Origin of the sequence: Roseateles albus (assembly GCF_028595345.1) — a bacterium.
Lineage (GTDB): Bacteria > Pseudomonadota > Gammaproteobacteria > Burkholderiales > Burkholderiaceae_C > Paucibacter_A > Paucibacter_A albus.
The window spans coordinates 461,122-574,909 of record NZ_JAQQXT010000001.1 but is presented as its reverse complement, the minus strand read 5'-3'; the positions used below and the strand labels follow the sequence as shown (position 1 = coordinate 574,909).

At 63.5% G+C, this 113,788-nt stretch carries 98 protein-coding genes (2 of these 98 running past the window's edge); 61 read left to right on the top strand and 37 right to left on the bottom strand.

Annotation, left to right across the window (positions count from 1 at the left end):
• Positions 1 to 115, top strand: partial view of a hypothetical protein gene (locus PRZ03_RS02375; protein WP_273598848.1) — the end only. 1,874 nt of this gene lie to the left of the window's left edge; 115 of the gene's 1,989 nt are visible here — the last part of the coding sequence; its start codon lies off the left edge, out of view; the stop codon is at positions 113 to 115.
• A 3-nt stretch (positions 116 to 118) separates the two neighbouring features.
• On the opposite strand, the gene PRZ03_RS02370 is transcribed toward PRZ03_RS02375, so the two are convergent.
• Positions 119 to 1,522 (bottom strand): acyl-CoA thioester hydrolase/BAAT C-terminal domain-containing protein, encoded by a 1,404-nt coding sequence (locus PRZ03_RS02370; RefSeq protein WP_273598847.1) that lies wholly within the window; start codon positions 1,520 to 1,522, stop codon positions 119 to 121.
• Positions 1,523 to 1,637: 115 nt separating this feature from the next.
• A complete protein-coding gene (locus tag PRZ03_RS02365) occupies positions 1,638 to 2,537 on the bottom strand; it encodes a LysR family transcriptional regulator (protein ID WP_273598846.1) in 900 nt (299 codons plus the stop codon).
• A 90-nt stretch (positions 2,538 to 2,627) separates the two neighbouring features.
• On the opposite strand from PRZ03_RS02365, the gene PRZ03_RS02360 reads away from it, so the two are divergent.
• Together PRZ03_RS02360 and PRZ03_RS02355 are read left to right on the top strand one after the other, a co-directional pair.
• On the top strand, positions 2,628 to 2,804 hold the full coding sequence (locus PRZ03_RS02360; RefSeq protein ID WP_273598845.1) for a DUF1127 domain-containing protein: 177 nt from the start codon (positions 2,628 to 2,630) through the stop codon (positions 2,802 to 2,804).
• Positions 2,805 to 2,861: 57 nt separating this feature from the next.
• Positions 2,862 to 4,382, top strand: coding sequence for an AMP nucleosidase (locus PRZ03_RS02355; RefSeq protein WP_273598844.1), 1,521 nt, complete (start codon positions 2,862 to 2,864; stop codon positions 4,380 to 4,382).
• A 198-nt stretch (positions 4,383 to 4,580) separates the two neighbouring features.
• Here PRZ03_RS02355 and PRZ03_RS02350 read toward each other — a convergent pair whose 3' ends face one another.
• Complete coding sequence (locus PRZ03_RS02350; RefSeq protein ID WP_273598843.1) at positions 4,581 to 5,264, bottom strand: PEP-CTERM sorting domain-containing protein; 684 nt, start codon at positions 5,262 to 5,264, stop codon at positions 4,581 to 4,583.
• Between the two features lie 232 nt (positions 5,265 to 5,496).
• Here PRZ03_RS02350 and PRZ03_RS02345 point away from each other — a divergent pair, with 232 nt between their 5' ends.
• The 3 genes from PRZ03_RS02345 (at position 5,497) to PRZ03_RS02335 (ending at position 8,798) form a co-directional block, all read left to right on the top strand.
• Positions 5,497 to 6,168: an NBR1-Ig-like domain-containing protein gene (locus tag PRZ03_RS02345; RefSeq protein ID WP_273598842.1), complete on the top strand. Its 672-nt coding sequence runs from the start codon at positions 5,497 to 5,499 to the stop codon at positions 6,166 to 6,168.
• A gap of 691 nt (positions 6,169 to 6,859) precedes the next feature.
• Positions 6,860 to 8,062 (top strand): GGDEF domain-containing protein, encoded by a 1,203-nt coding sequence (locus PRZ03_RS02340; RefSeq protein ID WP_273598841.1) that lies wholly within the window; start codon positions 6,860 to 6,862, stop codon positions 8,060 to 8,062.
• Between the two features lie 94 nt (positions 8,063 to 8,156).
• Positions 8,157 to 8,798 carry a GNAT family N-acetyltransferase gene (locus PRZ03_RS02335; protein WP_263534137.1) on the top strand — a complete coding sequence of 214 codons (642 nt, stop codon included), beginning with the start codon at positions 8,157 to 8,159 and terminating at the stop codon, positions 8,796 to 8,798.
• A 9-nt stretch (positions 8,799 to 8,807) separates the two neighbouring features.
• Here PRZ03_RS02335 and PRZ03_RS02330 read toward each other — a convergent pair whose 3' ends face one another.
• Positions 8,808 to 9,770, bottom strand: a complete 963-nt coding sequence (locus tag PRZ03_RS02330; RefSeq protein WP_273598840.1) for a diguanylate cyclase — start codon at positions 9,768 to 9,770, stop codon at positions 8,808 to 8,810.
• Entirely contained in the window at positions 9,767 to 15,829 is a 6,063-nt protein-coding gene (locus PRZ03_RS02325) for a PAS-domain containing protein (protein WP_273598839.1), read from the bottom strand. Before PRZ03_RS02325 ends, PRZ03_RS02330 begins: the two co-directional genes overlap by 4 nt.
• A 189-nt stretch (positions 15,830 to 16,018) precedes the next feature.
• Here PRZ03_RS02325 and PRZ03_RS02320 point away from each other — a divergent pair, with 189 nt between their 5' ends.
• On the top strand, positions 16,019 to 16,537 hold the full coding sequence (locus PRZ03_RS02320) for an endonuclease V (protein WP_273598838.1): 519 nt from the start codon (positions 16,019 to 16,021) through the stop codon (positions 16,535 to 16,537).
• 8 nt (positions 16,538 to 16,545) lie between these two features.
• On the opposite strand, the gene PRZ03_RS02315 is transcribed toward PRZ03_RS02320, so the two are convergent.
• Together PRZ03_RS02315 and PRZ03_RS02310 are read right to left on the bottom strand one after the other, a co-directional pair.
• A complete protein-coding gene (locus PRZ03_RS02315; protein WP_273598837.1) occupies positions 16,546 to 17,733 on the bottom strand; it encodes a sensor histidine kinase in 1,188 nt (395 codons plus the stop codon).
• Complete coding sequence (locus tag PRZ03_RS02310; RefSeq protein WP_273598836.1) at positions 17,723 to 18,313, bottom strand: response regulator; 591 nt, start codon at positions 18,311 to 18,313, stop codon at positions 17,723 to 17,725. Before PRZ03_RS02310 ends, PRZ03_RS02315 begins: the two co-directional genes overlap by 11 nt.
• 128 nt (positions 18,314 to 18,441) lie before the next feature.
• Here PRZ03_RS02310 and PRZ03_RS02305 point away from each other — a divergent pair, with 128 nt between their 5' ends.
• The 6 genes from PRZ03_RS02305 (at position 18,442) to eutC (ending at position 25,541) form a co-directional block, all read left to right on the top strand.
• A complete protein-coding gene (locus PRZ03_RS02305) occupies positions 18,442 to 19,128 on the top strand; it encodes an ABC transporter ATP-binding protein (RefSeq protein WP_273598835.1) in 687 nt (228 codons plus the stop codon).
• Positions 19,125 to 21,578 carry an FtsX-like permease family protein gene (locus tag PRZ03_RS02300; RefSeq protein ID WP_273598834.1) on the top strand — a complete coding sequence of 818 codons (2,454 nt, stop codon included), beginning with the start codon at positions 19,125 to 19,127 and terminating at the stop codon, positions 21,576 to 21,578. Before PRZ03_RS02305 ends, PRZ03_RS02300 begins: the two co-directional genes overlap by 4 nt.
• A gap of 75 nt (positions 21,579 to 21,653) precedes the next feature.
• Positions 21,654 to 22,907, top strand: coding sequence for an acyltransferase family protein (locus tag PRZ03_RS02295; RefSeq protein WP_273598833.1), 1,254 nt, complete (start codon positions 21,654 to 21,656; stop codon positions 22,905 to 22,907).
• Complete coding sequence (locus PRZ03_RS02290; protein ID WP_273598832.1) at positions 22,889 to 23,350, top strand: VOC family protein; 462 nt, start codon at positions 22,889 to 22,891, stop codon at positions 23,348 to 23,350. Before PRZ03_RS02295 ends, PRZ03_RS02290 begins: the two co-directional genes overlap by 19 nt.
• A 14-nt stretch (positions 23,351 to 23,364) precedes the next feature.
• The gene (locus PRZ03_RS02285; protein WP_273598831.1) at positions 23,365 to 24,756 is read left to right on the top strand and encodes an ethanolamine ammonia-lyase subunit EutB; all 1,392 of its coding nucleotides are present in this window, start codon (positions 23,365 to 23,367) and stop codon (positions 24,754 to 24,756) included.
• A complete protein-coding gene (gene eutC / locus PRZ03_RS02280; RefSeq protein WP_273598830.1) occupies positions 24,753 to 25,541 on the top strand; it encodes an ethanolamine ammonia-lyase subunit EutC in 789 nt (262 codons plus the stop codon). Before PRZ03_RS02285 ends, eutC begins: the two co-directional genes overlap by 4 nt.
• On the opposite strand, the gene PRZ03_RS02275 is transcribed toward eutC, so the two are convergent.
• The 6 genes from PRZ03_RS02275 to PRZ03_RS02250 are packed head-to-tail and all read right to left on the bottom strand — an operon-like array spanning position 25,538 to position 28,586.
• Positions 25,538 to 25,888 (bottom strand): hypothetical protein, encoded by a 351-nt coding sequence (locus PRZ03_RS02275; RefSeq protein WP_273598829.1) that lies wholly within the window; start codon positions 25,886 to 25,888, stop codon positions 25,538 to 25,540. The genes eutC and PRZ03_RS02275 overlap by 4 nt on opposite strands.
• Positions 25,885 to 26,055 carry a DUF1513 domain-containing protein gene (locus PRZ03_RS02270; RefSeq protein WP_263534130.1) on the bottom strand — a complete coding sequence of 57 codons (171 nt, stop codon included), beginning with the start codon at positions 26,053 to 26,055 and terminating at the stop codon, positions 25,885 to 25,887. Before PRZ03_RS02270 ends, PRZ03_RS02275 begins: the two co-directional genes overlap by 4 nt.
• A gap of 3 nt (positions 26,056 to 26,058) precedes the next feature.
• Entirely contained in the window at positions 26,059 to 26,484 is a 426-nt protein-coding gene (locus PRZ03_RS02265) for a thiol-disulfide oxidoreductase DCC family protein (protein WP_273598828.1), read from the bottom strand.
• 39 nt (positions 26,485 to 26,523) lie between these two features.
• Positions 26,524 to 28,089, bottom strand: a complete 1,566-nt coding sequence (locus PRZ03_RS02260; protein ID WP_273598827.1) for a cryptochrome/photolyase family protein — start codon at positions 28,087 to 28,089, stop codon at positions 26,524 to 26,526.
• The gene (locus PRZ03_RS02255; protein WP_273598826.1) at positions 28,082 to 28,276 is read right to left on the bottom strand and encodes a DUF2256 domain-containing protein; all 195 of its coding nucleotides are present in this window, start codon (positions 28,274 to 28,276) and stop codon (positions 28,082 to 28,084) included. Before PRZ03_RS02255 ends, PRZ03_RS02260 begins: the two co-directional genes overlap by 8 nt.
• 31 nt (positions 28,277 to 28,307) lie before the next feature.
• Positions 28,308 to 28,586, bottom strand: a complete 279-nt coding sequence (locus tag PRZ03_RS02250) for a high-potential iron-sulfur protein (RefSeq protein WP_273598974.1) — start codon at positions 28,584 to 28,586, stop codon at positions 28,308 to 28,310.
• Positions 28,587 to 28,778: 192 nt separating this feature from the next.
• On the opposite strand from PRZ03_RS02250, the gene PRZ03_RS02245 reads away from it, so the two are divergent.
• The gene (locus PRZ03_RS02245; protein WP_273598825.1) at positions 28,779 to 29,837 is read left to right on the top strand and encodes a MerR family transcriptional regulator; all 1,059 of its coding nucleotides are present in this window, start codon (positions 28,779 to 28,781) and stop codon (positions 29,835 to 29,837) included.
• Positions 29,838 to 29,851: 14 nt separating this feature from the next.
• On the opposite strand, the gene PRZ03_RS02240 is transcribed toward PRZ03_RS02245, so the two are convergent.
• Genes PRZ03_RS02240 through PRZ03_RS02230 form a run of 3 tightly spaced genes read right to left on the bottom strand, consistent with a single transcriptional unit; the run spans position 29,852 to position 35,454 of the window.
• A complete protein-coding gene (locus tag PRZ03_RS02240) occupies positions 29,852 to 30,835 on the bottom strand; it encodes an AEC family transporter (protein WP_273598824.1) in 984 nt (327 codons plus the stop codon).
• 23 nt (positions 30,836 to 30,858) lie between these two features.
• Positions 30,859 to 32,715 (bottom strand): ATP-binding protein, encoded by a 1,857-nt coding sequence (locus PRZ03_RS02235; protein ID WP_273598823.1) that lies wholly within the window; start codon positions 32,713 to 32,715, stop codon positions 30,859 to 30,861.
• A gap of 51 nt (positions 32,716 to 32,766) precedes the next feature.
• Positions 32,767 to 35,454, bottom strand: a complete 2,688-nt coding sequence (locus tag PRZ03_RS02230) for a DNA topoisomerase III (RefSeq protein WP_273598822.1) — start codon at positions 35,452 to 35,454, stop codon at positions 32,767 to 32,769.
• Positions 35,455 to 35,599: 145 nt separating this feature from the next.
• Here PRZ03_RS02230 and PRZ03_RS02225 point away from each other — a divergent pair, with 145 nt between their 5' ends.
• Genes PRZ03_RS02225 through PRZ03_RS02215 form a run of 3 tightly spaced genes read left to right on the top strand, consistent with a single transcriptional unit; the run spans position 35,600 to position 37,748 of the window.
• The gene (locus PRZ03_RS02225) at positions 35,600 to 36,118 is read left to right on the top strand and encodes an SET domain-containing protein (protein ID WP_263534122.1); all 519 of its coding nucleotides are present in this window, start codon (positions 35,600 to 35,602) and stop codon (positions 36,116 to 36,118) included.
• On the top strand, positions 36,115 to 37,020 hold the full coding sequence (locus PRZ03_RS02220; RefSeq protein WP_273598821.1) for a biotin--[acetyl-CoA-carboxylase] ligase: 906 nt from the start codon (positions 36,115 to 36,117) through the stop codon (positions 37,018 to 37,020). Before PRZ03_RS02225 ends, PRZ03_RS02220 begins: the two co-directional genes overlap by 4 nt.
• Before the next feature lie 5 nt (positions 37,021 to 37,025).
• Complete coding sequence (locus PRZ03_RS02215; protein ID WP_273598820.1) at positions 37,026 to 37,748, top strand: hypothetical protein; 723 nt, start codon at positions 37,026 to 37,028, stop codon at positions 37,746 to 37,748.
• Here PRZ03_RS02215 and PRZ03_RS02210 read toward each other — a convergent pair.
• The 4 genes from PRZ03_RS02210 to tkt form a co-directional block, all read right to left on the bottom strand.
• Positions 37,725 to 39,758, bottom strand: coding sequence for a S8 family peptidase (locus PRZ03_RS02210; RefSeq protein ID WP_273598819.1), 2,034 nt, complete (start codon positions 39,756 to 39,758; stop codon positions 37,725 to 37,727). The two genes, PRZ03_RS02215 and PRZ03_RS02210, sit on opposite strands and share 24 nt — an antisense overlap.
• A gap of 198 nt (positions 39,759 to 39,956) precedes the next feature.
• Complete coding sequence (gap, locus tag PRZ03_RS02205) at positions 39,957 to 40,955, bottom strand: type I glyceraldehyde-3-phosphate dehydrogenase (protein WP_263556007.1); 999 nt, start codon at positions 40,953 to 40,955, stop codon at positions 39,957 to 39,959.
• A 15-nt stretch (positions 40,956 to 40,970) separates the two neighbouring features.
• A complete protein-coding gene (locus PRZ03_RS02200; protein WP_273598818.1) occupies positions 40,971 to 42,023 on the bottom strand; it encodes a hypothetical protein in 1,053 nt (350 codons plus the stop codon).
• 32 nt (positions 42,024 to 42,055) lie between these two features.
• Positions 42,056 to 44,089, bottom strand: coding sequence for a transketolase (tkt, locus tag PRZ03_RS02195; RefSeq protein WP_273598817.1), 2,034 nt, complete (start codon positions 44,087 to 44,089; stop codon positions 42,056 to 42,058).
• A 218-nt stretch (positions 44,090 to 44,307) separates the two neighbouring features.
• Between tkt and PRZ03_RS02190 the strand changes: the two genes are divergently transcribed.
• Positions 44,308 to 44,943, top strand: coding sequence for a hemerythrin domain-containing protein (locus tag PRZ03_RS02190; RefSeq protein WP_273598816.1), 636 nt, complete (start codon positions 44,308 to 44,310; stop codon positions 44,941 to 44,943).
• 28 nt (positions 44,944 to 44,971) lie between these two features.
• Here the strand turns inward: PRZ03_RS02190 and PRZ03_RS02185 are convergent, their stop codons facing one another.
• Positions 44,972 to 45,595: a PEP-CTERM sorting domain-containing protein gene (locus PRZ03_RS02185; protein WP_273598815.1), complete on the bottom strand. Its 624-nt coding sequence runs from the start codon at positions 45,593 to 45,595 to the stop codon at positions 44,972 to 44,974.
• A 242-nt stretch (positions 45,596 to 45,837) separates the two neighbouring features.
• Here PRZ03_RS02185 and PRZ03_RS02180 point away from each other — a divergent pair, with 242 nt between their 5' ends.
• From PRZ03_RS02180 to murU, 11 genes are all read left to right on the top strand, one after another.
• Positions 45,838 to 46,287, top strand: a complete 450-nt coding sequence (locus PRZ03_RS02180) for a copper chaperone PCu(A)C (protein WP_273598814.1) — start codon at positions 45,838 to 45,840, stop codon at positions 46,285 to 46,287.
• 172 nt (positions 46,288 to 46,459) lie between these two features.
• Positions 46,460 to 48,661, top strand: coding sequence for a CehA/McbA family metallohydrolase domain-containing protein (locus PRZ03_RS02175; RefSeq protein WP_273598813.1), 2,202 nt, complete (start codon positions 46,460 to 46,462; stop codon positions 48,659 to 48,661).
• 187 nt (positions 48,662 to 48,848) lie between these two features.
• On the top strand, positions 48,849 to 49,727 hold the full coding sequence (locus PRZ03_RS02170; RefSeq protein WP_273598812.1) for a peptidylprolyl isomerase: 879 nt from the start codon (positions 48,849 to 48,851) through the stop codon (positions 49,725 to 49,727).
• Positions 49,724 to 50,683, top strand: coding sequence for a HupE/UreJ family protein (locus tag PRZ03_RS02165; protein ID WP_273598811.1), 960 nt, complete (start codon positions 49,724 to 49,726; stop codon positions 50,681 to 50,683). The genes PRZ03_RS02170 and PRZ03_RS02165 overlap by 4 nt, the downstream gene beginning before the upstream one ends.
• An 18-nt stretch (positions 50,684 to 50,701) precedes the next feature.
• Positions 50,702 to 51,331 (top strand): TIGR02466 family protein, encoded by a 630-nt coding sequence (locus PRZ03_RS02160; protein ID WP_273598810.1) that lies wholly within the window; start codon positions 50,702 to 50,704, stop codon positions 51,329 to 51,331.
• A gap of 4 nt (positions 51,332 to 51,335) precedes the next feature.
• Complete coding sequence (locus tag PRZ03_RS02155) at positions 51,336 to 53,996, top strand: fused MFS/spermidine synthase (protein WP_273598809.1); 2,661 nt, start codon at positions 51,336 to 51,338, stop codon at positions 53,994 to 53,996.
• Between the two features lie 195 nt (positions 53,997 to 54,191).
• Positions 54,192 to 55,760 (top strand): HD domain-containing phosphohydrolase, encoded by a 1,569-nt coding sequence (locus tag PRZ03_RS02150; RefSeq protein ID WP_273598808.1) that lies wholly within the window; start codon positions 54,192 to 54,194, stop codon positions 55,758 to 55,760.
• A gap of 23 nt (positions 55,761 to 55,783) precedes the next feature.
• The gene (locus tag PRZ03_RS02145; RefSeq protein WP_273598807.1) at positions 55,784 to 57,937 is read left to right on the top strand and encodes a PAS domain-containing sensor histidine kinase; all 2,154 of its coding nucleotides are present in this window, start codon (positions 55,784 to 55,786) and stop codon (positions 57,935 to 57,937) included.
• Between the two features lie 106 nt (positions 57,938 to 58,043).
• Positions 58,044 to 59,207, top strand: coding sequence for a porin (locus tag PRZ03_RS02140; RefSeq protein WP_273598806.1), 1,164 nt, complete (start codon positions 58,044 to 58,046; stop codon positions 59,205 to 59,207).
• A 16-nt stretch (positions 59,208 to 59,223) separates the two neighbouring features.
• On the top strand, positions 59,224 to 59,640 hold the full coding sequence (locus PRZ03_RS02135) for a type 2 periplasmic-binding domain-containing protein (RefSeq protein WP_273598805.1): 417 nt from the start codon (positions 59,224 to 59,226) through the stop codon (positions 59,638 to 59,640).
• A 66-nt stretch (positions 59,641 to 59,706) separates the two neighbouring features.
• A complete protein-coding gene (gene murU, locus PRZ03_RS02130; RefSeq protein ID WP_273598804.1) occupies positions 59,707 to 60,399 on the top strand; it encodes an N-acetylmuramate alpha-1-phosphate uridylyltransferase MurU in 693 nt (230 codons plus the stop codon).
• On the opposite strand, the gene PRZ03_RS02125 is transcribed toward murU, so the two are convergent.
• Positions 60,337 to 63,600 carry a ligand-binding sensor domain-containing diguanylate cyclase gene (locus PRZ03_RS02125; RefSeq protein ID WP_273598803.1) on the bottom strand — a complete coding sequence of 1,088 codons (3,264 nt, stop codon included), beginning with the start codon at positions 63,598 to 63,600 and terminating at the stop codon, positions 60,337 to 60,339. The genes murU and PRZ03_RS02125 overlap by 63 nt on opposite strands.
• A gap of 70 nt (positions 63,601 to 63,670) precedes the next feature.
• Positions 63,671 to 64,651 (bottom strand): potassium channel beta subunit family protein, encoded by a 981-nt coding sequence (locus tag PRZ03_RS02120; RefSeq protein WP_273598802.1) that lies wholly within the window; start codon positions 64,649 to 64,651, stop codon positions 63,671 to 63,673.
• Positions 64,652 to 64,762: 111 nt separating this feature from the next.
• Between PRZ03_RS02120 and PRZ03_RS02115 the strand changes: the two genes are divergently transcribed.
• Complete coding sequence (locus tag PRZ03_RS02115) at positions 64,763 to 66,001, top strand: FAD-dependent monooxygenase (RefSeq protein ID WP_273598801.1); 1,239 nt, start codon at positions 64,763 to 64,765, stop codon at positions 65,999 to 66,001.
• A 4-nt stretch (positions 66,002 to 66,005) separates the two neighbouring features.
• On the opposite strand, the gene PRZ03_RS02110 is transcribed toward PRZ03_RS02115, so the two are convergent.
• From PRZ03_RS02110 to PRZ03_RS02100, 3 genes are read right to left on the bottom strand one after another with little or no spacing between them, the layout of a single operon-like run.
• Entirely contained in the window at positions 66,006 to 66,554 is a 549-nt protein-coding gene (locus PRZ03_RS02110) for a hypothetical protein (RefSeq protein WP_273598800.1), read from the bottom strand.
• A gap of 32 nt (positions 66,555 to 66,586) precedes the next feature.
• Positions 66,587 to 67,387 (bottom strand): carbon-nitrogen hydrolase family protein, encoded by an 801-nt coding sequence (locus PRZ03_RS02105; RefSeq protein ID WP_273598799.1) that lies wholly within the window; start codon positions 67,385 to 67,387, stop codon positions 66,587 to 66,589.
• 12 nt (positions 67,388 to 67,399) lie between these two features.
• Positions 67,400 to 71,527, bottom strand: coding sequence for a YhdP family protein (locus PRZ03_RS02100; protein WP_273598798.1), 4,128 nt, complete (start codon positions 71,525 to 71,527; stop codon positions 67,400 to 67,402).
• A gap of 86 nt (positions 71,528 to 71,613) precedes the next feature.
• On the opposite strand from PRZ03_RS02100, the gene glnE reads away from it, so the two are divergent.
• The 8 genes from glnE to PRZ03_RS02060 all read left to right on the top strand — a co-directional run bounded on the left by glnE (position 71,614) and on the right by PRZ03_RS02060 (position 79,887).
• The gene (gene glnE, locus PRZ03_RS02095) at positions 71,614 to 74,424 is read left to right on the top strand and encodes a bifunctional [glutamate--ammonia ligase]-adenylyl-L-tyrosine phosphorylase/[glutamate--ammonia-ligase] adenylyltransferase (RefSeq protein ID WP_273598797.1); all 2,811 of its coding nucleotides are present in this window, start codon (positions 71,614 to 71,616) and stop codon (positions 74,422 to 74,424) included.
• A gap of 2 nt (positions 74,425 to 74,426) precedes the next feature.
• Complete coding sequence (gene rrtA, locus PRZ03_RS02090) at positions 74,427 to 74,996, top strand: rhombosortase (protein WP_273598796.1); 570 nt, start codon at positions 74,427 to 74,429, stop codon at positions 74,994 to 74,996.
• Positions 74,997 to 75,014: 18 nt separating this feature from the next.
• Complete coding sequence (locus PRZ03_RS02085; RefSeq protein WP_273598795.1) at positions 75,015 to 75,929, top strand: DMT family transporter; 915 nt, start codon at positions 75,015 to 75,017, stop codon at positions 75,927 to 75,929.
• A 4-nt stretch (positions 75,930 to 75,933) separates the two neighbouring features.
• Positions 75,934 to 76,854 (top strand): type 2 periplasmic-binding domain-containing protein, encoded by a 921-nt coding sequence (locus PRZ03_RS02080; protein ID WP_273598794.1) that lies wholly within the window; start codon positions 75,934 to 75,936, stop codon positions 76,852 to 76,854.
• Between the two features lie 94 nt (positions 76,855 to 76,948).
• Positions 76,949 to 77,614, top strand: a complete 666-nt coding sequence (locus tag PRZ03_RS02075) for a glutathione S-transferase family protein (RefSeq protein ID WP_273598793.1) — start codon at positions 76,949 to 76,951, stop codon at positions 77,612 to 77,614.
• A 125-nt stretch (positions 77,615 to 77,739) separates the two neighbouring features.
• The gene (locus PRZ03_RS02070) at positions 77,740 to 78,090 is read left to right on the top strand and encodes a GntR family transcriptional regulator (protein WP_263534867.1); all 351 of its coding nucleotides are present in this window, start codon (positions 77,740 to 77,742) and stop codon (positions 78,088 to 78,090) included.
• Complete coding sequence (locus tag PRZ03_RS02065; RefSeq protein WP_263534868.1) at positions 78,087 to 78,974, top strand: ABC transporter ATP-binding protein; 888 nt, start codon at positions 78,087 to 78,089, stop codon at positions 78,972 to 78,974. Before PRZ03_RS02070 ends, PRZ03_RS02065 begins: the two co-directional genes overlap by 4 nt.
• Positions 78,975 to 78,993: 19 nt before the next feature.
• On the top strand, positions 78,994 to 79,887 hold the full coding sequence (locus PRZ03_RS02060; protein ID WP_273598792.1) for a hypothetical protein: 894 nt from the start codon (positions 78,994 to 78,996) through the stop codon (positions 79,885 to 79,887).
• A 9-nt stretch (positions 79,888 to 79,896) separates the two neighbouring features.
• Here PRZ03_RS02060 and PRZ03_RS02055 read toward each other — a convergent pair whose 3' ends face one another.
• Positions 79,897 to 80,898, bottom strand: coding sequence for a MerR family transcriptional regulator (locus tag PRZ03_RS02055; protein WP_273598791.1), 1,002 nt, complete (start codon positions 80,896 to 80,898; stop codon positions 79,897 to 79,899).
• A gap of 258 nt (positions 80,899 to 81,156) precedes the next feature.
• Here PRZ03_RS02055 and PRZ03_RS02050 point away from each other — a divergent pair, with 258 nt between their 5' ends.
• The 9 genes from PRZ03_RS02050 to PRZ03_RS02010 all read left to right on the top strand — a co-directional run bounded on the left by PRZ03_RS02050 (position 81,157) and on the right by PRZ03_RS02010 (position 89,206).
• A complete protein-coding gene (locus PRZ03_RS02050) occupies positions 81,157 to 81,768 on the top strand; it encodes a glutathione peroxidase (protein WP_273598790.1) in 612 nt (203 codons plus the stop codon).
• Positions 81,769 to 82,199: 431 nt separating this feature from the next.
• A complete protein-coding gene (locus tag PRZ03_RS02045; protein WP_273598973.1) occupies positions 82,200 to 83,549 on the top strand; it encodes an NAD(P)/FAD-dependent oxidoreductase in 1,350 nt (449 codons plus the stop codon).
• On the top strand, positions 83,546 to 84,364 hold the full coding sequence (locus PRZ03_RS02040; protein WP_273598789.1) for a DUF1365 domain-containing protein: 819 nt from the start codon (positions 83,546 to 83,548) through the stop codon (positions 84,362 to 84,364). Before PRZ03_RS02045 ends, PRZ03_RS02040 begins: the two co-directional genes overlap by 4 nt.
• Before the next feature lie 16 nt (positions 84,365 to 84,380).
• Entirely contained in the window at positions 84,381 to 85,601 is a 1,221-nt protein-coding gene (locus tag PRZ03_RS02035; RefSeq protein ID WP_273598788.1) for an SAM-dependent methyltransferase, read from the top strand.
• A 125-nt stretch (positions 85,602 to 85,726) separates the two neighbouring features.
• On the top strand, positions 85,727 to 86,173 hold the full coding sequence (locus PRZ03_RS02030; RefSeq protein ID WP_273598787.1) for a chalcone isomerase family protein: 447 nt from the start codon (positions 85,727 to 85,729) through the stop codon (positions 86,171 to 86,173).
• Positions 86,166 to 87,428 (top strand): MFS transporter, encoded by a 1,263-nt coding sequence (locus tag PRZ03_RS02025; protein WP_273598786.1) that lies wholly within the window; start codon positions 86,166 to 86,168, stop codon positions 87,426 to 87,428. The genes PRZ03_RS02030 and PRZ03_RS02025 overlap by 8 nt, the downstream gene beginning before the upstream one ends.
• A complete protein-coding gene (locus tag PRZ03_RS02020; protein ID WP_273598785.1) occupies positions 87,425 to 87,970 on the top strand; it encodes a DUF3833 domain-containing protein in 546 nt (181 codons plus the stop codon). The genes PRZ03_RS02025 and PRZ03_RS02020 overlap by 4 nt, the downstream gene beginning before the upstream one ends.
• A 7-nt stretch (positions 87,971 to 87,977) precedes the next feature.
• Positions 87,978 to 88,763 (top strand): SDR family NAD(P)-dependent oxidoreductase, encoded by a 786-nt coding sequence (locus PRZ03_RS02015; RefSeq protein ID WP_273598784.1) that lies wholly within the window; start codon positions 87,978 to 87,980, stop codon positions 88,761 to 88,763.
• Positions 88,760 to 89,206, top strand: a complete 447-nt coding sequence (locus PRZ03_RS02010) for a nuclear transport factor 2 family protein (RefSeq protein ID WP_273598783.1) — start codon at positions 88,760 to 88,762, stop codon at positions 89,204 to 89,206. The genes PRZ03_RS02015 and PRZ03_RS02010 overlap by 4 nt, the downstream gene beginning before the upstream one ends.
• Before the next feature lie 18 nt (positions 89,207 to 89,224).
• Here the strand turns inward: PRZ03_RS02010 and corA are convergent, their stop codons facing one another.
• On the bottom strand, positions 89,225 to 90,199 hold the full coding sequence (gene corA, locus PRZ03_RS02005; RefSeq protein WP_273598782.1) for a magnesium/cobalt transporter CorA: 975 nt from the start codon (positions 90,197 to 90,199) through the stop codon (positions 89,225 to 89,227).
• A gap of 474 nt (positions 90,200 to 90,673) precedes the next feature.
• Between corA and hpf the strand changes: the two genes are divergently transcribed.
• From hpf to hprK, 3 genes are all read left to right on the top strand, one after another.
• A complete protein-coding gene (hpf, locus tag PRZ03_RS02000) occupies positions 90,674 to 91,027 on the top strand; it encodes a ribosome hibernation-promoting factor, HPF/YfiA family (RefSeq protein WP_263534880.1) in 354 nt (117 codons plus the stop codon).
• 267 nt (positions 91,028 to 91,294) lie between these two features.
• Positions 91,295 to 91,765 (top strand): PTS sugar transporter subunit IIA, encoded by a 471-nt coding sequence (locus PRZ03_RS01995; RefSeq protein WP_263534881.1) that lies wholly within the window; start codon positions 91,295 to 91,297, stop codon positions 91,763 to 91,765.
• 28 nt (positions 91,766 to 91,793) lie between these two features.
• On the top strand, positions 91,794 to 92,756 hold the full coding sequence (gene hprK, locus PRZ03_RS01990; RefSeq protein WP_263534882.1) for an HPr(Ser) kinase/phosphatase: 963 nt from the start codon (positions 91,794 to 91,796) through the stop codon (positions 92,754 to 92,756).
• Between the two features lie 99 nt (positions 92,757 to 92,855).
• On the opposite strand, the gene fur is transcribed toward hprK, so the two are convergent.
• A complete protein-coding gene (gene fur / locus PRZ03_RS01985) occupies positions 92,856 to 93,284 on the bottom strand; it encodes a ferric iron uptake transcriptional regulator (RefSeq protein ID WP_263534883.1) in 429 nt (142 codons plus the stop codon).
• 104 nt (positions 93,285 to 93,388) lie between these two features.
• Between fur and PRZ03_RS01980 the strand changes: the two genes are divergently transcribed.
• From PRZ03_RS01980 to holA, 7 genes are read left to right on the top strand one after another with little or no spacing between them, the layout of a single operon-like run.
• Positions 93,389 to 93,952 carry an outer membrane protein assembly factor BamE gene (locus tag PRZ03_RS01980; RefSeq protein WP_273598781.1) on the top strand — a complete coding sequence of 188 codons (564 nt, stop codon included), beginning with the start codon at positions 93,389 to 93,391 and terminating at the stop codon, positions 93,950 to 93,952.
• On the top strand, positions 93,949 to 94,755 hold the full coding sequence (dapB, locus tag PRZ03_RS01975; RefSeq protein WP_273598780.1) for a 4-hydroxy-tetrahydrodipicolinate reductase: 807 nt from the start codon (positions 93,949 to 93,951) through the stop codon (positions 94,753 to 94,755). The genes PRZ03_RS01980 and dapB overlap by 4 nt, the downstream gene beginning before the upstream one ends.
• 5 nt (positions 94,756 to 94,760) lie before the next feature.
• Positions 94,761 to 95,417, top strand: a complete 657-nt coding sequence (locus PRZ03_RS01970) for a MotA/TolQ/ExbB proton channel family protein (protein WP_263534886.1) — start codon at positions 94,761 to 94,763, stop codon at positions 95,415 to 95,417.
• 5 nt (positions 95,418 to 95,422) lie between these two features.
• Positions 95,423 to 95,839, top strand: a complete 417-nt coding sequence (locus tag PRZ03_RS01965) for an ExbD/TolR family protein (RefSeq protein ID WP_273598779.1) — start codon at positions 95,423 to 95,425, stop codon at positions 95,837 to 95,839.
• 55 nt (positions 95,840 to 95,894) lie between these two features.
• Entirely contained in the window at positions 95,895 to 98,552 is a 2,658-nt protein-coding gene (leuS, locus tag PRZ03_RS01960) for a leucine--tRNA ligase (RefSeq protein WP_273598778.1), read from the top strand.
• Positions 98,553 to 98,560: 8 nt separating this feature from the next.
• Positions 98,561 to 99,049 carry an LPS-assembly lipoprotein LptE gene (locus tag PRZ03_RS01955; protein WP_273598777.1) on the top strand — a complete coding sequence of 163 codons (489 nt, stop codon included), beginning with the start codon at positions 98,561 to 98,563 and terminating at the stop codon, positions 99,047 to 99,049.
• 12 nt (positions 99,050 to 99,061) lie between these two features.
• Positions 99,062 to 100,132 (top strand): DNA polymerase III subunit delta, encoded by a 1,071-nt coding sequence (gene holA, locus PRZ03_RS01950; RefSeq protein WP_273598776.1) that lies wholly within the window; start codon positions 99,062 to 99,064, stop codon positions 100,130 to 100,132.
• 6 nt (positions 100,133 to 100,138) lie between these two features.
• Here holA and PRZ03_RS01945 read toward each other — a convergent pair whose 3' ends face one another.
• From PRZ03_RS01945 to thiL, 4 genes are read right to left on the bottom strand one after another with little or no spacing between them, the layout of a single operon-like run.
• Positions 100,139 to 101,080, bottom strand: a complete 942-nt coding sequence (locus PRZ03_RS01945; protein ID WP_273598775.1) for a 2-hydroxyacid dehydrogenase — start codon at positions 101,078 to 101,080, stop codon at positions 100,139 to 100,141.
• Positions 101,077 to 101,583: a CinA family protein gene (locus PRZ03_RS01940; protein ID WP_409993909.1), complete on the bottom strand. Its 507-nt coding sequence runs from the start codon at positions 101,581 to 101,583 to the stop codon at positions 101,077 to 101,079. The genes PRZ03_RS01945 and PRZ03_RS01940 overlap by 4 nt, the downstream gene beginning before the upstream one ends.
• Positions 101,583 to 102,128, bottom strand: a complete 546-nt coding sequence (locus PRZ03_RS01935) for a phosphatidylglycerophosphatase A family protein (RefSeq protein WP_273598774.1) — start codon at positions 102,126 to 102,128, stop codon at positions 101,583 to 101,585. Before PRZ03_RS01935 ends, PRZ03_RS01940 begins: the two co-directional genes overlap by 1 nt.
• Positions 102,125 to 103,084: a thiamine-phosphate kinase gene (thiL, locus tag PRZ03_RS01930; protein ID WP_273598773.1), complete on the bottom strand. Its 960-nt coding sequence runs from the start codon at positions 103,082 to 103,084 to the stop codon at positions 102,125 to 102,127. The genes PRZ03_RS01935 and thiL overlap by 4 nt, the downstream gene beginning before the upstream one ends.
• A 197-nt stretch (positions 103,085 to 103,281) precedes the next feature.
• On the opposite strand from thiL, the gene PRZ03_RS01925 reads away from it, so the two are divergent.
• The 3 genes from PRZ03_RS01925 (at position 103,282) to PRZ03_RS01915 (ending at position 106,680) form a co-directional block, all read left to right on the top strand.
• A complete protein-coding gene (locus PRZ03_RS01925) occupies positions 103,282 to 105,576 on the top strand; it encodes an NADP-dependent malic enzyme (RefSeq protein WP_273598772.1) in 2,295 nt (764 codons plus the stop codon).
• A gap of 331 nt (positions 105,577 to 105,907) precedes the next feature.
• The gene (locus tag PRZ03_RS01920; RefSeq protein ID WP_409993915.1) at positions 105,908 to 106,237 is read left to right on the top strand and encodes a guanyl-specific ribonuclease; all 330 of its coding nucleotides are present in this window, start codon (positions 105,908 to 105,910) and stop codon (positions 106,235 to 106,237) included.
• Positions 106,238 to 106,284: 47 nt separating this feature from the next.
• On the top strand, positions 106,285 to 106,680 hold the full coding sequence (locus PRZ03_RS01915; protein WP_263534897.1) for a barstar family protein: 396 nt from the start codon (positions 106,285 to 106,287) through the stop codon (positions 106,678 to 106,680).
• Between the two features lie 242 nt (positions 106,681 to 106,922).
• Here the strand turns inward: PRZ03_RS01915 and rsmA are convergent, their stop codons facing one another.
• From rsmA to PRZ03_RS23905, 3 genes are read right to left on the bottom strand one after another with little or no spacing between them, the layout of a single operon-like run.
• Complete coding sequence (gene rsmA, locus PRZ03_RS01910; RefSeq protein WP_273598770.1) at positions 106,923 to 107,693, bottom strand: 16S rRNA (adenine(1518)-N(6)/adenine(1519)-N(6))-dimethyltransferase RsmA; 771 nt, start codon at positions 107,691 to 107,693, stop codon at positions 106,923 to 106,925.
• Positions 107,694 to 107,695: 2 nt separating this feature from the next.
• Positions 107,696 to 109,018, bottom strand: a complete 1,323-nt coding sequence (locus PRZ03_RS01905; protein ID WP_263534899.1) for a peptidylprolyl isomerase — start codon at positions 109,016 to 109,018, stop codon at positions 107,696 to 107,698.
• A 1-nt stretch (position 109,019) separates the two neighbouring features.
• Positions 109,020 to 111,344 carry an LPS-assembly protein LptD gene (locus PRZ03_RS23905; protein WP_273598769.1) on the bottom strand — a complete coding sequence of 775 codons (2,325 nt, stop codon included), beginning with the start codon at positions 111,342 to 111,344 and terminating at the stop codon, positions 109,020 to 109,022.
• A gap of 310 nt (positions 111,345 to 111,654) precedes the next feature.
• Here PRZ03_RS23905 and PRZ03_RS01895 point away from each other — a divergent pair, with 310 nt between their 5' ends.
• The gene (locus PRZ03_RS01895) at positions 111,655 to 112,713 is read left to right on the top strand and encodes an aminoglycoside phosphotransferase family protein (RefSeq protein ID WP_263534901.1); all 1,059 of its coding nucleotides are present in this window, start codon (positions 111,655 to 111,657) and stop codon (positions 112,711 to 112,713) included.
• Positions 112,714 to 112,725: 12 nt separating this feature from the next.
• Here PRZ03_RS01895 and PRZ03_RS01890 read toward each other — a convergent pair whose 3' ends face one another.
• Positions 112,726 to 113,788, bottom strand: partial view of a M20 family metallopeptidase gene (locus tag PRZ03_RS01890; protein ID WP_273598768.1) — the 3' portion only. 413 nt of this gene lie beyond the right edge of the window; only the last 1,063 of its 1,476 coding nucleotides appear in the window; its start codon lies off the right edge, out of view — the gene reads right to left on this strand; its stop codon occupies positions 112,726 to 112,728.

Here is a 113,788-nt window from a genome sequence, read left to right as displayed (position 1 = left end):
CTGGGGTGCCAACTTGGATCAGGCCGCCCTGGCCGCCGGCAAGGCACGGCCGCTGTCGGCCCAGCAGCGCCTGAATGAGAAGGAACAAACGACCCGCGAGCTGCGTTCGCGCTGAGTCTTAGCGTGACAGCTCGCTGGTGAGCGTGGGCTTGGCCAGATATTGGTGCAAAAAGGCCAGCATCTGCGGCCATGCATCGGCCTGCGCTCGCGCATCAAGGGCCGGGCTGCCGCCCAGCTTCATAGGGCCGAGGTTGTGGCCGGTGGTCGGCGCCCAGCCGCTGGCCGACAGCGCATGGCCGGCGCCGGGGTAGATCAAGTTGATGGTGGGCAGGCCCAGCGCTTTTCGGCTGGCCTCGATATTGCGAGCCATGCCGGCCGAATCCCACATCTGGTCATCGCCGCCGGCAATCATCAACAAGGGGCCAGCATAGTTCTCGACCGGGATGCGCGCCGCCGCCAGCCGCTCGGGGTGGGCCACCCGGCCCTGGTCCATGGGCCGGCGGATATGCACACCTGTGCCGCTGGCGAAGCCGGCCATCTCCTCAGCCATGCCCTTGTAGGGCTGCCAGGCCAGCGGCTTGCCCTTCCAGGCAAAGGACGAGTGCGTATCCGCCTGCGGCACGCCCATGCCCCAACCTTCCCAGACCACATCGCTGGGCACATAGGCAACGACGGCGCGTATCCAGCTCATCCGCGCGGCGGCCGCCAGCGCGAACTCCGCCCCCTTGGACACGCCGTAAACGGCGATGCGCTCGGCGTCGACCTCGGGCTGGCGGGCCAGCCATTCGCGCGCCTGGTTCAGGCGCTCCAACTCGATGTCGGCGAAGGAGCTGGGCAGCGTCGGCAGCTCGGCCGGCTCCATGCCCTGTGCGCCCCAAGTCGGCGGCGAATAGTAGGGCAAGCCCAGCACCGCATAGCCCTGCGAGGCCAGCAGCGGCGCGGTCGTGCGGGCGGCGATGGAGCCGCCTTCCGAGCCGCCCAGCACGATGATGGCGCCGCGCTTGTGTGCGCCCGGCCCTAGGCAAAAGCGGGCACCGGGAAAGTCGGCCACCGGCCGGCTCTGCACCTCGGGCGCGAACGGCCGCAGCACGAGCTTCTTCTCCACCAGCAAGCGCTCACCGGCAAAGGCCTGCAGCCAGACCTCGCCTTGCTGCTTGGGGTCCAGCGGCGGCAAGGCGGCCGACGGCGCGGTCAGCTGCATGGACCAGAACAGCCCGCGCACATCGGCGCCGCTGTAGCTTCCCCTGTCGGGCGCTCGGGCGGCCAAGTCCAGCTCGCCAGCGGCATTGCTGGTGAACCAGGCTTGAGCCTGATGGGGCTGCTGCGGGCCCATACCGCGCGCCAGCCGGCTGCTGACAATGCGTATCGAAGTCAGCGGCGGCAGCTCACTCAGGCGCAGGCTCAAGGCCGTGCCCTCCACGACCTCGGCGGCCGGGCTGACGTGAATCTGCTGGGCCAAGGCCGGCAGACTGAGGGACAAAGCGACCGCGGTCACGGTGCATGTGATTTTGAAGTTAGCCATGGGGAACACCTGCTGAGTGAATCGAGTCTTCACTGTAGGAAGGCGCACCGCAATTGGCCGGCGCCAATCGACGAATCAACCGAGCGAGCGACGAATCGCCAGCCCGACACCCAACTCAAGCTTGCGCAAACTCGCGCAACATCTCCAGCACCGGCCGCGCCGCCGGCGCCATCAGCGCTGGCTCCGGGTAGACCAGCACCAGCTCGCGCGTCATCGCAGGCAGCAGCGGGCGCAGCTGCATGCGCTCGTGCAGCGACAGCACCTGCGGCGCATCAAACGTGTCCTGCGGCATCACCGAAGCGCCATAGCCGGCCACCACCATGCTCTTGATGGCCTCGGTGTAATTGAGCTCGATGCGGGTCACCGGATTGAAGCCGGCCTGGCCGAACCAGGCCATGGTGTGGCGGTACATCTGGGTCGAACTTTCGTTCAGGATCAAGGGCTTGTCGGCCAACCACGCGGGCGTGACTTCGTCCGGCACATCCCAGTCCGGCGGCAGATAGGCCAGCACAGGGTCGCTGCGCCAGGGCTCGCTTTGTTGGCCATGGTCGGGCGGCAGCGGCAAGGTCACCAGGCCCAGATCCTGGCGGCCCTCGCGCAGCGCCGCCAAGGTGTGATGGGTGCCCAGCACTGCCACCTCGACCTCGATCTCCGGGTGAACTTCTTTCAAGCGCGCCAAGACCTGGGGCAGCAGATAGACCAGCACGCCGGTCTGCGTGGCCAACCTCACCTTGCCGGCCCGCCCGCGCGCATGGCGAGCGACCAGCTCGATGGCGGCATCCGCATCGCGCAGCAAGGCCCTGCCGCGCTGCACCAAGACCTGGCCTGCCGAGGTCAGCTGCGCGCCTCGCTTGCCGCGCAGCAGCAGCGTGGCATCCAGCCGTGACTCCAACTCGCTGATGTGCAGGCTGACGGTAGGCGCCGCCAGGTGCAAGGCCTGCGCGGCGGCCGCAAAAGTGCCCAGATCGGCAATCGCCACCAAGGTTCGCAGCTGGTCCAAGTTCAATGCACGCATCAGTTTTTCTGAATTCGACATTCAGATGATTCAACTTTTCAAACCATACCTCAAATCGGAAGATGCACAGCAAGACAACGGAGCAAGACCATGCAAAACCTCAAAAACACCTTCCCCCTTCTGCAAAGTCTGTACGCAGCTTGGCTGCAGCGGCGTCGCGATGCACGCATGCGGGCCGAGCTGCTGGGTCTTGAGGGCCGCGAATTGGCGGATCTCGGCGTGGGGCGGGGCGAGCTGGAATTTCTTCTTCTGCACAAAGGCGACTGAAGTCGCCAAATCGTCGCGGGCGGCACTCACAATCGGCTCAAGACAAGGAGCCAAATGATGAGTTTCAGCCCGCCGTTTTTTGCCCCCATGCAGTACCACGACGCCGCCGCCGCGCTGGCGCAAGCCCAGCAAATCTATGCCACCAGCGTCCAGCATTTGCGCGCCGCCCTGCAGCGCTTTGTGGCCGGCGAAGAATTGCCCAAGGTGCGGGCCTGCTATCCCTTTGTGCGCCTGCGCCTGCGATCCAACAACCATGCCGCGCCGCCCGATTCGCGCTTGGCCTTCGGCTTTGTTGACGGCATTGGCAGCTATGAAACCACGCTGACCCGGCCCGATCTTTTCGCCGATTACAACCTGCGGCAATTCCAATTGCTGCTGGACAACCATGGCGAAGCGCTGGAGGTGGGCAGCAGCAACCAACCGATTCCACTGCACTTTGCGCTGGGCGAGCAAGAGCATTTCGAAGGTAGCTTGACGCCAGAGCGCCGCCGACTGCTGCGCGATCTGTTCGACCTGCCCGACCTGGCTGCGATGGACGACGGCATCGCCAATGGCACGCAGGAACTCAGCGCCGGCGCCGCTCAGCCCTTGTCGCTCTTCACCGCGCCCAGGGTCGACTATTCGCTGCACCGACTGCGCCACTACACCGGCACAAGGGCCGAGTATTTTCAGAACTTCGTGCTGTTCACCAACTACGCTTTTTACATCGACGAGTTCGTGCGCATGGGGCGGGAGCTGATGCAGCGCGCCCCCGACCCTACCCAGCCGCATGAGCTGGACGACTGCATCGCCTTTGTTGAACCAGGTAATTTGTTAACTCGGCGCACCGGCTTGAGCGCCGAGGCCGAGGATGCGCTCGGCGCGGCTTTGCCGCGTCTGCCGCAGATGCCCGCCTACCACCTGATCCGACGCGACCACAGCGGCATCACCATGGTCAATATCGGTGTCGGCCCGGCCAATGCCAAGACCATGAGCGACCATGTGGCGGTCTTGCGCCCGCATGCCTGGTTGATGCTGGGCCACTGCGCCGGCCTGCGAACCAGCCAGCAGCTGGGCGACTATGTACTAGCGCATGCCTATGTGCGCGAGGATCATGTGCTGGACGAAGAGCTGCCGCTGTGGGTGCCTATCCCGCCGCTGGCCGAGATTCAAGTCGCTCTGGAGCAGGCCGTGGCCGACGTGACCCAGCTCAGCGGCTTCGAGCTCAAGCGCGTCTTGCGCACCGGCACCGTTGCCTCGACCGACAACCGCAACTGGGAGCTACTCCCCAACGACCGCCACGGCGGCCCAGAGCGCCGCTTCAGCCAGACGCGTGCGATCGCGCTGGACATGGAAAGCGCCACCATCGCCGCCAACGGTTTTCGCTTCCGCGTGCCCTATGGCACTTTGCTGTGCGTCAGCGACAAGCCGCTGCATGGCGAGATCAAGCTGCCCGGCATGGCCGACCAGTTTTACCGCGCCCGCGTTGACCAGCATCTGCGCATCGGCCTGCGCACGGTCGAGTTGCTGCGCGCCGGGCCCTTGAGCCAGTTACACAGCCGCAAATTGAGAAGTTTTGCGGAGGTGGCGTTTCAGTAGAGCGAATTGCACGGATAAAGCCCTGCTGTGCATTGCGCTCCGCTGGCCCAATCGTCCAATGGAATTTTGGTCAGTTTCGTGCCCGTCGCAGTCAAACAGAATTGACGCTGTGGCCAAGCAACCCGGACTCTTCCTTCGCACCCGCCCATAGAAAACCGGCCACATGAGCCGGTTCTGTGGGTAGGCCAAAGCCTGCGTCTACTGCTGCTTGTTGCGGCGGCGAGCAATACCAGCGACAAGACCAAGACCGGCGAGCAGCAAGGCGGTGGAAGCGGGCTCGGGCACGGCCGAGGCGGTCAGACGAAAGGCCATGTCCATGCCGCCGGGCCAACCACGGTCAGCAATGTCGTAGCTGCCCATGAAGCCGTAGAGGTAGAAGGCGCCGCCGCTATAGGGATTGGGCTGGGCAGGCGTGGTGGCCATTTGCACGCCCAAGCCTGCATTCGACCCGACATCTGGCAGCTCGCCCTGCTTGGTGATGAACAGCGCGGTGTAGCGCGCTCCCGGCACCAGTGGCGCAGCACCGAGATCAAAGTCCAGCAGGCCACGACGATTGGCCGCGCCCGCCTCGATCCAGGCCGTGGCCGCCACGAGAGGGCTCAGATTGCCGGGCTCACCAGCGTGCAGCAGCAGATCAACAGCGATTCGCCCCGTGCTGGGTGCCACATAGAACAGGCTGAACACCGTGCGCTCATCAAGCGCCGTAAACGATTGGGCGACACCGCGCCACACATTGCCGTACTCAGGCTGATTGTTAGCCATGTGGTAGTAGCCGTAAGCGTTGCCTGGCGGCAGCTCAAAGGTCGCCGCCTGGGCAGCAGGGGCGGTGAAGGTGAAGGCGAAGGCGGCGGCGGCCAGGGCTGATGCGGTAAAGCGCTGCATGGGATTCCTCCTTGAAGTTCATGGGGCGTGGGGGGCGCTTGACTCTAGCGGTCCAACTGTCCAGTTGACCGGACGGTTTCTGTGACCCAAGGGAAACCCCGGATGAGCTCTGGCCGGAAGCCTTGCCGCTTTGAGCCAAGATGCGCTGCTGAAGCTTCCCCGCCGGCGGTTAGCGCCAAGTTGACCGACAGGTGACCTTAAGACGAGGAGATGAAGGGATGGGGGATACGTGATGGCATTGAACGCACTGGGCTGCTACCTGCGCAAAAGAGCGCATGAAATCGAGATTTCACTGGCGGAGCTGGCGCGGCGCGCGGGCGTGAGCCGCCAGACGCTGCACACCGTCAGCAACAGCATGGCGCGCCTGCCTGAGATGGAGACCCTGGTAAAGCTGGGCGTGGCCCTGCGCGTGCACCCCCTGCACCTGATCCATCTCGCCTTCGCGGACTATCGGCTGCCACCCGCGATGGAAGCCGGGTCGATGTCGCGCAAGGACGCGAGCATCTTCGTGGCCGATGTGACCATTCCCGACGGCACCTTGGTGCATGCCGGCAGCCGCTTCACCAAGACCTGGGCCGTGCAGAACATCGGCACCGTGGCCTGGCAAGGCCGCCGGTTGGCCTGCATGGACCACGACATCAGCGTCAGCATCCCCACGGGCCCTGTCCAGCCCATGGGCCACCGAATCAAGCCTGCAACTCCCTGGATCGAGGTGCCTCACACCGCGCCCGGTTCGATCGTGGAGTTGAGTATCGACTTCGAGGCGCCTCAGGTGCCGGGCACCTATGTCTCGTACTGGAAATCCCATTTTGCAGATGGCGAACTGTGCTTCCCCGAGTCCGCCGGCCTGTCCTGTGTGGTGCGCGTGATTGCGATGGGCAAAGGTGATCTGACGGCCTACTGATAGGGCCGCAGGAGTGGCACCGAGCCGCGCTCACTTAAGTGTCGGCCGTCCGCGCCAGGGTAATCGCGTGTATCTGTTTCAGCTCACAGCCCACTGGAACCACAACCACCCACGTACCGTTGCGACAGAAGCCGATCTGCTGGTCTTCCCAGCGGCAGCCCCGAGCGTCCCAGTACGCCCGTGCGATGCCCTCGTCGCATGCAAGAGTGTGTTCTGGTATGCAGCACCTCGAATTCCAGATCGACCGCTAGCTCGGCGCGCTTCGAGGCGTTGGCGGCACAGGCCGTGACACAGCTGCCACGTGCTGGCCCTCGACAAACCTGCCTGGGTTTTCGCCACAGTCCCAAGATGAACTTGAATGAGCAAGGTTTGGTGCTCTTATTCCCCTCGTTCGCTGCGCATGTGCGGCGCTTTGACGTGGACTTGTTGGCCGAGGTCTTGAGTATGAAAGCCTGCACCAGCTTTCGAGGTTTCTGTTGGCCGCCGGTTGACTTCAGTTGCGGCCCCTTTGCTGCCGAAACCCCAGGACGACGAGCAAGGAGGCTCTGCGAGACTCTTTGAATTTGACGTCTAGCCCGCCCTACGCCGCTGAATCACTGTGTCTCTTTATTGGATTCAGATTCTTGACGCAAGCCCAGCTCGGGCTGCCAATCCGGATAGAGAATGGCATGTCTCCCCCGAGTGAGCCGCCATGCAATTCGACAACCCGACTCTGTTCAATCTGGCGCTGCTGCAGGCGCTGTCTTCGACCGCCCTGCTCTTGCTGCTGATGGGCTGGCGGCCTAGCCCTGCGGCCGAGCGAGGACATGCATTCATGGGCTTGCAAGCCTTGGGCTGGCTGCTGCTGGCCGGCGCTAACTTGGGCCATGAGCGGCTTTGGCTGAGCTTGGCGATGGCGGCCTTCAGCGCCAGCTTGAGTGCTTTGTGGTGGGCGCTGCAGCGTTGGTTGAAGCCCCACCCGGGTCGGGCCCTGGCCCTACTGGCGCCGCTGCTGATGCCTTTGATCTACGGCCTGCAGTTTGAGGACCTGGGGTTTAGGGCCGCCTGGGCGCTGTATTGGCTGTCGCTGCAACTCGGCCTGCTGGTCTTGTGTCTGGTGTTGCCGAACAAAAGCGCAGAGCTGCACGACATCCTGTCCAAAGCGCCGCCCGAGACCGGGCCCAGCTCGGATACGCGCCGCTGGCGCTCGGTCTTGCTGGCCGGCGTCTTGCCGCTGCTGATGGTGTGCCTGTGGCGGGCCAGCAGCGCCGCTTTCGGGGCCGTGCCGAGCAGCTTGATGGCGCCGGGCGCGGCCAATAGCGCTTTGGCCTTGGCAGTGCTCTGGGGCTTGGGGATGGCGGCACTGGCCATCGTGCTGGCGTGGCGCGGTGAGGCCGAAGCCGAATTGGCGCATTTGGCACAGACCGATAGGCTGACGGGCCTCAGTGACAACCGCGCCTTTGCGGCGCGCTCGGTGGACATGATCTCGGCTGCGCGCCGCCACCAAGAAGAACTCGCCCTGATGCTGCTGGAGATCGACAACTTCAAAGCCATAGAGGCGGAACATGGCGCGGCCGGCGCCGAGCGCGCCTTGGCGCTGTTCAGCAGCTGCGTGCAAGCGCAGATGCGCCTGGGCGACTTGGCCGGCCGCATCGGTGCGGAGAATTTTGGCCTGCTGATGGACCGCTGCGAGTTGCAAGGCCCGCAGGCGATGGACCAGCGCCTGCGCAATGCGCTGAACGCCCGCGCGCAAGCGGAGCTGGGCTACACGCTGAACTTCAGCGCGGGGTGGGCCAAGCTGCGCCATGGTGACCGCAATATCGATGACTTGATGCGGCGCGCCGAGACCGCCTTGTACGAGGCCAAGCGCGGCGGCCATGGCCAGTTGCAGGCCGAGCCTGGTTTAGAAACTTAGAACTTGTCCGGCTGGCACGCGGCTTGCATTAGGGTTAACAGCAGCATCGTCCACGAGACGGCGCTGGGTTTCCTCATGCAAAGGTCTCGAAACAATGCTCACGTCCGCCAACCAATCGGTTTTCTCTACGCTGGCACCCAGCCGGCGCAATTTTGAGGCCCATGCCGCCGCAGGCCAACACGCTCAAACCCAAGCACCGACAGGCATTCGCAAGCTGAGCAGCCACGATCTGCAATGGTTGCCGGCCTTGGCCGATTTGCTGATCGACGGCGTGCACAGAGGCGCAAGTCTGGGGTTTTTGGCCCCCTTGTCGCGCTACGCGGCGATGGAGTATTGGCAGGGCGTATTTGCCCGCCTGGGGCCTCATCACAATCTGTGGATCGCTTGCGCAGCGTCTGAGTCCCATGTCGGAGAGCAACTCTTGGGCGCGGTGCAACTGTCTTTGTGCCCGCGCCTGAACGCGCACCACCGTGGTGAAGTGCAGGGCTTGATGGTGCATAGCCGCGCGCGTGGCCGGGGCGTGGCCAGCCAGTTGATGGCCCGCTTGGAATGCGTGGCGGCATCGCAGGCCCGCACGCTCTTGGTCTTGAAGGCGCCGTCGGCCTCGCAGGCCGAAGCGGTCTGTGTGCATCTGGATTGGCAGCGCGCCGGTGAAATCCCCGACTACAACGCCAGCGCCGACGGCAATTTGCAGGACGCGACGCTTTACTTTAAGCGCCTCAAGGCGCTGCGCTGAACCTGCTGCTCAGATGACGGCCCCGCAAGCGCGCCCACGGCCTTGCGATTTGGCCAGATAGAGCTGCTGATCGGCCGCCACAATCAGCTCCTCGGCCAGGCGAGTGGCGTCGGGCCTGAAGCTCGCCACTCCCAGACTGACGGTCATGACGTCGCAGACATCGGACTCGGCGTGAATGATGTGGGCCGCCCGGATCGCGGCATTCATCTCGCCGGCCAAGCTCAGCGCACCGGCCGCATCGGTGTCGGGCAAGATGCAGGCGAACTCCTCCCCGCCGTAGCGGCTGACCATATCGCCGGGGCGCTTGAGCTGTTTGGCCAAGGTGGTGGCCACCGTGCGCAAGGCCTCGTCACCGGCCAGATGGCCGTAACGGTCATTGAAGCGCTTGAAGTAATCCACATCGGCCACCATCAGCGACAGCATCGTGCCGCTGCGCTTGGCACGTTGAAACTCAAGCGCCAGGCGCTCATCAAAAAAGCGCCGGTTGTAGACGCCGGTCAGGCCGTCGATGAAGACCATCTGGCGCAACAGGTCGCCTTGCAACTTGATCGTCAGATGGGTCTTGACGCGCGCCCGCACCACCGCCGGGTTGAAGGGCTTGGAGATGAAGTCCACCGCCCCGACCTCCAGCCCGAAAGTTTCGGCCTGCGGCTCGCTGTGTGCCGTCACGAACACGACCGGCAGGTCTTGCAACTCGGCGTCGGCCTTGATTTGGCGGCACACCTCATAGCCGTCCATGCCCGGCATCTGTACATCCAGCAAGACCAGATCGGGATGCTTGTCGCGGCATATCGCCAGCGCCTGCGGCCCGGAAGTGGCCATAAACACCTGGTAGTCGGCGGCAAAAACTTGGTAAAGCGCTTGGATATTGACCGGCTGATCGTCGACGATCAAGAGCCGCAGCTTGCGCCCGAGTTGCAGCATCGGGTTGAGCGCGCGGTCCTGCGGGTCAAGGTACTTCGACTGCATCATGCAGGGGTCTCCGCCAGCAAGGCCTCGCACAATTCCTGTGCGCGGCCAAAGTCCAGCGCCGCCATGGCCGCTTCCAGTGCGTCCTGCCCGGCGCCCAGCAAAGCCGGGTAGCGCTCACGTAACTGTGCATGTGCTTCGGTCGCACCCATATCAAAGTCTCTCAATAACTGTATCAATCGGCTCAGCCCGAGCTTGAAGGCCTGAGCGTCGGCGGGCTGCGCCTGTGCCGGCATGGCCGGCTTGGGACCCAAGGCCGACAAATCGTCGGCCAAGCGCAGCATATCTCGGCAAGCGGTCTGGATGTTTCTGTCCAGCTCGCTCAACCAGATGGCACCGAGGCTGTCGCCGCGTTTCAAGACCGTCTCGCCCTCGCCGCCCAGCTCGGCCAACTGGAAGCCGCCCAGCGTGGCCGCCAAGCCCTTGAAGGAATGCAGGGCCATGGCGGCCTCATCGACACGAGCTTCGGCCAACATCGTGCTCAGCTCCGCCGGCAAGGTCTGAGCCGAGCTGGTGAAGGAATGCACCATGCGCCGGAACAAGGCCGTCTTGCCCATGAAACGGTCCATCGCCGCTTGCAAATCAAAGCCCTGCGCGGTGGCGCGGTCGCGCAGCTCCGGCGGCACCGCCAGGCTGGCCAGCTTGGGCACAGCCTTGCCGCCTGCTTCGGCGCCCGCAGCCTCTCCCGCAACATCAGGCGGCCGCGTCAAGCGCAAGAGCAGCGCCACCAGCCGCTCCAGGTCAAAGGGCTTGCCCACATGCTCATTCATGCCCGCCGCCAGGCAGGCCTCGCGGTCGGAGGCCATCGCATTGGCCGTCATCGCCACAATCGGCAGACCGCTCAAGCCCAGCTCTTTGCGGATGATGCCCGTAGCGGTGTAGCCGTCCATCACCGGCATCTGCATATCCATCAGCACGATGTCAAAAGCGCCCGAGTCGGCGCGCAGCAGGTCGACGCCGATCTGGCCGTTATCGGCCAAATGCACGCGTGCGCCCGCGTCCTCCAGCAGCTCCTTTGCGACCTGCTGATTATTGAGGTTATCTTCAACCACCAGGATGCGCATCCCTTGCAGGGGCTTGGGGCCTGCGAAGCTTGCCGCTTTCGGCGCCACGGCCGCTGCGGCCTCACCCGCGCGGGCAGCCTGCACCGCCTCTTGCAGCATCAAGGCCGTCACCGGCTTGACCAAAAAACCGTCCAGCAAGCTTTGCTCGGATTCGCTGCGCTGCGACAGCATCTCGCGCCCATGCGCCGTCACCATCACCAGCAGCGGCATCATGTGCTCGCCGCCCAACTCTCGGATGCGCTGCGCCGTCTCGAAGCCATCCATGCCCGGCATTTGCCAGTCGATCAGCACCACCTCATAGGGCTGCTTCGAATCCACCTGACGCTGCAGCAAGCTCAGTGCAGCGGCTCCAGACGAGGCCAGGTCCACCTGCCAGCCCAGGGCCTCGCTCATATGGCCCAGCACATCGAGCGCAATCGCGTTGTCATCGACGATCAAAGCGCGCAGCGGCGGCTGACTCAAGCCCGACTTGGCATCCATCGGCAAGGCCTCGGCCGCCACCCGCAGGCGGAAGGAGAAGCAGCTGCCCTTGCCCGGTGCGCTTTCCAGCGCCAGCTCGCCGCCCATCAGCTGCACCAGGCGCTGGCTGATGGCCAGCCCTAGGCCGGTGCCGCCGAAGCGCCGCGTGGTCGAGGCCTCGGCCTGCGTGAAGCCTGAAAAAATCTTCGCCTGATGCTCGGGTGCGATGCCAATGCCGGAGTCGCGCACCGCAAATTCGATTTCGACCTCGCTGCCCACCCGACCCAAGAGCCGCGCACTCAGCACCACTTCGCCGCGCTGCGTGAACTTGATCGCGTTGCCGCCCAGATTGATCAAGACCTGCTGCAAACGCATCGCATCGGCATTCAGTACCGGCGGCAAAGCGGGGTCGATATCGAACAAAACCTCCAGCGGTTTGGGTCCGACGTTGGCCGACAAAATCACCGACAGATCGCGGAACAGCTGCTCCAGCGCAAAGGGCTGGGCGTCCAGCGTCATCTTGCCGGCCTCGACCTTGGAGAAGTCCAGAATGTCGTTGAGCAAGCCCAGGAGCGAGCGCGCCGCACCTTCGGTCTTGCTGGCGTAATCATGCTGGCGGGTATCAAGCTCGGTCTTCTGCAGCAGCTTGAGCATGCCGAGAATGGCATTCATCGGCGTGCGGATCTCGTGGCTCATATTGGCCAGGAACTGGCTCTTGGAGCGCGAAGCATCTTCGGCCGCCTCGGTGGCAAGCATCAGATCGGTGATGTCGATACGGAAGCCCACCGTGTGGCCGTCCGCCATCTGGCGCTCGATCACGCGCACCCAGCGGCCGTTCTCGAGCTTTTGCACCAGCATCGAGTCGCCGCTGCGATGGATCGCCAAACGCTCGGCCACCCATTCGTCTATGCGGCCTAGCGCCTCTTTGTATTGCCCACGTTCGGCGCCACCGCGAATGATGTCCTCAAAGCTGGCGCCGGGCACGATCAGATCGGCCGAGGCGGCATACATCTGCCGGTATTTTTCATTGCAAAACACCAGCCGGTCGTCCGGCCCGTAAAGCACAAAGGCCTCGTTGACTGCGTCAATGGCGCCGCGCAGCAAAGCCTCGGCGCGACGTACCTCGGCCTCGGCGCGGTCACGCTCGCCGACGTCCATATAAGTCGTGACGAAGCCGCCGCTGGGCACCGGGTTGCTGCGCATCTCCAGGCTCAGGCCATTGGGCCTGCGTCTTGCCCATTGATGTGGTGCCGCCATCGCAGCCATCGCTCGTCCATTCGCCTGCTCGATTGCTGCCTCAGTGCTGATGGGCCCATACTCACCCCGCTCGGACATCAGACGAGCTATCCGCTCCACGGTCAGCGGCGCGGCCTTCAAAAAGTCTTCTTCGAGACCGTACAGGTCGGCATAACGGTGGTTATAGATCGCCAGATTCAACTCGGCATCGATCATGGTCAGCCCGCAAGGCAGGCTCTCCAGCACGATACTAAGCAGCTCATTGCTGCGGCGCTGCGCATCCTCCATGCGCTTGCGGTCACTGACGTCGAAATAAGTCGTTACGAAACCGCCGTCCGGCATCGGGGCGCCGCGCACCTCCAGCGTGATGCCATTGGGGCGCTGACGCTCAAACTGATGCACGCTAGGGTGTCGGGCGCGCTCGATGATCTGCAAAACGGTGGACTCGACATCCAGGCCGCGGCCATATTCGCCGCGCTCGGCGTTGTAGCGGATGATGCTCTCGAACGAGGTCGTGGGGCCGGAGAACAAGGCGGCCGGGAAGTCCAGCATCTCAACAAACTGCTGGTTGTGGGCGAGCATATTCAAGTCGGCATCGAACACACTCAAGGCGCAAGGAAGGTTATCGAGCACGCTGCGCAGCACCGCATGGCTGCGCTTGGTTTCGGCTTCCAGCTGGCGCTGCTGCGTCACGTCTTGGTAGGTGCCGACCAGGCGCACCGCGCCGCCGTCATCAAACACCGCCTCGCCGACCGAGCGCACCGATAAAAAGCGCCCCAGCGCTGTTTGCAGGCGCAGATTCAAGTCCCATGACTCGCTGGCCTCGACGGCGCGCCGCATCGCCTCTTGCAAGAGGGCGCGATCCGCCGCCGGGAAGTAGGACAGCGCATGCTCTTGTGTGATCGGCTCCTGGTGCGTGTGGGGGTCCAGGTCATGCAAGCAGTAGGTCTGTGTGGACCAACTCAGCGCCTGGGTCGTGAGATCAAGCTCCCAAGCGCCGAGGCCGGCCAGGCGCTCGGCACGGTCTAGCACCAACTGCTTGTGCTGCAGCAAGTCGGCCGCCACCTTGGCCGCACTGATGTCCATATGCGTGCCGGCAATCCAGAGCGGCTGCCCCTCGGGCGTGCGGGCGTACAGCTTGCCATGCGCCAGCACCCAGACCCAATGGCCGTCGCGGTGGCGCATGCGCAACTCGCAGTCATAAAAACTGGTCTCGCCAAAGAAGTGCCGCATCAACAAATTGCGCGCCTTGGGCATGTCGTCGGGGTGGCAATGGTCCACCCAGGTATCGACATTGATGGGAGCCAGGTCGGCCAAGACATAACCCAGCATCTCGGCCCAGCGCTCGTTGAGGCGCAGCTCGCCGGTGACGATATTCCAGTCCCAGGTACCGGCGTTGGTGCCTTCGATGATGCGGTTGAGGCTCTCTTGCTGCTCGGCCAGCGCCTTAGTCGCCTGCTTGGCGGCGGTGATGTCGGTGCGGATGGAGAAGTATTTTTGAACCTTGCCCTCGGCATCCAGCATGGGCGCAATGATGCTATCGACCCAGTACAAGCGCCCATCTTTGGCACGGTTGCAAATCTCGCCGTGCCAGGATTGGCCGGATGAAATCCTGAACCACAACGCATCCCAGAACTCGGGCTCATGCTGGCCGGAATTGACGATGTTGTGCGGGCTGCCCAAAAGCTCTTCGCGCGAATAGCCGCTGATGCGGCTGAAGGCCGCATTGGCATCGATGATGACGCCGCTCACATCGGTGACCGACACGATCGCATGCTGGTGAATGGTCTCCAGCAAGGCCTTGTTCTCGGCCAGGGCCAGGGCCAGCACCTGCTGGTTGCGCTTGCGCTCGGTGATGTCCAGGCTGATCTCGATAAAGCCGGAATGCTGGCCTTGGGCATCAAATACCGGCTGCACATCGGCCTCGACCCAGTACAGTTCACCGTCGGGGCGGCGGCGCTGGAACTCGCTGCGGCGGCCCGTGCGGTTCATCGCCATGGCGGCCAGATCGGCCGGGCTGAGCGAATCCCGCTCCCCGCTGGCCAGCAGCTCGGCCGGCCTTCGCCCCAGGGCCTGCGCCTCGGTGTAGCCGCTGATACGGGCGAAACCTTCATTCACCCAAGTGATGCAACCCTGCACGTCGCTGGCGATCACGACATTGCTGGTGCCCCGCGCCACGCGGGCCAGGCGTTCAAGATCGGCGGTCATGGCCAGGGCCTTGGCTTCGGCCCGCTCGCGCCCGGAAATCAGCAACCAAGCCGCAAAGGCCAAAGCCAAGCTCAGGGCGGCACCTGTGGCGCCAAGCCAGGCAGCCGAACTTGCGCCCGCCGTGCGGTCAAACTCGGCATTGCTGCCCGTAGCAATCGTCAAGCTGCGCCCGGCAAAGCTCAGCACCCGTGTCGCTTGGAATCGGCGGCTCAGGTCCGAGGGCGACTGAGCGCCGCTGGACTGAAAGGCCAGCGTGGGCGATTCGTCGGGCGGGCTGTCCAGCAATTCAAAGTCAAGCAGGTGGTCGGCCACCTCGGTCACACTCGCAAACAATTCCGCAGCGACGATGGGTGCGTAGACAAAGCCCAGCAAGTCGCGTTCGCGCTCCTCCACTGTTTGCGGATTGCTGCCGCGTTCGTAAATCGGCACCAGCAGCAGAAATCCCGGCCGGCTTTTGGCATCTTGCACCAGCGAGATTTTCCCGCTCAAGGTGTCGGCTCCGCTGCGCAAGGCCCGCTCAGCGGCTTCGCGACGAGTAGCCTCCTGGCCGATATCGAAACCCTGCGCTTGGCGATTTTGAGCAAGCGGCTCGATGTATTTGATGACAAAAAGATCGGCCTCTTGGCCATTGCTGTGCACCGCAAAGTCGGGCGCGCCATCGCGCCGAGCCGCCACCACGAATTGATCGAGTTGCGGGCGCATCACCCGTTCAATAAAGCCGAAACCGCGCACCCCGGGGAACTCGGTCGCCATTTGGCGCGACTCGACATAGGCCCTGAACTCAGTGCGCTCAACCCTGTCGCTGGCCGCAAAAACACCCCGGGCGCCCTTCAGGCCATAGAGCGGCTGGCGCAAGCGACGCTCGACCTCTTGCTGGATACGCTCTGACAGACGCTCAAATCGCGCCTCGGCGCCTCGCTCTGCCTGGGCTTGCTGGGATGCAGCCAACCAATAGGAGAGACCGAAGCCGAGCGACAAGATGAGCGCAATCAAGCCCGGCTTGACCCACCCCACGCCATTGCCCGCCGCCACCCTCCCGGTGCCTGCTTGCGCTGGCAGCGCTTGTGATTCACCGCGTCCTGGGGATTGCTTCAAAGGATTCGCACCTATCGAAAAGGAGATGGCAGGGTCGGGTTTAGTTTAGGGCTTTATTTCAGGCTGCCCCCAGCATTGAATGCTCCCTCAGCTTGCGGATGCGCATAGCTTGAATAAAGGCTTGCCTTCGGGGCTAAAAAAGCTGAAGCCTGGCCGGACAATGCGCCAGATCATCCAGCCGGCCCGACCATGAAACTCGCACTCGACGTACATTTTGAAGCCCAAGAAGCATGGGCCGCGGCCGTCGCCTTTGACGACTGGGTCGCGCCGGAGCCGACCCGCACTTTCAGCAGCCGCATCGATCATGTAGAGAAAGCGGTGCGCGGCGAGCCCGACCTGCGCGCCTTGCCCTGCATCTTGCAACTGCTGCGCGAGCATGGCTTGGCCCCCGCGCAGATCGAACTGATCATCATCAATGGCCCTGTACATCTGGATGCGCAGGAAACCCCCGGTCTGGGCCGCCACCTGTATCACGCGCTCGGCGGGGTCTGCCCCATCATCGGCGTCGCCAAGACGGCGCCGGCGGGCATGCCCGAGCAATTTGAAGTGCACCGGGAAGAAGAGACCCGCCCGCTGATCATCACTTGCGTCGGCATTGATCTGGGTGCTGCGAAAGCGCGCTTACGGGCCATGCATGGCCGCAAGCGCGTGCCCACGCTGCTCAAGCTGGTGACGCGGCTGGCCAAGGGCGCGGCAGCGGAGCGTTGAGCCGGCGGTCAAAAGCTCAAGACAAAAGCCGCCCCGCCCTCCAGCGGCCGCACCAGGCGCACGCGCCCACCCATGCCGTGCAGCAGCTGGCGCACCACGGTCAGGCCTATGCCTTGGCCGCCTTCGCGGGCGCTGAAAAAGGGTAAAAAAATCTTGCGCTCGAGGCCGGCCGGCACGCCGGGGCCGTTGTCGCGCACGCTGATCTGCAGGCGCCCGCCTCGGCCCTGGCGCGCTTGCAGCCACAGGCGCGGCGAGGCGAGCTCGGCCGTCGCTTGTTCGGCATTGCTGATCAGCGCCAGCAAGACCTGCTCGAGCTGCCCTTCATCGGCAAGCAAGCGCAGGCCCGGCTCGCCAACCTCGACGCTGAGCTCGCCGCCGCGCGCGAGCCAGGCAGGTGCGGCGGCCAGGCGCAAGCGCTGCAGCAAGCTCGTGAGGTCGACCGGCGCCAGCACCGGCGCCGGCCATTGGCTGACGCGCCGGTAGGTGGCCACAAAGCTGGACAGCCCCTCGGCTCTTTGAGCGATGCCGGCGAGCGCCAGCCGCAACTCGCGCTCGACCAAGGGCGGCTCGTCTAGCAACATCTGCGCGGTCTGGCTGAGGCTTTTGATCGGCGTCAGCGAGTTCATGATCTCGTGCGTCAGGATCTGCACCAGTTGCTGCCAGGCCAGCAGCGACTCGGTCTCCAGCTGATTCTCCAGCGGCAGCAGCACCAACAGCGTCTGCGCCTGCCCGTCCAGCGACAGCGTTTGGCGCTGCAAGACCCAGCGCTCGCTGCCGCGCTCGGTCTCCAGCGTTTGTGGGCCGCTGTGATCGGCCAGGTGCAAGAGCCGCTGCAGCGCGGCGGGGTCGCGCACCGCACCGGGCGCGGCCAAGCGGCGGGCGCGGGCACTCAAGGCTTGCAAGCGGCCATCGCACCCAAGTGACCAAGCGGCTACCGGCAGGTGTTCGATTTGGGCCAGCAGCAGATTCAGGCGATGGGTGTCCGGTGGCAGCGCCGGCTCGGGCGGCAACAGTTGCGGCCGCAGCCGCTTGTCGCGATGGGCTTTGGCCATCGGCCAGGCCAAAGCCAAGCCCGCCACAAAGAGCAGGGCCACGCCGACCCAGTCCCGCGCGGCCGGGCCTGCATTGCGGGCCAAGGCACCGGCGGCCAACCAGCAGGCGGCCAGCGCCAACAAGCGCAAGTGCTCAAAGCCCATGTTTGTCCAGGCGCCGGTAGAGGGCCGCACGCGATAGGCCCAGCGTACGCGCCGCTGCGCTGAGATTGCCCTCGGCCGCCGCCATCGCGGCGAGCAAGGCGGCGCGCTCCTGGGCGGCCAGCGAACGGGCGGGTTCGGTCGACTCGCTGCTAACTTCGAGAACTGACGCAGGCTGCTGGCCGAAACGCTCCAAGGCCTCGCGGCAGGTGGCGATCAGCCGGACGTTGTCCCAGGGCTTGGTGATGAAATCAAAAGCACCCCGGCGCAGCGCCTGCACGGCCAGCTCGATGTCGGCATAGGCGGTCATCACGATGACCACCGGCGGAGCGCTCAGCTTTTGCACCTCTGCCAGCAGCTGCAAACCTTGCTCGCCTTCGGTACGGCCGGGGCCGAAGTTGAGGTCCAGGAGCAAAACACTGGGCCGCAGCTTGGCGATGGCCGCCATCAGCTCGGCGGGCCGGCGCAGGCAGGTGATAGGCGCCACGCGGCGTTGCAGCAGCAGCTGTGCGGCCAGGCCGACGCCGGGGTCGTCGTCGAGCAGCAAGATGCTGTGGTCTGGGAGGGTGTCAGGTTCTTTCACGGCTCGCAGTTTCGCAGCATCGCGCGTGCGCACGCCAGACCGGTGTTCGGAAATGGACAGGGGACTTGGCCGCTCGGCGGCAAGCCCCGATGCTGCAAAGCTTGAATCTTTCAACTGCAAAAATCACCATGATCGAATTGAGCCAACTCAGCAAACGCCACCGCGCCGGTGATGTGGAAACTACCGCCTTGAACGCCATCGACCTGCGCATCGAGGCCGGCGAATATGTGGCCATCACCGGCCCTTCCGGCTGCGGCAAATCCACCTTGCTGGGCCTCTTGGGCCTGCTGGACAAGCCCAGCGCCGGCGTTTACCGCCTGGACGGTGAAGACGTGACCCGCAAGACAGCGCGCGAGTTGGCGGCGCTGCGGCGCGGGCGCATCGGCTTTGTGTTCCAGAGCTTCAACCTGGTCGATGAGCTGAGCGTGTTTGACAACGTGCAGTTGGCGCTGCGTTATGGCGACATGCCCGAGAAAGCCCAGCGCGAGCGCGTGGCCGAGGTGCTGGAGCGCCTGGGCCTGAGTCACCGCGCCGCGCACCGCCCCAGCCAGCTCAGCGGCGGCCAGCAGCAGCGGGTGGCGATCGCCCGCGCGATCGCCGCGAGGCCGGCCTTGCTGCTGGCGGATGAGCCGACCGGCAACCTCGACAGCGCGCATGGCCAGGAGGTGATGCACTTGCTGCGTCAGTTGAACGAAGAAGGGGCTACGCTGGTGATGGTGACCCACAGCCCCGAGCATGCGGCACTGGCCTCGCGCACCGTGCGCCTGCTCGACGGCCGGGTCTTGGTCGACGCCCACGCGGAGCAGTTCGCATGAAAAAAACCGCGACTTTGTTGAAAGAAGCCTGGGCCGGCCTGTGCCAGCGCGGCTCGGCCACGCTGGTGGCAATGGGCGGGCTGAGCGTGGCGATGGCGGTGTGCTTGTTGGTGGCCGTGTTGGCGCTGTCGCAATCCGAGCTTGACCCGGGCGTGCCCGAGCCGGAGCGGGTGGTGATGCTGGACTTCAAACCCAATCAAGCGGGCGATGAAGCGCGCTGGCAACTGGCCACACCGGTCGGCCTCGTGCCGCTGCTCAAAGACCGTGGCCTGCCGCTGGAGCTGATCAGCCGCAGCAGCAGCGAAGGCTTCACCCTGCACATGAATGCCGACGGACAGGACAGCCTGCAAGTCGTGCGGGTGCTGGCCGCCGACCCCGATCTGCCGGCGCTGATGGGCCTCAAAGCCTTGCATGGTGACTTGGAAGCCACGCTGCGCCGCAAGGACGCGATCGCGCTAACGCCTAAACTGGTGCGCAAGCTCTGGGGCGACTTGCCGCTGGCGCAGGCCGTGGGCCGCAGCGTCGAATGCCGGGGCCGCAGCTATTTGGTGACGGCGGTGATGCCGGCCATCGACGCGCGCAGCCCGCTGAACCAGGCACATGAGGCGATGGCCAGCTTTTTGATGGTCGGCGATGACTTCCGTGGCGGCATCATTGACAGCCCCGAGGCGATAGACACGATCCACCAGGGCAATGGTCAGGTCTATGCCCGCCTGCGCCCGGGTGCGAGCGCCACCGAGCTGGCGCCGCTGCTGGAGCAAGCCTACCGGGCCCATCCGCTGTATGCAAAGCTGCCGGCAGAATGGAAGACCGGACCCATTAAAGCCGCTGCCGAGTTCCGTGCCTTGACGCTGGCTCAGCTGCCGCTGGAAGGCCAGCCCATGGTCTGGACGCTGCTGGGCGCGCTGGCCGCTGCGAGCGCCTTGCTATTCCTGCTGGCCGCCATCAACTGCATGAATCTGCAAGCGGCTCAAATGCTGCAGCGCCGGCGCGAAACCGCCTTGCGCCGCAGCCTGGGCGCGACCGACGGCGACCTGCTGCGGCTCTGGGGCCTGGAGACGCTGCTAACGCTCATAATCAGCGCCGCCGGCGCGGCCTTGCTGGCCTGGTGGTTGGCACCGGCCGTTGCCGATTGGCTGGGCCTGAGCGCCGAGCGACCGGTGGCCGACGCGCTGCCGCTGCGCGCCTTGCTGGGCCTGGGGCTGACGGTGCTGGCGCTGCTGCCGCTGACGCTGGCGCTGCCGGCGGCCATGGCCCTGCGGCAAGTGCCCGCACCGGCCTTGCAGGGCCGCACAGCGAGCGAGGGCCCATGGGGCCGACGCATCCGCCAAGGTCTGCTGACGCTGCAACTGAGCGGCGCACTGCTCTTGCTGGCGCTGACCGGCGTGCTGAGCTTGCAGCATCGCTATCTGCTGAACGCCGACCGGGGCATAGACACCCATAACCGCCTTATCCTGAGCGCCATCGTCGAGCGCGACTTCGTGCCCAAGATGGACGCCTTTGTCGAGGGCCTGCGCCAGCATCCGGCGATTCAAAACTTCGCCTTCAGCTCGGCCCGCCCGGCCATGGACACCGGCGGGCCGAGCGAGTTCCATGTCGGCCCCAAGGGCGACAAGCGGATGCTGCGCATGACGGTCGCGTCGCCGAGCTTCTTCGACACCTATGGCATCAAGGTGCTGGCCGGCAATCCGCTCCAGGGCAGCGGCGAGGGGCGCCTGGTCATCGATGCCAAGGCCGCGCGCATGCTGGGTTTTGCCACGCCGCAGGATGCCGTCGGTGCGCTGCTGCGCGGCGGTGGGGACATGGTCAAAGAGGGCCAGGACCAACGCCGCATCGTGGCGGTGGTCGGCGACATCAAGCAAGAGTCGGCTCGCGATGCGGCGCTGCCGCAAGGCTTCATGCTCAGCGACGAGCCGCAATGGGACCTGACCGTTCACGGCCCCGACGTCGTGGCGCTGCGCCAGGCCTTGGAACAAGTCTGGAAAAGCCACGGCCCGCCGCTGGTGCATCTGGTCTGGACGGCCGATGAGCAGCGCAATATGGTCTATCGCCAGGAGCAGGTGATGAGCTGGGTGCTGGCCGCCGTGTCCTTGCTGGCGGTGGCGGTGGCGATGTTGGGTGCCTATGCGCTGGTGGCCGACACCTTGCGGCGGCGCCGTACCGAGCTGGTGCTGCGGCGTCTGCATGGCGCCAGCCATCTGGCCATCGCCCGCGAGGTGGCGGCCGAATTCGCAACGCCGCTGGCGCTGGCCGGCCTGCTGGGCCTGCCCTTGGCCGCCTTGCTGGGCCACGGCTATCTGGCTGACTTTGTCGACCATATCGATCTACTCAACGGGCTGGCCCTGCCCTTGTTCGCCGCCGCGCTCTTGACCCTGACCGTCACCGGCCTGGCGGCGCTGCGGCATCTGCGCTTGGCGCTGGCGCTGCAGCCGATCGAGGCTTTACGCTAAACCCACTCGCCCCATGCCTGATCCGGCTCGCCCCATTCGGCTTGCCGGCAGCGGGGCCGGCGGCGATGCTGAGGCATGCACTCACAGACCACCTCATCTACACCACCATCGCGGCTTTTCTTCCTCGACTGGTTGCGCATCCTGGCCTTCAGCTTGCTGGTGTTCTATCACGTCGGCATGTATTACGTCAGCTGGAGCTGGCATGTCAAAAGCGCCACGCTGGTGACTGCGCTTGAGCCGCTGATGATGCTCAGCTCGCCCTGGCGCATGGCGCTGCTGTTCTTCATCTCGGGGGCGGCCACGCAAGCGTTGCTGCGCAAGACCCAAGGCGTGGGCCTGCTCAAGCAGCGCAGCGCCCGACTCTTGTGGCCGCTCTTGTTCGGCATGTTCATCATCGTGCCGCCGCAGTCCTATTTCGAGGTCGTCTACAAGCTCGCTTACGAGGGCCGCTATCTGGACTTCATGCAGCGCTATCTGGCGGCCGACCCGAACTTTTGCCGGATCGAAGCAGGCGCACGCCGCTGCCTGACCGTGCCGACCTGGAATCATCTGTGGTTCTTACCCTATCTGTGGATTTACACGGTCTTGGCCTGGGCGCTCGTGAAGGCCTCGGGACCGCTGCTTGATCGCTTGAGCGCATCAGTCGCCCGCAGCGCCCCCGCTACCCTCATGCTCGGCCTGGCCCTGCCCTTGATGTTCTCCCGCCTGACGCTGGTGCAGTTCGAGGGCACCAACAATCCGGTGTGGGACTGGTACAGCCACGCCCAATATCTGAGCGTATTCCTGCTCGGCCTCTTGTGCATGCGCGGCACGGCTGACGATGCCGGCCTATGGGGCCGGATCGCCCGCCTGCGTTGGCCGGCCCTGCTGATGGCCTTGGCGGCCTGGGGCCTGCTGCAAGGCTATTTCAGCTACTACGCGGAAATAGAGCCGCCTTATCTGCTGCGCATGGCGACCAGGCTGCTGTGGGGTGCGATGCAATGGTGGGCGATCATGGCGGCCTGCGGCTTCGCCAAGCAATGGCTGAACTTCGACAGCGTCTGGCGCCGGCGTCTGAGCGCAGCGGTGTTCTGCGTCTACATCCTGCACCAGACCGTCATCATCTTGCTGAGCCAGGCCTTGCGTCCGCTGGGCTTGGCGCCGGGGATAGAGGCACCGATGCTGATCGCGTTGACGTTTGCGATCTGCGCGCTCGGCTATTTGCTGGCGCGGCGGCTGCCGCCCGCGCTCGGCCTGCTGCTGGGTATTCACGAGAAGGCGGACACGCAAAAGACCAGAGAAACCGCTACATTCGGAGCCAATTCCACTGCATGCAAAACGCTCCAATGAAATACCTGCACACGATGGTCCGCGTCACCGATCTCGACGCCTCGATGAAGTTCTACCGCGACGCGCTCGGCATGGTCGAGGTGCGCCGCAGCGAATACGAGGCCGGCCGCTTCACCTTGGTCTATCTGGCGGCACCCGGTGATGAAGCCGGCAAATACCAGCCTCAAGTCGAGCTGACCTATAACTGGCCGGATGCCGACGGCAAGAGCGAGGCCTACACCGGCGGGCGCAATTTCGGTCACCTGGCCTTTGCCGTGCCCGACATCTATGCCGCCTGCCAGCGCCTGCTCGACCATGGCGTCGTCGTCGTGCGCCCGCCGCGTGACGGCCGCATGGCTTTTGTACGCTCGCCCGACCTGATCTCGGTCGAGCTGCTGCAAGACGGCCCGGCGCTGGCTGCGGCCGAGCCCTGGATCTCGATGCCGAATATCGGCGGCTGGTAATTCAAAGCCCGGCGATGGGTTTCCAAGCCACGGTCGGCGCGCTCAGCTACGGCTTCGCCGATCTGCGCGAGCTGATGGCCAAAGCCTCGCCGGCCCGCTCGGGCGACAGCCTGGCAGGCTTGGCGGCAGCGAGCGCGCAAGAGCGCGTGGCCGCTTGCCGAGCGCTGTCCGAAGTGCCGCTGCGCCTGTTCTTGCATCAGCTGGTGATCCCTTACGAGACGGATCAAATCAGCCGCCTGATCATTGACAGCCATGACGCGAGCGCGTTTGCGCCGGTTGCCCATCTCAGCGTGGGGGCTTTGCGCGACTGGCTGCTGTCGGACGCGGCCACGCCGGCCGCGCTGAGCGCCTTGGCGCCGGGGCTAACGCCCGAGATGGTCGCAGCTACAGCCAAGCTGATGCGCAATCAGGACCTGATTCTGGTGGCCAGCCGCTGCCGCGTGCTGACCCGCTTTCGCTCGACCTTGGGCCTGCCGGGCCACTTGGCCGTGCGCTTGCAACCGAATCACCCGACCGACAGCCCGGCCGGCATCGTCGCCAGCATGCTGGATGGTCTGATGTACGGCGCCGGCGACGCCGTCATCGGCATCAACCCGGCGGGCGACAGCGTGGCGGCGACAACACGCCTCTTGCAACTGTTGGATGAGCTGATTCAGCGCCACCAGATTCCCACACAAAGCTGCGTGCTTACGCATGTGAGCAACACCTTGCAAGCGATTGAGCAGGGCGCGCCGGTCGATCTGGTGTTCCAGTCCATCGCCGGCAGTGAGGCGGCGAATCGCAGCTTCGGCATCGACTTGGCGCTGCTGGACGAGGCCCATGCGGCGGCGCTGTCGCTGCGGCGCGGCCATGAAAACGTGATGTATTTCGAGACCGGCCAGGGCAGCGCGCTGTCGGCCAACGCGCATCACGGCGTTGACCAGCAAACGCTTGAAGCGCGGGCCTACGCCGTCGCACGGCGCTATCAACCACTCTTGGTCAATAGCGTGGTCGGCTTCATAGGGCCGGAGTATTTGTTCGACGGCAAGCAGATCATCCGTGCCGGCCTGGAAGATCATTTCTGCGGCAAGTTGTTAGGCCTGCCCATGGGCTGCGACATCTGCTACACCAACCATGCCGAGGCCGATCAGGACGATATGGACAATCTGCTGGTGCTCTTGGCCAGCGCGGGCTTGACCTTCATGATGGGCGTGCCGGGCGCCGACGACGTGATGCTGAACTACCAAAGCACCTCCTTCCACGACGCCTTGTTTGTGCGCAAGCTATTGGGGCTCAAGCGCGCACCCGAGTTCGAGGCCTGGCTGCAGCGCATGGGCATCACCGATGCCAGCGGCGCCTTGCTGCCGGCCGGTGGGCAGCCGCTCTTGGCCGATGCGCTAACTGCAAAGATTGGCGGCCTGGGATGAGCACTGAAGTCCAACAAGACCCGTGGGAGCCGCTGCGCCGCCACACCCCGGCCCGTATCGGCATAGGCCGTGCCGGCACCAGCTTGCCGACGCGCGAGCTGCTGGACTTCAACGCCGCCCATGCGCAGGCGCGCGACGCCGTCTTAACGCCGCTGGATGTGGCCGCGCTAGGCGCGGATTTGAGCGGCGCCGGCTGGGCCTGGCTGAGCGTGCAAAGCCGGGCCGCTGGGCGAGACATCTACCTGCGCCGGCCCGACCTGGGGCGCCGGCTTGACGAGGCCAGCCTGGAGCACCTGCGCTCGCTGCCGCCTGAGCCTTCGCCTGAGTCTGAACCTGCGCCTGCGCCACTTGATCTCGTCATTGTGCTGGGCGACGGTTTGTCGGCCGTCGCCACTCAAAGGCATGCGCTGCCGCTGTTGAGCCCGCTCAAGCAGGCGCTCGGCGGCCACATGCGGATAGGCCCGCTGCTCATCGCCACGCAGGCGCGCGTGGCCTTGGGTGATGAAATCGGCGCTGTCTTGGGCGCCCGGGCGGTCTTGGTACTGCTGGGCGAGCGGCCTGGTCTGAGCTCACCCGACAGCCTGGGCGCCTATCTGACCTTTGGCCCGGCCCTCGGGCGCAGTGACGCTGAACGCAACTGTGTCAGCAATATCCGGCCGGCCGGCTTGGTGCCCGAGTTGGCGGCTCAGCGTCTGGCCTGGTTGCTGCGCGAAGCCTTGCGGCGGGGCTTGAGCGGCGTGGGGCTGAAGGACGATAGCGAGCGTGAGCTGCTGGGAGGCCCCTAAGCCTCGCGTCCCGGCTCGTCGTCCATGCTCTCGCGCTCCGGCGGCGGGTAGGCGTCGGCCACATAGGCCGGGCCCTTCATCACCATCACCAGCACGCAGCCGATGCCAACCGTCAGCACCAGCGTCCAGTGCAGCATCACCAAACCCATCAAGCGGTAGCTGGTCAGCAACAAATCGCGGTCTGCGGCCGATGTCAGCTGATCGGGCACCGCCCACCAGCAGGCCAGCGCCAGCAGACCCGGGATCACGGTGCCGACCCAGAGAATGCGGGGCAGGTGCTGCCAAAGCGTCCATTCAAGGCCGGGCGGGCTGCGCTGGAAGCCGGGGAGCTTGTTCAGCCAGTTCATGGGGCTTGTTCCTTAGCTGAGGCTAGCGCCATGGGCTCGGCCCGGTCTGGCTGAACGGCCGGCACAGCGCTCATTTTCTGCCCATCCCATTGCTGGCCGCACCAGCAGCGGCCCGCCGGATCGATGATGCAAGTGCCACTGCCGCAGCAGCGAGGGTCTTCGTTCATGGCTCAATCCTCCTTGAAGTTTGCCCTTGCTGAGGCGACGTCAAAACGTCTGACGACACGCTGCAGAGCCGGCCGCAGATACAGGAAACCACGATACGCCCGCTCCATCACCCAGGCAAGACCTGGCACCTGACCCAGCTTGGCCAGCCAGCGCCAGCCCGGCAGCGTGGCCCACAAGGCCAGAAACGCCTGCGCGCCGCTGAGCAAGCGGCCATCGGCGGCCTGCACATGAAAGCGCGCCATCAGTTGCTCACGCGTGCTGCCCGGCGGCAATATGGTGGCCGCATCGCTGACATCGGCAAAGCAAACAGGCTCACTCGCTTGTAAGCCCTGATAGACCCCAATCTCACGTCGGCACAGCGGGCAAGCTCCGTCATAGAGCACGGTCAATGGCCTATCAGTGGGGCTTGTGGGTATGGGGCTCACCATGCGGACACCTCACCAGCGAGGACCAGGTCGGTTTCAATCCTAGGCATTGGGGAGCGCTCCAACTTCGCCGCGCCGGATCGCGTCGGCCCGAGACCGCACAGCCTGGCGCTCTTCGATGCTCAGGCGCGCAAGGTTCTTGACCTGCAGCGCCATGCGCGGGTTATTGGCCATGGCCGTCTCGTGGTGCATCAAAAAATCCCAGTAAAGCGTGGTGTAAGGGCATGCCTTGTCGCCGGTGCGCTGGACCGGGTCGTAGCGACAGCCTTTGCAATGCGGGCTCATGCGGTCTATGTATTTGCCGGTGGCGATATAGGGCTTGCTGCCCATCAGACCGCCGTCGGCGTATTGGCTCATGCCCAGGGTGTTGGGCAGTTCCACCCATTCCACCGCATCCACATACATGGCCAAGTACCAAGCGTGGACGGTCTGCGGCCTGACGCCCAGCATCAGCGCATAGCCGCCAGTCACCATCAGCCGCTGGATATGGTTGGCATAACCCTGCGTCAAGGTCTGCATGATGGCGTCGCGCAAGCAGGCCATATCGGTGGCGCCAGTCCAGTACCAGGCCGGCAGTTCTTGCTCGGCACCCAGCGCATTGAGCTCCAGATAGCCGGGCATCTGCGTCCAGTAAACACCGCGCACATATTCGCGCCAGCCCAAAATCTGCCGCACAAAGCCCTCGACACTCGCCAAGGGCGCCTGACCGGCCTCGTAAGCGGCGACCGCCGCCGCCACAACCTCGCGTGGGTTCAAGAGCTTGAGGTTGAGCGCGGCCGACAGGTGTGCGTGATACAGCCAGGGGTCGCCGGGCCAGATCGCGTCCTGATAGCGACCAAACAGCGGCAGGCGCTCGCTGATGAAGGCCTGCAAGGCTTGCAGCGCGTGCGCACGCGTCAGCGGCCAGGCAAAACCTGTCAAGCTGCCCGGGTGATGGGCAAAGCGGCGCTCCACCAGCGCGATCACTTCACGCGTTATCTCATCGGGCTCGAAGCGGCTGCGTGTCGGCAACAGCCCCGGCCCCTCGGCGCCGAAGGCGGCGCGATTCTCGGCGTCAAAATTCCATTGCCCACCCAGCGGCGCGCCGGCCTGCGCGGGGTCCATCAGGATCTGGTGCTTTTTGCGCTGCTCGCGGTAGAAAAACTCCATGCGCAGCGATTTGCGCCCGCGCGCATGCTCGGCAAACTCGCGCACGCTACTGAAAAAATGCCGGTCTTCGCGGATCTCCAGCGCCAAGCCGCAGCTTTGCGCGGCGGCCTTGAGCGCCTGCAACACGCGCCAATCACCGGGCGCCGTCATCAGCAAGCGGCTGGGCCTCAAGCGAGCCACATCGGCCAGCAGTTGCGCAGCCAAACTACCGGCGTTGCCGGGATCCTCCAAGCGCATGTAATGCAGCGGGCGACCCTGCTCCTGCAGAGCTTGGGCGAAATGCCGCATCGCTGCCAGAAACATCGTGATGCGCGGCTTGCCCGATGCGATGTGCGTGGACTCGTCCGCCACCTCGGCCATCCAAACCCCGTCTTGCGCGGCATCGAAGCCGTCGAAGGCGGCGGCGTCCAGATCCAGCTGGTCACCCAAGACCAGCACCAGCGTGCGCAGCTCAGCCATGCAGGGCCTTGCTGCCCTGCTTGCCCTTTGGAACCTTGCCCCGGCGGCAGGCGTCGGAGCAATACTTGACCTCGGCCCAGTTCTTGGCCCAACACTTGCGCCAAGTCATGGGGCGCGCGCAGGCCAGGCAGGGCTTGGACGGCAGCGCCGCCTTGTTGCCACGAAACGATTGAGAGTCAGCGTTCACGGCAACAAGGGCGCTAGCGTCGCGGCGCTGATCAGGCCTTCTTGGCCCAGGCGCTGCACCAACCGGCTGCGGCCACTTGCTTGCCTGCAAACAGCGGGCAGCCTCCGGCCTTGTCACCGGCCTTGCCTTGATAGAGCGCGCAGTTGCCGCAGCTTTGCCCGGCGGCGAACTTGGGGAACTTCTTCGCGTCGACGCGCTTGGCGTCGGCCACATAGCCCAGCGCTGCGGCTTGAGCGTCTTTTTCGTCCACCATCGCCTGCGCGAAAGCGGCGCTGGTACCGAGGGCTGCAGTGGATGCAGCAACAGTCATCAGAAAAACACGGCGTGGGATCAATTGAGTCATGGGGTTACTCCTTGCGATGGCTAATGAGGGTGATTCAGAGGACCCTTGCCTCTGCTTCGCAGGATAGGCGCTTTCGAGTCAAACTATCGTCAAATTATTCAATCCCGACTAATCGCCTCCGCTAATTGGCGTCAAACACTCTTCACGCACAATGCAAGCATGAGACCAAGCAAGTCACCGGAGGCAGCGGTCAGGTATCGCAGCGGCGCGGTCGCCCGCATGCTGCGCATGCCGGTGGCTACGCTGCGGGTGTGGGAGCGTCGCTACCGGCTCACGCAAGTGGAGCTGAGTGCCAGCGGGCAGCGCCTGTACACGGCCGCCGATGTACAACACCTGTCTTTGTTGAAGCGCTTGAGCGATCTGGGCCACGCCATCGGCAGCTTGGCGGCGCTGAGTCAGCAGCAGTTGCAAGACGTCGCCGCCACGCATGCCGGCGCCCTGGCCGACAAGCAGCCGGCTCGCGCCAGGCTTGATGGCCGCGCATCAGCAGCAAAGCGGCCCAGCTTGCGGGTCGCGGTCATTGGCAAGGCGCTGGCCGCGCGCCTGCAGTCCCCCGCCTTGCTGCGCGGCCTGGGCCGGCCGGTGCAATGGCTGGGTCCGTTTGAAGACGCCGCGCAGGCACAGGCCGCCTTGGCGGGCCAGCCGGTTGATCTCTTGCTGCTGCAGCAGGCCAGGCTACATGAGACTTGGCCCAGCGAGCTGCAAGCGGCGGCGCCGAGCTTGGCGAGCTTGCCCATGGCGCTGCTCTACCGATTTGCCAGCAGCAGTCACTGCGAAGGCTTGGCCGGGGCCGGCAAGGCGCTGCTGCGCGAGCCGCAAAATGACAGCACGCTGGGCCAATGGCTGGGCGGCGTAATGAATGTCATGACGGGCAGCTTGAGCGGCCTTGCAGCTGCTGGCCCCGACGGAACGCGCGAGCCGCTGCCAGAGGCCGGCAGCCAGATTCCGACGCGGCGCTGGGATGATGCGGCGCTGAACGATTTCGCCAGCCTGTCCTCCACCGTCGCCTGCGAATGCCCACGCCATGTGGCCGAGTTGCTGCTGCAACTCTCTCACTTCGAGGCCTACAGCGCCGAGTGCGAGGACCGCAGCCCGGCTGACGCACAACTACACCGTTATTTGCGCTGCGTGGCCGCCGAGGCTCGCGCCAGCTTTGAAGCCGCTCTGGCCCATATAGCCGTGCACGAGGGACTCATCCTGCCTCCTACTCGGGCTTGATCACTCAGGCTTGATCAGATGGCGCTCAAAACCGCCAGCCACAGTGGCGCCGTCAAGACGAAGAGCAGCGTCGAGGCGACGATGGCCGCCGTCGTTTCGCCCTCCTGGCAGCGGTAGCGCTGGGCGAAGATCAGCGCATTGGAGCCGGTCGGCAGCGCAGCCGCCATCACGATCACCGACAAGGGGATGCCGCTCAAACCAAAGCCCCAATGCGCCACCAGCAAAACCAAGGCCGGCAAGAGCAGCAGCTTCAGCGCCGCCAGACCCAGCACGCCGCGCCAGGCCTTGGGCCAGCCGTAATAGGCCAGCGACATGCCGATCAGCGTCAAGCACAGCGGCACCACCGCCGTGCCCAGCATCTGCAAGACCTCATCCAGCACGGCCGGCAAGGCAATGCCGCTTGCATTCAGGGCCAGGCCTGCCAACACCGGCAGCACCACCGGATGAATCACGGTATTGCGCACCGTCAGCGCCAGCGTGCCGGCCAGGCCGCCCTTTTCGGGTCGGGCACGCGCCAAGTCCAGCTCGACCAACAGCGTCAACACGGTCAGCAGCGTCAACGCATGCATGCTGATCACGGTGATGTGAATCGCCAAGCCCGCCTCGCCGAAGATGCCGGCAGCCAGCGGCACGCCGATTTGCAAGGTGTTGCCGAAGGTCACGGTGATGGCCTGCACGCTGGGGCTGGCAGGCGCCTCATTCACTTTGGATCGCCAACGCTGCACGCCGTAGACCAAGAGCAAAAGCAGCAGGACCGGCATGAAGAAAGCCGCCAGCGTCAGCCAAGGCAGGCTCGCCAGATCGAGCCGCGCAGTGGTACGAAACAGCAGCGCCGGCACAAAAATGTAGAAGGCCACATTGGACAGCACGCGGGCCGGGTCACTGGCCTCGGCGCCGCTGCCAGTGGGGCCGCCCAGCCAGCGCATACGGCCGACAAACCAACCAATCGCCACCGCGATAAAGATCGCCAGCAGCTTGTAAAACACCAGGCTGCTCATGCCTGAGCGCGCTCGTCACTCATTCACGAGACCGTGTGCAGGCTGAGCTCGAAAGAAAAGCGGCTGCCCGCGCCAAACTCGCTGTGCACATGGATTTCGCTGCCCATCTCGCGCATCAGCTGCTGGCTGATCGACAGGCCCAGCCCGGTGCCGCCCAGGCAGCGTGCGTCGTCCACCACCTGCTCGAAAGGCTGGAACAAGCGCCCGAGCTGATGCTCAGCAATGCCGATGCCGGTATCACGGACCTCGAAGTTCAAGCGCGCTACACCCTCTTGCAGGCTGAGCAGGCGCACGCTGAGGCCGACCGAGCCGGAGTCGGTGAACTTCAGCGCATTCGAGAGCAGATTCAGCAAGACCTGGCGCAGGCGCTGGCCGTCCACCATCACTCTGGAGGGCAGTTGCAGGCCCAGGTCAATATTGAACAGCAGATGCTTTTGCTCGATGCGCAGGCGCACGTTGTCACACACCATGTCCAAGAGCGCGCGCAGGTCAACCGAGCTGGGCTGCAGCCGCACCTTGCCGGCTTCGATGCTGGCCGTGTCGAGCACGTCCGTGATCAGATTGAGCAAATGCTCGCCCGACTCGCGCACCTGTGCGATCTTGCTCTGCTGCGCAGCGCTCAGGCTGTCGTCCATCTGCAGCAATTGGGTAAAGCCCAGGATCGCGTTCAAGGGCGTGCGGAACTCATGGCTCATGGTGGCCAAAAAGCGGCTCTTGGCCTGGCTGGCGGCCTCGGCGCGATGCTTGGCCTGGCTCAGCTCAAGCGTGCGCTCGGTCACCAGCTCTTCCAGATGGTCACGGTGGTGAGTCAGCTCTTGCTCGGCCAGGCGGCGCTGACTGATGTCGCTGACCATGCCCTCGATGCGGGTGCCGCTGCCGTCGGCCGAGGCCACCACATGCGCGCTGAGCTCAACCCAGAGCTGCATGCCCTCACGGTTGGCGATCAACAAGGGCACCTGCTGAAGCAAGCGGTAACGGGTCAGCGCTCGGGCAATGCGCTTGTACTCCAGGGCCTCCACCCGCACCAAGGCACGCAGGCGGCGGCCCGACTTGAGCGCATCTTGTGGCGAGGCATAGCCCAGCATCTTGGCCAGCGCCCGGTTCAGGCTCAGCAAACGGCCTTTCGAGTCGGCCTGGAAGATGCCCTCGGTGGCGTTCTCGAACAAGCTGCGGTAGCGCTCCTCGCTTTGGCGCAAGCCCACCGATGAACTCAGCAGGCGCTCGCTCATCGAGTTGAACTGCTGGGTCAGCACGCCGATCTCGTCGCTGTGCTCAACCTCGGTGCTGGCCCCCAACTCGCCCGCCGCCACCCGCTGCGCCATCGCGCCTAAGCGCTTGACCGGGCGCGTCACCAGGCGATTGATCAGCAAATAGCTGGTCGCAATCACCGCTGCCAAGGTGGCAGCGAGCAGCCCAGCGACAAAACGCCGCGTATGCATGACCTGGGCCTGTACCAACTCACTCGTGGAGATCAGCACCGCCTGGGCCACCAGCGTGGGCTCGGCATGCGGGCTGCTTTGATACATCACCGGGAACTCGCGGCGCAGCGGCAGCACGGCCGGTCGATTGCGTTCGCGCCGCAGCGGCGCGGCGTTGACGCCCAAGCTGATCATCTCGACCGCATGCACCTCCGGGTCGGCCATCACCGCATCGAGCAGGTTCTCGATCGCAGTGCCGTCCAGATTCCAGATCGGCGCGGCAAAACTGCGCGCCACCAGATCGGCCATGCGCTGCTCGCGCTGCACCAGCGCCAGCGACAACTCACGCTCTTCGGCCACCGTCCAGTACCAACCCAGCGCCAGCACCAGAATGCTCGCCACCAGGCCGATGCCGGCAATCAAGCGGGTCTGAATTCCAATGCTTACCGGGCTACGTCCCATGCTCCAGCTCCTCAGCGTTCAGCTTGTCTGTCGGCCTGCCTGTCTGCCTATCTAAGCAGCTTTCTTGACGGCTACTTTCTTCGCGGCGGCCTTCTTTGCCGGCGCCTTCTTGGCCGCAACCTTCTTGGCTGCCACCGTCTTGGCTGGCGCGGCGGTCTTGGCGGCAGGTTTGGCCGAGGGCTTGGCGCCCGGCTTGAGCGCACGCGGCTCAAACTCGAACATCACCTTGCCTTCCTTCTTGTCATAGGCCAGGAAAGCCTTGAACTTGCGCCGCGTCTTGTTGGAGACAAAGTTCTCCAGCAAAGCGGTCTTGCCCTCACTCAAGAGCTTTTGCATCTGCGCCACTTCAATCGGCTGCTGCAAGATGATCTTGCCGCTCTTGAAGTCACAGGTCACCGCCGCACCGACCGCGTGCTCGCAGACATAGTTGGACCCATGCTCGAAGACATGGCCCTGGCACTTGGGGCAGGCGCCCAGCGAAGTCTGCGCGCTGAAGTCGACCGGCTCGCCGTCACCCTCGGCCTTCTTGGCGTCTTCGCCGAAGTCGAATTCAAGCTTCCAGTTGTGGATCTCGTCGTCATAGACCAGCGCCAGCTCGGCGGTGAAAGGCCAACCAGCCTTGGAGCGGAAGCCCTCCAGCGGGCCGATCTTCTTGTCAGTCAAGAACTTCTCGACCTCATGCAACTCGAAGCTGCGCCCGCCGGGGATCTTGCCGATCGAGAAGCCGCAGCCTTCGGCAGCACCTTCAGCACCGATGCAGGTGTAGCGACGGTAGTTTTCTTTAACGATGCCGCCGCATTTCGGACAAGGGGCCTTCAGCGTTGCGTAATCGCCGGGGATGGTGTCGCGGTCATATTCCTTGGCTTTTTGCACCACGCGCTCGGTCATCGCGGCGATCTCGGCCATGAAGGTGTCGCGGTTCAAGCGGCCTTTTTCCATCTCGGCCAGCTGGAATTCCCAGTTGCCGGTCAGCTCGGGCTTGGTCAACTCTTGCACATCAAGGCCGCGCAGCAAGGTCATCAGCTGGAAGGACTTGGCGGTGGGCACCAGCTCGCGGCCATCGCGCAGCATGTACTTCTCCATGATCAAGCCTTCGATGGTCGCGGCGCGGGTGGCTGGCGTGCCCAGGCCCTTCTCGGTCATCGCGGCGCGCAGCTCCTCGTCGTCGATCAGCTTGCCCGCACCTTCCATCGCCGACAACAGCGTCGCTTCCGTGTAGCGCGCCGGCGGTTTGGTCTGCAAACTCTTCACATCGACGGACTCGGTGCGCACCACTTCGCCGGGCGCCACCGCGACCAAGTTGGCGTCATCCTCTTGCACCTCTTTGCCGTAGACAGCCAGCCAACCTGGCTTGACCAGCACCTTGCCATTGGTCTGGAAGTTCAGCTCCTTACCCGCTGCCTTGACGGTAGAAATCCGCGTCGTGACCAGAAACTCGGCCGGCGGGAAAAAGACGCCCAGGAAACGCTTGACCACCATGTCGTAGAGCTTGGCCTCGATATCGCTGAGGCTTTTGGGCGCTTGCAGCGTCGGGATGATGGCGAAGTGATCCGAGACCTTGGCGTTGTCGAAGACCTTCTTGGTCGGCTTGATATAGCCTTCCTTCAGTGCCTTGCGGGCATGCACAGACAACTCGCGCAGCGGGCCCGGCATGTCCTCGTTGGCGATCATCTCGGCGGTCTGCTTGGCCACGGCCAAATAGTCCTCGGGCAGATAGCGCGAATCGGTCCGTGGGTAGGTCAGGACCTTGTGCTTTTCGTACAAGGCCTGGGCCAGGCTCAACGTTGTCTTGGCCGAGAAGCCAAAGCGCGAATTGGCCTCGCGCTGCAAGGTCGTCAAGTCATAGAGGCCGCCGCAACTGCTGGTCGTGGGCTTGCTTTCCTCGCGTACGCTGGCCGGCTGGCCGAGTGCGGCCATGGCGATGGCGTCCGCATCGGCGCGGTTCCAGACGCGGTCGGCGCGGCGCTCGAGGTCCTCGTCCTTCTTCCAGGCCGGGTCAAACCACTTGCCCTCGTACTGACCGGCAACGGCGTCGAAATTGGCGCGCACTTCCCAGTAATCACGCGAGACATGCTTGCGGATTTTTTCTTCGCGCTCGACCACGATGGACAGCGTCGGCGTCTGAACCCGGCCCACGGTGGTCAGGAAGAAGCCGCCATCACGTGAGTTGAAGGCCGTCATCGCCCGCGTGCCGTTGATGCCGACCAGCCAGTCGGCCTCGGAGCGGCAGCGCGCGGCATCGGCCAGCGGCAGCATCTGCACGTCGCTCTTGAGCTTCTCGAACCCATCGCGAATCGCTTGCGGCGTCATCGATTGCAACCACAGGCGCTCAATCGGCTTGGCAATGGCCGCCTTGGCGGTGCCGGCATATTGAACGATCAGACGGAAGATCAGCTCGCCCTCGCGGCCCGCGTCACAGGCGTTGATCAAGTGCGTGACATCCTTGCGGCGGATCAGCTTGACCAGGGCGTTCAGGCGGCCCTTGACCTTGTCGATCGGGTTCAGATCGAAGTGCGGCGGTATCACCGGCAGATTGGCAAAACTCCATTTGCCGCGCTTAACGTCGAATTCCTCCGGCGCCTTGATTTCGACCAAATGGCCGACGGCGGAGCTGACCACATATTGGTCACTCTCGAAATATTCATCAAACTTTTCGAACTTGCCGGCGCTGGGAGTCAGCGCGCGGACGATGTCTTGAGCCACGGAGGGCTTCTCGGCAATGATCAGGGTCTTGCTCATGATGATGATGTTTTCTTTTCGTCAATGATCGGGGTCACAGCAAACCAAGCCAGACCCTGCCTACAATCCGGCCTCGCGCACATACACACGCACGCACGCACCCACACGCGCGCACACCCATGAATTCAATGTACCTAAAAAGCCGATGAGCTCGTCAACAGCGAAAAAAACTGTCAAGCCGGCGCCAGCGGCCAAAACCGACAAAGCGGCCAAACCAGCAGGCCGACGCATTCAGGTACGAAATTCCGGCGTCCATGGGCGCGGAGTCTATGCGCTCGTGCACCTCAATGCCGGCGAGCGGCTGATTGAATACACCGGCGAGCGCATTTCTTGGGACGAAGCGATGGACCGCCACCCCCATGACCCGGCCCAGCCCAACCATACTTTTTACTTCCACATCGAAGACGGCCGCGTCATCGACGCGCTGCATGGCGGCAACAGCTCGCGCTGGATCAACCACGCCTGCGACCCTAACTGCGAAGCCGATGAGGAAGACGGCCGGGTGTTCATCACGGCGCTGCGCGACATCTGCCCCGGCGAAGAATTGTTCTATGACTACGGCCTGACGATTGACGAGCGCTACACGGCCAAGCTGAAAAAAGAATTCGCCTGCTACTGCGGCAGCCCCGAATGCCGTGGCACCATGCTGGCGCCGAAACGTTGAGTTATGCCGCCGTGACACCCGCTTATCAAAACTGGAATGCAGAGAGTCTTTACGAGGCCCTGCTGCCGCTATTGCCCGGCATCAGCATTGAGGTGCTGGCGCGTGCCGAATCAACCAATAGCGCGCTGCTGGACCGCATCAAGAGCGAAGCCCGCAGCGGCGAGCCCCAGCCCTATGGCCGGCGGGCCCACGATATGCAGCCCTGCTTGCTGGTGGCCGAGCATCAGACCCATGGCCGTGGGCGCTTGGGCCGGGCTTGGCTATCTGCGCCGGGCAGCTCACTGACGTTTTCACTGGCCTTGAACCTCGCACCCGCCGATTGGTCGGGCTTGTCGCTGGCCGTGGGCTGCGCGATTGCCGAAGCACTCGAACCCAGCCAATCGGCAAACCATGCGCCTCGCTTGACGCTGAAATGGCCCAACGATATCTGGCTGGACGGCCGCAAGCTCGGCGGCATCTTGATCGAGACCGTGACGGCCGGCGAAGGCCGCATGGCGGTGATAGGCGTGGGATTGAATATCAAGGAATTGAACGCCGGCAAGGACAGCGAGGACTCCCCCAGCCTGCAGTTCAACACCGGTTTTGCCGCATTAGATGAGCTGCAGCCGGGCTGCACCGCCCCCGCTGCACTGGCCTTGATCGCCCCGGCGCTGGTGCAATGCCTGCAAGATTTTGAGCAAAACGGCTTTGCGGGCTGGGCCGAGCGCTATGCCAGGCGCGACCTGACCCTGGGCCAATGCGTGACGGCAGGCGCGGTCGAGGGCGTCTCACGTGGCGTCGGCGCGCAGGGCGAATTGCTGCTGCAGACCCACCAAGGCATCGTAGCGATCAATGGCGGCGAAGTCAGCGTGCGCCTGAGCGCAGGCACGCACGACTGTGCAGCGCCGCAGCAACAAGGCTGACCCTGATGTTGCGCGCCCTGGTCCTGCTCTTGATCGTGTTGAACGGGCTGTTTTTCGCCTGGACCCGCGGCTGGCTGGACGGCGCAACAGGCATCAAGGCCAGCGGCGACCGTGAGCCGCAGCGTATCTCCGCCCAGGTGCACCCCGAGCTCATCACGCTGCTCAGCCCGCAGGCCGCAGCCGCGCTACAGGCCCGCAGCTGCCTGGAGTTAGGGCCCTTGAACGGCGACGCTGCGCTGGCCGAGGCGCAGACCGTGTTGCAGCGCGCCGGCTTGACGGCCAGCGACTGGCAGGCGCAGACCAGCGAGCTGCCTGGTGTGTGGGCGCTGGCGACGATTCGCCTGCCCTCCAAGGACTTCCAGGCTCGCAAGGAAGAAACCTATAAGAAGATGAAAATCGGCTTTGAATACCTGAGTGGCCCGCCCGAAGAGCTGCCCACCATGGTGCTGAGCCGCCACGCCAGCGACAAGGCAGCTCTTGCCGCGCTCGATGCTTTGACGCAGCGGCAGTTGAAGGGCCTGCGGGTGATGCAGCTGCAAGCACCGCAGCAGCGCCACAAGCTGATCGTCCCCAAGGCTGACAGCAGCCAGGCTGCCAAGCTGCTGGGCCTGGCTAAGGAGCCCGCCTTGCATGGGGGCTTCAGGGCTTGTTCGGCACCTGCGGCAAGCGCGGCCTCAGCTGCAACTGCGGCTTCGGCGCCCGCCTCAGGCGCCGCCAGTTCGCCTTGAATTCGCAGCGCTCGGGCGGCGCAAAAGCCAGGTCGAGAAGCCCAGCAGCGCGACCCACAGGCTGCTGAAAGCCCCGCCACCGCCGCCGCCGCCACCACTTTCGGCCACCGGCACCGGGGCCGCCGCGATCGCAAAGCTGCGTGAGACCGGTGCAGCCGCTTCATAACTGCTGTCACCCGCCTGAGTGGCCGTCACCGTGCAGGTGCCCACCGCCACCAAGCTCACCGTGCTGCCGCTGACCGTGCAGGTCGCCGGCGTGCCCGAGGCGAAGGCCAGCGCCAGGCCCGAGCTGGCACTGCCCACCAAGGCAACAGTGCCACCGCCCAGCACCTGATCGGCCGGCGCGCTGAAGCTGATGGTTTGGGTCGACTTGAAGGCCGAAGCTGCGGCCAGCGCGGACGCTGCATCCAGCATGCCGGCGCCACAGGTGCGGTCGGTGCAGTAACACTCTAGTTGCTCGGATGAGGTCGGCGCCACACATTGCGCGGTTCCTGCCGTGGCGCCGGTGGCGACAAAGGGGCGGGCTGTCTTTTGCAAAATCGACAGAACCTCGTTTGCCTTCAACGCGGGCTTGGCCGACAGCATCAATGCCACCGTGCCGGACACAATCGGCGCCGAGAAACTGGTGCCTACCGAGGCCGAGTTGTTCGTATAGGCCGCGTCGGCCGCAACGGGACTCGTAGCGCCGCTATTGGTGGTGCTGAGCATGGGGAACAGGCAAGCACCGGTCAGGTTGACGCAATTGCCGCCCGGCGCGGCGATGGACACCTCGGGCCCAAGGCTGGAAAAACCGACCTTGCTGCCGACATGGCGCAGGCCGGTGACGGCAATCACGCCCGGGCAATTGCCGGGCAAGCCAACCGCCAAGCCCGCGCTGTTGCCGGCCGCTACGACGATGGTGGCGCCGGCGGCGATGACTTGATTGATGGTGTCGCGATACAGACCTCCGGTGCCGCTCGTGTCACAGCTGCCCGTGCCACCCAGGCTCAGGTTCAAGACCTTGGCCGGGTTCGGATTGGTCGGCAAGCCTGACACCGCGATGCCGGCCGCCCATTTCATGCCGGCCATGATGTCGGAGTCATAGCCGCCGCATTTACCCAGCACGCGCACGGGCAAGAGCTTGACACCCCAGGCCACGCCGGCGATGCCCAGGCCGTTATTGCTGGTCGCTGCGATCAAGCCGGCCACTCTTGTGCCATGCCAGCTGCTGTTCCCGATGTCGGAGGCATCACAACCCGCACCGAGCGCACCGCTGTTGATGTCGGCCTGGGTCACATAGTCGCCGGGGTCGGAGGCGTCGCTATCGCGCACTGCGTCGCCGTCGCCTGCGGTCGCCGCGTTATTGATCATGTCGTAGCCGCCCACGAACTGGCCGGCCAAGTCGGGGTGATCCTTGCGCACGCCGGTATCCAGGACGGCCACCACGACGGAGTTGTTGCCGGTCGTGATGTTCCAGGCGGCCGGAGCATTGATGCTGGAAACCGCCTCACCGGGCACGCTGCTGGGCGCCTTCAAGTACCACTGACCATTGGCCGAGCCATTGCCTGCCGTCGGCGCGACGCCGCCAAAGCCGGCGTAGAGCGGATCATTGGGCGCCACTGCGCTGTGCCGCCGGCGCTGATCGACGACCACCATCTCGACCTCGCTGTCTTGCGCCAAGCGCTTGGCCAAGGTGGCCGAGTCTATGCCCTTGGCCGTGAACACATGGGTGCGCTCATCCAGGCTGCGGTGTGCTCCCAGGCGCACCACGCCCTTGTTGACACCGGTGCGCATGCCTAAACCGGTGGCGCGGGTTTGGGCGATATCCTGGGCCGATGCGCGGCCTTCCTTGGCCGACATGATCTTGGCGCGCACGCTGGGCGCAGCGGCCTTGAAGCGCACGATGACACGGGCATTGTCCAGTTTGACCGGCACAGCCTCGCTGCTCGCCGCGAGCGCGGAGGGCAGGCTTTGCGCTCCACCCACCAGCAGCGACGACAAGATGGCAAGAGCAAGAATGGGGTACTTCATGACCGGACAACTCCAAACGAGAGGCGCCGTCCGCGCGGCGCAAGTCTAGGCAGTTTAGACGGTGGCCTGGCGGCCCATGCGTAAAGAAGGGCAATTGCCGCCCCTCAGTTTGTGTCAAACCGGACATAAAAAAAGCCTTGCTTGTTGACCAAGCAAGGCTTTGCAGGAAAGGCGCGAGATTGACTCGACGCTTTAGCTTTACTTCGCGATCACGCGCACCATCTCGAGCACCTTGTTCGAGTAGCCCCACTCGTTGTCATACCAGGCCACCAGCTTGACAAAAGTGCTGTCGAGCGCGATGCCGGCATCGGCGTCGAAGATCGAGGTGCGGGCGTCGCCACGGAAATCGGTCGCCACGACTTTCTCTTCCGTATAGCCCAGCACGCCCTTCAAAGCGCCTTCGGATTGCGCCTTGAACTCGGCGCAGATTTCCTTGTACGAGGCTTCGCTATTGAGCTCAACCGTCAAGTCCACCACCGACACGTCGCTGGTGGGCACGCGGAAGCTCATGCCGGTCAGCTTTTTGTTCAGCTCGGGGATCACCACGCCGACGGCCTTGGCAGCGCCAGTGCTCGAAGGAATGATGTTTTCCAGAATGCCGCGGCCGCCGCGCCAGTCTTTATTGCTCGGGCCGTCGACGGTCTTTTGCGTCGCGGTGGCCGCATGCACAGTCGTCATCAGGCCGCGCTTGATGCCCCATTTGTCGTTCAAGACCTTGGCCAATGGCGCCAGGCAGTTGGTCGTGCACGAAGCGTTGGAGATGATGGCTTGGCCGGCATAGGTCTGGTGATTGACGCCGAACACGAACATCGGTGTGTCGTCCTTGGAAGGTGCCGAGAACACCACCTTCTTGGCGCCCGCTGCCAGATGCTTTTCGCCCGAAGCCTTGTCGAGGAAGAGGCCGGTGGCCTCGACCACGATGTCGGCGCCGACTTCATTCCACTTCAGTGCGGACGGATCACGCTCTTGGGTCAGGCGGATGGTCTTGCCGTTGACGATCAGGTTCTGGCCATCGACCGAGACTTCGCCGTCGAACTTGCCGTGCACGCTGTCGTACTTCAGCATGTAAGCCAGATAGTCGGGCTCCAGCAAGTCGTTGATGCCGACAACTTCAATTTCCTTGAAGTTTGCGATGGCCGCGCGGAACACCATACGGCCGATGCGGCCGAAGCCGTTGATACCAATCTTGATCGTCATGCAAAAAGCTCCAGTTCAGGTTAAGGAAGGCGTTACGGGTAAAGGGCTTGGCTGAAGATCGATCTTGCCGCAAGGCACATCAATCACCAGCGTTTCTCCAAGCAACTGCTTGGTCAATTTCGGATTCAGAGTCAATTCCATATTTCGCAACCAGGCCAAGAACTCTGCCCGATTCGGGTCGCTGGAGCCAAGTTCACGGACCCCATTGGACTCGACAGGGCGCATCGCGGTCCATTCCACCTGGAAGGGGCAGGCCATGCTGGCAAAGTCAAAAAAAGCGGGTCGTTCCTGCCACCCTTGCACCGAGCCCAAAAACTGCTTCAGTGACAACTCGCTTGTCTTGAAGTGCGCAGGCTTGGTACCGTCGTAGCTAAACAAGAAACGCTGACGGAACGCAAACGGCTTATCACCGGAATTCCGGCAGGGCATTCGATAGTCGGCCAAGTACGCCAATATCTCGTTTTCCAAGGCGCCCGGTGCATCGGAATAGATGATCTTGGTTTGAGGGCCGACCTGCCCGTCCCCGTCGAACGAAGCTTGAATGAATATCTTGGCGATAGCGCCGGCATACTTTGGCCCCAGATTCGGGGCGTCAGGATTGCGCTTGGGCATGACCAAGCAGTTTCGAACCAGGTCGCTCGTCAGCGCCGCAGCCCGCAGTGGCTTCCCTTCGGCCGTACCCAAGGGAGAAAAATGGAACTCCTGGATAGCCACCACAGCTTGAGACCCCAGGCATGGCAGTCGATAGCTGGCAAGGTACTTCAAGACCTCGTCATGCACGGCCTCATTGACCGTATTGGCCAACACCTCGACTTTGGGCGCTTGATCGGGGCGATCAAATGAGAGCTTGACGCGCAGAAAAGTAGCGTGGTCGCCGCGATTCTCACGCATCAACTGCTCCGACACCGGCAAAGGCCCTGCGGCTCTGGTCAGGCATTGAATGGCCTGACCGCCCTCGTCGCTGGGCAATACCGTGATCGCCCGCGCCGCGCCGATCAAGGCGGCCCAAAGCAGCCCGACCGTTGCCACATTGCGCAAAAACCCATTTTTTTTCTGATGGTTATTCAAGCGCTTCTCCTCCCTTCATTTTCTTGCAGCGGTCAGCGCTTCTTGCCCAGCGCAACCTTGACGGTGGCGGCGACATTCTCGGGCGTGAAGCCGAAATGCTTGAACAGCACCGGTGCCGGGGCCGATTCGCCGTAGGTGTCGATGCCGATGACGGCCGCGCAACCATATTTCCACCAGCCGTCCGTCACGCCCATTTCCACCGCCACACGCGGCAGACCTTCGGGCAGCACGGACTTCTTGTACTTGGCGTCTTGGCGGTCAAACACGCTGGTCGAAGGCATGGACACGACGCGCACGCCGATGCCGTCCATGGCCAACAACTCTTGCGCGCGCATCGCCAACTGCACTTCGGAGCCGGTCGCGATGATCACCGCCTGAGCCTTGCTCTTGATGCCGACCGAAGCAGGCTCGGCCAGGACATAAGCACCCTTGCTGATTTCGTCCAGCGCCTTCTTCGGCGCATAAGGCAGGTTCTGGCGGCTCAGCGCCAGCACGCTTGGGCGGCTCGCGTTGCCCAGCGCCATCGTCCAGGCGACCGCGGTTTCGGCCGTGTCGGCCGGGCGCCAGACGTCCAGACCGGGGATCAGGCGCAGGCTGGCCACATGTTCGATCGACTGATGCGTCGGGCCATCTTCGCCCAGGCCGATCGAGTCATGCGTGAACACGTGAATAACGCGCAGCTTCATCAGCGCGGCCATGCGGATGGCGTTGCGGCTGTAGTCGCTGAAGGTCAGGAAGGTGCCGCCGTAAGGGATGTAGCCGCCATGCAGGGCGATGCCGTTCATGATCGCGGCCATGCCGAATTCGCGCACGCCGTAATTGATGTGGCGGCCACCGTTGGCGCTGCCGTCGGCTTCCAGACGGAAGGCGGTTGCGGCCTTGGTGTTGGTCAGGTTGGAGCCGGTCAGGTCGGCCGAGCCGCCGAGCATTTCGGGCACGGCGGCAGTAAAGGCTTCGAGCGCGATCTGGCTGGCCTTGCGGCTGGCCACGGTTTCGGCCTGCGTGTGGGCGGCGATCACCGCATCAACGGCGGTCTGCGCGAAGCTGGCAGGCAAGTCGCCGGCCATGCGGCGCTTGAACTCAGCGGCCAGCGCGGGGTGAGCCTTGGCGTAAGCGGCAAAGCGCTTGTCCCAGGCGGCTTGCAGTTTGGCGCCCTGCGCCTTGGCATCCCAACCGGTATAGACCTCCTTGGGGATCACGAAAGGCGCGTGCGCCCAGCCGATTGCCTCGCGGGTCAGCTTGATTTCGTCGCCGCCGAGTGGCTCGCCGTGCGCCTTGGCCGTGTTGGCGCGGTTCGGGCTACCCTTGCCGATATGAGTCTTGGCGATCACCAGGGACGGCTTGTCGGTGCTCAGCTTGGCCTTTGCAATCGCGGCGTCAACGGCGTCGATGTCGTGGCCATCAACCGGGCCGATCACGTTCCAGCCATAGGCCTCGAAACGCTGGGCGGTGTTGTCGGCAAACCAAGGCGCAACCTGGCCGTCGATCGAGATGCCGTTGTCGTCATAGATGGCGATCAGCTTGTTCAGCTTCCAAGCGCCGGCCAGCGAGCAGGCCTCGTGGCTGATGCCTTCCATCAGGCAGCCGTCGCCCATGAAGACATAGGTGAAATGGTCGACCACCGCGTGCTTGTCACGGTTGAATTCCTTGGCCAGCATCTTCTCGGCCAGCGCCAGGCCGACCGCATTGGTGATGCCCTGGCCCAGTGGGCCGGTGGTCGTCTCGACGCCGGGCGTGATGCCGACTTCGGGGTGGCCGGGGGTCTTGCTGTGCAGCTGGCGGAAGTTCTTCAGCTCTTCGATGGACAGGTCATAGCCGGTCAGGTGCAGCAGCGCATAGATCAGCATAGAGCCGTGGCCATTGCTCAGCACGAAGCGGTCACGGTCGGCCCATTGAGGGTTCGTTGGGTTATGGCGCAGATGGCGGTTCCACAAGGCGACGGCGATATCGGCCATGCCCATGGGCGCGCCGGGGTGGCCGGAATTGGCTTGCTGCACGGCGTCCATGGCCAGTGCGCGAATGGCGTTGGCCATCAAAGTGGGGTTGCTTGCAGCGGTAGTTGCCATGGCTTGAGGAGCTTGAGGAGCTGGAGTTTCGAGGAGGGGTAACCCGGGATTTTACTAGGCCGGCGCGCGCCGCTCGCTTGAAGGCCGCAAGACTAAATCACAGCCCGTCTAAAACCATTGATCCAGAGCAAGCCCGGAGGCGCAATTCGTGACAAGCTGCCGCGAAATATTCGCAGCAGAAAAAGCGCCAAATGGCGTGGATAGCGCTGGAGACAAGCATGACGACGAAGCCGCTGACGATCAAGGTTATTCAGGATGAACATCTGGCCTTGGGCGAGATGCTGCGTTCGGTACCGCTGCTGCTGGCCGACTGGCGCCACCGGCAAACCCTGCCCACGGCCAGCGACTTCGCGACTCTGCGGGCCATGCTTTTTTACATCGACGAATTCCCAGCGAAGCTGCATCACCCGAAAGAGACCGAGCTCTTGTTCCCCAAACTGCGCGCCCGCGCGCCGGAGATTCGCGGGGTACTGGACAGGTTGGACGAGGAGCATTTGCGCGGCGAACGCGCGATTCGTGATTTGGAACATGCGCTGCTCGCCTTCGAAATGATGGGGGAGCCGCGCCGGGCGCCCTTCGAGCAAATGACCGAGCGCTATATCCGCGCCTATTTGAACCATATGCAGATCGAAGAGCGCGAGATCCTGCCGCTGGCGCTCAAGATGCTGAGTGCCGAGGACTGGGCCGACCTGGATGAAGCCTTTGCCGCCAACCGCGACCCGCTGACCGGCCACGAGCCCGAGGAGCAATACCGGGCTTTGTTTCAAAAGGTCCAATTCAGCTTGCCGCAATCGGTACAAGCAACGCAAAAAGGCGGCCGCACCGAGGAACCGGGCGGCCGCCTTGCCATCTAACAGCCGCTATGGGCTGCCGCTGTATTGATCAGCCGCGGCGGCGGCGTGTCAGGCCCAGCAGCGCGAAGCCGCCGGCCAACATCATCAGCGAGGTGCTGGCTTCTGGCACGGCCGAGATGTTGTCAAAGCCAACTTCCTTGCCGGCGCTGCCGGTCAAGTCGAAGGACTTGGCGGTGCCGCTGAAGCTCAGCGTCATTTGCTTCCATGAGTCAAAGCCAGTCGACGATGTGGCGCTCAGGTCGATGGAGCCCAGCAGAGTGCCGGAGCCGTTCAGGCCCGAGTAGGCCTTGACGGCGCCGGTCAGGCCTTCTTTGCTTGCATAGAAGAACGACAGACCCTTCTCAACGCCGGCAGCCACGTTCATGAAGGCCGAGGCGCCGTTGTTGTCGTAAACGTAGGCGACGCCTTGTGCCGATGGGGCGCCGGAAAAATATGTCTGCACATTGTCATTCGACAAGCCGGACACGCCAACGAACTCAACGCCCAGGTTGTCGCCAGTGGACAGGTCTGAGGCGGCTCCACCGTTGTAGAACCCGTCAACGGACACACCATAGTCCCATGTCTTTTCAAAGTCGACCACGAAGCTCGTGGCGCCTGCGAAGGCTGGGGCGGCTGCAAACAGGGCCAGAACGGCCAGGCGAGAAAGCTTCATGGGGATGATCCAAGTTGGGGAGGAAGGGAGGGAGAGACAGTGAGTGGCCAACATAGCCACATTGCGCCGCCAGTCTATGCACGCAACACGACAACAGTGTGACCACGCCGCCCCTCTTGCGGCCGCCATTCGGATCAGGCAATGCGGGCGGCTAGCAGGGCCCAGAGCAACACTGTCATCGCCGCTTCATATGACGACCTTACGCTCTGCGCTTCTCGTCCCATACCCACAGGCCTCCCCCGATGACTCAGCATTTTGATCGCCGCCTTTTGTTGCGAGGCCTGATGGCCAGCGGCCTCCTCGCCTGCTTGCCATCGGCGCGTGCCTGCGAGTTTTTCTGCACCACCTTGCGCGTCACTCACCCTTGGACCCGCGTCTCAGCCGCGAACGCGACGACCGCCATCGTCAGCATGAAGTTCGATGAGGTCTCCGAAAACGATCGCCTGATCCACCTCGAGACGCCGGTCGCGGCCGGGGCTGAGCTGGGCGGTGTCGGTGTCGGTGCCAGCAAGCGGGAATTGAATTTCTTGATCCCGGCCGGCCAGGAAACCCTGCTCAGCGAAACCGGCACCTTCATCCGCTTGACCGGCCTGAAGCACCCGCTCGAGCTAGGCCGCAGCTACCCCTTGACCCTGGTGTTCGAAAAAGGTGGTCGCATCGAAGCCGACCTCAGCGTCGACTACGAAAGCTAAACATTCACCGTAGGCCATCAGGCACGGGCAAACCGTCACGCCCAGGTCACCTGCGCTGCCTACGATCGCGCCGCATGCTGTCGCCCTGCCAAAAAACACCGGCAGATCCTTGACAGGCTTTTACCCCGCCCTTCCCTCCACCCCTCCATCAGAACAATCAGGAGTTGCATCCATGAAATTCGGTTTCAGCAAGAGCCAGCTCGCCCTCGCGGCGCTCGCGGCCATCGCCATCGTTCCTAGCACTGCCAGCGCTGTCACTGCCGCCCCCGCCGGCAAAGCGGCCGGTCAATATGTCGCAGGTGACTTCCACAACCACACCACCTGCTCGGACGGCTCGATCTCGATGCAAAAGCTGGTCAAGAAGGTCACCGACAAGTCCGACGGCACCTTCGGTCTGGACTGGTTCGTCCAAGCCGGTCACGGCGGCAACGGCAACCGCAACTGCACCTTGGCTGAAGACGCCTCGCTGAGCACGCCTGCCTACCCTTATGTGGCCGGCACGGGCCCGAGCACAACCTGGGCCAAAAGCGTTGGCGGTGCCGCCATCAAGGGCGACGGTGGCGGCGTGGCCGGCAACGGCAATATGTGGCGCTGGCAGTCGCTGCAAGAGTTCCAGTACCCGCTGGTGGAATACTTGGCAGCGCTGAAGAACCAGCCGATGTTCCTGGGCCTGGAGTCGGTCGTTGCCGGCCACGAGCACAGCTCGATGAGCATCATCACCGGCCAGATGCCTGCCGGCTTGGACGGCGCCACGCTGCCCAATACCCCTGGCTACACCGCGCTTGGCAATGCCAACGCGCTGGCCCAATGGTCGTACTGCTTTGACCGTGGCGACACCGACAAGAGCCGCGGCAACGTCACCGGTTCAAGCAGCGGCAATAACTGGAACTGCGCTGTTCCCGGTAGCTTGAACGCCGCCGATCCAAGCTGGAACGCAGCAGCCCAGAAGCTGATGCCCGCCGGCGGCGCTGGCACCGGCAACCGCGGCCATATGAAGACGGTTGAAGCCATCAAGTGGATGGCCCAAAACCACGCCAACGGCAGCTACTACGTGCCCGCCCACTTGGAACGTGCCGGCCCCTTCAACCCGGACGGCAACAACGGCTTCAACGTTGAGCATCTGCGCAACTTCAACAATGCAGGCCCAGCTATCGCCTTCGGCTTCGAAACTCAACCCGGTCACGGCGCTTCGTCGGATCGCGGTGAGTACTACCCAGGCCGCAACAACATCGGCGGCGTGATGGTGGACTCGGTTGGCGGCACGACCTGGGGCGGCACCGGCGTTTACGGCGCCCAAGTCGGCGGCGTCTGGGACGCCTTGCTCGGCGAAGGCCGCAACTTCTGGTTCTTCGCTTCGTCCGACTGGCACAACCGTGGCTCGTTCGGCCCGGATGACCGCCGCTCGACGCAAGACTTCTACCCCGGTGAATATCAGCGCAACTACACCCTGGTGCGCAACGGCGCCGACAAGCTGCGTCCACAAACGATTGTTGACGGCTTGCGCAGTGGCAATAACTTTGCCTCCAGCGGCCAGCTGATTGACCGCCTGGCCTTCGTCGCTTGCGCTTCTTACGCCGGCCCTGCCGCGCGCACGAATGCACAGGTCGAAGCCTTGGCTGTGGCAGCCGCCACCAACAACCGCGCTGTCGAAGCGAGCGGCTGCGCCACCATGGGCGAAAAGCTGGTCGTGCGCCCAGGCGCCGAGATCATCGTGACCGTGGTGGTGCGTGACCCGGCCGGTACGAACTACTCGCCTTACACCTTCCCCAACCCCTCGCTGAAGCAAGTCGGCATCACCCAGGCGCTGAACAAGCCTGTGCTGGATCACATCGATCTGGTGCGCGGCATGGTCAGCGGCTACAAGACGCCGGGCGCTTCCGACTACGCCGGTCAGTGGCCCAACACCTGGTTGGCCAACCCTGATCTAGCCACGGTGCCTGCCGCCGCCAAGAACACCACGGCCGCTGTGATCAAGACCTTCAGCGGCAACGGTGGCTCGGCTTGGACGGCAGTGGCTTCGGGCGTTGACAACAGCGAGTTCCTGAAGATGACTTACCGCATCCCAGCGGTGCAGGCCTCGCAATATGTGCGTCTGCGCGGCAGCAATCTGCCAGCGTCCGTGCCTTTCGAGACCGACGCCAATGGCAACCCGCTGGCCGACATCCACACCAATGCCCGCACACCTGCCAAGCTGAAGATTGCTTGCACCACCGTGGGCACGACCGAGTTTGATGGCTGCCCATCGCATCTGCCGGTCGTGAGCGGCCAGAAGATGGTCGCCAACGACGTCGCAGCCTGGTCTGATCTGTGGTTCTACAGCAACCCGATCTATGTGCAAGTGAACGGATCCACTGTGGTGGCCGGCGTCAAGTAATCCCTTACTGACAAGCCTCGCTTGAAGGGCGCCATGCGGCAAGGCATGGCGCCCTTTTTTTGTTTTCAACCGACGCCTGTAGTCCATTCGGCGAGCGTCTTTATCCTGACATGCACGCGTCATAAGATTCTCGGCTTTGCTGCCCCTTGGCCTCCTGCGCGCACTCGCTGGGCCGGAACCTGACCCCATGTCCACATCCCCCAACACCCCCTCGTTCGCTGGACTCAACGCCCGCCCCGCCAGCCCGGCCAACCAAGCTAGCCCGGCTTGGCTGCGCGAACCGCTGCTGCATTTCCTGGTCTTGGGCGCACTTTTGTTTGCCGTCGACCACGTTTTGGTCGGCCGCTCAGACGACCCGCGCAAGATCGTCGTCGGCGCGGCGGTTGATGCCGAGGCCAAACAGGTGTTCGCCGCTGCGCGCGGTCGCGAACCCAATGAGCAAGAGTTGAAGGCTCTGCGCCAGGTCTGGCTCGACAACGAGGTGCTTTACCGCGAAGGCTTGGCGCTGCAAGTGGACCGGGGCGACAGCGCCATTCGCGAGCGCGTGATCTTCAAGGCACTCAGCGTGCTGGACGCCAACACCAAATTGCCCGCCGTTGACGACAAGATGCTGCGCGCCTGGTTCGAGAAAAACCGCGCCAAATACGATGAGCCAGCGCGCTTTGACTTTCAAGAAGCCGCCCTGTCGGGCGACAACTCGGAAGCGGCCGTGCGCGCCTTTGTCACCGAGTTGAATGGCGGTACGCCGGGTGACGCCAAGGCCGGCCTGCGGGTCTTCAAGGGCCGGCCACACAGCAATATCGTGCAGAGCTATGGGCCCGAATTTGCCAAGGCACTGGAAGCCTTGCCACCCGGCGAATGGCGCGCCCTGTCGACTCGCGAAGGCTGGCGCGCAATGCGCCTGGAAGCTATCAGCCCGGCCAAACCGGCGAACTTCGAGGCCCTGCGCGGCGTGGTGCTGCCTGACTGGACCGACGCCACCATGGCCGAACAGCGCAGCGCCGCCGTGCGCGCCCTGACTAAAAAGTACAAGGTGATCGAATCGGGCGAGGCCAGCAAGCCATGATGCTGCGCTTGTTCAAAAATCTGCTGGCCGGCTTGATGCTGCTGGCTTTGCTGCCGGGCGCGGCTCAAGCGCATGAAATGAGCATGGCCGAGATGCAGCTGCGCGAGATGGCGCGCGGCGAATTCTTCTGGCAATGGACGGCCAGCGAAAAGCGCGCGCCGGCCGAGGTGCTCAAGCCGGTGTGGCCCGACAACTGCGAAGTCGAAGGCAATGTCTTGCACTGCGGCGCCGCCGGCCTGAGCGGGCGCATGGCGATGGACGGTGTGGGTCAGGCCTATTCGGCGGTGATGGTCAAGGTCTTCTGGCTCGATGGCCAGACCCGCGTCTACACCCTGACCGCCGGCCAGCCCAGCGTGCAGCTCTTCGGCTCGGCCGATGACCAACGCGGCATGGGCGAGATCGCCCGCGCCTACACCTTGCTGGGCGTCGAACACATCCTGGCCGGCGTCGATCACCTCCTGTTCGTGATCGCGATGCTGATGCTGGTGGGCTTCAATCGCCGTCTGATCTGGACCATCAGCGCCTTCACGCTCGCCCACAGCCTGACCTTGGCCAGCAGCGCCGTAGGTTGGCTGGTATTGCGCCCGCCGCCGGTGGAAGCGGCGATTGCGCTGTCCATCGTGCTGGTCGCGGCCGAGGCCTTGCACTCGCGCCAGACGATCGCGCGGCGCTGGCCGGCGCTGGTGGCCTTTTTGTTCGGCCTGGTGCATGGCCTGGGTTTTGCCGGCGCGCTGAAAGAAATCGGCCTACCGGATCAGCATCTGCTCATCGCGCTGCTAACGTTCAATCTCGGCGTTGAGATCGGGCAGTTGATGACGGTCGCTGCGGCCTATGTTTTGTGGCGCTTGACGGCGCGCTGGCCTTGGGCCGCCAAGGCGCGCACCGTGCTGCTGTACATGATAGGCGCCATGGCTGCTTACTGGTCTTTGCTGCGCATCACCACGATCTTTGCCTGACCCCTTTGGCCTCCGAACATGTCCAGCTCCGAAATCAGCCCCCTTTTCCCCACGCCTTTTTTGCGCGCGCCGGGCGCCTTGCCGCCCGCCTTGGTGAACGCCTTGGTCTTGCATTTCAGCCAGCAAGCGCAGCAAGAGAACAATGCCTCGACGAATCTCTCGCACACCCGCATGCTCAAGCCCAGCGAAAGCCCCTTGCTGGTCGACGCGGCTGCCTTGATAACGCCCAAATTGAGCGAATTCGGCGCGCTGATGTTCGGCGAGCAAATGGGCTGGTCGCTGAAGGAAATGTGGGTCAATGTGCTGGACCAGGGCGGCCGCCAGGCCATGCACAACCATGCCAACAGCTTTATCTCCGGCGTGGTCTACCTGACCCCGACGCACGAGTCCTCACGCACCGTCTTCATGAAGTCGCCGGGCGGCACCGATTTTTCCTTCAAGAACGACCATGCCGGCGTCACCACCGGGCCCTTCAATGCCGAGAAGTGGATCAGCCCCAATCCGGCGGCCGGTGATCTGGTGCTGTTCCCCAGCTATCTGATGCATGCGGTGCCGCCTAACGAAGGCGAGCGACGCATCACGCTGGCCTTCAATGCGATTCCGGCCAGGCTCGATTCCTGGGGCTACCAAGTCAGCTTCAGCGGCTGAAATGATGGCGATCAAACGAGGTGAAGGCGCAGCCCTGGCCCTGATGCTGGCCTCGGGCTTTGCGGGCCTGGGCTACCAAATCGTCTGGACCCAGCAGGCCGGGCTCTGGCTGGGCCATGAATCGGCTGCCGTGCTGGCGGTGATCGCGGCGTTTTTTGGGGGCTTGTCGCTGGGCGCCTTATGGCTGGGTGCCCGCATCGAACGCTCGCTCCATCCGCTGCGCTGGTATGCGGCGATGGAGCTGATCATCGCCGCTTGGGGCGTCGCGCTGATCCTGCTGATGGCGCCGGCCAGCGCCGCGCTGCTGACGCTGACCGGCGCGCGGCCCAGCCCGGCCTGGCAATGGACGATCGCCTTCGCTGGCAGCTTCATCTTGCTGCTGCCGGCCACCGTCGCCATGGGGGCCACCTTGCCTGCGCTGGAGCGCGTGATGGCGCAGTGGCGCAGCGCCGGCAGGTCGATCGCTACGCTCTATGCCAGCAACACCGCCGGCGCTGTCTTGGGCGTGCTGGCCAGCGCCTTCTGGCTCATTCCCACGCTGGGCTTAAGCAGCACAGCCGTTTTGTGCGTCTTGCTCAATCTGCTGTGCGCGGCCGGCGCCATGCTGCTGCTGCGCGGCCCCGCATTGGCCCGCGCCGATCTTGCATCAAAAGACTCACCCGCCGGTCAAGGCGCCCTGCTGATGCGCCTGGCCCTGACCGGCCTGCTGGGCATAGGCTATGAAGTGATGGTGGTGCGCTTGCTCAGCCAGGTCACCGAGGACACGGTCTACACCTTTGCCATGCTGCTGGCGGTTTACTTGATCGGCACCGCCGCAGGTGCGGTGCTCTGGCAGATGTGGCAGCGCCGGCTGCGCCCCGAAGACGGCGGCGCCCGGCTCACCGATCGCTTGCTCGCGGCCCTCGCGCTGGCATGCCTCTTGGGTGCTGGCAGCCTGTGGGCGGCCGAAGGGCTGCGCGCCATGCTGCTGAGCGCCTTTGGGCCCGGCATGGCGGCGGCGATGGCCGTCGAAGCCGCCTTGGCCGTGGCCGCGTTTGCCTTGCCGACGCTGGTGATGGGTGCGCTGTTCAGCCAACTCTGCGCACAGGCCGCTCAGGCGGGTTTGAGCTTCGGCCGCGCGATTGGTTTCAACACCTTGGGCGCCGCGCTTGCACCGCTCTTGTTCGGCGTGCTGCTGACGCCGCTGCTGGGCATCAAGTGGGCCTTGCTATTGATTCCGCTGGGCTATCTGGCGCTGATTCAAAGCAAGGCTTGGCTGCGCCCGATCACGCTGGTGCCCGCCGCCGCCTGCTTGGCGCTGGCGCTGCTGACGCCGCAGCTGGCCTTTATCGAGGTGCCCGAAGGCGGCCGCATCGTCAGCTACCAAGAGGGTGCCATGGCCGCCGTCAGCGTGGTCGAAGACGCGCAGGGCGTGTCACGCCTGCGCATCAACAACCGCCAGCAAGAAGGCAGCAGCTCCAGCCTCTGGTTCGATGCCCGCCAAGCCTTGTTGCCACTCTTGCTGCACCCTGCCCCCAAGCAGGCCTTGTTCCTGGGCTTAGGGACAGGCATGACGGCCGCATCGGCCGCGCAAGACCCGTCGCTGCGTGTCGATGCGGTGGAACTGCTGCCCGAGGTGATCAGCGCATCGGGACATTTCACCCAAACCCTCAACGAGGGCCAGCCCCAGGAAAATTTGCGACTCATTGCCGCCGATGCACGGCGTTATGTCAGAGCCGCAGCGACGCACTATGACGTCATCATCTCGGACAACTTCCACCCGGCGCGCAGCGGCTCGGGCGCGCTCTACACGGTCGAGCATTTTCAGGCGGTGCGCGCGAGGCTGGCCCCTGGCGGCCTGTTCTGCCAATGGCTGCCGCTGCATCAGCTGGACCTGGCCAGCCTGCGCAGCATCGTGCAGGCCTTTTTGATCGCCAACCCCGCAGCGAGCGCCATCTTGGCCAACAACAGCCTGGAGACACCGGTACTCGGCTTGATTGGCCGCCAAACTGATGGCGCCGGCGGCTTCACCAGCCTGACGGCGGCGCGTGCGCGGCTGGACGCGGCCGCCTTCAAGCGGCCACCGGCGCAATTCGGCATCGAGGACGAATTTGCACTCTTGGGCAGCTTTGTCGCCGGACCGGCAGCCCTGAAAGCCTTTGCGGGCGATGTGGAGGCCAATACCGACGACCATCCGGTCGTCACGCACTTGGCGCCGCGCATCACCTACGCGCCCGACTCGGCACCGCGTGAGCGGCTGCTGGACCTGCTGTCGGCGCTGAGCATAGTGCCCGCAGACTTGCTGAGCGCCCACAAGGGCGCCAACACCGACAGCGACAGCGACGGCGACGCCCGCCTGAGCGCCTATTGGCAGGCGCGCCGTCAGTTCATCGAGGCCGGGCGCCATATTCAGCCCAGCAGCGATCTGCGCGCGATGCTGACTCAGGTGGAGCAGCCCTTGTTCGAAGTCTTGCAGCTCAGCCCGGACTTCCGCCCGGCCTATGACCCGCTGTTGCGCATGGCCCAGGCAATGGCCGGCAGCGACCCTGTCAGGGCGAAGCAGCTCTTGAGCAAGCTGCAGCGCCTGCAGCCGGCTCGCCAGGAAGCGGGCGAGTTTTTGCTGGGCATGGGCGCAAACGGCGAGGTGGCGCAGCGACCGGCCCGCAGCCAAGCTAGCCGACCCTGATTCGCAGGCAAGGCCGCTTTGCGAGGGTTGGCGACGGTTGGCGCGGTGTTTTCTCGCCGATGTCGTGCGTTTGCTCACGCAGCCCATGTGCTGCACTTGCGCACTTGCAAGCAAATGCGATCAAGCTAGAGTCCAGCATTGCGGTCGGCCCGGCGGCGTTCTTTGACGCCGCTGCCGGTCAAGGAGCCACAGGCCATGAGCGAAGAACTTGCCACCGTCTCGCAGCCCGCAGCAGACGCCACAGCAGCAGTTGCGCCAGCTGCCGCCATTGCCACGATCTTGTTCGTCGACGATGAACCCTCCATCCTGAGCGCCTTGCGGCGCCTGTTTCGCCCGCAAGGCTACAAGGTCTTGATGGCCGAAGGCGGGGCGGCCGGCTTGGCGCTGCTGGAGCTGGAGTCGGTCGATCTGGTCGTGTCGGATATGCGCATGCCCGAGATGGACGGCGTGCAGTTTCTGGAACAGGTGCGCCAGCGCTGGCCCGCAATCGTACGGGTGATGTTGACCGGCTATGCCGACATCAGCTCCACCATAGGCGCCATCAACCGCGGCGAGATCCACCGCTATATCGCCAAGCCCTGGGACGATCAGGACATCTTGCTGTCGGTCAGCGACGGCCTGACCCGCAGCCGGCTGGAGCGTGAAAACCGCCAATTGGTTAAGCTGACCCAGGAACAAAACCTGCAGCTGCAATCGGTCAACGGCCAGCTGAACGAGGCCAATACCCAGCTGCAAGAGGTCAATGGCCAGTTGCAAACCGCCAATCAACAGCTGCACGGCGTCAATGACGAGTTAGAGCTGCGCGTCAAGGCACGCACGCAGGAGCTCGAAGCATCCAACGGCCAACTGGCCGACGCCAATGTGCAGCTCGGCGCCGCCAATGCGCAGATGGAAAAAGCCAACCAGCAGCTGAACGCGGCCAATCTGCAGTTGGAAGAGAACTTCGCGCTCTCGATCAGCGTGTTTGCCGGCCTGCTGGAGCTGCGCGATGGCAGCGTGGCCGGCCATGGCCACCGGGTAGCCACGCTGGCCCGGCGCATGGCCGAGCAAATGGATCTGAGCGCCGTCGAAGTAACCGACATCTACAACGCCGGCTTGCTGCATGAAGTCGGCAAGATAGGCCTGCCCGACCATCTTTTGCAAAAGACCGTGTCGCTGATGACCGGCGACGAGTTCGAGCAATACAAGCTGCACCCGCAACATGCACAAGCAGCGCTGATGCCGCTGGGCCGGCTGCGCCAGACGGCCGTGATCATCCGCGCCCAGCATGAACGGGTCGACGGCAAGGGCTTCCCCGACGGGCTGCAAGGCCTGGAGCTGCCGCTGGGCGCCCAAATCATCCAGGTGGCCGCCACTTTCGAGTCGCTGATCACCGGGCGCTTGGCGGAGAAGGTCTACTCGACCGAGGATGCCGCCGCTGCCATTCGCGAAGGCCTGGGTACCCGCCAAGAGGCGGCAGTGCAAGAAGCCTTCGACACCGTCTTGCAAGAAATGGCGGCCGAGGCCGGCGCGGACATAGAAGTGCCGTCCGATCAGCTGAAGGCGGGCATGGTGCTGAGCCGGCCGGTGCTGAGCCCGCATGGCAATGTCTTGCTGCCCGCAGCCTTCCGCTTCACGCCACCGGTGATCAAACAGGTGCTGGATTTTGAGCAGCGGCTGGGGCAGCCCTTCAGCTTCTTCGTCAAGAAGCCGCAGGACCCTAAGTCGGCCGGCGCGAGCAAAAAGCCTGCTCAAACCGCCCCGGTCGCTAGCGCAGCAGCCTAAGCACCTATCGCCAGGGACACAGCATGCAAGCGCATCACACGCCAGACGTCAGCAGCGCCACATCCAAGCTTGCCGCGTTTGGCGCGCCACGGACAAAAGAACTCGATGCCTTGCAGCGCCAGGCGCTGGACGCCGTCAGTGCGCCCCTGCTGGTGCATGGCGGCGGCCTGATCATCTACGCCAACCCGGCCATGTTGCGCCTCTTGGGCTATGACCTGGAGCAGCTGCAAAGCCTGCCGCACTATGCCTGGGCCAATGACGCCGACGTCGAAAACCTGAAGGCCTATGGTGAGCGCTGCTTGCAGCAAGAAGAGGCCTTGCCGACGCTGGAATGCGAGGCCATGACCGCCACCGGCGCGGTGCGTTTTTTGGAAATCACCGCGCGCGGCCTGGCCACGGCGCAGGGCAAGCTGGTGCTGCTGAGCTGCCAGGATTTGAGCGATATGCGCCATGTGCAGATGAGCTTGCTGGAGGTCGGGCAGGTGATGCATCAGATCCTGGAAAACAACCCGGTGCCGACCTTTGTGATCGACAAAAACCACCGCATCACGCATTGGAATGGGGCATGCGCCCAGTTGACCGGCGTGGCGGCCTCCGACGTGGTGGGCAGCACCGAAGCCTGGAAGCCTTTCTACGCTGAAGCGCGCCCGCTCTTGGTGGACCTGATCGTTGAAGGTTCGGTGGCCGAAGCCCGCGAACGCCTCTACGGCGACAATTTGCGCGCCTCCAGCCTGGTGCTGCGCGCCTATGAAACCGAGGACTTCTTCCCCCAATTCGGCGAGGCCGGGCGCTGGATCTTCTGTACCGCAGCGCCGCTCTACGATATGCAGGGCAAGGTGGTCGGCGCGATTGCCACGCTGCTCGACGTGACCGAGCGCCATCTGGCCGAAGAACAATTGCGCCAGCATCAGGCCGAGTTGGAGCGCACGGTGGTGGAGCGCACAGCCGAGCTCTCACGCAGCCACCGCGAACTGGCCGCTTTCATGGAGAACGCCTCGGTCGGTATCCTCTACAGCAGCCGCCACAAAATCATCCGCAGCAACAAAAAGTTCGCCGAGATTTTCGAGCTCGACGCCAGTGACCCCGCCGAGTTGCTGGCCACGCAATTCTTCAGCAGCCCGCAGGCCTACCAGGAGCTGCTGAAGATTGCCGCGCCGGTGTTGAGCAAGGGGCAGTCGCTGATCCATGAGATGGAAATGCTGACCGCCAGCGGCAACCGCATCTGGGTGCAGCTGATTGCCTATCCGGCCAACCCGGCCGACCTGCATTCGGGCGTCTGGTGGCTGCTGCAGGACCGCAGCGAGGTGACGCGCGCGCAACGCGAGTTGGTCAACAACTACCGCGACATCAAGCAAGCCCATGCCCGGCTGGAAGAAGCGCAGAACCAGCTGTTGCAGTCCGAGAAGATGGCCTCGATCGGGCAGCTGGCCGCCGGGGTCGCGCATGAGATCAACAACCCCGTGGGCTTCGTCAGCTCCAATCTCGGCACGCTGCGCCGCTATGTCGAGCCCTTGCTGCAGTTGGTGACGCTCTACAGCGGCATGGATCTGTCCGCGCAGCCGGCCGCGCGGCTGGCCCAAATCAAGGCCCTGGCCGAGCAGGCCGATTTGGAGTTCATCCACGAGGACTTGCCGCAGTTGCTCAAGGAAAGCGACGAAGGCCTGAGCCGGGTTAAGAAGATCGTGCAGGACTTGAAGGACTTCTCGCGCGTCGACCAGGCCGACTGGCAAGAGGCTGACCTGAACCAAGGCCTGGCCTCCACGCTCAATGTCGTGCGCCACGAAATCAAATACCAGGCCGAGGTCACATGCAACTTCGGCCGCCTGCCCTTGGTGCGCTGCCTGGCCGGCCAGCTCAACCAGGTCTTCATGAACCTGATCATCAACGCGGCGCACGCGATCGCGCAGCGCGGCGAAATCAAGCTCAGCACCGAACAGGTCGATGATCACGTCTGTGTCAGCGTGCAAGACAACGGCTGCGGTATGAGCGCCGAGGTGCAAAGACGTATTTTTGACCCCTTCTTCACCACCAAGCCGGTCGGCCAAGGCACGGGCTTGGGCTTGTCGCTGAGCTTCTCCATCGTCAAAAAGCATGGTGGCCGCATCGAGCTGATTTCCAGCCCCGGCGCGGGCAGCTGCTTCAAGGTCTGGCTGCCGGTGCGCGGCCCGAATGCTTGAGGCAAAAACGGCCAGACAAACCGTTCAAGAAATCACGCTCCGGGCCGATACCGTCCTACGAGCGCCATTGTTGGGATGGCGCCTGCCCACCACGAAAGGACGGAAGATGAGAAAACTTCACGCTGTCAAACTGCCAAAAATCGGTTCCGCCATTGCCCTGCTGCTCGCGGCCGGCTCGGCATCGGCGATTGACTACAGCTATTCCGGCTTCGCCAATGTGACCGCCGGGCGCGTCTTCAGCGGCGGCGGCCTGAACATCGGCTACCCCAACCCAGACACCTGGTCCAAATGCCCGTCCTGCTATGTGGCCGACTTCTCGCATGGCTCGGTCTATGAAACCAGCTGGACCTTGAAGCCCGAGTCGCGCGCCGGCCTGCAAGGCACGGTGAACTTCACTTCCGACTTCTCCTTCACCGGCCAGTTGATGGCGCGCCACGCCGCCGAGAAGGCCAAGCTGGATATCGAGTGGGCTTTTCTGAGCTACAACTTGAGCCCCAAATTCACGCTGCAGGCCGGTCGCAAGCGCTTGCCACTGTTCTATTACTCTGACTTCCAGGATGTCAGCTTTGCCTACAACTGGGTGCGTGTACCACCGGATGTGTACGGCTGGGCGGTCGTCAACTACAACGGCGCCAACATCACCTACCGCGATGACATTGCCGGCTGGGCGGTCAAGTCCAATGCCTACGCGGGCCAGGAACACTCCAAAGACAACCCGATCGGCAAGCTGGAGCGCCCCGAGCGCCAAGACATCAGCTGGGACAATATGATGGGCATTGACTTGGAGCTCAATCGCGACTGGTTCACCGCGCGCTTCTCCTACAACAAGTCCAAACAGCGCTCGGTTGCCTGGCTGCCCGAGGGCAAGGTGCAGACCTCTCCGGACCCGGCTGTATACGGTGAGTCTTCGCCGCAGACCTTCAGCTCGGCGGCCTTCAATATTGACCTCGACAACTGGGTCGGCCGCAGCGAGTTTTCGCGCGTCACCCGCACCCCAGCGCGCGGCAGCTACCGCGGCTACATGATCGGTGGCGGCTACCGCATCGGCAATTTCCTGCCCATGCTCACCATCAGTCAATTGAAGGCCTTCAGCTCAGGTGATGCGTCTAAACATGTCGAGACCGACAGCAATATCGGCGTCACGCTGCGCTATCAATTGAACGACAGCAGCAGCCTCAAGCTTCAAGTCGACCGCAGCCGCTGGGACTTTTTGGACGGCACCGACAGCTACCGCAAGCTGGTGACCGTCTCCTACGACATGATCTTCTGAAGCTGGAGCAAAGATCATGTTATTCAAACATCAAGTATTCAGCCTGGTACTGTTGGCCGGCGCGGCGCCGCTCGTGGCGGCCGATGTGGCCGTGATCGTCCACCCCAGCAATGCAGCCACCATCGACGAAGAGCAGATCACCAAGATTTTCCTCGGCCAAACCAAGACTTTCTCCGGTGGTGCCGAAGCCACGCCGGTGGACATCAAGGACAGCCCGGTGCGCGAAGAGTTCGGCAACAAGGTTTTGAAGAAGAACCCCTCGCAGCTGAAGGCGCTGTGGGCAAGGCAGATCTTCACCGGCGGTGCCAAACCACCGCGTGAACTGGCCAGCGACGAAGAGGTCATCAAGTTCGTCGCCAGCACGCCGGGTGCGATCGGCTATGTCGATGCCGGCAAGGCCAATGCCACGGTCAAGGTGGTGACCAAGCGCTAAGGCCGAGCAATATGCGCGGCCCCGCTTATGTCGGGCCGCGCAACGGATGCTCTAGACTCGCGCCCCATGCGAGCCATCATCCTCGCGGCCGGGCGCGGTGAGCGCATGCGGCCGCTCACCGACACCACCCCCAAGCCGCTGCTGTGCGTGCGCGGCAAGCCCTTGATCGAATTCCACATCGAGGCCCTGGCCGCCGCCGGCGTACAAGACATCATCATCAACACCGCCTGGCTGAGCGAGCAGTTTCCGGCCACCTTGGGTGACGGCACACGCTTTGGCGTGCGTCTGCATTTCAGCGACGAATCAGCCGAGCCGGTCGGCGCCTTGGAGACGGCCGGCGGCATTGCCCGTGCATTGCCGCTGTTATGTGCCGAGGGCGATGAGGCCTTCTGGGTTGTCGCCGGTGATGTGTTCTTGCCGGACTTTCATTTCCCTCCCGAAGCCGCCGAGCAATTCTTGCAGCGCGATCTGGATGCCCTGCTCTGGCTGACGCACAACAGCCCTCACCACCCCAACGGTGACTTCGGCATCAGCGCCGAGGGCCTGGGCTTGAGCGACACAGCCTCACAGCGCTACACCTGGGCCAGCGTAGGACTGTTCCGCAGCCGCATGTTTGAGACCATTCAGCCCGGCGCCAAGGCAGCCTTGCGCCCGTATCTAGAGGATGCGATCCGGCGCCACAAGCTGGGGGCCGAGCTACTGAGCGGCCGCTGGGTCGATGTGGGTACCGTCGAGCGCTTGAACAGCTTGCAAAGCTGAGCCGACCAGTTCCAACTCGCCACTGGCCAGCCAGTCGGCCATGGGCTGGCGTGACCTCTCGGTCAAGCTCTGCTCCGAGGCACCGGCGGCGCTGAGTACGCCGAGCCAGCCCTTGCGGCCGGCGCGCTTGGCGGCCAACAGCGCCGCATCGGCAAGATTGACGGTGGTATTCCAGTCCACCGCCCGCGCCGCCCGAGGCGCCAGCGGGAAACAGGCAAAACCGAGCGAGCAGGTCTTGCTCAAATAGCTGCCGTCATCCAACTTGAAGGGCTGATCGGCGATTGCCCGGCAGGCTCGCTCGGCCAGTTCAGCCGCATGCAGGCGCGAAGTCTCGCGCGCAACGATCAAAAACTCTTCGCCGCCCCAGCGCACCAGGTAGTCGCTGTCTCGAAACACTTGCTGCAGGCGACCGCGAATTTGGCGCAAGACTGCGTCGCCGGCGGCATGGCCAAGCTCATCGTTGATTTGCTTGAAATGGTCAATGTCGACCAGGAAGAAGATCAGGTCGCCATCCTCCAAGGCTGCGCCCTGCCTGGGCGTTTCATGGCGACGCAAAGTCAAGGCGACATCGGATTCGATCTGCTGCGCCAGAAAACGCCGATTGCGCAGCCCTGTCAAGGGGTCGGTCAAGCTGGATGCCTCCAGCTCCGCCGTGCGCTCGCGCACCTTGTTCTCCAGCCAGACTTGACGCCGGCGCAAGAGTCGCGTGCGCGAGTGCACCAGCGCCGCAATCGCAGCGGCCAACAGCGCCAGCAGCGCGACGCGAAACCACCATTGCTGCCACCAGGTGGGCAAGACCGTCACTGGAATAGCCAATTCCCGCTCGCTGGCGACGCCGCTGCGGTTGTGCGCACGCACCCGCAAGACATAGTCGCCCGGACTCAGATTGCTGTAGCTGGCCACGCGCAGGTCGGCGCCGGTCTCTATCCAGTCCGGATCAAAGCCTTCTAACTTATAGGCATAGCGGCTGCGGCCCGGGTTGCTGTAGTCCAGCGCCGCAAACTCTAGACTGAAGCTGCGTTGCTGCGGGCTCAGGCGCAAACCGTCCTGCAACTGCCCCGCTTGCTGGCGCTCGCCATTGATGCGCAGCTCAGAGACCACGAGCGGCGGAGCATGGTTCGAGCGATCAAATTGATCCGGCGAAACCACCGCGATGCCTTTGCTGCCGCCGAACAGGAAGCGCCCGTCCAAGGCCTTGGCATAAGAGTAGAACCAGGGGGTGCCGATGTCGAGGCCATCGGTCGGGGTCAGCTCGTCCAAGCTATCGGTGGCCGGGTCATAGACATTCATCTGGGTCCAGATGCGACCACGCCCGTCTTCCAGCAAATTCGCGCCGAAGGGCCGATTGACAATGCCATGACGCTCGCTGATGCGCTCAAAGCTGGCTTGTTTGCCGTCCCAGGCCTTCATACGGTGCAGGCCGGCCACGGCGGTGTCCACCCACAAGGTCTGCTTGCTGTCGAACAAAAGGCCGAGTACGACCGGGTTGGCCAACTCAGCGCCGGCCGGCGAGGTGACTCGCTGCAACTCCACGCTGCCCGGCGCCAGCCGGAACAAGCCGCGCATGCTGCCGACCCAAATGGCCTGATCCGGCGCCTCGGTCATCACATGTATTTCACCCGTTAGGGCCTGGCCGCCAGGCCGCGCCAAACGCTGCACTTTGGCGGCCCCAGGCCGCAAGACATGCAGGCCATCGTCAGCACCGATCCATAAGGCGCCGTCGCTGCCGGCCATCAATCGCCGGGTCTTGCCGGCATCCAGATGCAAGCAGCGCAGCTGCCGATATTGCGCATCAAATTGATAAAGCAAGCCTTCCGCACCCAACCAGGTTTTTCCATCCGGCATCTGGGCCATCGCGGTGATGCGCGCAGCCTCCAGCAAAGCGGCGGGCGAGAGTGCGGCGGACTCTTTGAGTTGGCTCGAGCACGCCATCAGCTGTGGCCGCAGGCCCCCAATCACACGCAGCCCAGTGTCAAACCGCGCCACTTGCCCATCATGCCCGGCGGCCAGAAATTCGCCATCCTTCAATGGCAAGAGGCTGCGCACATCGGCTTTCTTAAGATCTGCTGCAGGCCCGCCAACGAGGCCGACAGCGGTGCCGGCGCCGCGCACCCAAATGCTGTGATTGTTTGGGTTGTGGCGCTGCAAGCCCATGCCAAAGCCTCCCGCCCACACCCAGCCGGCGCGGTCGACCAGCAAATTCACCACTTCGTCGCCGGCCAAACCGGCCGGTTTGCGCGGGTCATGCCGCAAGGTTTGCTGCAAGCGCTGCGAGCGCAGGTCGTGCACATCAATGCCGCCCGCATGGCCAACCCAGATCTGGCCGCTCGTCGCTTCGATCAAGCTATTGATTTCTCCACGCCCGGCTGTCGGCCCGCCCGCACTTTGCTCATCATTGTCAAGCAGCTTGCCCTGACCGGTTCGCGGGTCCATCACAGCCAAGCTGCCACGCTGTGTACCGGCCCAGATTTGCCCATTGGACGCTTGCAGCAGCGCTTGCACGCGTTGCCCGGCCAAGCCTCGCAGCACTGGCTCAAAGCGCTGGCTCGCCCTGTCAAAACGGCTCAAACCCGACCAAGTCCCGACCCACAGCGTGCCTTGACCGTCGACCAGCAGCGATTGCACCCGTGCATCGTCCAAGCTGCCGGCAGCGGCGCTGTGCCGGAAGTGGCTGAAAGTTTGCGTGCGAGGGTCAAAGCGATACAGGCCGCCGCCGAGCGTGCCAAGCCAGATCGAGCCATCAACATCCTCGGCCAAGGCCCGGATGGTCGGCAAGGGCGCCAACTTTTCCACCGAGTTCGCGCTCGCCTCATGCACTTCATGCTCAAAGCGAAAGCTGCTGACCTGCTCGGTCAAGGGGTCATAGACCGCCAAACCGTCGGTCTCGGTGCCTATCCACAAGCGCCCGTCCCGGGCCGGCAGCAGTGCGCGCAGCCAACCCAGATTTCGAACTGTGGCGATCTTGCTGGCGCGCTCCTGAGGACGAAAGCGATAGCCGTCATAACGCACCAAGCCGTCGCCGGTGCCAACCCAGATAAAGCCCGCCCGGTCTTGCGCCAGCGACGCCACCACGCCGCGCGGGATGGCGTCGACCCCCACCGACTCAAAGCGCGGCTCGGCCAAGGGCTCGATCAACGCGAAGGAAGGCAGCGCCGCAATTGTCAGCAGAAGTAAGGCACTACATCGACGAAGCCAAATCATTTCTCACTATGACATGAGTGGGTGACGGCTTCGCCCCCAAGAAACCCGCCGCTTGACTTGGGTCAATATATTATTTGGCCAAAGGCAAGGTGATCGCGTCGATGCGTGCCAGCACCTCGGGCGTCAGCTTCGGCGTCAAGGTCAACGCGCCAAGATTGTCTTGCAGCTGCGCAAATTTGCTGGCGCCCAGAATAACGGTCGAGACGCGCGGATTGTGATTGGCCCAGGCGATCGCCAGCTGCGCGACATTGCCACCCAAATCGGCGGCCACGGCGGCCAGCTGCGTCACCGCGGCATTCTTGGCCTTGTCGGTCAGGCCTTCGACCATCCAACTCATATTGTCGAGCGCGCCGCGGCTGCCGGCCGGCACGCCGTCCTTGTACTTGCCGGTCAACAGCCCCGAGGCCAATGGGCTCCAGGTGGTCAGGCCCAAGCCAAGGTCCTCATACAGCCGGGCATATTCCTGCTCGACCTTGCTGCGGTGGAAGAGGTTGTACTGCGGCTGTTCCATCACCGGCTTGTGCAGGTGGTGGCGCTCGGCAATCTCCCAGGCGGCACGGATATCGCTGGCCGACCATTCGCTGGTGCCCCAATAAAGCGCCTTGCCTTGCGTGATCATGTCGCTCATCGCGCGCACGGTTTCTTCGATCGGCGTGTGCGGGTCGGGGCGGTGGCAATAGACCAGATCGATGAAATCGAGTTGCATGCGCTTCAAGGACCCGTCAATCGCCTGCATCAGGTACTTGCGGTTCAGCGTGTCCTTGCGGTTGACGGGATTGCCCTCGCCACCCAAACCCCAGAAAAACTTGGTCGAGACGATGTAATTCAGGCGCGGCCATTTCAGCGCCTTGAAAGCCTCGCCCATGACAATTTCGCTCTGACCCAGGGCATAGACCTCGGCGTTGTCGAAGAAGTTGACGCCAGCGTCAAAGGCGGCGGCCAACATCTCGGCAGCCGCCTTGGTGTCGACTTGCTTGTGATAGGTGACCCAGGAGCCCAAAGAGAGTTCGGAGACTTGCAGGCCGCTGCGGCCCAAACGACGGTATTGCATGGGGTACTTTCGGATGTGGACAAAGCTGATCGCCATAGCGTACAGCAGGCCGGCCGCTATAGTTCGTGGCGGGCCAAATGCCCGCAGCAGCCCCCACGAGATCAACACGCTATGCGCACAATCCCTCCACCCGACGCCGCCTCGGCCGCCACCGCCAATCAGCTGCGCTTGGCCGTGGTCGGCGCCGGACCGGCCGGTTTGACCTTGGCCTTGCTGGCCGCGCAGTTGTTGCCGCAGGCACAGATCACCTTGTTTGACGCCCGGCCGCTGGACCGCGATGTGTCCGCCGACCCGCGCACCCTGGCCTTGGCGCTGGGCAGCCTGCAGCTCTTGCAACGTCTGCAAGCCTGGGACGCGAGCCAGGCGCAGGCGATCTTGACCGTCGAGGTCAGCCAAGCACCGCCGACCTTGACGCACCCGCTGTTCGGCCCGTCCGCAGCGCCGGCCGTGGCCTTGAGTGCGGCGGAGCAAGGCGTTAGCGAGCTCGGAGCGGTGATCAGCTACGGCCAGTTGGTCGCGCCCTTGCAAGCACGCTGGCTGGCCCGCGCCGCGCTGGAACCGACCCGCTTGAGCAGCCGCTTCGGCACACCCGTTCGGGGGCTCAAGCCCTTGGCGGATGGGGTGGAAATCGATGCCGAGATCGCCGAGCAATTTGATCTGGCCGTGGTGGCCGAGGGCGGCGTGTTTGCCGAGCAGGCGCGCAAAGCCATCACGCATGATTACCAGCAAAACGCCTGGGTCGGCACGCTCACCTTGGCGGCCGACAGCCCAGCCGGCGCGGCCTATGAGCGCTTCACGCGCAATGGCCCGCTGGCACTGTTGCCGCTGCCGCCCAAAGGAGGCGAGCGCCGTGCGGCCCTGGTCTGGTGCATGGCGCAGGCCGAGGACGAGATCGCCGAACTGAGCGACAGCCAGCGCCTGGCAGTGCTGCAAAGTTTGTTGCCCGACAGCGTTGGCACCCTGCAGGCGATCAGCCCCTTGAAATGCTTTGCCTTGGGGTTGAACGCCGAGCGCAGCCTGGTCAACGGCCGCATCGTGCGCATCGGCAATGCCGCGCAGACCCTGCACCCGGTCGCCGGCCAAGGCCTGAACTTGGGCCTGCGCGACGCCTATGCGCTGGTGGAAGCCTTGCGCGCCGGGGGCAATATCGAAGCGGCTTTGCGCCGGGTCGAATGGCAGCGCGCACCGGACCGCTGGAGCATGATCGCCACCACCGACTTTCTGGCTCGCAGCTTTGCCTGGCGCTGGCCGGGGCTACCGATTGCGCGAGGCTTGGCCTTGGCGGCGCTGCAGGCGGCCTCGCCGCTAAAAAAGGCGCTAGCGCGGCAGATGATGTTCGGGCGGCGCTAACTCGTCAGTTGAGCGCCAAGGCGATCAAGTCACGCAGCATCAAATTGACATTGCTGCGCACCGCGCCCTCGGTGGCCAGACGCAGGCGCTCGTTCGGGTCCACCATGGCGGCGGTGAATTCCGCCACATAGGCGCTGCGCAAGTGGCGCTGATAGACCACAGCTCCGCTGCGTTTTTCAACCACCGTGTAGGCCAGGGTCACGGCCACCCGGGTGTTCAGACCGACAATGGGCTGCTCCAACTCGATCAATTGCACTTCCATTTGATAGTTGCCCGTGCCAGGGCGCAGCGCCAACATGCCGGTGGCGCGCAGCGATTCCTCGATTGACTCTTGCAGCGCACGATTGCTGATCTTGCTGCCCCACATGCTGCCGGTCGGCTGGCCGCCGGTGACCGGTGATAGCAGGATCTGGCCCCGCAAGCGATCGGGCACCCAGCCGCGCATCTGCAAGCTGTCTTGCGAGCTCAGCGCCATGCTGGGCGGATCGGTGGCCGTGCCGCAGCCAGCCAAGGCAATCAGCAAACCTAAACCGAATAGAAATCGCCTCGTCATTGCATCAGCCTTCCAGAATTGCGGCCCGAGATCTACAGCCGCCGATGCTGCAGCGCCGGCAACTGGCGCCGCACCGCAGCCAAACGCGCCATATCCAGCTCGGCCAGCACTACACCTTCGCCCTCGGGCAGACAAGCCAGCACCTCGCCCCAGGGATCGATGATCATCGTATGGCCCCAGGTCCTGCGGCCATTTTGATGCAGGCCGCCTTGCGCCGGTGCGATGACATAGGCCTGATTTTCGACCGCTCGTGCGCGCAACAGCAATTCCCAGTGGGCCTGACCGGTCACATAGGTGAAGGCAGCCGGCACGCTGATCAGGTCGACAGGCCCCAGGCTGCGGTACAGCTCGGGGAAGCGCAGGTCATAGCAAACGCTCAAAGCCACCCGCAGCGGCCCCGCCTGCAGCGCGACCGGCGCGTCACCGGCCTCCAGCACGCGGCCTTCGTCATAGCTCTCGCTGCCATTGTCAAAGCGAAAAAGATGCATCTTGTCGTAACGCGCGGCTTCAGCGCCATCGGGCGCGTAGACGCAACAGGCATTGCGGACCCGCCCGGCCTGCACCGTGTGCAGCGGAATCGTGCCGCCAATTAGCCACAGCCCCAGCTCAGCGGCAGCCTGGCTCAACATGTGCTGGATGGGCGCGTGGCTGTCGCCGCCCTGCTCGGCCACCGCCAGCTTGTCGCTGTCGGCAAGGCCCATCAAACAAAAATACTCGGGCAGCGCCACCAACTCGGCGCCCTGGGCTGCAGCCTCCTCCAGCCAATGGCGTGCACGCGCCAGATTGACGGCCAGATCGGGGCCGGAAACCATTTGAACGGCGGCAACTTTCATCAATCACTCTCCTCAAGGGGCGCTGGCGGATGTTGCAGCTGATGCGGCATGGGCGGCTGAAGCGCCATCGACCGCCGGCGCGGTTTCAAACAGATTGCTGTGGTGCTCGACCCGCTCGACCTTGGGGTCCACCCAGCTGCCGGTAATGCGGAATTCACGCGTATTGGCGGCGGCGATGGGCTTGCTCAAGACCAGCTGCGCCAAGAATGTCCCCAATCCTATCGCCGGATTGATCGCTATATAGGCCAGCGAAGCGCCACCGGTGTTGAACTCGGGCACCACCAGCACGCGCAGGTTTTGTGTTTCGGCCGCCAGGTCGGCTTGCCCATCCACCAAGACAGTTGCCTGCACGCCGCGCGTGCGCAGATTGCTGCTACTGGCCACGCCGCGCGTGATCTTGACGTCGCCGCTCACGCCGTCGAAGGTAAAGCCTTCGGAGAACACGTCGCGGAAGTCAAACAAAAACCGCCGCGGCAGCGATTGCAGGCTCAGCACCCCCATCAAGCGCCCCACGCCGGGCTCGACATTGAGGAATTGCCCCGACTCCAGCTGCACATGGAGTTGCCCGTTCATGCTGGCGAAATCAGGCGCCAGTGGCTCGCCCGCCCAGCCCAGCTGCCCCGTCAACTGGCCCTTGCCGCCACGCAAGACCCGACCCTGCCCCATGCGCTCCAGCATGTCGCCGGCATCGAGCAGCTCTAACTTCCAATCCAGCTGGGTGCGGCGTTGCGCCCGACCGGGTTCCTTGAGCCATTGGCCGGTGGCATTGAGGATCGCATCCGGAGCCTTCAGCTGCAGCTTGCTCAAGCGCCAGTCATGCGCCGGGCCGCTGGCCTGAGCCTCCACTTCCAGCCGGCCCATACGCTTGCCGCGCAGCTCAAAGTCCTCGATGACAATGTCCAGATCAGGCACGCTGCCTGGCTGCTTGTCCAGCACCTCCGCCACGCCATCGGCCTCCTGATGCGGCAGAGACAAACGACTCAGCCTTGCGAACACCCGCCCAGCCTGCCCGGGCTGGGCGCCTCGCAGCTCGACATAGCCCGCCATTTGAACGGCATCGATGGTGCAGCGCCAGGTGTTTGTGGCCGGTGCTGGCGCCTGCGTCAGGCCGGCCACGACCTTGGTCAGTGAGCGGCCTGAAAAATGCAACTCATTGGCGCGCAAGACAATTTGGCTGGGCATATAGGCGCCGCCCAAGCTTGGCGCTGCGACAACACCCGAGCCGTTCTCACTGTTTGAAGCTGCAGGTGCCCCCCACAGCCGCTGCAAGGTCTTATTCCAGGCGTCCAGATTGACCTTGTCCAGATTAGCCTGCAGCTGCACGCCGCTGCTGGGCAGGCCGGGCAAGCTGTCCTGCACGCTCAGCGCGCCGCGCAGCACCCGCGCCGGCTCGACCGACAGGTCGCGCTGGTAATGGGCTTGCAAGAGATTGCCCAACTCGAGCCTCAGCTCATCCCGGTTGCTGTCGCGATTGACGTCGGGCTTGAGCAGAAGGCGCAGCGGCAGCGCGCTGGCGGCCTCCTTGCGCAGCGGCGCCGGCAGATCCAGGCCCAGTCCGAGCAGATTGCTGGTCAGGGAAAAATCCGCCTGACCCTGATTCAGCCCGACTTGCAGCCGGTAGCTGGCCTGGCCGCTGGCTGCCTGCGCCAATTTGGCGACGCCGCCCAGCTCGGGCGAACGCTGCAAGGCTTCGGCGGTGGCCACGCCGGTCGCCGTGAACCGCAGGCTACCGTCCGCCTGGTTACCGCCCTCGACGCTCAGCTCACCGCCAAAAGCACGCGCCTGCACCGCCTGCAGTTTGACGCCCTGACGGTCAAACTCCACGCTGCCGCGGGTGTTGGTCAACAAGGGCAGATCGGGCCGCAGCCGCAGCTCCCCGCCCAGCAGTTGCACGGCGCCCTTGACGACCGACTTATCCATGTCTTGCAAGGGCAGATTCAAACTTAGCTTCAGGTTGGCCGCACCGCCGGCCGTGGCGGCCGCCAGCAAACCACCGCTGGCCTCGTTGACCGGGGACTGGCGCACAAATTTCAGCAACTCGGCGCCAGGCCCATTGCCCTGGCCCTCGATCTCAAGCCGGTGCTTGACCAGCAAGTCCTTGATGCCGCCCTTGATGCCGCTGAGCTCATAGGCAAACACCTTGGCGCGGCCGCCCTTGATCTGCATGCCGCCGCGCTCGAATATCAGGTCGGCATTGACATGCTCCAGCGCCGGCCAATTGGACGGCCGCCCCTCGACGCCGGGCACATAAAGCAAATCGATGTCGCGTGCCTGGGTCGTGATGCGGAACTGGCCGTCGCGTTCACGCTCGCCGTCGAAAGGGAACTTGGCCAACTCGCCGCGCAAACGGACATTGATCGCTCGCGCCTCGCCGGCGCGAATAGCGTCGCGCACATAGTCCAGCGCATGGTCCCCGATGGCCAGCGGCAAATAGCGATGGATCTTGACCGCATCGATTCTTTCGATCTGCCCGCTCAGCTCCAGCCAACCCGGCAAGCGGCCTTGGCCGGCCGCCTTGCCGCTGCGCCAGACCGCATCGAACTCGCCGCGCAGATCTTGGTTGAGCAGCTCCAGCCGACTGACGCGCAGCTCATAGTGCGGCGGCTGCTTGGGCGCGGCTTCAATCCGCCAGTCCAGCTTGGCGCTCAGACGCTGAATGGGCGGCAGGTCTTGGCGGAACAAGCCCGGCAGCTCCAGCGAGCCATCGGCCATGCTCAGCTGCGCCTGACCGCCTTTTTCGCTGGCATCGAGCTGCAGAGTCAGGCCACTCAGTCCCATGTGCTCCAAGCCCTGGCGGCGCCCGCCCAAGCGCAAGCCCTCAAGACGGCCCTTGATTTGGTAGCGGCGCGGGTCCATCAAGGGACCATCCCAGCTCGCGCTGAGCCGGCTCAAGACCCCTTGCGGCGCCATCTCGGCCAACCAGGTATGGGTTTGCTCGTCAAAAGGCAGGCGCTGTGCCAACTGGCTCATCAAGGCCAGGTCAAGCCGTTCGGCCGACAGCTCGCCGCCCAAAGGCAAGCCCTGCGCCGCATTGCCCGCGCCCGGTTTGGGCAGGCGCAAGGCCAACTTCCAATCCGTACGCGGCCAAATCACGCCGTCGCCGCTGACAAAGCCGAGCTGGCTGGCCTGCAGGCTGAGTGACTGCGCGGCGTGCATAAACTGGAGGCGTCCTTCAATTTGTTCCAGATCGAGCTGATCGGCCTTCGGTGTCAGGCGCAGCTTGACCGCACGCAAGGCCAGATCGCTCGTCACGCCTTGCGGCTGGCCCTGCTTGAAGTCTATCCAGGCGCGCAAGGCGCCGTCACCCTCGCTCAGCTCGAAGGGCAGATCGATATGGCGACGCAGCTCGCGCAAATCGGCGCGTGGCAAATCAGCATAGAGCTGGCCGCTCCAGCCCTGAAAATCACTCGGCCGTCCCAGCAGCGCTTGCGTGAAGCGCCCGCGCAGGCCAAAACGCTGACCCCATTCCGGCGGCGGTGTCGCGTCCAGACGTAGCTCGTGACGGCGCACGCCGCTGCGCAAGACCAGATTGAGGTCCGACAACTCCAGCGCCTGCGTGGCGCGGCGCTCGTCGATCCAGCGCACGCGGCCATTCAGGATCACAAACTCATGTTGCGACAGCAGCCAGTCCGCCCATTCCTCGGCCAGGCCGGTGGACTCGGCCTGCACCGCCTCGTCAACACTCAAACCCGCCACAAAGAAGCGACCCTTGGCGTCGCGGCGCACCTCGACTTGCGGCGCGTCGATCAACAGTTGCTCGAAGCGCAGATTCAGACTCAGCAACGAGCGCGCCGACAGCGCCGCCGCCACCTTGGGCAAGCGCAGCGCCTCGCGGCCGCTGGGGTCGAGCAAGCGCACCTCGCGCATCTCGATCGCCGGCATCCAGCCCCCCGAGGTGACCTTGATGCTGCCGATGCGCACCCTTGCCCCCAAAGCCTGTGAGGCATGGCGCTCCATTGCCGGACGCCACTCATCGATGTGCGGCAGAATCACCCAGTGCAAGCCGCCCCACGCCACCACCACCAAGCCCCATGCCAGCAAAAGCAAGGCCAAGGCCCAGCTGATCAAGCTGCGCAGCCAACGGCCGGGTCGTCTGAGCCAAAACAGGCGCGTGGGCAGTGAAGAAGGCTTTACTGACATTAAAAGGGGAGCAAGCCGTGAGACAGAGTTCGAGTAGTGGGAAGCTGGCCGCTAAGGCCCCGGGCAGACACCAAGCATAGCGAGCCATGACAGCCATTGATTCTTTCATTGTCCCCGAGACTGCACCTGCAGCATTGGCCGAACACAGTCGATTTGTGCAAAGAATTCGGCGCCGCTACGCCGCCGAGCTGCCTTTGCTGCCGGCCGGCCGGCCGGACCGGGCCGCGATCGAGCGCTTGATCCATGACTTGCAGGCCGCCGGCCGCGCGCTAGGCCCGGCGCTGCGTGTGGCCCGCCACCTGGTGCTGGAGCGCCTGGCGGTGCTGGATATTGAAGCCGGTGCGGCCATGCATGAGATCACCGAGGTGATGACCAGCTTGGCCGAGGTGACGCTTTGCCTGGCGCTCAAAAGTGCCCGCGCCGAGCAAGACGCGCTCAGCGGCGCGGCCCGTAACGAGGCCGGCGAGGTGATCGAATTCTGGGTGCTGGGCATGGGCAAGCTGGGCGCGCGCGAGCTCAATGTCTCCTCCGACATCGACCTGATTTACGTCTATGACGATGACGGCCACACGGATGGAAACTCGAGCGGCAAAGGCTCGATTTCGGCGCATGAGTACTTCGCCCTGGTTGCCAAGAGGCTCTATGCGCTGATCGGCGAGGTCACCGATGACGGCCAGGTCTTCCGGGTCGATCTGGCGTTGCGGCCGAACGGCAACTCGGGCCCGGCCGCCGTCAGCATGGCGATGCTGGAGGAATATTTCCTCGTCCAGGGCCGCGAGTGGGAACGTTTTGCCTGGCTGAAGAGCCGCGTGGTGGCGCCGCTGGAGAGCGTACAACTGGGCCGTGCCCTGGGCCTGCGCTCGCTCGTGACGCCTTTTGTTTACCGCCGCTATCTGGACTACGGTGTGTTCGAAGGCCTACGGCAATTGCACCGCAAGATCCGCGATGAGGCGCGCTCGCGCGCCGTCGGCCGGCCCGAGCGCGCCAATGACGTCAAGCTCTCGCGCGGCGGCATCCGCGAGATCGAGTTCACCGTGCAACTGCTGCAAGTCGTGCGCGGTGGCCAGTTCCCGGAAATCCGTACCCGCTCGACCGTCAAGGCGCTGGCCAGGTTGGCCGAGCGTGGCCTGATGACGGCCGAAGCGGCCGAAAAGCTGAGCACCGCCTATGTCTTTTTGCGCCAGGTCGAACACCGCATCCAGTTCCTCGACGATCAGCAAACCCACTGCCTGCCGAGCAATGATGAAGACTTGAAGTGGATCGCGCGCAGCATGGGCCTGGCTTGCAAGCATGGCGCAGCAGGCCAGGCCCAAGATGCAGGGACAAGGATTTCCTGCGAGCTGCTTGACCGCCTCGGCGAGGTGCGCGAAATCGTCGCCAACGAGTTCGACTCGCTTTTGCACGACGGACAAGCGCCCAAGGCCGGCGGCAATGGCTGCCGCAGTTGCAATGGGCCGGCACTGCCGGTCGATTCGGAAGAGTTTCTGGCCAAGCTGCCGACCGAGTTGGCCGTCGCCGTACGGCGCTGGGCTGATCAGCCTCGCGTGCAAAGCCTGCGCGAAGAATCGCGCCTGCGCCTGGCCAAGCTGGTCGGCCGCGCTGCCGTCGCGGTAAGGGACGAAGCCTGCAGCATGGCGGCGGCGCTGCGCTTTGTCGATTGGATCGAGCCCTTGCTGCGGCGCGAAAGCTATCTGGCACTTTTGGTCGAGCGCCCGGCCGTGCAAAGCCGCTTGCTGCGCTTGCTCGGTTTGGCGCGCTGGCCGATGCGCTATTTGATGCTGCACCCCGGCGTCATCGACGAGCTGGCCGACAGCCGCCTGCAGCATGACCGCTTTGACGGTGCCGTGTTCCTGCAAGACCTGCAAGAGCGACACGCGGCCTGGGAGCGCGGCGGCGAGGCGCATGAAGAAGCCTTGCTCGACACCCTCAGGCGCGCCCATCAGGCGGAGGTGTTCCGCACCCTGGTGCGTGATATCGAGGGGCAGATCACTGTCGAGGAGGCGGGCGATGAGTTGTCGGCGCTGGCCGATGCGATTTTGCAATGCACGATTGACTGGACCTGGGCGCGGCTCAAGCAAGCGCATCGCCCTGCACCGCGCTTTGCCGTGATTGCCTACGGCAAGCTCGGCGGCAAAGAGCTGGGCTATGGCGGCGACCTGGACGTGGTGTTTTTGTTCGACGACAGCGACGAAGCGGACAAAGACCTGGTGCCCGAAATCTACGGTGCCTTCGTGCGCAAGCTGATCACCTGGCTGACCGTGCGCACCTCGGCCGGCGAGCTGTTCGACATCGACACCGCGCTGCGCCCGAATGGCAACTCCGGCATGTTGGTGACCTCGCTCGCTTCCTTCGAAAAGTACCAAACCGGGCGCGGCAGCAATACCGCCTGGACCTGGGAGCATCAGGCCATCACGCGGGCGCGCTTTTGCGCCGGCGACCCCGCCCTGGCCGAGCGCTTCGAGGCGGTGCGGCGCCATGTCTTGACCGCTCCGCGCGACCATGCGGCGCTGCGCCAGGAGATTCAGGCCATGCGCGACAAGGTGCGCGCCGCCCACCCCATCAGGGCCGGCAAGTTCGACGTCAAGCACAGCCCCGGCGGCATGATGGACGCCGAGTTTGCCCTGCAATACCTGGTGCTGGCCCATGCAGCCGAGCATCCGGCCTTGATCGCCAATGCGGGTGCCATCGCGCTGCTGCAGCGGGCTGAAGCAGCGGGTCTGCTGCCGGCCGGGGTCGGCAGCAAGGCCGCCAATGCCTACCGCGAGCTGCGCCGCGCCCAGCACAAGGCCAGGCTGGATGAGCAGCCCACGGCAGTCGAAGCGGCGGATCTGGCCGCCCTCGGTCTGGACCTGCACCGCGATGCCATGCTGGCGCTGTGGCAGGCGGTGTTCGCCTGAAAGTGGCGCGTCACGCCTGGAGCGGCTTTGGCGTCTTCTTGGGCCTGGCCGCGCTGCTGGCATGGCTGGCCCCGAGTGCGGCGCTGGACTGGCAACCTCAGCTCGCCGCCAGCCAGCCCTGGCGCGCCTGGAGCAGCGCCTTCGTGCATTGGAGCCAGCAGCATCTTTGGGCCAATTTGCTCGCCTGCACCGTGGTCACGCTATTTGGCTGGGGCGCGCGCGTGCCCAGCCGCTGCGCCCTGGCTTGGTTCATTGCCTGGCCGCTGACGCAAATGGCACTGCTGCTGCAGCCGAGCTTGCTGCATTTCGGCGGCCTTTCGGGCGTGCTGCATGCGGGCGTGGCGGTAGTGCTGGTGGAACTGCTGAGCCGCCGGGGCCGCGAGCGCTTGATAGGTGCCTGCGTCAGCCTGGGGCTTCTCATCAAGCTCTGGCAAGAGCAGCCCTTGGGCGCGCCAATGCGTCACTTGGCCGAATGGGATATCGCCGTCGTGCCTTTTTCGCATCTGACCGGTGCGCTGGCGGGTACGCTGAGCGCCCTGGCCTTGCTGGGGCTGGCCCGCCGCCTTAAATAGTGCGGGCATCATGCCGCCATGACCGAACTACGCAAGACTCATCTCGACCGCGTCGCCATTTGCAGCCTCTTGCTGTGCTGCGCCTTATGGGGCCTGAACCAGGTCGCTGCCAAGGCCGGCTTGAGCGAGATTGGCCCACTCTGGCAGGCTGGCTTGCGCTCCAGTGGCGCGGCGCTCTTGGTCTGGGCTTGGGCTGTGGCGCGCGGCATCAAGCTGTTCGAGCGCGACGGCAGTCTGCGCGGCGGCTTGCTGGCGGGCCTGCTGTTCGGCCTGGAGTTCGCCTGCGTCTTTGTCGGCCTGCAGTACACCAGCGCCTCGCGCATGGTGGTATTCATCTATCTCAGCCCCTTTGTGGTGGCGCTGGGCATGCCGTTTATTGCCGCGTCCGAGCGCCTCAATCTGCGCCAGATCAGTGGCCTGGTGCTGGCCTTTGCTGCGGTCGCCTGGGCCTTTTCGGAGGGCTTCGGCCAAGCCGCCGCCAATCCGCAGCAATGGCTGGGTGACGCCTTGGGCGTGTTGGCGGCGCTGTTCTGGGGCGGCACGACGCTGACGATTCGCGCCAGCAGACTCAGTCGGGTCAGCGCCGAGAAGACACTGCTGTATCAGCTGGCCGTCTCGGGCCTGGGCCTGTGCGTGGCGGCTGCCCTGAGCGGCGAGGCCTGGCCGGCGGCTTGGTCGCTGCGCCTGAGCGGCTTGCTGCTGTTTCAGACCGTCGTCGTCAGCTTCGCCAGTTATCTGCTTTGGTTTTGGATGGTGCGGCATTACCCGGCCACCCGGCTGGCCACCTTTACCTTGGCCACGCCACTGTTCGGCCTGCTCGCGGGCGCCCTGCTCCTGCAGGAACAAATCACGCTGCGCCTGATTTTGGCGCTGCTAGCCCTGGCAATAGGGGTTGTTCTGGTCAATCAAGGGCCGCAGCGGCAGGCAAAATAGTCGCGTGTATTCGTCTACCTTGATTTCATCCACTGCTGAACTGAAACGCCGCGATTGCCTGCGGCTTGGCTTGGCTGCTGCGGCCCTGCCGGCTGGGCTGATGAGCGGTCTGGCGGCCTCGGACGCTCAAGCCGAACCGGCAGCGGTGCTGGCGGCCGGGCCGGCCGATGTGATGGCGGACTACCAACGCTTTTTGAATCAGCGCGATGTATTGCAGCTGAGCGATTTCAGCGGCCCTTACTCGCGTCGCGATGTGGTGGAAGTCGCGCTCTTTTTCCAGGCCCTGCACCGCGGCGGCTGGCGCGCCCCCTTGAAGTTTCAAGACATGCCCTCGGTCGAGCGACTGTTGCGCGAACTGGGCAGCGGCAAGGTCGTTTCCAGCAGCACCAGCTATTGGAGCGAAGACATCAGCGGCGCGGAGGCTTCCGTGCAACTCAGTCAGGCGGTGATTGGGGATGGCGAGTTTGAGGCCGGCTTTTACACGGTGGAAAGCAATAGCCGCGCCATGAGTGCCAAGAGCCTGAAGGATCTGCAGGGCTTGAGCGCCTTGTCCAATCAGAGCTGGTTGGTGGACTGGCGCAATTTGAAACGGCTTGGCATCCGCGCCCAACATGTCACCAACTGGGAGTTGATGCCCAAAATGGTCGCGGCCGGGCGAGCCGACTTCTTGTTGGCCCCATTCCAAGCCACGCCCGACCTGAGCCTGCAAGTCGGCACCGTGCGCCTGCAGCCCATACCCGGGCTCAAACTCGGTATGCAGGGCACGCGCCACTACCTGATCTCCAAGATACATCCAGATGGCGCGAACCTGCAGGCAGCGCTCAACACAGGCCTGCAGCAGCTGCGCCAGCAAGGCGTGATCCGCAAGGCCTATATGCAATCGGGCTTCTTCAACCCGCGCGTCAGCGATTGGCTCAGGCTCTAAGAGCCTGCCGGACTTGGCGCCATGGCGACAAATACGCCGCCGCCCTCACCGTAGACTCAGGCCTCTTTTCAATCCCTGCACAGGAGGCCGAACCATGATTCAGCTCTGCGGTTTTTCACTCTCCAATTACTACAACAAGGTCAAGTTCGCCCTGCTGGAGAAGGGCATCCCCTTCGAAGAAGAATTGGTAATGACGCACTCGCATGAGGAGGCGGTCTTGAACTGCAGCCCGCTCGGCAAGGTGCCCTTCATCAGCACGCCACAAGGCTCGCTGTGCGAGAGTCAGGTCATTCTGGATTACCTCGAAGCCGCTTACCCCAGCCCGGCCTTATTGCCGGCCGACCCCTTCGAGGCGGCCAAGCAGCGCGAGCTGATCACCTTCATCGAGCTGCACCTGGAGCTGGTCGCCCGCGAGCTTTACGGCCAGGCCTTCTTCGGCGGCACGGTCAGCGAGGGGACCAAGGCCCGGGTGCGCAAATTGCTGATCCAGCATATTGCCGGCTTCAAGCGCCTGGCCCGCTTTGGCCCCTATGTTGGCGGCGCGCAGTTCGGAATGGCCGACTGCGCCGCCTGGGTCAGCCTGCCCTTGGTGGCCATGGCCAGCAAGGCCGTCCTGGGCGAAGACCTCTTGGCCGCTGGCGGCATCGACTGGAAGCCCTATGCCAAGCTGGTCGGCGAACGCCCGGCGGCATTGAAGGTGGCGGCCGACCGCAAGGCCGATCAAGAACGCATCGCACTGCTGAAGGCGCAGGGCGGCTAGGTCACACGAGCGGTCTCCGGTTCATCACCCAATTTCTGCAGACTGTCGCTCCCGGCTTGGGGCGCAAGCGGTGGCTTGTTATGGTGTGCTACATCAGCAACACACAGGCCTCAGGCTCCGTTGATATGCACAACTGGAACGACACCGCCCCCATCTACCAGCAACTGGCCGACCGCTTGGCCGTGCAGTTGCTGGACGGACAACCGCCCGAAGGCGATGCCATGCCCTCGGTGCGCAAGCTGGCAAGCCAATACTTGATCAACCCGCTGACGGTCAGCCGCGCGCTGCAAAGCCTGGTCGACAACGGCCTGGTCGAGAGCCGCCGCGGGCTAGGCATGTTTGTACGCAGCGGCGCCAGAGCGAGCTTGCGGCAAAGCGAGCGCGAACAATTTTTACAAACCGAATGGCCGCTATTGCGCGAAAAACTGCAGCGCCTGGGCCTGAGCGCATCCGACTTGAACTGGGAGACGAAATGAGCCACTTGATCGAAGCACGCGATTTCAGCATTCGCTACGGCCTGGGCAGCAAGGCCAAGATCGCCGTTGACAACATCAGCTTTACCATCCCCAAGGGCCGCGTGATCGGTTTGCTGGGTCACAACGGCGCCGGCAAGACCTCGCTGATGAAGGCCATGGTCGGCTTGATTCCCGGCGCCGGCGCGCTGAAGGTGCTGGGTCTGGACCCGCGCAATCAGCGCAACGAGTTGCTGCAATCGATGTCCTATATCCCCGACGTGGCGGTGCTGCCGCGCTGGGCCAGGGTAGACGAGCTGATCACCTTGATGAGCGGGCTGCAGCCGCGTTTTTCTGCCGAACGCGCCCGCGTGCTTTTGCAGCGCACCAGTGTTGGCCCGCGCGACAAGGTCAAGAGCCTATCCAAGGGCATGGTGACACAGTTGCACCTGGCCCTGATCGCCGCCATTGATACCAAGCTGATGATTCTGGACGAGCCGACGCTGGGCTTGGACGTGATGTCGCGCAAGAGCTTTTACGAGATGCTGATCGACGAATGGTGCGACGGCGAGCGCACGGTGCTGATTTCGACCCACCAGGTCGAGGAGATCGAGACCTTGCTCAGCGACGTGATGATGTTGGACGAAGGCCGGCTGGTCTTGAATATCAGCCTGGAAGAAATGGACTCGCGCTTTGTAGCGCTGTCGCATGACGCTGCCGCCGCCGACGCCGTGGCCGACGCCCATCCGCTGCTGCGCTACCGCCAGCAAGGCCGCGCCGCTGCACTGTTTGATGGCGCGCCACCGGCCCACGTGGCGGAACTGGGCCAGCGTTTCAGGCCCAGCCTGGTTGACCTGTTCATGGCTCTGACACGCAAGCCAGAACTGCAATCCCGCCAATCCGCTTGAGCTTCAAGGAGAGAAAGATATGTTTTCGACAAGATTTATGACCTTGCTGCAGCGCGAGTGGATGCAGCACCATCTGGGCTGGTTGCTCGTGATGTTGAGCCTGCCATTGATCCTGCTGGTGGCAATGCCCTTTGGGCATATCCAACTGGATGAGCATCTGCCGCCGCCGACATTGCTGGCCGCAGCGGTGATATCAATGTCGACGCTCGTCGTCTTCGGCATCACCTTCTTGGTCACCTCATTCCAGCTCTCGGGGCTGGCGCGTCGAGACACCCAAGATCGCAGCATCGAGTTCTGGATGTCGCTACCGGGCAGCCACAGCGAAAGCATTCTGGCCACAGTTTTGATGCACACCGTGTTCGTGTTCTTGCTGGCGCTAGGCATCGGTGCGGCGATGGGCGTGCTGCTGTCGATGGCCGCCGTGATCAGGACGATGGGCGTGGGCGCGCTGATGGATGTGTCTTGGTGGGCCTTGCTGGTGGCCGGCGCTGCCGGGCTGGCCAGGCTGGCTCTTGGCACGGTTTTGTTCACCTTGTGGCTCTCGCCGATGTTCATGATCTTGATGGCAGCATCGGCGTGGCTGAAGCGCTGGGGCACGCCTGTCGTCATCGCTGCGGTCGTGATCGGCGGCAATGTGCTGGACAAGCTGTATGGCAATCCGGTGGTTTGGGACTTGCTGCACGCCCAATTCGACGGCGCCAGCCGCGCCATGATGGATGCCGACAACCAGATGCGCAGCGGCTCGGTCCTGCCAGAGGCGATGCCGCAGTTCATCAGCCATTTCGCGACTTGGGCCATCACCGATGCAGGCGCGGCCTTGGCTCAAACCGCTTCGCTGCATTTCATCGGCGGTTTGGCGGTGGCAGCCCTCGGCTTCGGGCTGGTGATTCTGTACCGTCGCCGCGCGCATTAAAGCGCCAGGTCAGAGCTGTGCTTGCGCCGCCCGCCAGCGCGCCACGGCCGCCGGCAGGGCCGCCAATTCGGTGATGATTTGGATGCCCTTCAATTTAAGCGGGTGCTTCAGCAGCAAAGCGCTGCCGCCCGCCCAGAGCTCGATCGACGACGGCAAAGCGGCGCGCAGATCGGCCAGACCGCGCCGCACCATGCTGGCCGACATCAGACCGCTGAAACTCAGGGCAACGATATCGCTGCCATGTGCGGCGGCGGCAAGCGGCAATTGATCCACCGGGGTTTGCACCCCCAGGGACAGGCACTGGCAAGCATCAAGCACCAGCAAGGCCTCCGCCATCAACAGGCCCAAGCCATGCGGCTCACCCGGCAACGTGGTCAACAGCACCCGGGGCCGGCCGCTGTTGCCAGGCGCGGGCACACTCTGCACCGCCTGCCGCAAGAGTTGCTGCACGCATTCGGTGTAGATGTGCTCCTCAAACACCTCCAACTCGCCCCGCATCCATTGCTCACCCACCAAGCGGGTCATGGGCGCAACCCAATGCTGCACAAAGTTGCTCAAGCCTTGGCGCATCAAAGCTTGTGCCAGGTGTAGGCGCAACTCGTCCACCCTGTGGCTGCGCAACAGTTGCAGGCAAAACTGGTTCTCGGCGCTTTGATCAGCCTGAGCCATCACGGCGGACGCGCTGGCCACCTTGCGCTGCGCCCGTTGGGACAGCGCGGCACGGCCCGCCTCCTTATTCTGCAGCAAGGCTTCTAGGGCCTGCAGTGACGCAGGCACCACATGGCCGGGTCTGTGACCGCCGTCGAGCAAGCGCTTGAGCAGCCGCAAGCGCTGCACCTGATCGGGCGGGTAAACACGGTCGCCCGCACCGTCCCGCTGCGGCAGCGGGAAACCATAACGCCGCTCCCAAACGCGCAAGGTGTCCTTGCTCAGGCCGGTATCGCGCTCGACGGCGGCGATGCCCAACAGACTCGTCAGGTCCAGGTTCGTTGCTTCGCTGGCCCCGGGCATCCGCATTTCCACCTGCAACGCTGCCGGCAGCGCCATAGCCAACTTTGAGGCCGCAGCAGCCGGCTTTCCAATCGCTTTTCTAATGCTCACGCCGCCACCGCTTGCACCACCGTCCCTTGACGCTTAGCGTCGCTGGACATTTCACTCAGATTCCACATAGCAAGCCCCTTACCTCAACTTTGTCCTAGACAAACGATGGACATTTTCTAAATACTGCCCTAATATAGTTGCATGTCAAAGATTTGACTAGGACAAACGATGAAAATGATCTCCAGGCCCATCTCTATCAGCAGCCTCACCCTCGCCGGTTTGCTGGCTTGCGCAGCGGCCGGCAATTGCCTTGCTGCTCCCGCGCCCGCATCTCCAGCGGTGAGCGCGGCCTGCCCGGCCCTGCTGCAGCGTGAAATGCCCCGCCTGCAAGACGAAAAACCGCAGGCGCTTTGTCAATATGCGGGCAAAGTGGTGATGGTGGTCAACACGGCCAGCTTCTGCGGCTTCACTCCGCAGTACAAGGCGCTCGAGACCTTGGCCGCACGCTATGCCGACCGAGGCTTGGTGGTGCTGGGTTTCCCGTCCAACGACTTCGGCAGCCAGGAGCCCGGCAGCAACAAGGAAATCGCCGAGTTTTGCGAAAACACCTTCAATGTGAAGTTCCCGATGTTTGCAAAATCGGTCGTGAAGAGCGGTAAGCCCGACACCAACCCGCTCTTTGCCGACCTGATCAAGATCAGCGGCAGCGCGCCGAAGTGGAACTTTCACAAATATCTGATTTCGCGCGACGGCCAACAGGTCGTGAGCTTTTGGTCCACCACCGACCCCTTGAGCAAAAGCGTCACCGACGAGGTCGAACGCTTGTTGGCCAAACCCTGAGTTTCATCTGACCAACCATGGCAGCGTTCGCAATCACAAAGCAAGCACAAAGCAGCGGACTGCCAGGCTTGGCAGGCCCTAATGCCTTGCCTGCGCGGTTCAATTTGTTAATGACGAATTCATTCAATGCGCTTTGTAAACAATTGCAAACGCAAGAAAATTTGAGAAATTCTTTCGAAATTTCGATAGGATTGACACACTTACAGTCGCAAAGTCACTCCCTCAGTGGAGCAGAAATCTCGCAGCCGTTTTCCTCCTCCTCCCTCCCTCCCTCGTTGGCTGCGAGGCGCTTTGCGACTACTTTTATTCCAGGGGCTTGCGCCGCTAGCGCAAGCCCCTTTTCATTGCCCAACTCCGGGGTGAATGCATTACGCGAAACCCTGCCCACCGGCGCCGGCCATGCGCAAGGCTTGCTGCCTTTTTTGAGCCAGCTGTGCACGCAACCTGTCCAAGCGCCCGGAAGCAGCCCAAAACGTCGCGTCGCCGTGATCGGCTCCGGCATTGCCGGCTTATCGGCGGCCTGGGCCCTGAGTACGCAGGCGACCGTCAGCCTCTTTGAGGCCAATGACTATTTCGGCGGTCACACGCATACCGTCGACATCGAACTGGAAGGCCAGCGCCACGGCGTTGACACCGGCTTTTTGGTCTTCAACGAGCGCACTTATCCGCTGCTGATCGAGCTATTCAAGCAATTGGGCGTTGACGTCGCCGCCAGCGAGATGTCGTTCTCGGTGCAAGTGCCGGATCAGCCCTTGGAGTGGAGTGGCAGCAATCTGAACGGCGTGTTTGCTCAGCGCGCCAACCTGCTGCGGCCGGCCTTTTGGGGCATGTTGACCGACCTGCTGCGCTTTAACCGCCTGTGCACTGAGTTGGCCCAGCAAGGTCGTGAAGCCGCCCTGGCCCAACCCATCGGCGACTTCCTGCAACAGCATGGCTTCGGCCAAGCCTTCAGGAATTGGTATTTGCTGCCCATGGTCGCCTGCATCTGGTCTTGCCCGACCCAGCAAATGCTGGAGTTTCCGATCTCGACCTTGATACGGTTTTGCCATAACCACGGCTTGTTGCAGGTCGCCAACCGGCCGCAGTGGTACACCGTGCGCGGTGGGGCGAAACACTATGTGGAAAAGCTGCTGAGCCGGATCGCCGACGCCCGCCTGTCCTGCCCGGTGCAGCAGGTGCGGCGCTTGGCGCAAGGTGGGGTGGAGATCCACAGCGCTCGCGGTGTCGAAGTCTTCGACGAGGTTGTGATGGCCGGCCACAGCGACCAGTCGCTGCGAATGCTTGCCGAGCCGAGCAAGGCCGAGCAGCAGGTGCTAGGCGCTATTCCCTACCACCGGAACCGCGCGGTCCTGCATACCGACGCGCAGCTGATGCCGAGCCGACAGCGCGCCTGGGCGGCTTGGAACTATGAGCATGGCGGCCAACAAAGCGGCAGCGAGCAGCGTGCGGTATGCCTGCATTACTGGCTGAACCGCCTGCAGCCGCTGCCTTGGAAGCAGGCGGTGATGGTGTCGCTCAACCCCGTGCGGGAGCCGGCGCCGGCTCAGGTCCTGGCCGAATTTGATTACGCCCACCCGGTCTTTGATCGCCCGGCCGTTGCCGCGCAGGCGCGCCTCCCCTTGATTCAGGGCGAAGGCCATGTCTGGTATTGCGGCGCCTGGACACGCTACGGCTTTCACGAAGACGGTCTGCTCTCCGGCCTGAGCGTGGCCCAGCAATTGCTGGAGCGCTGGACTCAGCAGGCGCCCCAACAGCCCGCCGGCCCGGCGAGCACCGCATGAAACCCGCCGCCAGCCAGCCCAGCGGCAGCGCCGCCTGGCCCGAGCAAGCGCTGATTGGGCGCGGCCAAGTGCGCCATCGGCGCTTGCAGCCGGCCCAGCATGGTTTCAGCTACCGCAGCTATTTTTTGATGCTGCCGCTGCGTGCGCTGCGGCGTTCGCCATGCCCGGCGCTGCACCGCAATGCCCGCTTCGCGGCACTCCGCTGGTTGAGTTTTGCCGATGCCGACCACGGCGACGGCGGCCCCGACTGCCTGGCCTGGCTGGATGCCCTGCTACAGCGCGAAGGCGTACATGACGCCGACGGCGAGGTTTGGCTGCACTGCTACCCACGCGTACTCGGCCACACTTTCAAGCCGGTCAGCTTTTGGTACTGCCAGCGCGCCAACGGCGAGTTGGCGGCCATCGTCGTCGAGGTCAACAACACTTTCGGCGAGCGTCACTACTATTTGCTGCAAGGCCCTGAATTGGCCCTCGGGCGCGAAATGCAAGCGAGCAAGGTGTTTCATGTCTCGCCGTTTTGCCGGGTGGCCGGCCGTTATCGCTTTCGCTTCATGCACAGCAGCGGCCCCGGCGGGCTGCGCACCATTGCCCGCGTGGACCATGAAGACGACAACGGTGAGCTGCTCTTGCAGACCAGCGTCAGCGGCCAGCTACAGGCCTTGAGCGAAGCCAGCGCTCGCGCGGCATTCTTCGCCGTGCCGGCGCTGAGCTTGCTGGTGTTGGCACGCATCCATTGGCAGGCCTTACGGCTGTGGATCAAGCGCGTGCCTTTCTTCTCAAAGCCTCTCCCTCCCGAATCCCTGTTGACTCGTTGACGAGCCCATACCCCGTATGAACTCCACCACCCTCAAACACCGCCTCGCCCTGCCCGACGATGCGCCCGCGGCCGCCCGCACCGTGTTCGGCCTCCTCTCGCATCTGCGCCACGGCAGCCTGGATGTGCAAATGCCGGACGGCGCGACCGCCCACTTTGGCGACACCCATGGCCCGCGCGCGGCTTTTCGCATCCTCGACTGGGCCGTTTGCTCGGCCAGCCTGCGCTCGGGTGATATCGGCTTCGCCGAAAGCTATGTGGCCGGCCACTGGAATACGCCCGATCTGCGCGCCTTGCTGGAGCTGTTCATCCGCAACCGGGCCAGTCTGGACCAGGCGATCTTCGGTTCCTGGTGGGGTGCGGCCCTGCACCGCGTTCGGCACCTGTTCAAGCGCAATAGCCGCGCCGGCAGCCGCAAGAACATCCATGCCCATTACGACATCGGCAATGATTTCTACAAGCTCTGGCTGGACCCGAGCATGAACTACTCCAGCGCCTGGTTCGAGGCTGGCGCCCAGCAATCCTTGAGCGAAGCGCAAACGGCCAAGATGCAGCGCGCCTTGCGCGAATGCGGCGTCCAAGCGGGCGACCGGGTGCTGGAAATCGGCTGTGGCTGGGGTGCGGTGGCCGAGACCGCCACGCGCGACTTTGGCGCGGCGCTGACCGGCGTCACCTTGTCCAGCGAACAACTGGCCTGGGCACAGCGTCGCATGGCGGATGCGGGGCTGAGCGCCAAAGCCGACCTGCGCTTGCAGGACTACCGCGACATCGCCGACCCGGCCTTCGATGCGGTGATTTCGATCGAAATGTTCGAAGCCGTCGGCCAGCAATACTGGGATGGCTATTTCAAGACCGTGCACGCCAAGCTCAAATCTGGCGGGCGCGCCTGCATCCAGACCATCACCATTCGCGATGACTTGTTTGATCGCTACAGCCGCTCAAGCGACTTCATCCAGCAATACATCTTCCCCGGCGGCATGTTGCCCAGCCCGAGCAAGTTCCGCGCTCATGCGGCTAAAGCCGGCCTGCGGGTCGTCAATGAGCTCGCCTTTGGGCAAGACTACGCGCGCACCTTGCAGCTTTGGCGCGACGCCTTTTTGCGCCATGAGGGCGCCGTGCGCGAGCAGGGTTTTGACACCCGCTTCCTGCGCCTGTGGGAGTTCTACCTGGCCTATTGCGAAGCCGCTTTCGCGGCCGGCAATACCGATGTGATGCAGTTCACTTTAGTGAGGGACTAGCCGTGCAACGCCGCCGCGTATGCCAACTCGGGGCCGCTGCCATAACTTCGACTTTACTGACACCCCGATTCAGTCTGGCAGGCCCCGGCGAAGCAGCGTCGGCGGCGCCTCCGGAGTTAGCGAACTTGCGCCAGCTGGCGCAGGCGCAGATGCGCTTCTTCGGCCTACTGATTTACGACATCCGGCTGTGGGCCAAGGACGCGGTCGATGCGCAAAACTGGCCGCAGCAGGTTTTGGCACTGGAGCTGGAATACGCCCGCAGCTTGAGCGGCACCGAGATCGCCAAACGCTCGCTGACCGAGATGCGCCGCCAATCCGAGATCGGCAGCGAACAAGCCCAGCGCTGGTTGGCCGAGATGGAGGCGGCATTCCCCGACGTCAAGGCGGGCGACCGCATCAGCGGCCTCAACGAACCTGGCGCCGGCATTAATTTCTTCGTCAACGGCCGCCTGCAACGCAGCATCAAAGACCCGGTCTTCAGCCGCCTCTTCATGGGCATCTGGCTGGCCCCGCAAACGTCCGAGCCCAAGCTGCGCAAGCAGTTATTGGGTAGCGCAGCCGGTGGTGCTTGAACCGACGCTGAGCCCCGCAGCCGGCGCGCGCTATGGCGCACTCGGCTTCGCGCTGGCCTTTGTGGCCTTGCCGCTGTACATCACCCTGCCCGCCCATTACGCCCAAGAATTCGGCATGCCGCTGGCCTTGCTGGGCGCGCTGCTGCTGGGCGCGCGCTTGGCCGACGCCTTGATCGACCCCTGGATCGGACGCTTGTGTGACCGCTGGCTGAATCAGCACGCGAGCCGCGTCATGCCCTTGATGGCGGCCGCCGCGACGCTCTTGCTGCTGGGCTTTGTGGGCCTGTTCTTCCCGCCCTGGCGCGGGCAGACCGCCTTGCTGCTCTGGTGCGGCGCTTTTCTGATGCTCACCTATCTTGGCTATAGCTTGCTGAGCGTGATGCACCAAGCCTGGGGCGCACGCCTGGGCGGCTCGGCCGGCAAGCAGACAAGGGTGGTCGCCTGGCGCGAGGGCTTCGCGCTTGCGGGCGTGATCAGCGCCAGCTTGCTGCCGGGTTTGCTCGGCCTACCGGTCACGGCTGCAGCCCTGGGCGCGGCCCTGCTGCTGGGCCTGTTGTTGCTGCGCCTGGCCCCACGTGCGCCGGCTTTGCGGCTTGAAGCCAGTGTTGAAGCCGTTCCAGTCTGGGAGTCGGCAGCGTTCAGGCGGCTGCTGGCGGTGTTTCTGCTCAACGGCATCGCGGCCGCGATACCGGCCAGCCTCTTGCTGTTTTTCGTCCGAGACCGCTTGCAAGCGCCGCAATGGGAAGGCGCCTTTCTGGGCCTGTACTTCATTGCGGCGGCGCTGTCTTTGCCGCTGTGGCTGCGCATGGTGGCCCGCATAGGCCAGGCGCGCAGCTGGGGCTTGGCGATGCTGTTAGCCGTGGCGGCTTTTGCCTGGGCGGCCACCTTGGGCGCCGGTGATAGCCTGGCCTTTGCCTTGATCTGCGTGGCCAGCGGCTTCGCCGTCGGCGCCGACTTGGCCATTCCTGGCGCCATGTTGGCCCGCGTGGTGCACGCGGCGGGCTATGGCGGGCGGGCCGAAGGCGCTTTCTTTGGCTGGTGGAATGCGGCCACCAAGCTCAACCTGGCGCTGGCCGCCGGCTTGAGTCTGCCGCTGCTGCAGGCGCTGGACTACGCCCCCGGCCGGCGCGACGCCGATGCTTTGCGCGCACTCACGCTGGCCTATTGCCTATTGCCCTGTGTATTGAAATTGCTGGCCGCCGGCCTGCTGTACCTGTTCTGGATACGCCCCAAAGGCGCCGAGGAGTTGACATGAAGCTGCTGTTCAAATTTTTCTGGGCTCTCAAATTCGGCGCTTTGGCCCTCTTGCTGAGCGCCTGCGCCGCACCGCCCAGTCCGGCCGATTACGCGCAGGAAACGCCCAAACTGGAACTGCGCAACTATTTGAACGGTCCCTTGCAGGCCCACGGCATCTTCACCGACCGCAGCGACCAAGTGAAGCGGCGCTTCACCGTCAAACTCAAGGGAAGCTGGGAAGGTGATACCGGCGTGCTGGAAGAAGACTTCGAATACAGCGACGGCGCCAAGGAACGGCGCGTCTGGACCATCAAGGACCTGGGCGACGGGCGCTACAGCGGCACGGCCGGCGATGTGGTCGGTACGGCCACCGGCGTGGCCGCCGGCAACGCCCTGCGCTGGAGTTACACGCTCAAGGTGCCGGTGGACGGCAAGGTCTACGAGGTCGATTTTGACGACTGGATGTACCTGATCGACGACAAGGTGATGCTCAACAAGGCACGCATGAGCAAGTTCGGCTTCGAGCTGGGCCAAGTGACGCTGTCCTTCCAGAAGCTCTGAGCCTGCGATGTCGCTGAACCCCAAGATTACCCACTGGCAGGGCCGCATCGTCTGGCTGGTCGGTGCCTCCAGCGGCATCGGCCAGGCCCTTGCGCACAGCCTGCATCAGGCCGGCGCGCGCGTGATCGTGTCGGCCCGCCAGGCCGATCTGCTGCAACAATTCGCGGCAAATCATCCCGGCAGCCTGAGCCTGCCCCTGGATGTCTTGGATGAGCAGGCGCTGAAGGCTGCGGCCAAGTCGGTGGTGCGTAGCCACGGCCGTATCGATCTGACGGTCTATTGCGCCGGCTATTACCAGGCGATGAGTGCGCAACGCTACTCGCTGGTCGAGGCCAAGCGGCATATCGAAGTCAACTATGTCGGCGCGCTCAATCTGCTCGACGCCCTGCTGCCGCAACTGCTTTTGCAAGCCCATCAAGGCTGCGGCGGACATATCAGCCTCATCTCCAGTGTGGCGGGCTTCCGTGGACTGCCCAAGTCACTGGCATATGGCCCCTCAAAAGCCGCGCTGAGCCATTTGGCCGAGGCGCTTTACCTGGATTTGTCCTCGGAAGGCATCGGTGTGTCGGTCATACACCCGGGCTTTGTCGAAACACCGTTGACCGCGCAGAACGACTTCAAGATGCCCGCCCTGATCAGCGCAGACGTCGCAGCGGCCGCCATCATCAAGGGTTGGGGCCAGGGCAAATTCGAGATCCACTTCCCCAAAAGATTCACCTTATGGCTCAAGGCCCTGCGCCTGTTGGGTCATGGGGCTTACTTTGCAGTGATCAGAAAATTCATTCAACCATGAATCCTCACGCCGAAGCTCCACCGGATCCGCGCGCCGCGGCCGCGATCCGCTTTTTTGAACAACTCAGCGCGGACGATGTCCAGTGGATGGGCCGGCACTACACCGAGCAGGCCTTCTTCAAAGACCCCTTCAACGAAGTCCGCGACCTGATCGGTGTGCAGCGCATCTTTGCCCATATGTTTGAAGCCTTGGACGCGCCGCGATTCGAGGTACTCGACTGTCTGGTTCAAAACCAGCAATGCTTTTTGACCTGGGACTTCAGTTTCAGGCTCAAGGGCCAAACGCAGCAGCGCCATATTCACGGCAGCAGCCACCTGCGCTTTGCCGCCGACGGTCGCATCGCCTACCACCGCGACTATTGGGACGCGGCCGAAGAGTTCTACGAGAAGCTGCCGCTGCTGGGCGGTTTGCTGCGCTTGATCAAACGCCGCCTAAAGGTCTGATCACCGGCGGCTGCCGAATCAACGCAACCAACCCTTGCGGTGGAAGTAAATGAAGGGGGCCGCGACCGAGGCCGCCATCAAACCCAGCGCAAAGGGATAGCCCCAGGCGTAGTCCAGTTCGGGCATGAACTTGAAATTCATGCCGTAGATGCTGGCAATCAGCGTTGGCGGCAGCAGCGCAACGCTGGCCACCGAGAAGATCTTGATGATCTTGTTCTGGTTGATATTGATGAAACCGACGGTCGCATCCATCAAGAAGTTGATCTTGTCGAACAAGAAGGCGGTGTGCGAGTCGAGCGAGTCAATGTCGCGCAGAATCTGCCTAGATTCCTCGAACTGCTCGGCATTGAGCATGCGGCTGCGCATCATGAAACTCAAGGCGCGCCGCGTATCCATCACGTTACGGCGGATGCGCCCGTTCAAGTCTTCCTCGCGCGCAATCGCCGACAGCACCTCGCCGGCCTCGGCATCATTGACGTCCTTCTTCAACACGCGCGCGCTGACGGTCTCCAGCTTGTCGTAAATGCCTTCCAGGATGTCGGCCGAATATTCGGCGTCGGCGTCATACAGCTTCAGCAGCACATCCTTGGCGTCTTCGATCAAGGCGGGGATGCGCCTTGCGCGCAGGCGCAAGAGGCGAAACACCGGCAAGTCTTCGTTATGGATCGAAAACAGCACGTTGTTGTGCAGGATGAAGGCGACGCGCACATTGCGCGTGTTGGCATCGTCATCGATCAAAAAGTCCGACCGGATGTGCAACTCGCCGTTGTCTTCTTCGTAAAAACGCGCCGACTCTTCCAAGTCTTCGTCAACGATGTCTTCCGGGATGATCAGGCCGAAGCGATCCTTGATCCAGCCTTTTTCCTCGGCGCTGGGCAACTCCAGATCAACCCATACCGGGCGCGATTGCGCCAAATCCTCGGCAGATTCAATTTCTTCTTGGAAAAGCCCGCCCTTCAGGCGGCCGTTGTCGAGCGTGAAAACATTCAGCATGCAGATCTCCAGCGCCATTGCGCCGCATTGAGTCTGGACGGGCTCGCCGTCCGGGAGTGGATGGGGGGTGGGACCGTCTCACTCCGGACAATCGGCTGATTGCATCAATCTGGACCGACAGGCGATGGTGTGGACGGTCACCTAGGGTGATCGCTGTCCAAGAAAAGGCTCCGTAGCTGGAATGCCGCAATTATCACCGAGCAGGCGCGGCCCGTGACTCAAACTGGCTGTAAATCAAACGATTGACCCGCAAAAACTGCGCCCAACACAAACCGGCTCATCTGTCAGCGACAAAGTAGAACGGACTATGAGCACTCCAAAACTCGTAAAGGACTTGTCACGAAAGCTCTTCCGGTGCAAACTGAATTCACCGATCCACTCCCAAAGCCGAATCCAGCGACCCAGCAATAAATCAACTCGTTCTTTGTGTTTTGTTTTTTGTCTTCTCGATTTCCCCTTGTGAAAGGAGGCTTTATGAACCTGACAATCAGTGGCCACCATTTGGAAGTAACACCGTCTCTGCGTGAGTATGTACTTACAAAGCTCGACCGAGTGACCCGCCATTTTGACCAAGTCGTTGACATCAACGTCTTGCTCACCGTGGAGAAGCAAAAGGAAAAGGAACGTCGGCAAAAGGCCGAAGTCACCGTGCACGTGAAGGGACGCGACATCTTCGTTGAACATGCTGCCGAAGATCTCTATGCCGCCATTGATCAATTGATGGACAAGTTGGACCGGCAAGTCTGCCGACACAAGGACAGGCTGCAAAATCATCATCACGCATCCGCCAAACGCTTGGAAACACCCAGCCAGGGCTTGGATTCCTGATTCGATAAGCGAGGGTCAGGCTGAGTCGGCCTGAACTCTCAAGCAAGGCGACCTGCGGGTCGCCTTTTTGTATTCCGAAAGCAAACCACCCTGTCAGCTTTCTCTATTTACAAAAATTTGTTGCTGTGCAGCAGCGATATGTGCGAATGTTCACCCCTACACGCGCATCAAGCCCCCATGATCTCCCTTGCTTTCTATAATTCAGCGCTTAGATATTGAAGGAGCGCTTCGCCCAAGGTCGCAAGCCTGAATCGACGCTTTGACACCATGAACCGTCTCGCCGCCATCCTCCCGACCAGCAATGTGCTGGTGAATGTGGACGCCTCAAGCAAGAAACGAGTTTTCGAGCAGGCCGGGCTATTGTTCGAGAACCACCATGCGATCTCGCGCGCCTTGGTTGCCGACAATCTGTTTGCCCGCGAACGCTTGGGCTCTACAGGCCTCGGTCACGGCGTGGCTATTCCCCATGGCCGCATCAAAGGTCTGAAAAACCCTCTCGCGGCGGTTCTGCGAATTCAACAAGCGATTGGCTTCGACGCGCCGGACGATGAGCCCGTCGGCCTGTTGATTTTCCTGTTGGTGCCCGAGGCCGCAACCCAGCGGCACCTGGAGATACTGTCGGAAATCGCCGAAATGCTGTCGGATCGCGATTTGCGCGAGCGCCTCAAATCCGAGACTGACGCGGCCACCCTGCACGGCCTGATTGCTGCGTGGCAGCCACTCAAGTCGGTCGCCTGATCAAACCAAGACCGAGAACCCACATTCAGTGAAACCCACCTCCATCAGCGCCGACCGCCTCTTTGAAGAACATCGGGAGTCGCTGCGTTGGGAGTGGATTGCTGGTCACGCGCACCCCGAACGCCGCTTCGACGAAGCCGCCGTGCGCGACGCACACTCTGCCGCCGATCTGGTCGGTTACCTCAACTACATCCACCCCTACCGCGTGCAGATCGTCGGTCGTCGTGAGGTGGCCTATTTGAGCGAAGCCATCGGCGAGGTGTTGGACCGGCGCATCTCCCGCATCGTCACCCTGGAACCCCCGGTTCTCATCGTGGCCGATGACCAATCGCCACCGGACCGCTTGGTGGCCATGTGTGACCGAGCCGAGATACCGATGTTTGTGACGGCCGAGCCGGCCGGCCACGTGATCGACGTGGTGCGCGCCTATCTGGCCCATTTGTTTGCCAACCGCACGACCCGTCACGGCGTCTTCATGGACATTTTGGGCCTGGGCGTGCTGCTGACCGGCGAATCAGGCTTGGGCAAAAGCGAATTGGGGCTGGAGCTCATTTCCCGCGGCCACGGTCTGGTGGCCGACGATGCCGTGGATTTGTTCCGCATCTCGCAGACAGCCATCGAAGGGCGTTGCCCGGAACTGCTGCTGAACCTGCTGGAGGTTCGCGGCATCGGCCTGCTGGACATCAAGGCCATCTTTGGTGAAACCGCGGTGCGCCGCAAGATGCGGCTCAAATTGATCGTGCACCTGGTACGCAAAGAAACCATGGAGCGCGATTTCGAGCGCCTGCCCTACGAGCCGCTGTATGAGGAAGTGATGAGCACGCCCGTCCGCAAGGTCATCATCGCCGTGGACGCGGGGCGCAACTTGGCGGTGCTGGTCGAGGCGGCCGTACGCAACACCGTGCTGCAGTTGCGCGGGATCGACACCTACCGCGAGTTCGTTGAGCGCCATCAGCGCGCGATTGAAAAGGGTCAACTCGACGAGAGTTGACCCTTTCGCGGTACTCCGCAAAAAAGGCCGGAGAGTTGACCCTTTCGCGGCACCCCGCAAAAAGGGTCAGCAGGAACTAGATTGCGGACGTTTTCCAGCCTAGCTATTGCGGTGCGGGCAATCCGTCTTGATGCAGCTGGCATACAGCGCCAGCGAATGTTCTTGCAAATCAAAGCCGCGGGCGCGTGCAATGGAATGCTGGCGCTCTTCGATTTCGGCATCGAAAAACTCTTCGACCCGCCCACAAGTCAGGCAGACCAAATGGTCGTGATGATTGCCCTGATTGAGCTCGAACACCGATTTGCCAGACTCGAAATGATTGCGTGACAGCAAGCCGGCTTGCTCAAACTGCGTCAACACGCGGTAAACGGTGGCCAAACCGATGTCGGCATCCTCGGTCAGCAAGGCCTTGTAGACATCCTCCGCGGTCATATGGCGCTGCGTGGTCTTTTGGAAGATTTCCAAAATCTTGATACGCGGCAACGTGGCCTTCAGCCCGCTGTTCTTGATTTCTTCGGTCCGGTTCATGCTTGATGGGGTGGGCGTCGCCCACCGTGGGCCTGCCGCTAGAATGGGCCGATCATAGCCAGCTCCGGCTTTATCCAGCAGCCCCAGCCCCGACAGAATCGCACATGCACCCGAATTCAAGAACCGCCTCGCCAATTCGCCTGGGTCTGCTTGCGCTGACCGCTGCCTTGACCACTTTGCTGACCGCTTGCTCTGGCTTCCCGTCGGTGTCGGGCGACAAGGTTTTCGGCCTGGTACGCCCCTATCGCATGGACATCGTGCAAGGCAATGTGCTGACCAAGGAGCAGGTTGCCAAGGTCAAGCCAGGCATGAGCCGAGCGCAGGTGCGCGACCTGCTGGGCACACCCTTGCTGACCGATGTGTTCCATGAAAACCGTTGGGACTATGTATTCACGATCCGACGCCAGGGCATCGAATCCCAGCAGCGCTTGGTCGTCGCCTGGTTTGACGGCGATGTGTTGAAGCAACTCGACTTGCCGCCGGACCTACCGTCCGAGAACGACTTCGTGACCGCCATCAACACCCGCGAGTTGCGCGGCGACACGCCCAAATTGGCGCTGACCGAAGAAGAGCGCAAAGCCCTGCCCGTACCCGTCAAACCGGCCACGCCTGCCGCAGAAACGATGGGTGCGCAGCGCAGCTTCCCGCCACTGGAGGCCGCGAAATGACTGTGCGCATTGCCATCGCGGGCTGCTCGGGCCGCATGGGCCGCATGCTGATCGAAGCGGTCGTCAACAGCGCTGATTGCCAACTGCACGGCGCCTTGGATCGCCCCGGCAGCCCAACCCTGGGCCAGGACGCCAGCGGCTTCTTGGGCCACAGCAGCGGCGTGCTGGTGACGGACGATCTGCATGCCGCGCTGAAGGGCGCCGATGTGTTGATCGACTTCACCCAACCCGAAGGCACGCTGGCCCATTTGGCGGTCTGCCGAGAGTTGGGCGTCAAGGCAGTCATCGGCACCACCGGGTTTGACGCAGCTCAGAAGGCCTTGATCGGCGAACACGCGCGCCATATCGGCATCATGATGGCGCCCAATATGAGCATTGGCGTCAACGTCGTGCTGCGCTTGCTTGACATGGCGGCCCGCTCGCTCAACGAAGGCTACGACATCGAGATCATCGAAGCTCACCACCGCCACAAGGTCGATGCGCCGAGCGGCACCGCGCTTCAAATGGGCGAGGTGGTCGCCGCTGCGCTGGGCCGCGACCTGAAGGAATGCGCAGTCTACGGCCGCGAAGGCGTCACCGGCGAGCGCGACCCGTCCACGATTGGTTTTGCCACCGTGCGCGGCGGCGATATCGTCGGCGACCACACCGTGCTGTTTGCCGGCACCGGCGAGCGCATCGAGATCAGCCACAAGTCCAGCAGCCGCGTCACTTATGCGCAAGGCAGCTTGCGGGCAGCCCGCTTCTTGGCCACTCACCCGGCCGGGCTGTACGACATGAGCGACGTGCTGGGCTTGCCGAGGTAAATGACATGACGGGATTCAGCGAATTCTGGAGCCAAAGTGACGACGTCGGCCGCGCGGTCGCCTTGCTGCTGCTGTCGATGTCGGTCAGCGCCTGGGTCGTGATTTTTTGGAAGAGCTGGACGCTGCGCCGCACCCGTCAAGGCATGACGCAGGCGGTGCCGGCGTTTTGGGCCGCTGCCGATATTGCTGCCGGCCGGGCGGCGCTACAAGCATTTGATGCCGAGGCGGTTTTGCTGCCGCTGCTGGACGCTGCCACCGAAGCCGCCCCCAGTGGCACGCTAGAAGCGGCGGGCAAGCGCGAATCACGTCTTACCCGCCGCCTGCGCGACGCGCTGCACCGGGTGCTGGGGCGCTTGCACTTCGGCCAAGTACTGCTGGCCTCGATCGGCAGCGTGTCGCCCTTTGTGGGCCTGTTTGGCACCGTCTGGGGCATCTACCACGCCTTGGTCAGCATCTCGGCCGGCGGCAATATCACGATAGAGAAGATTTCCGGCCCGGTTGGCGAGGCCTTGATCATGACGGCGGCTGGTTTGGCGGTGGCGATTCCGGCCGTCTTGGCCTACAACATCTTCGGCAAACAGGTCGGCGACTGCGAGGCCGAGTTGGAAGGCTTTGCGCATGATCTGCGCGAGATGTTGGAACAAGACCGCATCGCGGACTAAGCCAGATGGCATTCGGCAGGCTAGAGCGCACCGAGCGACCCAAACCGATGGGCGAGATCAACATGACGCCGCTGATCGACGTCATGTTGGTGCTGCTGGTGATCTTCATGATCGCTGCGCCCTTGATGAGCTCCTCGCTGCGACTGGACTTACCCAAGAGTGAAGCGGCGACGCCGTCCGATGCACCCAAATTCATTGCCGTCTCTTTGGCACCGGATGGCGGGCTCTACCTGGGCGAAGAAAAGTTGTCTGCGCAGACATTTCGGCAGCGCATCGGCGAATTGGGCCGCGCCAACGCAGAGCTTGAGGTGCAACTGCGTGCGGACAAACAGGTGCCTTACGGCCAGGTGGCCGAGTTGATCGGCTGGGTGCAAGCCGCCGGCTTGAGCCGCATCGCCTTCGTCACCGAAGCGCCGCAATAAGACCTGAGGCTGCCGTACCCACGGCCAGCCACGGGCCTGCCCCTACAATTTGCGTATGAACGAAAAGTACGCACCTAACGAGATCGAAGCCGCCGCGCGGCAATATTGGAATTCCCGTGACGCTTACCGCGTAACCGAGGATCAAACCAAGCCCAAGTTCTACGCATGCTCGATGCTGCCCTACCCCAGCGGCAAACTGCATATGGGCCATGTGCGCAACTACACGATCAACGACATGCTGGCGCGCCAACTCCGCATGAAGGGCTACAACGTGTTGATGCCTATGGGCTGGGACGCCTTCGGCCTCCCGGCCGAAAACGCCGCGATCAAGAACGCGGTGCCGCCGGCCAAATGGACCTACGACAACATCGCCTACATGAAGTCGCAGATGCAATCGATGGGCCTGGCCATCGACTGGTCGCGCGAAATCGCCACCTGCTCGCCCGAATACTACAAATGGAACCAATGGCTGTTCCTGAAGATGCTGGCCGCCGGCATCGCCGAGCGCCGCACCCAAGTCGTCAACTGGGATCCGATCGATCAGACCGTCCTGGCCAATGAGCAGGTGATCGACGGCAAAGGCTGGCGCTCCGGCGCCACGGTTGAAAAGCGCGAGATCCCCGGCTACTACCTGAACATCGTCAACTACGCCGAAGAGTTGCTCGGCGCCGTGGCAGACCCGACGCACAAGAGCTATCTGAGCGGCTGGCCCGAGCGCGTGCGCCTGATGCAGGAGAATTGGATCGGCAAGAGCGAAGGCGTGCGCTTCGCCTTCCCGCACCAGATCAAAGGCGCCGACGGCGCGCTGATCCAGGACGGCCGCATGTATGTCTTCACGACCCGTGCCGACACCATCATGGGCGTGACCTTCTGCGCCGTGGCGCCCGAGCATCCGCTGGCCACGCATGCGGCCGCCGGCAATGCTGAGTTGAGCGCCTTCATCGCTGAGTGCAAGAGCGGCGGCACGACCGAAGCCGAACTCGCCACGCAAGAGAAAAAGGGCAAGCCCACCGGTCTGTTCGTAACGCACCCGCTTACCGGCGCACAGGTCGAAGTATGGATCGGCAACTATGTGTTGATCGGCTACGGTGATGGCGCCGTAATGGGCGTGCCCGCGCATGACGAACGTGACTTCGAGTTCGCACAGAAGTACGGCCTGGCTATCAAGCAAGTCGTCGGGGTCGAGGGCGAGAGCTACGACTTGGCCAAATGGGCTGACTGGTATGGCGACAAGCAACGCGCCGTCTGCATCAACTCCGGCGAACTGGACGGCCTGACGTGCAAAGAGGCCGTAGCCAAGGTCGCCGAGCTGGTCGGCGCCAAGGGCCTGGGCGAGCTGAAAACCACCTGGCGCCTGCGCGACTGGGGCATCAGCCGCCAGCGCTACTGGGGCACGCCGATTCCCATCATCCATTGCGCCGACTGTGGCGCGGTGCCAGTGCCCGAGAAGGATCTGCCGGTCGTCTTGCCGGAGGAATGCATCCCCGACGGCAGCGGCAACCCGCTCAAGAAGCATGCCGGTTTTCTGAACGTCGCCTGCCCGCAATGCGGCAAGCCGGCGCAGCGCGAAACCGACACGATGGACACCTTCGTCGATTCGTCCTGGTATTTCATGCGTTATTGCGACGCACAGAACAAAGACGCCATGGTCGGCGCAGGCACCGACTACTGGATGGGCGGCGCCGGCAATGGCAGCCCCGGCATGGACCAGTACATCGGCGGCATCGAGCACGCGATCCTGCACTTGCTCTATGCGCGCTTCTGGACCAAGGTGATGCGCGATCTGGGTCTGGTCAAGATCGACGAGCCCTTCACCAAGCTGCTGACCCAAGGCATGGTGCTCAAGGGCGCCTTCTCGCGCAAGCCGGCCGACGCGGGCAAGAACTATTACTGGGAAGACGAGGTCGAGGTCGAACTCAACGCCCATGGCCAGATCGTCGGCGGCAAGCTCAAGGCCGATGGCCTGCCGCTTGAGTATGAGCTGACGACGATGTCCAAGTCCAAGAACAATGGCGTCGACCCGCAGGCCTTGATCGACCAATACGGCGCCGACACCGCCCGCCTGTTCGTGATGTTCGCCGCCCCGCCCGAGCAAACGCTGGAATGGAACGATGCCGGCGTCGAAGGCGCGCACCGCTTCCTCAAGCGGGTCTGGGCTTTTGCCATCAAGCAAGAAGCGGCGATCAAGACCGGCGGCCGCGACTTCGCCGCTTTGAACGGCGACGGCAAGGCGCTGCGCCGCGAGGTTCATCTGGTGCTCAAGCAGGTCAGCTATGACTACGAGCGCATGCAGTACAACACCGTGGTGTCGGGCGCGATGAAGTTGCTCAACGCCTTGGAAGGCTTCAAGTCGCAAGGCCAAGACGCGGCCGTGCGCGAAGGCTTCTCGGTGCTCTTGCGCCTGCTTTACCCGGCCTGCCCGCATATCGCGCATACGCTCTGGCAAGACCTCGGCTTTAGCGATGCTTTGGGTGATCTGCTCGACACGGCCTGGCCATCGGTTGATGAAGCGGCGCTGGTGCAAGACGAGATCGAGCTGATGCTGCAGGTCAACGGCAAGCTGCGCGGCGCGATCCGCGTGCCGGCCGGCGCCGACAAGGCTGCGATCGAAGCGGCCGCCTTGGCGAATGAGGACTTCATCAAGTTCTCCGAGGGCAAGCCGGCCAAGAAGGTCATCGTCGTGCCGGGCCGTTTGGTCAATCTGGTCGTCTGAAGCGGCTTATGCAGCGTCGACATCTTTTGCTGGCTTTGGGCATTAGCCTGACGGGCTGCGGCTTCGCGCCGCGGCGTGAGCCCGAGCTGCTGTTCCAGAGCCTGGCGATCAGCGGCATCAAGCCCGATTCACCGATGGCGGCCGAGCTGCGCCGCCAGCTGTCGCGCACCTCGGTGGTGGTGGTGGAAGACGCCAACAAGGCGCAGCTGGTGCTGGTGGTGTTGAAGGATGTGCGCGAACGCTCGGCGGTGGTGTCCACGACCGCTGGCCAAGTGCGCGAGTGGCAGTTGCGCCTGAACTTCGACTTCATGCTGCGCACGCCCAATGAAGAGTTGCTGCTGCCGCGCACCGAGCTGCGCATGGTGCGCGAAATGAACTTCCGCGAAACCGACGCCTTGGGCAAGGAGCAGGAAGAAGCCCAGCTTTACCGCGCCATGCAGTCCGACGCGGTTGCGCAGGTGATGCGGCGCTTGGGCGCCGTGCGCCTGCCTAGCTGAGGCCCCATCAAGATGCAGCTCCGCGCCGAAGCCCTCGCCCCCCAACTCGCAAAAGGGCTGCGACCGATCTACACCGTCTATGGCGACGAGCCGCTCTTGATTCAAGAAGCGGCCGATGCGATCCGCGCGGCGGCGCGCGCCCAAGGCTATAGCGAACGCAAGGTCTTCACCGTCGCCGGAGCCCATTTCGACTGGGCTCAGGTGCTCGGCGCGGCGCAGGCGCAGAGCCTGTTTGCCGACCGGCAGCTGATCGAAATCCGCATCCCGTCCGGCAAGCCCGGCAAAGACGGCTCCGAGGCCTTGCAGCGTTATTGCGCGCGCCTGCCCGAAGATGTGGTGACCCTGGTCAGCCTGCCCAAACTCGACAAGACGCAGACCAGCAGTGCTTGGTTCAGCGCGCTGGACGGCGCCGGCGTGACGCTGCGGGTTGACCCGGTCGAGCGGCGCGCGCTGCCGCAGTGGATCGCCCAGCGCCTGGTGGCGCAAGGCCAGCGCGTCGCGGACGGCGAGATGGGTCAGCGCACGCTGGCGTTTTTTGCCGATCGGGTCGAGGGCAATCTGCTCGCCGCGCATCAGGAACTGCAAAAACTCGCGCTGCTGCACCCCAAGGGCGAGCTGAGTTTCGAGCAAATCGAGTCGGCCGTCTTGAACGTGGCGCGCTACGACGTCTTCAAGCTCAGTGAGGCGGTCTTGGGCGGCCAGGTCGCGCGTGTTTTGCGCATGCTGGAAGGCCTGGAGGCCGAGGGCGAGGCGGCCGTGCTGGTGCACTGGAGCCTCTCAGAAGATATCCGCGCGCTCAAGCGTGTGCGCGATGCGGTTGACGCCGGCAAGCCGCTGCCGATGGCAATGCGCGAATCGCGCGTCTGGGGGCCGAAAGAACGCTTGTTCGAGCGCATCGTGCCGGGCCTGCACGCGGCTGATTTGACCCGTTTGGTAGCGGCCGCCCAGGTCTGCGATGGCTTGGTCAAAGGCTTGCGCCACCCCGACTGGCCACAAGACGCCTGGGCCGGCTTGCGCCGTTTGGCGCTGATGCTGGTGGAGACCACAGCCGCGCGCGGGCCTAGGCTGGCGCTGCAGAGCTGAACCGCCTCAATAGCCTTGATGCCGCTGCACCAGATGCTGCAGCGGTTGACCCGCCCGCAAGGCCAGCACATTGGCCCGCACCACCGCGGCGGCGCTGCGCGGGTCGGTCTGCGCGGCGCAATGCGGCAAGACGGTGATGCGCGGGTGCCGCCAAAACGGATGATCGACCGGCAGCGGCTCCTGGCGAAACACGTCCAGCACCGCTCGGCTCAGACGCCCGCCATCCAGCGCCGCCAAGAGCTCGACCTCCAACACATGGGCGCCACGCGCCAGATTGACAAGGCTGGCGCCGGGCTTCATCGCTTCGAAGCGGGATGCATCGAAGAAGTCTCGCGTTTGCTCGGTCAGCGGCAACAAGTTGACGACGGTATCGGCCTGCGCCAGCCCCTCGGCCAAGCCCGCCTCGCCGTGGAGGGTGTGCACGCCTGTCAAGAGAGCAGGCCGGCGGCTCCAGCCGCTGACGGCATAGCCTTGCGCCGCCAAAGACTGCGCCACGCGCCCGCCTAACTCACCAAGCCCCAGCACCAGCACCCGCCATTCGCTCGCGCGCGGCTGTTGGGGTGCTATCCACTCGGCCCGCCCCTGCTGCGCTTGCAGTTCGAAGAAACCACGGTGTAGCGACAGCACTGCCCACAAGGCCGTGTGCGCCATCGATTCGTTCATGGCGGGGTCCACCATGCGCGCCAAGGGTACCTCGGGCGGCAGAGTCAGGTCTTGCAGCAGCCTATCGACTCCGGCCCATAGCGACTGGATCAAGCGCAGCTTGGGCAGACCGGCGAGACTGCCCGGCTCGGGGTTGGCAACGACCGCCACCTCCACCTCGGCGGCCTCCGCCGGATTGACGGGCGGTGCCAGCAGCCATTGCTCGTCGGGCATGACGCTTTGCAGCAGATGCAGCCAATGATCACGCTCGGCCGGCAGCCAACGCCCCAGCAAGAGCAGACTCATTCGTCTTTGTCTTCCACCGCCTCGCACAAGGCCATCAAGCCGGCCCGCAGGGTTGCTGTGCGCACCGCATGGCGGTCGCCGGGAAACAGCTCCCGCCAAACTTTGGGCGGTGACCCCGCGTGCACCAGCGCCAGCCAGACCGTGCCTATGGGCTTGTCGGCGCTGCCTCCCGTCGGCCCGGCGATGCCGGTGACCGACAAGGCCCAATCAATCGGGGCATGCGCCAGCAAGCCGCGCGCCATATGCAGCGCTACCTCGCCGCTGACCGAACCGTGCAGGCCAATCAGCGCCGCCGGCACGCCCAGCAACTCGGTCTTGGACTCATTGCTATAGGTGACCACACCGCGCTCGAACCATTGGCTGGAGCCGGACAAGCTGGTGCAGGCCGCAGCGATCAGGCCGCCGGTGCAGGACTCGGCCGTGCCCATTTTTTCGCGCCGCTGCGTCAGGGCGACGCCGATGCGATCGATCAACTCTTGCTCTTCGGGAAATAGCATGCTCATCACCCCCAGAAAAATCGCCACAGCGCGATGACCATAAGGGTACATCCTGCCGCGACAAAATCATCGAACAAAATGCCCCAACCTTGCGCCCAGCCGACCGGGCGGCCGCGCTCGCCCTTGAACAACTGATCAGCCCAGCCGACCGGCCCCGGCTTGGCGGCATCGAAATAGCGGAACAGCGCGAACGCGATCAGCTGGCCCCAGAAACCGACCGGCGAAACAAGCCACAGGATCAGCCAGAAGGCGACGATCTCGTCCCAGACGATCGCACCGGGGTCAGGTGTTGCCATATGGCGCGCCGTCAGCGTGCAGGCCCACCAGCCAATCAAGGTGCTGGCCACGATCAGCGCCGCCCATTGGCCGTCATTCAGCCAGGGGTTGATCAGCACAAAGCTGAGCCAGGCCCAGAGCGTGCCTACGGTGCCGGGCGCCTTCGGAGACAGGCCGCTGCCGAAGCCCAAGGCCATCCAACGCGCTGGATGGCCCAGCATGAAGCGCGCAGTGGCGCGGCGCGGCGCTGTGGACTCTGTTGCGGATTCACTCATGATTTGAAATGGTCAAAGCTGCTGAATTGGTGTGACAAGACCTGACCCTCGGCGTCGAGCAGGCGCAAGCCGGCTGCGGCTTCGATGCGGCCGATCCGGATCACCGGCGTAGCGCTTTGCTCGGCGGCCCCTTGCACGGCCGCGCGCTGCGCGGGCGCCGCCGTGAACACCAACTCATAGTCGTCGCCACCGGCCAGACCGCATTCACGCTTCAAGGCCAGCGGTTGGGCGGCCAGCACGGCACTGCAAGGTAACAGGTCCACCTCCAGGCTGGCGCCAACGGCGGAGCGCTGCAAGATGTGGCCGAGGTCGCCGATCAAGCCATCCGAAACATCAGCGGCGCTGCTGGCGACACCGCGCAAAGCCTGACCCAGGGCCACGCGCGGCTGAGGGCATTCCATCGCAGCCCGCACTTGTGCGAACTGTTCGCCGGGCAGACTGATGCTGCCGCGAAACACTTCCAGCGCCAGCCGCGCATCACCCAATGAGCCGGATACATAAACATCGTCGCCGGGCTTGGCGCCGCTACGCAGCAGGGCCGCGCCGGCCGGCGCCTCGCCCATCACCGTAATGCTGATGTTGAGCGGGCCCTGGGTGGTATCACCACCAACCAGATGGATGCCATGCGCATCGGCCAAGGCAAACAAACCTTTGGAGAAGCCCGTGAGCCAACTGGCATCGGCGCGCGGCAGCGCCAGGGCCAGGGTGAAGGCACGCGGCGTAGCACCACAGGCGGCGAGGTCGCTGAGGTTGACGGCCAAGGCTTTGTGGCCGAGCCGCTCGGGCGCCACAGTCGACAGAAAATGCCGTCCTTCGACCAGCATATCGGTAGACACCAGCCATTGCATGCCCGGCGTAGGCGCCAGCACCGCACAGTCATCCCCTATGCCCAGCACGACGCCGGTCTGGCCTTGCTCGCGCACAAAAAACCGCTTGATCAGATCGAATTCACCCATGCGGGGATTCTCGCCGGTGTACGGCACGGGCTATGCAAGTTGAGGTCGCAAATACGCATTTCCGCGTATAGCCCCGCTCTCGCCAAGGGCTGACACTTGCTGTCAGCGTAAAAGTGTCAATATGCGCACTCCTACAATCCAATGGCTCGCACATCGAGCCCAGCAAGACTTCACAGGCCCGCCAAGAGAAATTGCCCATGCCCACGTCTGAACAAAAGAACGCCCAGTTTCGCCAAGCAGCGCTTGAGTATCACGAGTTCCCGACGCCGGGCAAGATTGCCATCGCCGCTACCAAGCAACTGGTCAATCAGCGCGACTTGGCGCTAGCTTATTCGCCCGGCGTGGCCGCCGCTTGCGAGGAGATCGTTGCCGACCCGGCCAATGCCTTCCGCTACACCTCGCGCGGCAATTTGGTCGCCGTGGTGACCAACGGCACGGCCGTCTTGGGCCTGGGCGACATCGGCCCGCTGGCTTCCAAGCCGGTGATGGAAGGCAAGGGCGTGCTGTTCAAGAAGTTCGCCGGCATCGATGTGTTCGACCTGGAGATCCAGGAGCGCGACCTCGACAAGCTGGTCGATATCATCGCCTCGCTGGAGCCGACCTTCGGCGGCATCAATCTGGAAGACATCAAAGCGCCGGACTGCTTTTATGTCGAGCGCAAGCTGCGCGAGCGGATGAAAATCCCGGTCTTCCATGATGACCAGCATGGCACGGCCATCGTCGTCGGCGCGGCCTTTTTGAATGGCCTCAAAGTGCTCGGCAAGGACATCAAACAGGTCAAGCTGGTGACTTCGGGCGCCGGTGCAGCTGCGCTGGCCTGCTTAGGGCTGCTGGTCAAACTCGGTCTGCCCAAAGAGAACATCTGGGTCACCGACCTGGCCGGCGTCGTTTACGAAGGCCGAGTCGAGTTGATGGACCCGGACAAGGCCGGCTTTGCGCAAAAGACCGAGATGCGCAGCCTCAGCCAAGCCATTGAAGGCGCGGACATCTTCCTCGGCCTGTCGGCCGGCGGTGTGATGAAGCCGGAGATGGTGGCCAAGATGGCCGAGCGGCCCATGATTTTCGCGCTGGCCAATCCGACGCCGGAGATCACGCCCGAGGAAGTCAAGGCGGTGCGCAGCGACGTCATCATGGCCACAGGCCGCACCGATTACCCGAATCAGGTCAACAACGTCCTCTGCTTCCCCTACATCTTCCGAGGCGCATTGGACTGCGGCGCGACGACGATCACCGATGAGATGGAGATCGCCGCCGTCCACGCGATCGCGGAGTTAGCACAGGCCGAGCAGAGCGAGGTGGTGGCAGCGGCCTATGCCGGCGTGAACCTGAGTTTTGGGCCTGAGTATCTGATTCCCAAGCCCTTCGATCCGCGCCTGATGATGAAGATCGCACCGGCGGTGGCACAAGCCGCCGTCGCTGCGGGCGTCGCTCAGCGCCCGATCAAGGACATGGAAGCCTACCGCGAGAAGCTGCAGAGCTTTGTCTACGCCTCCGGCACGACGATGAAGCCCATCTTCAACGTCGCCAAACGCGCCAAGAACAAGCGCGTCGCCTACGCCGAGGGCGAAGAAGAGCGCGTGCTGCGCGCGGTGCAAGTGGTGATTGACGAAGGCCTGGCCCGGCCAACCCTGATCGGGCGCCCTGCGGTGATTGCCGAGCGCTGCGAGCGCTTCGGTCTGCGCCTGCAAGAGGGCCGCGACTACGACATCGTCAACGTCGAAGAAGATCATCGCTACCGCGACTATTGGCAGACCTATCACCGCATGACGGACCGCAAGGGCGTGACGGCGCAGTTGGCCAAGATCGAGATGCGCCGCCGCTTGACGTTGATCGGCTGCATGATGCTGCACAAGGACGAGGTGGACGGCATGCTGTGTGGCACCTGGAGCAACACAGCCATGCATTTGCACTACATCGACCAGGTCATTGGCAAGCGCCCCGGCGTCAAGAACTTTGCCTGCATGAACGGTCTGATCCTGCCGGGCCGCCAAGTGATGCTGGTGGACACCCATGTCAATTACGACCCAACGGCCGAGCAATTGGCCGAAATCACCGTGATGGCGGCGGAAGAAATGATGCGTTTTGGCCTGCGGCCCAAAGCGGCCCTGCTCTCGCACAGCAATTTCGGCTCCAGCAACCATCCCTCGGCGCTGAAGATGCGTGAAGCGCTGGGCCTGATTCGCAATGCCGCGCCTTGGCTGGAAGTGGACGGCGAAATGCACGGCGACACCGCGCTCGACGCCGCCTATCGCAAAGACCTGATGCCGCATAGCACGCTCAGCGGCGAGGCCAATCTGCTGGTGCTGCCCAATATCGACGCTGCCAATATTTCCTACAACCTACTCAAGACGGCGGCCGGCGGCGGCATCGCGATCGGGCCGGTCTTGCTTGGCGCAGCCAAACCTGTCCATGTGTTGACGCCATCGGCAACCGTGCGACGCATCGTCAATATGACGGCGCTGACCGTCGCCGACGCTAACGCGGCACGCTGACAAGGGCTGGAGTTCACCGCAATTCGAGCACCATATTGGTGCTCGAATTAGGCCTTTGTAGTGAGTTTTTACAAATGTTTGTGAGGGCTTACCGAGCCCCTTTCGACACAAGAGAATTCAGCTGCACAGTCTTATAACAGCATGTGTGCGCTCACAAACAAAAGAGTAATATCACCCTGAACCGCGGCGAAGCGCTTGAGCTTTTCGGGCGTTTTAGTTACCATTGTGTTTTCAGGAACAGGGTTAACCCGTGACTTTGCTCTCTCGACCACATCCGTGGTCCGCTTGGCGAAAATCAGTCCTAGCCACTTTTTTGTTGGCAACGGTCGCGATCAACGTCCAAGTGCAGGCCAAAGAAACGCTTGCCTCGCTGGAAGTAGTCGCCTTGTCGGCACTGCCTCGTGAAGCGCAGAAAACGCATCAGCTGATCTTGACCGGAGGGCCATTCCCTTACGAGAAAGACGGCATCGTTTTCGGCAATCGCGAACGCATCTTGCCTAAATATCCAAGAGGCTATTACCGCGAATACACCGTCCCGACGCCCGGCGCCCGCAATCGCGGTGCAAGGCGGCTGGTGTGCGGCGGCAAGCCCCCTAGCAATCCTGATGTTTGCTATTACACCGGCGACCACTATTCATCGTTTAAACGCGTTGCACAGTGAATCGAAGGTGATGAAAAGTTCTGAGACTATATAGGAGGATCGCGACCATGCTTTTGCAGACCGTCCGTCCCAATATCGTGCAGGCCATTCGGGCCTACCGCGTAGAGGACTTGATGCACGCCGCACAGGATGCTGGACAGCATTTTCTGTACGCCAACCTGACCGAGGCGCAATCCAAGCAGGATGTGCTGGAGGGGATTGCGCAAGCTTTCCTGTTCCCGGCTCATTTCGGCAAGAATCTTGATGCCCTTCATGATTGCATGACGGATCTGGTGCACAAGTCCGGCGCTCAGCCTGGCTTTGTCGTTGTGCTTGAGCAGTTGCCCGACAACGCCAAGTTCGACCGCGAAGTGCGCGAGCAACTGCTCGATGTCTTCCGAGAAGCGGCCGATTACTGGGCCGACCGCAAGGTTCAGTTCAGGTGCTTCTATTCTTTTCAGTAGCCCGCTCACAAGACAACGCGTCTTGGGAGCGGGCTACCGAAGAAGCCGCAGCTGCCCCGGTCAAGCCGGCAGCAAAGAATTCCAAAGCAGCAGCCAATGCCAATTTTGGAATGAATATGCCGATGATGAGCAGCGCTTTCGACACAGCCATGTGGTTGAACGCAGCCTAAGCAATCGACTCAGGCATATCAAAAAAGGATCCCTCGGGATCCTTTTTTTTCGCCTGACTATTGTTTCTTGAGTCAGTCGGCCTTGGCCAATACTTGCGCTAGCGCGACGAACTCAGCCACCGGCACCTCCTCGGCACGGCGCTGCAAATCGAACTGCCCACCAAAACCCTTGGTCGCCAGCCAGACACCGAGGCTGTGACGCAAGAGCTTGCGGCGCTGCGAAAACGCAACCGCCACCATTTCACCAAACAGCTTGCGATCCAGCTCGGGCGGCTTGGCATAGGGCTGCATACGCACAATGGCGGATTCGACCCGCGGCGGCGGATCGAAGGCGCTTGGCGGCACATCCAGCACCGACTCGATCGCATAGCGCCACTGCAGCATGACGGTCAAGCGGCCATAGTCCTTGCAGCAAGGCGCGGCTGCCATGCGGTCAACTACTTCCTTTTGCAGCATGAAATGCTGATCGACCACATGCTCCACATAGCCGAGCAGATGAAACAGAATTGGGCTGGAGATGTTGTAGGGCAGATTGCCGACAACCCGCAGACGCTGGCCCTTCGCGGCGGCAAGGGCGGCGAAATCAACCTTCAAGACGTCGGACTCAATGACCTCAAGCCCATCCCGGCTGCGCAGCTTGGCGGCCAAGTCACGATCCAACTCAATCACCGTCAGCGGCTTGATCCGGTCCAGCAAAGGAATCGTCATCGCGCCCAGGCCAGGCCCGATCTCGACCACCGTCTCGCCGCTTCGAGGGTCAATCGCGTCAACAATCGACTGGATGATGTTGACGTCGGTCAGAAAATGCTGACCGAAGCGCTTGCGTGCAATGTGCTGCGCCATGCTCAGTCCAGCCACTCGCGCATTTCGACATAGGCCCGCGAGCGCAAGTCCTTGACCCAGTCGAGATAGGCTTCCTCGTACTTGCCTTCGCGCAGAGCCGCTTTCGCCTGCTCGCGCAAGGCCTTCATCTCGACCTCGACCAAGCGGCGCTCTACCACCTGGATCAGATGCACGCCAAAGCGAGACGGCACAGGGTCGGAGATGCCGCCCAGCGGCAAGGCGTTCATCGCCGCCTCGAACTCGGGAACAAAAGCGCCAGGACCCATCCAACCCAGATCGCCCCCCTCAGCAGCGCTTCCATCCTCGGAGTTTTCGCGCGCTACCGCCTCGAAGCTGGTGCTGCCACTCGCGATCGCGCGCTTGAACTCGGCCAGACGACGCGTGGCGACCTCGGCGCTCAGCTGCGCCGATGGGCGCAGCAGCACATGCCGCGCATGGGTCTGCGTGACCGTCGTCAGCGAACCGCCGCCTTGACGCTCGACAACCTTCAACACATGAAAGCCGGCCCCCGAGCGCAGCAGCTTAGGGCTCAGCTCACCGCTCTTCAGCCCCGCGACAGCCTGCACAAACAAGTCCGGCAAGCGATCCGCAGGGCGCAGACCAAACTGGCCACCGCGCTCCTTGGTCGCATCATCCGAAAACTCACGCGCCAGCTTGGCGAAATCGTCCCCAGCCTGAGCACGAGCAAGCACCTCTTCGGCCCGGGCTTTCCGCTCGGCCACGACCGCCTCGGAAGCGCCGTCCGGCAGCTTGATCAGAATATGCGCCAGATTCATTTGCCCGGTGCTGTTCGCCTGCTCCTTGCGTTGCTCCAAATAGGTATCGATGTCGCCATCGGTAATCCGAATCCGCGCCTGCACCTCGCGCTCACGCACCCGCTCGGTCATCATCTGATCGCGCAAGTTTTCTCTAAAGGTGCGGAAGTCGGTGCCGTCCTGCTTGAGCCGCTCCAGCAACTGCGGCATGGTCAGCTTGTTCTGTGCCGCCACATTGCTGACCACACGGTCCAGCTCGGGCTCATCGACCTTGCCGCCGGTTTCACGCGCATAAGTGACCAAGACCCGATCATCGATCAAGGCGTCCATGGCCTGCTTGTGCAAAGCCGCCGGGTCGGGCATGGCCACACCCCGCCGTTTGGCCTCCTCGCGCAGCTGCAGGGTTCTTTGCACCACCTCGCTGGCTGCCACCACGTCTTGGTTGACCACCGCGGCAATGTAGTCGCCGGGTTTGAGGTCGATGGCGCGCTGCTGCGCCCAAGCCGCAGGGCTCAGCGGCAGGCCCATCAAAAGTGTTACACCGAACAGGGTCAGGGATCGAATCGACATATCAGTCATAGGGAGCTTCAGGGCTTGCCGAGCGATCATTGCTCAGGCGTCGGTAACCGGGCACATTGTCCCTCAAGACCTTGAGTGCGTTGGAACCCAGTTGGGACAAGCCCACCAGCTCCAATTGCAGCATCAAGCGCGTATTGGTTTCTGCGCGTCCGGTCGAGAGGCGCTCGGCCCCAACCCGGAACACCCAGCAACCGGCGTCATACTCAAAACCGAGCACCGAATCGGTCAGCTTTCGGTCAAACATGCTGTATTGCACGCGCCCAGCGCTGTACCAAGCACCGCCGCAGCCCGCGCTATCGCGCTTGGGTCCGGCCTCCTGGCCGTAGATGGGCCACTGCCATGCCAGCTCGACCTGCTCGCTCTGCCCACGCGTGAGCCGATAGGCCATGCTGACGGTACGAAAGGGGCCGGGCGAGTAACGTGCCCGCAGGATGGTGCGCACCGGGCGACTCTCATTGGGATTGAACTGCACCGCACCGTCGGTCCACCACTGCGGCCGCAAATGCGCCGAACCCAGCAGCAAGAGGTCGGAGAAGCGCTGCGTCACCGGCACCCCGTCGGGCGTGACCAGCTGATCGCGGAACAAATATCGCTGCACCAGACCCAAGCGCAAAAGCTCGGCACCCTGCTCGTTATCGACCCAGCGGCTGACCGCGCCGGCGGTCAATTGATGGGCGTCGGAAACCCGGTCGATGCCGGAGAACTGATTTGATGAGTAAATCGAATCGAAATTGAAGTCCTTGGGCGCGGAATCAAAGTTCGGGAACTGCTCTTGAGCCCGATAAGGTGTGTTGACGTAGAGCACGCGCGGCTCCAAGGTTTGCGTCAACTGGCGCTCAAAGACGCTGGTTTCACGCTCAAACACCCAACCATGGTCGACACTGAAGGTCGTCACCGTTCGTCCGATGGATTTGTGCCCGTCGTCGCGGGCCTGATCCAAGGCATATTGAGCGGCATTGACTTCCAGTCGCGGGATCAACCACCACGCCGCCCCGCCCATCGGTGCGCTGACATGCGCGAGCAAATGCGCGCGCTGCCCGGTTTGAGTCTGTGTAGGCAAGGCGCTAGGCGGCAGGTCAAAGCGGTTGTACTCCAGCTCTACCGAGCCCTCCAGACGGCTCTTGCGCCCCCAGGGCCGAAAGCCCTCCATGACCGCATCATCGGCGGCCGAAGTCAGGCGTAGCCCGACCTGCGGCGAGCGCTGATAGGGCGAAGCAAACTGAGACTGGGTGTCCAAGCCCTGCAGCACCTGCCACCGCTGCACCCGCGCATAGGCCTGCATCTCACCCCAATGGGTCTGCTGCCGCCGGTCAAACTGCAAATCCGTCGGCAAAAGCCGTTCGGTCTGCGAATGCAAGCGTTGCGGCAAATCCTTCCAATAGTCATCGTCCGAGACTCGCTCCGCCGCAAAACGGTAGCGCCAGTCACGTGCCAACTCTCCGTTTTGATCGAGGTTCACGGCCCAGCGGGAATGGCCCATCAAGCGATCATGCGGCAACAAAGCCAGCTTGGCGATACCGGCGTGCTGCGGCTCCAGATAACGGAATTCACTGTCCAGACCGAAGCCGCGCCGCGACATCACAAACGGAGTCAAGGTGGCATCACGCTGGGGGGCGATATTCCAGTAGTAAGGCATGCCGAACTCGACACCGCTGCGCTTGTCGATGCTGAAGCTTGGGGGAAGCCAGCCTGATTTACGCCCCAGCCCGAGCGGGAAACTCAGCTTCGGGGCGGGCAAGATTGGTACGCCGTAAAAACGCAGCACGCCACCGGTGGCCACACCCACATTGGCGTCGAAGTCGAGTTCGAGCTTTTGTGCGCTGAGTTCCCAAGGCAGAACCTGACCATCCTCACGCACTGGGCAGCTGCTGTAGGTGCCGGCCATCACCAAGACATTGTTGGCGCCGGCGAACTTGACACGTTCGGCATGCCCGCGCCCGCCGGTCAGCGCGAGGAAGTAGCTGGGCGAAAGAAACTCACCCTCAAAGCGATTGACATAGAGCTGCAACTCGGGACCACTGAAAACATTGCCGTCGCGATTGACTTCGACATTGCCGACCGCCCGCGCAAAATCCTCGACCTGCTCATAGTTCACCCGGTCCGCCTTAAGCAAGAGCTCGCCGGAGCGCAGTTCGACCGCCCCTTCCGCACTTGAGCCCTGGTCCAGACGCATGCTCAGCTTTTCAGCGCCGATGACCAAAGCCGCCTTGCCGCTTTGCGGGCCCTTGCCACTGGTCTGACGCACCGGCTTCAGTCGCAGCGCCTCTTGAGCCGCATCGACCGAAACGCCTGTGGTCGGCGCCTGCTGAGCGCGCACGCCATTCGCCGGGAGCAAAGTCCATGCACACAGGCACAGCAAGCTCAACCGGGGCCAGCCGCGCGGGAACGACTCTGTAGCGAAAACAAGGGGGGCGAATCGAACCAAGGCGGTGGGCAAAGACGTTGACTAGGGGCCGAGCACAGCAAGATGCCGGCAACTTCAATAAAACAGCGAGGCCGCAAGGGCGAGCAATTCACGCGCAAGGCGCCGAGCCTGCCCTCACGGTTTGTAAAATCCATTATCCATGAGGCGGCCAAAAGCCCGTCCCTGCCTCAGCCGATTTCCTCTAACGTGCAGCGCCCCGCCCATGAATTCCATTGTTTGGCCCCAGAAAAACCGCGAACTGCACTTTCAAACTTGGCTGCAGCCCCTGCTAACGCAACACGGCCTGCTAGCCGACACCCTGCAACTAGCCAGCGCCGACGCGAGCACGCGACGCTACTTGCGCATCACGGGCGAGAGCGGCAGCAGCTTCATCGTGATGGACGCGCCGCCAGAGAGCAACGATGTTCGCCCCTTCATCGCTATTGCGAAGCATATGGCCCTTGACTGCGGCCTGCATGTGCCGGAAATCATCGCCGCCGACGAAGCCCTGGGCTTTGTGCTGCTCAGCGACCTGGGGGATTTGACCTATCTGAAGGCGCTTCAATCTGCCAGCCCGGCCGAAGTAGACCGCCTGATGCGCGCGGCCACGCAAACCCTGCTGCAATGGCAACTCAAGGGCGACGCAGCCCGACTGCCGGCCTTTGACGAAAGTTTTGTGCGCCGCGAACTGCAGATCTTTGTCGACTGGTGTGTGCAGCGCGAATACGGCCGGCAGTGGAGCGAGACGCAGCTCAAATGGTGGGAGCACAGTTGCAAGGTGCTGGTGGCCAATATGGCCGAGCAGGCCCAAGTACCCATGCACCGCGATTTCATGCCGCGCAATTTAATGGTTTGCTCGGCTGCCGATGGCGCACTGCAAGTCGGCGTGCTGGACTTCCAAGACGCGGTGCGCGGACCCGTAGGCTACGACCTCGCGTCCCTGCTGCGCGACGCCTTCATCTCCTGGGACGAAGAACAAGAACTCGACTGGGCGATCCGCTATTGGGAGCAGGCCCGCCGCGCCGGCTTGCCCGTCGACCCCGACTTTGGCGAGTTCTGGCGTCAGGTCGAGTGGAGCGGCCTGCAGCGCCACCTGAAAATCCTCGGCCTGTTCTGCCGCCTCAAGCACCGCGATGGCAAGCCCGCTTATGCAGAGGACCTGCCGCGCTTTTTTGCCTATGCGATCAAGGTCTCGACCCGCTATGTGCAGCTCTCACCGCTGACGCATCTGCTGCAAGACCTGCAGGGCAGCATGGTCGAGACCAGCTTTACCCTGCGCTAAACCGTTTTCAGCTCAGGGGTGCGCCGCCATCACCTGGGCCACCGCAGCGGTCAGGCGTTTGCCGTAGGGCACGTGCAAGAACTCGTTCGGGCCATGGGCATTGCTCTTCGGGCCTAAGACGCCACAGACCATCATCTGCGCCGCTGGAAAGCCTTTTTGCAACATGCTCATCAAGGGGATGGTGCCGCCCTGGCCGATATAACCCACCGGCGCACCGAAATGCGTCTCGCTGGCCTGGTTGAGCGCTTGGCTCAGCCACGGCGAAAGATCGGGCGTGTTCCAGCCGGTCGCACCGTAAGCACCGGCGCGGCCGTCAGGCACGAACGTAACCTTGGCGTTATACGGCGCGTTGTCTTCCAGCAAAGCCTTCAAGCGCAGCGCGGCGTCGTTGCCGTCAACCAGGGGCGGCAGGCGCAGCGACAGCTTGAAGGCCGTGAAAGGCCGCAGAACATTGCCGGCACTCTTCATCTCCGGGAAGCCGTCCACGCCGGTGACCGACAAGGTGGGCCGCCACGTGCGGTTGAGCAAGACTTCGACCGGCTCAGCCGTCATCGGCAGCACCGGGCCGCCATCGGCGCCGCAAGCCCAGGGCAGGCGCTTGTACACCTCATCCTTCAACAGAGCTGCTGTTGCTTTGGCCTGCTCCACCCGGTTGGCCGGGATGTCGCAGTGAAAACTCTCGGGCAGCAAGCGGCCGGTTTTGGAGTCCTCCAGCCGGTCAAGCACTTGACGCAAGATCCGAAACGAGGAAGGCACCACGCCCGAGCCGTCACCGGAGTGAATCCCTTCGGTCAAGACCTCAACCTTGAGTACACCGCTGACCATGCCGCGCAAAGAAGTCGTTAGCCACAGCTGCCCATAATCACCGGCACCAGAGTCGAGGCAGACCACCAACGACACCTGGCCCAGCCGCTCCTTCAGGACGTCAAGGTAGGCCGGCAGATCGTAGGAACCCGACTCTTCGCAGGTTTCGATGATGCCAACGCACCGTGGGCGCGGGATGCCTTGTTTGTCCAGCGCCATGATGGCCGTCAGCGAAGCGTAGACCGCGTAGCCGTCATCGGCGCCACCGCGC

What these genes read in the sequence shown, in the direction of transcription:
- PRZ03_RS02370 (WP_273598847.1), bottom strand. Translation starts at nt 1,522, where the DNA reads ATGGCTAACTTCAAAATCACATGCACCGTGACCGCGGTCGCTTTGTCC.
- PRZ03_RS02365 (WP_273598846.1), bottom strand. Translation starts at nt 2,537, where the DNA reads ATGCGTGCATTGAACTTGGACCAGCTGCGAACCTTGGTGGCGATTGCC.
- PRZ03_RS02360 (WP_273598845.1), top strand. Translation starts at nt 2,628, where the DNA reads ATGCAAAACCTCAAAAACACCTTCCCCCTTCTGCAAAGTCTGTACGCA.
- PRZ03_RS02355 (WP_273598844.1), top strand. Translation starts at nt 2,862, where the DNA reads ATGAGTTTCAGCCCGCCGTTTTTTGCCCCCATGCAGTACCACGACGCC.
- PRZ03_RS02350 (WP_273598843.1), bottom strand. Translation starts at nt 5,264, where the DNA reads ATGCAGCGCTTTACCGCATCAGCCCTGGCCGCCGCCGCCTTCGCCTTC.
- PRZ03_RS02345 (WP_273598842.1), top strand. Translation starts at nt 5,497, where the DNA reads ATGGCATTGAACGCACTGGGCTGCTACCTGCGCAAAAGAGCGCATGAA.
- PRZ03_RS02340 (WP_273598841.1), top strand. Translation starts at nt 6,860, where the DNA reads ATGCAATTCGACAACCCGACTCTGTTCAATCTGGCGCTGCTGCAGGCG.
- PRZ03_RS02335 (WP_263534137.1), top strand. Translation starts at nt 8,157, where the DNA reads ATGCTCACGTCCGCCAACCAATCGGTTTTCTCTACGCTGGCACCCAGC.
- PRZ03_RS02330 (WP_273598840.1), bottom strand. Translation starts at nt 9,770, where the DNA reads ATGATGCAGTCGAAGTACCTTGACCCGCAGGACCGCGCGCTCAACCCG.
- PRZ03_RS02320 (WP_273598838.1), top strand. Translation starts at nt 16,019, where the DNA reads ATGAAACTCGCACTCGACGTACATTTTGAAGCCCAAGAAGCATGGGCC.
- PRZ03_RS02315 (WP_273598837.1), bottom strand. Translation starts at nt 17,733, where the DNA reads ATGGGCTTTGAGCACTTGCGCTTGTTGGCGCTGGCCGCCTGCTGGTTG.
- PRZ03_RS02305 (WP_273598835.1), top strand. Translation starts at nt 18,442, where the DNA reads ATGATCGAATTGAGCCAACTCAGCAAACGCCACCGCGCCGGTGATGTG.
- PRZ03_RS02300 (WP_273598834.1), top strand. Translation starts at nt 19,125, where the DNA reads ATGAAAAAAACCGCGACTTTGTTGAAAGAAGCCTGGGCCGGCCTGTGC.
- PRZ03_RS02295 (WP_273598833.1), top strand. Translation starts at nt 21,654, where the DNA reads ATGCACTCACAGACCACCTCATCTACACCACCATCGCGGCTTTTCTTC.
- PRZ03_RS02290 (WP_273598832.1), top strand. Translation starts at nt 22,889, where the DNA reads ATGCAAAACGCTCCAATGAAATACCTGCACACGATGGTCCGCGTCACC.
- PRZ03_RS02285 (WP_273598831.1), top strand. Translation starts at nt 23,365, where the DNA reads ATGGGTTTCCAAGCCACGGTCGGCGCGCTCAGCTACGGCTTCGCCGAT.
- eutC (WP_273598830.1), top strand. Translation starts at nt 24,753, where the DNA reads ATGAGCACTGAAGTCCAACAAGACCCGTGGGAGCCGCTGCGCCGCCAC.
- PRZ03_RS02275 (WP_273598829.1), bottom strand. Translation starts at nt 25,888, where the DNA reads ATGAACTGGCTGAACAAGCTCCCCGGCTTCCAGCGCAGCCCGCCCGGC.
- PRZ03_RS02270 (WP_263534130.1), bottom strand. Translation starts at nt 26,055, where the DNA reads ATGAACGAAGACCCTCGCTGCTGCGGCAGTGGCACTTGCATCATCGAT.
- PRZ03_RS02265 (WP_273598828.1), bottom strand. Translation starts at nt 26,484, where the DNA reads ATGGTGAGCCCCATACCCACAAGCCCCACTGATAGGCCATTGACCGTG.
- PRZ03_RS02260 (WP_273598827.1), bottom strand. Translation starts at nt 28,089, where the DNA reads ATGGCTGAGCTGCGCACGCTGGTGCTGGTCTTGGGTGACCAGCTGGAT.
- PRZ03_RS02250 (WP_273598974.1), bottom strand. Translation starts at nt 28,586, where the DNA reads ATGACTGTTGCTGCATCCACTGCAGCCCTCGGTACCAGCGCCGCTTTC.
- PRZ03_RS02245 (WP_273598825.1), top strand. Translation starts at nt 28,779, where the DNA reads ATGAGACCAAGCAAGTCACCGGAGGCAGCGGTCAGGTATCGCAGCGGC.
- PRZ03_RS02240 (WP_273598824.1), bottom strand. Translation starts at nt 30,835, where the DNA reads ATGAGCAGCCTGGTGTTTTACAAGCTGCTGGCGATCTTTATCGCGGTG.
- PRZ03_RS02235 (WP_273598823.1), bottom strand. Translation starts at nt 32,715, where the DNA reads ATGGGACGTAGCCCGGTAAGCATTGGAATTCAGACCCGCTTGATTGCC.
- PRZ03_RS02230 (WP_273598822.1), bottom strand. Translation starts at nt 35,454, where the DNA reads ATGAGCAAGACCCTGATCATTGCCGAGAAGCCCTCCGTGGCTCAAGAC.
- PRZ03_RS02225 (WP_263534122.1), top strand. Translation starts at nt 35,600, where the DNA reads ATGAGCTCGTCAACAGCGAAAAAAACTGTCAAGCCGGCGCCAGCGGCC.
- PRZ03_RS02215 (WP_273598820.1), top strand. Translation starts at nt 37,026, where the DNA reads ATGTTGCGCGCCCTGGTCCTGCTCTTGATCGTGTTGAACGGGCTGTTT.
- PRZ03_RS02210 (WP_273598819.1), bottom strand. Translation starts at nt 39,758, where the DNA reads ATGAAGTACCCCATTCTTGCTCTTGCCATCTTGTCGTCGCTGCTGGTG.
- gap (WP_263556007.1), bottom strand. Translation starts at nt 40,955, where the DNA reads ATGACGATCAAGATTGGTATCAACGGCTTCGGCCGCATCGGCCGTATG.
- tkt (WP_273598817.1), bottom strand. Translation starts at nt 44,089, where the DNA reads ATGGCAACTACCGCTGCAAGCAACCCCACTTTGATGGCCAACGCCATT.
- PRZ03_RS02190 (WP_273598816.1), top strand. Translation starts at nt 44,308, where the DNA reads ATGACGACGAAGCCGCTGACGATCAAGGTTATTCAGGATGAACATCTG.
- PRZ03_RS02185 (WP_273598815.1), bottom strand. Translation starts at nt 45,595, where the DNA reads ATGAAGCTTTCTCGCCTGGCCGTTCTGGCCCTGTTTGCAGCCGCCCCA.
- PRZ03_RS02180 (WP_273598814.1), top strand. Translation starts at nt 45,838, where the DNA reads ATGACTCAGCATTTTGATCGCCGCCTTTTGTTGCGAGGCCTGATGGCC.
- PRZ03_RS02175 (WP_273598813.1), top strand. Translation starts at nt 46,460, where the DNA reads ATGAAATTCGGTTTCAGCAAGAGCCAGCTCGCCCTCGCGGCGCTCGCG.
- PRZ03_RS02170 (WP_273598812.1), top strand. Translation starts at nt 48,849, where the DNA reads ATGTCCACATCCCCCAACACCCCCTCGTTCGCTGGACTCAACGCCCGC.
- PRZ03_RS02165 (WP_273598811.1), top strand. Translation starts at nt 49,724, where the DNA reads ATGATGCTGCGCTTGTTCAAAAATCTGCTGGCCGGCTTGATGCTGCTG.
- PRZ03_RS02160 (WP_273598810.1), top strand. Translation starts at nt 50,702, where the DNA reads ATGTCCAGCTCCGAAATCAGCCCCCTTTTCCCCACGCCTTTTTTGCGC.
- PRZ03_RS02155 (WP_273598809.1), top strand. Translation starts at nt 51,336, where the DNA reads ATGGCGATCAAACGAGGTGAAGGCGCAGCCCTGGCCCTGATGCTGGCC.
- PRZ03_RS02150 (WP_273598808.1), top strand. Translation starts at nt 54,192, where the DNA reads ATGAGCGAAGAACTTGCCACCGTCTCGCAGCCCGCAGCAGACGCCACA.
- PRZ03_RS02145 (WP_273598807.1), top strand. Translation starts at nt 55,784, where the DNA reads ATGCAAGCGCATCACACGCCAGACGTCAGCAGCGCCACATCCAAGCTT.
- PRZ03_RS02140 (WP_273598806.1), top strand. Translation starts at nt 58,044, where the DNA reads ATGAGAAAACTTCACGCTGTCAAACTGCCAAAAATCGGTTCCGCCATT.
- PRZ03_RS02135 (WP_273598805.1), top strand. Translation starts at nt 59,224, where the DNA reads ATGTTATTCAAACATCAAGTATTCAGCCTGGTACTGTTGGCCGGCGCG.
- murU (WP_273598804.1), top strand. Translation starts at nt 59,707, where the DNA reads ATGCGAGCCATCATCCTCGCGGCCGGGCGCGGTGAGCGCATGCGGCCG.
- PRZ03_RS02125 (WP_273598803.1), bottom strand. Translation starts at nt 63,600, where the DNA reads ATGATTTGGCTTCGTCGATGTAGTGCCTTACTTCTGCTGACAATTGCG.
- PRZ03_RS02120 (WP_273598802.1), bottom strand. Translation starts at nt 64,651, where the DNA reads ATGCAATACCGTCGTTTGGGCCGCAGCGGCCTGCAAGTCTCCGAACTC.
- PRZ03_RS02115 (WP_273598801.1), top strand. Translation starts at nt 64,763, where the DNA reads ATGCGCACAATCCCTCCACCCGACGCCGCCTCGGCCGCCACCGCCAAT.
- PRZ03_RS02110 (WP_273598800.1), bottom strand. Translation starts at nt 66,554, where the DNA reads ATGACGAGGCGATTTCTATTCGGTTTAGGTTTGCTGATTGCCTTGGCT.
- PRZ03_RS02105 (WP_273598799.1), bottom strand. Translation starts at nt 67,387, where the DNA reads ATGAAAGTTGCCGCCGTTCAAATGGTTTCCGGCCCCGATCTGGCCGTC.
- PRZ03_RS02100 (WP_273598798.1), bottom strand. Translation starts at nt 71,527, where the DNA reads ATGTCAGTAAAGCCTTCTTCACTGCCCACGCGCCTGTTTTGGCTCAGA.
- glnE (WP_273598797.1), top strand. Translation starts at nt 71,614, where the DNA reads ATGACAGCCATTGATTCTTTCATTGTCCCCGAGACTGCACCTGCAGCA.
- PRZ03_RS02085 (WP_273598795.1), top strand. Translation starts at nt 75,015, where the DNA reads ATGACCGAACTACGCAAGACTCATCTCGACCGCGTCGCCATTTGCAGC.
- PRZ03_RS02075 (WP_273598793.1), top strand. Translation starts at nt 76,949, where the DNA reads ATGATTCAGCTCTGCGGTTTTTCACTCTCCAATTACTACAACAAGGTC.
- PRZ03_RS02070 (WP_263534867.1), top strand. Translation starts at nt 77,740, where the DNA reads ATGCACAACTGGAACGACACCGCCCCCATCTACCAGCAACTGGCCGAC.
- PRZ03_RS02065 (WP_263534868.1), top strand. Translation starts at nt 78,087, where the DNA reads ATGAGCCACTTGATCGAAGCACGCGATTTCAGCATTCGCTACGGCCTG.
- PRZ03_RS02060 (WP_273598792.1), top strand. Translation starts at nt 78,994, where the DNA reads ATGTTTTCGACAAGATTTATGACCTTGCTGCAGCGCGAGTGGATGCAG.
- PRZ03_RS02055 (WP_273598791.1), bottom strand. Translation starts at nt 80,898, where the DNA reads ATGCCCGGGGCCAGCGAAGCAACGAACCTGGACCTGACGAGTCTGTTG.
- PRZ03_RS02050 (WP_273598790.1), top strand. Translation starts at nt 81,157, where the DNA reads ATGAAAATGATCTCCAGGCCCATCTCTATCAGCAGCCTCACCCTCGCC.
- PRZ03_RS02040 (WP_273598789.1), top strand. Translation starts at nt 83,546, where the DNA reads ATGAAACCCGCCGCCAGCCAGCCCAGCGGCAGCGCCGCCTGGCCCGAG.
- PRZ03_RS02035 (WP_273598788.1), top strand. Translation starts at nt 84,381, where the DNA reads ATGAACTCCACCACCCTCAAACACCGCCTCGCCCTGCCCGACGATGCG.
- PRZ03_RS02020 (WP_273598785.1), top strand. Translation starts at nt 87,425, where the DNA reads ATGAAGCTGCTGTTCAAATTTTTCTGGGCTCTCAAATTCGGCGCTTTG.
- PRZ03_RS02015 (WP_273598784.1), top strand. Translation starts at nt 87,978, where the DNA reads ATGTCGCTGAACCCCAAGATTACCCACTGGCAGGGCCGCATCGTCTGG.
- PRZ03_RS02010 (WP_273598783.1), top strand. Translation starts at nt 88,760, where the DNA reads ATGAATCCTCACGCCGAAGCTCCACCGGATCCGCGCGCCGCGGCCGCG.
- corA (WP_273598782.1), bottom strand. Translation starts at nt 90,199, where the DNA reads ATGCTGAATGTTTTCACGCTCGACAACGGCCGCCTGAAGGGCGGGCTT.
- hpf (WP_263534880.1), top strand. Translation starts at nt 90,674, where the DNA reads ATGAACCTGACAATCAGTGGCCACCATTTGGAAGTAACACCGTCTCTG.
- PRZ03_RS01995 (WP_263534881.1), top strand. Translation starts at nt 91,295, where the DNA reads ATGAACCGTCTCGCCGCCATCCTCCCGACCAGCAATGTGCTGGTGAAT.
- fur (WP_263534883.1), bottom strand. Translation starts at nt 93,284, where the DNA reads ATGAACCGGACCGAAGAAATCAAGAACAGCGGGCTGAAGGCCACGTTG.
- PRZ03_RS01980 (WP_273598781.1), top strand. Translation starts at nt 93,389, where the DNA reads ATGCACCCGAATTCAAGAACCGCCTCGCCAATTCGCCTGGGTCTGCTT.
- dapB (WP_273598780.1), top strand. Translation starts at nt 93,949, where the DNA reads ATGACTGTGCGCATTGCCATCGCGGGCTGCTCGGGCCGCATGGGCCGC.
- PRZ03_RS01970 (WP_263534886.1), top strand. Translation starts at nt 94,761, where the DNA reads ATGACGGGATTCAGCGAATTCTGGAGCCAAAGTGACGACGTCGGCCGC.
- PRZ03_RS01965 (WP_273598779.1), top strand. Translation starts at nt 95,423, where the DNA reads ATGGCATTCGGCAGGCTAGAGCGCACCGAGCGACCCAAACCGATGGGC.
- leuS (WP_273598778.1), top strand. Translation starts at nt 95,895, where the DNA reads ATGAACGAAAAGTACGCACCTAACGAGATCGAAGCCGCCGCGCGGCAA.
- PRZ03_RS01955 (WP_273598777.1), top strand. Translation starts at nt 98,561, where the DNA reads ATGCAGCGTCGACATCTTTTGCTGGCTTTGGGCATTAGCCTGACGGGC.
- holA (WP_273598776.1), top strand. Translation starts at nt 99,062, where the DNA reads ATGCAGCTCCGCGCCGAAGCCCTCGCCCCCCAACTCGCAAAAGGGCTG.
- PRZ03_RS01945 (WP_273598775.1), bottom strand. Translation starts at nt 101,080, where the DNA reads ATGAGTCTGCTCTTGCTGGGGCGTTGGCTGCCGGCCGAGCGTGATCAT.
- PRZ03_RS01940 (WP_409993909.1), bottom strand. Translation starts at nt 101,583, where the DNA reads ATGAGCATGCTATTTCCCGAAGAGCAAGAGTTGATCGATCGCATCGGC.
- PRZ03_RS01935 (WP_273598774.1), bottom strand. Translation starts at nt 102,128, where the DNA reads ATGAGTGAATCCGCAACAGAGTCCACAGCGCCGCGCCGCGCCACTGCG.
- thiL (WP_273598773.1), bottom strand. Translation starts at nt 103,084, where the DNA reads ATGGGTGAATTCGATCTGATCAAGCGGTTTTTTGTGCGCGAGCAAGGC.
- PRZ03_RS01925 (WP_273598772.1), top strand. Translation starts at nt 103,282, where the DNA reads ATGCCCACGTCTGAACAAAAGAACGCCCAGTTTCGCCAAGCAGCGCTT.
- PRZ03_RS01915 (WP_263534897.1), top strand. Translation starts at nt 106,285, where the DNA reads ATGCTTTTGCAGACCGTCCGTCCCAATATCGTGCAGGCCATTCGGGCC.
- rsmA (WP_273598770.1), bottom strand. Translation starts at nt 107,693, where the DNA reads ATGGCGCAGCACATTGCACGCAAGCGCTTCGGTCAGCATTTTCTGACC.
- PRZ03_RS01905 (WP_263534899.1), bottom strand. Translation starts at nt 109,018, where the DNA reads ATGTCGATTCGATCCCTGACCCTGTTCGGTGTAACACTTTTGATGGGC.
- PRZ03_RS01895 (WP_263534901.1), top strand. Translation starts at nt 111,655, where the DNA reads ATGAATTCCATTGTTTGGCCCCAGAAAAACCGCGAACTGCACTTTCAA.